At 66.5% G+C, this 104,287-nt stretch carries 99 protein-coding genes, 1 pseudogene and 1 riboswitch (1 of these 101 running past the window's edge); of the genes and pseudogenes, 56 read left to right on the top strand and 44 right to left on the bottom strand.

Annotated features, from left to right (window positions below; translation table 11 throughout):
- The 4 genes from AC3DEZ_RS09215 to AC3DEZ_RS09200 all read left to right on the top strand — a co-directional run.
- On the top strand, positions 1 to 1,909 hold a 1,909-nt coding region (locus tag AC3DEZ_RS09215; protein ID WP_488387937.1), incomplete at its 5' end, for a TonB-dependent receptor.
- A gap of 128 nt (positions 1,910 to 2,037) precedes the next feature.
- Positions 2,038 to 2,373, top strand: a complete 336-nt coding sequence (locus AC3DEZ_RS09210) for a hypothetical protein (RefSeq protein WP_488387936.1) — start codon at positions 2,038 to 2,040, stop codon at positions 2,371 to 2,373.
- Positions 2,374 to 2,512: 139 nt separating this feature from the next.
- Positions 2,513 to 2,878, top strand: a complete 366-nt coding sequence (locus AC3DEZ_RS09205; protein WP_488387935.1) for a PadR family transcriptional regulator — start codon at positions 2,513 to 2,515, stop codon at positions 2,876 to 2,878.
- Positions 2,875 to 3,786: a sensor domain-containing protein gene (locus tag AC3DEZ_RS09200; protein ID WP_488387934.1), complete on the top strand. Its 912-nt coding sequence runs from the start codon at positions 2,875 to 2,877 to the stop codon at positions 3,784 to 3,786. The genes AC3DEZ_RS09205 and AC3DEZ_RS09200 overlap by 4 nt, the downstream gene beginning before the upstream one ends.
- Positions 3,787 to 3,868: 82 nt before the next feature.
- Here AC3DEZ_RS09200 and AC3DEZ_RS09195 read toward each other — a convergent pair whose 3' ends face one another.
- From AC3DEZ_RS09195 to AC3DEZ_RS09175, 5 genes are all read right to left on the bottom strand, one after another.
- Entirely contained in the window at positions 3,869 to 6,013 is a 2,145-nt protein-coding gene (locus AC3DEZ_RS09195) for a prolyl oligopeptidase family serine peptidase (RefSeq protein WP_488387933.1), read from the bottom strand.
- Between the two features lie 47 nt (positions 6,014 to 6,060).
- Positions 6,061 to 8,199, bottom strand: coding sequence for a TonB-dependent receptor (locus AC3DEZ_RS09190; protein ID WP_488387932.1), 2,139 nt, complete (start codon positions 8,197 to 8,199; stop codon positions 6,061 to 6,063).
- A 139-nt stretch (positions 8,200 to 8,338) separates the two neighbouring features.
- Positions 8,339 to 10,705 (bottom strand): TonB-dependent receptor, encoded by a 2,367-nt coding sequence (locus tag AC3DEZ_RS09185; protein WP_488387931.1) that lies wholly within the window; start codon positions 10,703 to 10,705, stop codon positions 8,339 to 8,341.
- 15 nt (positions 10,706 to 10,720) lie between these two features.
- Positions 10,721 to 11,815 carry a FecR family protein gene (locus tag AC3DEZ_RS09180; protein ID WP_488387930.1) on the bottom strand — a complete coding sequence of 365 codons (1,095 nt, stop codon included), beginning with the start codon at positions 11,813 to 11,815 and terminating at the stop codon, positions 10,721 to 10,723.
- A complete protein-coding gene (locus tag AC3DEZ_RS09175) occupies positions 11,812 to 12,390 on the bottom strand; it encodes an RNA polymerase sigma factor (protein ID WP_488387929.1) in 579 nt (192 codons plus the stop codon). Before AC3DEZ_RS09175 ends, AC3DEZ_RS09180 begins: the two co-directional genes overlap by 4 nt.
- Before the next feature lie 482 nt (positions 12,391 to 12,872).
- Here AC3DEZ_RS09175 and AC3DEZ_RS09170 point away from each other — a divergent pair, with 482 nt between their 5' ends.
- A complete protein-coding gene (locus tag AC3DEZ_RS09170; protein ID WP_488387928.1) occupies positions 12,873 to 13,091 on the top strand; it encodes a DUF6289 family protein in 219 nt (72 codons plus the stop codon).
- A gap of 80 nt (positions 13,092 to 13,171) precedes the next feature.
- Here AC3DEZ_RS09170 and AC3DEZ_RS09165 read toward each other — a convergent pair.
- Both AC3DEZ_RS09165 and AC3DEZ_RS09160 read right to left on the bottom strand, forming a co-directional pair.
- Positions 13,172 to 14,413 (bottom strand): annotated as a pseudogene (locus tag AC3DEZ_RS09165) (polyhydroxyalkanoate depolymerase); the annotation flags it as partial.
- Positions 14,414 to 14,493: 80 nt separating this feature from the next.
- Complete coding sequence (locus AC3DEZ_RS09160; protein WP_488387927.1) at positions 14,494 to 15,090, bottom strand: class I SAM-dependent DNA methyltransferase; 597 nt, start codon at positions 15,088 to 15,090, stop codon at positions 14,494 to 14,496.
- Between the two features lie 142 nt (positions 15,091 to 15,232).
- Here AC3DEZ_RS09160 and AC3DEZ_RS09155 point away from each other — a divergent pair, with 142 nt between their 5' ends.
- Complete coding sequence (locus tag AC3DEZ_RS09155; protein ID WP_488387926.1) at positions 15,233 to 15,694, top strand: CopD family protein; 462 nt, start codon at positions 15,233 to 15,235, stop codon at positions 15,692 to 15,694.
- 175 nt (positions 15,695 to 15,869) lie between these two features.
- On the opposite strand, the gene AC3DEZ_RS09150 is transcribed toward AC3DEZ_RS09155, so the two are convergent.
- Complete coding sequence (locus tag AC3DEZ_RS09150) at positions 15,870 to 17,576, bottom strand: alkaline phosphatase family protein (protein ID WP_488387925.1); 1,707 nt, start codon at positions 17,574 to 17,576, stop codon at positions 15,870 to 15,872.
- Positions 17,577 to 17,716: 140 nt separating this feature from the next.
- On the opposite strand from AC3DEZ_RS09150, the gene AC3DEZ_RS09145 reads away from it, so the two are divergent.
- From AC3DEZ_RS09145 to AC3DEZ_RS09120, 6 genes are all read left to right on the top strand, one after another.
- On the top strand, positions 17,717 to 19,054 hold the full coding sequence (locus tag AC3DEZ_RS09145; protein WP_488387924.1) for a dicarboxylate/amino acid:cation symporter: 1,338 nt from the start codon (positions 17,717 to 17,719) through the stop codon (positions 19,052 to 19,054).
- On the top strand, positions 19,038 to 19,484 hold the full coding sequence (locus AC3DEZ_RS09140) for a GNAT family N-acetyltransferase (protein ID WP_488387923.1): 447 nt from the start codon (positions 19,038 to 19,040) through the stop codon (positions 19,482 to 19,484). The genes AC3DEZ_RS09145 and AC3DEZ_RS09140 overlap by 17 nt, the downstream gene beginning before the upstream one ends.
- Positions 19,485 to 19,558: 74 nt before the next feature.
- Complete coding sequence (locus AC3DEZ_RS09135; protein WP_488387922.1) at positions 19,559 to 20,266, top strand: hypothetical protein; 708 nt, start codon at positions 19,559 to 19,561, stop codon at positions 20,264 to 20,266.
- Positions 20,267 to 20,346: 80 nt separating this feature from the next.
- Positions 20,347 to 21,720, top strand: a complete 1,374-nt coding sequence (locus AC3DEZ_RS09130; RefSeq protein ID WP_488387921.1) for a M16 family metallopeptidase — start codon at positions 20,347 to 20,349, stop codon at positions 21,718 to 21,720.
- A gap of 11 nt (positions 21,721 to 21,731) precedes the next feature.
- A complete protein-coding gene (locus AC3DEZ_RS09125) occupies positions 21,732 to 23,147 on the top strand; it encodes a M16 family metallopeptidase (RefSeq protein WP_488387920.1) in 1,416 nt (471 codons plus the stop codon).
- A gap of 136 nt (positions 23,148 to 23,283) precedes the next feature.
- The gene (locus AC3DEZ_RS09120; RefSeq protein WP_488387919.1) at positions 23,284 to 23,778 is read left to right on the top strand and encodes an acyl-CoA thioesterase; all 495 of its coding nucleotides are present in this window, start codon (positions 23,284 to 23,286) and stop codon (positions 23,776 to 23,778) included.
- A gap of 323 nt (positions 23,779 to 24,101) precedes the next feature.
- Here AC3DEZ_RS09120 and AC3DEZ_RS09115 read toward each other — a convergent pair whose 3' ends face one another.
- Both AC3DEZ_RS09115 and AC3DEZ_RS09110 read right to left on the bottom strand, forming a co-directional pair.
- Entirely contained in the window at positions 24,102 to 24,890 is a 789-nt protein-coding gene (locus AC3DEZ_RS09115) for a C40 family peptidase (RefSeq protein WP_488387918.1), read from the bottom strand.
- A 116-nt stretch (positions 24,891 to 25,006) separates the two neighbouring features.
- Positions 25,007 to 25,567 carry a C40 family peptidase gene (locus AC3DEZ_RS09110; protein ID WP_488387917.1) on the bottom strand — a complete coding sequence of 187 codons (561 nt, stop codon included), beginning with the start codon at positions 25,565 to 25,567 and terminating at the stop codon, positions 25,007 to 25,009.
- A gap of 81 nt (positions 25,568 to 25,648) precedes the next feature.
- Between AC3DEZ_RS09110 and AC3DEZ_RS09105 the strand changes: the two genes are divergently transcribed.
- On the top strand, positions 25,649 to 26,128 hold the full coding sequence (locus tag AC3DEZ_RS09105; protein ID WP_488387916.1) for an FKBP-type peptidyl-prolyl cis-trans isomerase: 480 nt from the start codon (positions 25,649 to 25,651) through the stop codon (positions 26,126 to 26,128).
- 77 nt (positions 26,129 to 26,205) lie between these two features.
- On the opposite strand, the gene AC3DEZ_RS09100 is transcribed toward AC3DEZ_RS09105, so the two are convergent.
- The gene (locus AC3DEZ_RS09100; RefSeq protein WP_488387915.1) at positions 26,206 to 26,709 is read right to left on the bottom strand and encodes a RidA family protein; all 504 of its coding nucleotides are present in this window, start codon (positions 26,707 to 26,709) and stop codon (positions 26,206 to 26,208) included.
- Complete coding sequence (locus tag AC3DEZ_RS09095; RefSeq protein WP_488387914.1) at positions 26,706 to 27,434, bottom strand: cysteine hydrolase family protein; 729 nt, start codon at positions 27,432 to 27,434, stop codon at positions 26,706 to 26,708. The genes AC3DEZ_RS09100 and AC3DEZ_RS09095 overlap by 4 nt, the downstream gene beginning before the upstream one ends.
- Before the next feature lie 94 nt (positions 27,435 to 27,528).
- On the opposite strand from AC3DEZ_RS09095, the gene AC3DEZ_RS09090 reads away from it, so the two are divergent.
- Both AC3DEZ_RS09090 and AC3DEZ_RS09085 read left to right on the top strand, forming a co-directional pair.
- Positions 27,529 to 28,425, top strand: coding sequence for a LysR family transcriptional regulator (locus tag AC3DEZ_RS09090; protein ID WP_488387913.1), 897 nt, complete (start codon positions 27,529 to 27,531; stop codon positions 28,423 to 28,425).
- A 65-nt stretch (positions 28,426 to 28,490) separates the two neighbouring features.
- On the top strand, positions 28,491 to 29,765 hold the full coding sequence (locus AC3DEZ_RS09085; protein ID WP_488387912.1) for a DUF418 domain-containing protein: 1,275 nt from the start codon (positions 28,491 to 28,493) through the stop codon (positions 29,763 to 29,765).
- Positions 29,766 to 29,833: 68 nt separating this feature from the next.
- Here the strand turns inward: AC3DEZ_RS09085 and AC3DEZ_RS09080 are convergent, their stop codons facing one another.
- The gene (locus tag AC3DEZ_RS09080) at positions 29,834 to 31,438 is read right to left on the bottom strand and encodes a M4 family metallopeptidase (protein WP_488387911.1); all 1,605 of its coding nucleotides are present in this window, start codon (positions 31,436 to 31,438) and stop codon (positions 29,834 to 29,836) included.
- Positions 31,439 to 31,709: 271 nt separating this feature from the next.
- Between AC3DEZ_RS09080 and AC3DEZ_RS09075 the strand changes: the two genes are divergently transcribed.
- The 5 genes from AC3DEZ_RS09075 (at position 31,710) to mdtD (ending at position 38,495) form a co-directional block, all read left to right on the top strand.
- A complete protein-coding gene (locus AC3DEZ_RS09075) occupies positions 31,710 to 32,993 on the top strand; it encodes an NAD(P)/FAD-dependent oxidoreductase (RefSeq protein ID WP_488387954.1) in 1,284 nt (427 codons plus the stop codon).
- The gene (gene gorA, locus AC3DEZ_RS09070) at positions 32,990 to 34,351 is read left to right on the top strand and encodes a glutathione-disulfide reductase (RefSeq protein WP_488387910.1); all 1,362 of its coding nucleotides are present in this window, start codon (positions 32,990 to 32,992) and stop codon (positions 34,349 to 34,351) included. The genes AC3DEZ_RS09075 and gorA overlap by 4 nt, the downstream gene beginning before the upstream one ends.
- Before the next feature lie 121 nt (positions 34,352 to 34,472).
- The gene (locus AC3DEZ_RS09065) at positions 34,473 to 35,939 is read left to right on the top strand and encodes a DUF418 domain-containing protein (protein ID WP_488387909.1); all 1,467 of its coding nucleotides are present in this window, start codon (positions 34,473 to 34,475) and stop codon (positions 35,937 to 35,939) included.
- A 98-nt stretch (positions 35,940 to 36,037) separates the two neighbouring features.
- Positions 36,038 to 37,018, top strand: coding sequence for a DMT family transporter (locus AC3DEZ_RS09060; protein WP_488387908.1), 981 nt, complete (start codon positions 36,038 to 36,040; stop codon positions 37,016 to 37,018).
- Between the two features lie 49 nt (positions 37,019 to 37,067).
- Positions 37,068 to 38,495, top strand: a complete 1,428-nt coding sequence (gene mdtD, locus AC3DEZ_RS09055) for a multidrug transporter subunit MdtD (RefSeq protein ID WP_447102951.1) — start codon at positions 37,068 to 37,070, stop codon at positions 38,493 to 38,495.
- 33 nt (positions 38,496 to 38,528) lie between these two features.
- On the opposite strand, the gene AC3DEZ_RS09050 is transcribed toward mdtD, so the two are convergent.
- The 5 genes from AC3DEZ_RS09050 to AC3DEZ_RS09030 form a co-directional block, all read right to left on the bottom strand.
- Positions 38,529 to 39,659 (bottom strand): carboxylate-amine ligase, encoded by a 1,131-nt coding sequence (locus AC3DEZ_RS09050; protein WP_488387907.1) that lies wholly within the window; start codon positions 39,657 to 39,659, stop codon positions 38,529 to 38,531.
- Between the two features lie 103 nt (positions 39,660 to 39,762).
- Positions 39,763 to 40,299 carry an alpha/beta hydrolase family protein gene (locus tag AC3DEZ_RS09045; RefSeq protein ID WP_488387953.1) on the bottom strand — a complete coding sequence of 179 codons (537 nt, stop codon included), beginning with the start codon at positions 40,297 to 40,299 and terminating at the stop codon, positions 39,763 to 39,765.
- Positions 40,269 to 41,693, bottom strand: a complete 1,425-nt coding sequence (locus AC3DEZ_RS09040; RefSeq protein ID WP_488387906.1) for an alpha/beta hydrolase family protein — start codon at positions 41,691 to 41,693, stop codon at positions 40,269 to 40,271. Before AC3DEZ_RS09040 ends, AC3DEZ_RS09045 begins: the two co-directional genes overlap by 31 nt.
- A 304-nt stretch (positions 41,694 to 41,997) precedes the next feature.
- Positions 41,998 to 43,887: a DNA topoisomerase IV subunit B gene (parE, locus tag AC3DEZ_RS09035; RefSeq protein ID WP_488387905.1), complete on the bottom strand. Its 1,890-nt coding sequence runs from the start codon at positions 43,885 to 43,887 to the stop codon at positions 41,998 to 42,000.
- 33 nt (positions 43,888 to 43,920) lie between these two features.
- Complete coding sequence (locus tag AC3DEZ_RS09030) at positions 43,921 to 44,631, bottom strand: hypothetical protein (protein WP_488387904.1); 711 nt, start codon at positions 44,629 to 44,631, stop codon at positions 43,921 to 43,923.
- Between the two features lie 166 nt (positions 44,632 to 44,797).
- Here AC3DEZ_RS09030 and AC3DEZ_RS09025 point away from each other — a divergent pair, with 166 nt between their 5' ends.
- The 11 genes from AC3DEZ_RS09025 (at position 44,798) to truD (ending at position 54,066) form a co-directional block, all read left to right on the top strand.
- Positions 44,798 to 45,058: a hypothetical protein gene (locus tag AC3DEZ_RS09025; protein ID WP_447102946.1), complete on the top strand. Its 261-nt coding sequence runs from the start codon at positions 44,798 to 44,800 to the stop codon at positions 45,056 to 45,058.
- A 131-nt stretch (positions 45,059 to 45,189) separates the two neighbouring features.
- Positions 45,190 to 46,851: a CTP synthase gene (gene pyrG, locus AC3DEZ_RS09020; RefSeq protein WP_488387903.1), complete on the top strand. Its 1,662-nt coding sequence runs from the start codon at positions 45,190 to 45,192 to the stop codon at positions 46,849 to 46,851.
- Between the two features lie 88 nt (positions 46,852 to 46,939).
- On the top strand, positions 46,940 to 47,773 hold the full coding sequence (kdsA, locus tag AC3DEZ_RS09015) for a 3-deoxy-8-phosphooctulonate synthase (RefSeq protein ID WP_488387902.1): 834 nt from the start codon (positions 46,940 to 46,942) through the stop codon (positions 47,771 to 47,773).
- 38 nt (positions 47,774 to 47,811) lie between these two features.
- Positions 47,812 to 48,303 carry a hypothetical protein gene (locus AC3DEZ_RS09010; protein ID WP_488387901.1) on the top strand — a complete coding sequence of 164 codons (492 nt, stop codon included), beginning with the start codon at positions 47,812 to 47,814 and terminating at the stop codon, positions 48,301 to 48,303.
- Positions 48,304 to 48,571: 268 nt separating this feature from the next.
- Positions 48,572 to 49,669: a hypothetical protein gene (locus AC3DEZ_RS09005; protein WP_488387900.1), complete on the top strand. Its 1,098-nt coding sequence runs from the start codon at positions 48,572 to 48,574 to the stop codon at positions 49,667 to 49,669.
- On the top strand, positions 49,666 to 50,952 hold the full coding sequence (gene eno, locus AC3DEZ_RS09000) for a phosphopyruvate hydratase (RefSeq protein ID WP_141456062.1): 1,287 nt from the start codon (positions 49,666 to 49,668) through the stop codon (positions 50,950 to 50,952). The genes AC3DEZ_RS09005 and eno overlap by 4 nt, the downstream gene beginning before the upstream one ends.
- Before the next feature lie 3 nt (positions 50,953 to 50,955).
- Complete coding sequence (gene ftsB, locus AC3DEZ_RS08995; RefSeq protein WP_488387899.1) at positions 50,956 to 51,327, top strand: cell division protein FtsB; 372 nt, start codon at positions 50,956 to 50,958, stop codon at positions 51,325 to 51,327.
- Positions 51,324 to 52,022 (top strand): 2-C-methyl-D-erythritol 4-phosphate cytidylyltransferase, encoded by a 699-nt coding sequence (gene ispD, locus AC3DEZ_RS08990; RefSeq protein WP_488387952.1) that lies wholly within the window; start codon positions 51,324 to 51,326, stop codon positions 52,020 to 52,022. The genes ftsB and ispD overlap by 4 nt, the downstream gene beginning before the upstream one ends.
- A gap of 64 nt (positions 52,023 to 52,086) precedes the next feature.
- Positions 52,087 to 52,578, top strand: a complete 492-nt coding sequence (ispF, locus tag AC3DEZ_RS08985) for a 2-C-methyl-D-erythritol 2,4-cyclodiphosphate synthase (RefSeq protein WP_488387898.1) — start codon at positions 52,087 to 52,089, stop codon at positions 52,576 to 52,578.
- 181 nt (positions 52,579 to 52,759) lie between these two features.
- The gene (locus tag AC3DEZ_RS08980; RefSeq protein ID WP_488387897.1) at positions 52,760 to 52,990 is read left to right on the top strand and encodes a hypothetical protein; all 231 of its coding nucleotides are present in this window, start codon (positions 52,760 to 52,762) and stop codon (positions 52,988 to 52,990) included.
- On the top strand, positions 52,984 to 54,066 hold the full coding sequence (truD, locus tag AC3DEZ_RS08975) for a tRNA pseudouridine(13) synthase TruD (RefSeq protein WP_488387896.1): 1,083 nt from the start codon (positions 52,984 to 52,986) through the stop codon (positions 54,064 to 54,066). The genes AC3DEZ_RS08980 and truD overlap by 7 nt, the downstream gene beginning before the upstream one ends.
- 89 nt (positions 54,067 to 54,155) lie before the next feature.
- Here the strand turns inward: truD and AC3DEZ_RS08970 are convergent, their stop codons facing one another.
- On the bottom strand, positions 54,156 to 54,692 hold the full coding sequence (locus AC3DEZ_RS08970) for a Smr/MutS family protein (protein WP_488387895.1): 537 nt from the start codon (positions 54,690 to 54,692) through the stop codon (positions 54,156 to 54,158).
- 90 nt (positions 54,693 to 54,782) lie between these two features.
- Between AC3DEZ_RS08970 and surE the strand changes: the two genes are divergently transcribed.
- The 5 genes from surE to AC3DEZ_RS08945 are packed head-to-tail and all read left to right on the top strand — an operon-like array spanning position 54,783 to position 58,542.
- Entirely contained in the window at positions 54,783 to 55,562 is a 780-nt protein-coding gene (gene surE / locus AC3DEZ_RS08965; RefSeq protein ID WP_447102936.1) for a 5'/3'-nucleotidase SurE, read from the top strand.
- Entirely contained in the window at positions 55,559 to 56,236 is a 678-nt protein-coding gene (locus AC3DEZ_RS08960; protein WP_488387894.1) for a protein-L-isoaspartate(D-aspartate) O-methyltransferase, read from the top strand. The genes surE and AC3DEZ_RS08960 overlap by 4 nt, the downstream gene beginning before the upstream one ends.
- Positions 56,237 to 56,242: 6 nt before the next feature.
- Positions 56,243 to 56,854 (top strand): YqaA family protein, encoded by a 612-nt coding sequence (locus AC3DEZ_RS08955; protein WP_488387893.1) that lies wholly within the window; start codon positions 56,243 to 56,245, stop codon positions 56,852 to 56,854.
- A 19-nt stretch (positions 56,855 to 56,873) separates the two neighbouring features.
- Positions 56,874 to 57,659: a peptidoglycan DD-metalloendopeptidase family protein gene (locus AC3DEZ_RS08950; RefSeq protein WP_488387892.1), complete on the top strand. Its 786-nt coding sequence runs from the start codon at positions 56,874 to 56,876 to the stop codon at positions 57,657 to 57,659.
- Between the two features lie 19 nt (positions 57,660 to 57,678).
- Complete coding sequence (locus tag AC3DEZ_RS08945) at positions 57,679 to 58,542, top strand: endonuclease/exonuclease/phosphatase family protein (RefSeq protein WP_488387891.1); 864 nt, start codon at positions 57,679 to 57,681, stop codon at positions 58,540 to 58,542.
- Positions 58,543 to 58,586: 44 nt separating this feature from the next.
- On the opposite strand, the gene AC3DEZ_RS08940 is transcribed toward AC3DEZ_RS08945, so the two are convergent.
- Genes AC3DEZ_RS08940 through yhbY form a run of 3 tightly spaced genes read right to left on the bottom strand, consistent with a single transcriptional unit; the run spans position 58,587 to position 59,912 of the window.
- On the bottom strand, positions 58,587 to 59,198 hold the full coding sequence (locus AC3DEZ_RS08940) for a D-Ala-D-Ala carboxypeptidase family metallohydrolase (RefSeq protein WP_488387890.1): 612 nt from the start codon (positions 59,196 to 59,198) through the stop codon (positions 58,587 to 58,589).
- On the bottom strand, positions 59,195 to 59,578 hold the full coding sequence (locus AC3DEZ_RS08935) for an Mth938-like domain-containing protein (RefSeq protein WP_447102930.1): 384 nt from the start codon (positions 59,576 to 59,578) through the stop codon (positions 59,195 to 59,197). Before AC3DEZ_RS08935 ends, AC3DEZ_RS08940 begins: the two co-directional genes overlap by 4 nt.
- 28 nt (positions 59,579 to 59,606) lie before the next feature.
- A complete protein-coding gene (yhbY, locus tag AC3DEZ_RS08930) occupies positions 59,607 to 59,912 on the bottom strand; it encodes a ribosome assembly RNA-binding protein YhbY (RefSeq protein ID WP_488387889.1) in 306 nt (101 codons plus the stop codon).
- Positions 59,913 to 60,012: 100 nt separating this feature from the next.
- On the opposite strand from yhbY, the gene rlmE reads away from it, so the two are divergent.
- The 11 genes from rlmE (at position 60,013) to AC3DEZ_RS08875 (ending at position 71,186) form a co-directional block, all read left to right on the top strand.
- Positions 60,013 to 60,645, top strand: a complete 633-nt coding sequence (gene rlmE / locus AC3DEZ_RS08925) for a 23S rRNA (uridine(2552)-2'-O)-methyltransferase RlmE (RefSeq protein WP_141456074.1) — start codon at positions 60,013 to 60,015, stop codon at positions 60,643 to 60,645.
- Between the two features lie 49 nt (positions 60,646 to 60,694).
- The gene (ftsH, locus tag AC3DEZ_RS08920) at positions 60,695 to 62,620 is read left to right on the top strand and encodes an ATP-dependent zinc metalloprotease FtsH (protein WP_488387951.1); all 1,926 of its coding nucleotides are present in this window, start codon (positions 60,695 to 60,697) and stop codon (positions 62,618 to 62,620) included.
- Between the two features lie 104 nt (positions 62,621 to 62,724).
- The gene (locus tag AC3DEZ_RS08915; protein WP_488387888.1) at positions 62,725 to 62,898 is read left to right on the top strand and encodes a glycine zipper domain-containing protein; all 174 of its coding nucleotides are present in this window, start codon (positions 62,725 to 62,727) and stop codon (positions 62,896 to 62,898) included.
- Positions 62,898 to 63,797 carry a dihydropteroate synthase gene (gene folP, locus AC3DEZ_RS08910; protein ID WP_488387887.1) on the top strand — a complete coding sequence of 300 codons (900 nt, stop codon included), beginning with the start codon at positions 62,898 to 62,900 and terminating at the stop codon, positions 63,795 to 63,797. The genes AC3DEZ_RS08915 and folP overlap by 1 nt, the downstream gene beginning before the upstream one ends.
- Positions 63,798 to 64,057: 260 nt before the next feature.
- Positions 64,058 to 65,014, top strand: a complete 957-nt coding sequence (gene miaA, locus AC3DEZ_RS08905; RefSeq protein ID WP_488387886.1) for a tRNA (adenosine(37)-N6)-dimethylallyltransferase MiaA — start codon at positions 64,058 to 64,060, stop codon at positions 65,012 to 65,014.
- 118 nt (positions 65,015 to 65,132) lie between these two features.
- On the top strand, positions 65,133 to 65,414 hold the full coding sequence (gene hfq, locus AC3DEZ_RS08900; RefSeq protein WP_447102925.1) for an RNA chaperone Hfq: 282 nt from the start codon (positions 65,133 to 65,135) through the stop codon (positions 65,412 to 65,414).
- Positions 65,415 to 65,534: 120 nt separating this feature from the next.
- On the top strand, positions 65,535 to 66,836 hold the full coding sequence (gene hflX, locus AC3DEZ_RS08895) for a ribosome rescue GTPase HflX (RefSeq protein WP_447102924.1): 1,302 nt from the start codon (positions 65,535 to 65,537) through the stop codon (positions 66,834 to 66,836).
- Between the two features lie 320 nt (positions 66,837 to 67,156).
- Entirely contained in the window at positions 67,157 to 68,287 is a 1,131-nt protein-coding gene (gene hflK, locus AC3DEZ_RS08890; protein ID WP_447102923.1) for an FtsH protease activity modulator HflK, read from the top strand.
- Positions 68,284 to 69,147 carry a protease modulator HflC gene (gene hflC / locus AC3DEZ_RS08885; protein ID WP_447102922.1) on the top strand — a complete coding sequence of 288 codons (864 nt, stop codon included), beginning with the start codon at positions 68,284 to 68,286 and terminating at the stop codon, positions 69,145 to 69,147. The genes hflK and hflC overlap by 4 nt, the downstream gene beginning before the upstream one ends.
- 179 nt (positions 69,148 to 69,326) lie before the next feature.
- Positions 69,327 to 69,512, top strand: a complete 186-nt coding sequence (locus tag AC3DEZ_RS08880) for a DUF2065 domain-containing protein (protein ID WP_183638220.1) — start codon at positions 69,327 to 69,329, stop codon at positions 69,510 to 69,512.
- A gap of 381 nt (positions 69,513 to 69,893) precedes the next feature.
- On the top strand, positions 69,894 to 71,186 hold the full coding sequence (locus AC3DEZ_RS08875) for an adenylosuccinate synthase (protein WP_141456083.1): 1,293 nt from the start codon (positions 69,894 to 69,896) through the stop codon (positions 71,184 to 71,186).
- A gap of 119 nt (positions 71,187 to 71,305) precedes the next feature.
- Here the strand turns inward: AC3DEZ_RS08875 and AC3DEZ_RS08870 are convergent, their stop codons facing one another.
- Positions 71,306 to 72,223, bottom strand: a complete 918-nt coding sequence (locus AC3DEZ_RS08870; protein WP_488387885.1) for a DNA adenine methylase — start codon at positions 72,221 to 72,223, stop codon at positions 71,306 to 71,308.
- A 12-nt stretch (positions 72,224 to 72,235) separates the two neighbouring features.
- Positions 72,236 to 73,684 (bottom strand): hypothetical protein, encoded by a 1,449-nt coding sequence (locus tag AC3DEZ_RS08865; RefSeq protein WP_488387884.1) that lies wholly within the window; start codon positions 73,682 to 73,684, stop codon positions 72,236 to 72,238.
- Between the two features lie 495 nt (positions 73,685 to 74,179).
- Between AC3DEZ_RS08865 and AC3DEZ_RS08860 the strand changes: the two genes are divergently transcribed.
- Complete coding sequence (locus tag AC3DEZ_RS08860; RefSeq protein WP_488387883.1) at positions 74,180 to 74,449, top strand: XAC0095 family protein; 270 nt, start codon at positions 74,180 to 74,182, stop codon at positions 74,447 to 74,449.
- Between the two features lie 78 nt (positions 74,450 to 74,527).
- On the opposite strand, the gene AC3DEZ_RS08855 is transcribed toward AC3DEZ_RS08860, so the two are convergent.
- The 7 genes from AC3DEZ_RS08855 to AC3DEZ_RS08825 all read right to left on the bottom strand — a co-directional run bounded on the left by AC3DEZ_RS08855 (position 74,528) and on the right by AC3DEZ_RS08825 (position 84,042).
- Entirely contained in the window at positions 74,528 to 75,346 is an 819-nt protein-coding gene (locus tag AC3DEZ_RS08855; RefSeq protein ID WP_488387882.1) for a C1 family peptidase, read from the bottom strand.
- Between the two features lie 6 nt (positions 75,347 to 75,352).
- Positions 75,353 to 76,828 carry a hypothetical protein gene (locus AC3DEZ_RS08850; protein WP_488387881.1) on the bottom strand — a complete coding sequence of 492 codons (1,476 nt, stop codon included), beginning with the start codon at positions 76,826 to 76,828 and terminating at the stop codon, positions 75,353 to 75,355.
- A gap of 40 nt (positions 76,829 to 76,868) precedes the next feature.
- Positions 76,869 to 78,074: a patatin-like phospholipase family protein gene (locus AC3DEZ_RS08845; protein ID WP_488387880.1), complete on the bottom strand. Its 1,206-nt coding sequence runs from the start codon at positions 78,072 to 78,074 to the stop codon at positions 76,869 to 76,871.
- Between the two features lie 32 nt (positions 78,075 to 78,106).
- On the bottom strand, positions 78,107 to 79,396 hold the full coding sequence (locus tag AC3DEZ_RS08840; RefSeq protein WP_488387879.1) for an MBL fold metallo-hydrolase: 1,290 nt from the start codon (positions 79,394 to 79,396) through the stop codon (positions 78,107 to 78,109).
- Positions 79,393 to 81,300, bottom strand: coding sequence for a hypothetical protein (locus tag AC3DEZ_RS08835; protein ID WP_488387878.1), 1,908 nt, complete (start codon positions 81,298 to 81,300; stop codon positions 79,393 to 79,395). Before AC3DEZ_RS08835 ends, AC3DEZ_RS08840 begins: the two co-directional genes overlap by 4 nt.
- 518 nt (positions 81,301 to 81,818) lie before the next feature.
- Positions 81,819 to 83,267, bottom strand: a complete 1,449-nt coding sequence (locus AC3DEZ_RS08830; RefSeq protein ID WP_488387877.1) for a hypothetical protein — start codon at positions 83,265 to 83,267, stop codon at positions 81,819 to 81,821.
- Between the two features lie 268 nt (positions 83,268 to 83,535).
- Positions 83,536 to 84,042, bottom strand: coding sequence for a DUF6496 domain-containing protein (locus AC3DEZ_RS08825; protein ID WP_488387876.1), 507 nt, complete (start codon positions 84,040 to 84,042; stop codon positions 83,536 to 83,538).
- Between the two features lie 166 nt (positions 84,043 to 84,208).
- Here AC3DEZ_RS08825 and AC3DEZ_RS08820 point away from each other — a divergent pair, with 166 nt between their 5' ends.
- Positions 84,209 to 84,700, top strand: coding sequence for a pyridoxamine 5'-phosphate oxidase family protein (locus tag AC3DEZ_RS08820; RefSeq protein WP_488387875.1), 492 nt, complete (start codon positions 84,209 to 84,211; stop codon positions 84,698 to 84,700).
- Positions 84,701 to 84,757: 57 nt separating this feature from the next.
- On the opposite strand, the gene AC3DEZ_RS08815 is transcribed toward AC3DEZ_RS08820, so the two are convergent.
- Together AC3DEZ_RS08815 and AC3DEZ_RS08810 are read right to left on the bottom strand one after the other, a co-directional pair.
- Entirely contained in the window at positions 84,758 to 86,110 is a 1,353-nt protein-coding gene (locus AC3DEZ_RS08815; RefSeq protein ID WP_488387874.1) for a PASTA domain-containing protein, read from the bottom strand.
- 102 nt (positions 86,111 to 86,212) lie between these two features.
- Positions 86,213 to 86,662 carry a hypothetical protein gene (locus AC3DEZ_RS08810; RefSeq protein WP_488387873.1) on the bottom strand — a complete coding sequence of 150 codons (450 nt, stop codon included), beginning with the start codon at positions 86,660 to 86,662 and terminating at the stop codon, positions 86,213 to 86,215.
- 277 nt (positions 86,663 to 86,939) lie between these two features.
- Between AC3DEZ_RS08810 and AC3DEZ_RS08805 the strand changes: the two genes are divergently transcribed.
- From AC3DEZ_RS08805 to AC3DEZ_RS08795, 3 genes are all read left to right on the top strand, one after another.
- Entirely contained in the window at positions 86,940 to 87,281 is a 342-nt protein-coding gene (locus tag AC3DEZ_RS08805; protein ID WP_488387872.1) for a cupin domain-containing protein, read from the top strand.
- 188 nt (positions 87,282 to 87,469) lie between these two features.
- Positions 87,470 to 87,772 carry a hypothetical protein gene (locus AC3DEZ_RS08800; protein WP_488387871.1) on the top strand — a complete coding sequence of 101 codons (303 nt, stop codon included), beginning with the start codon at positions 87,470 to 87,472 and terminating at the stop codon, positions 87,770 to 87,772.
- 47 nt (positions 87,773 to 87,819) lie between these two features.
- On the top strand, positions 87,820 to 88,293 hold the full coding sequence (locus AC3DEZ_RS08795; RefSeq protein ID WP_488387870.1) for a GNAT family N-acetyltransferase: 474 nt from the start codon (positions 87,820 to 87,822) through the stop codon (positions 88,291 to 88,293).
- A gap of 204 nt (positions 88,294 to 88,497) precedes the next feature.
- Here AC3DEZ_RS08795 and gcvP read toward each other — a convergent pair whose 3' ends face one another.
- Positions 88,498 to 91,416, bottom strand: a complete 2,919-nt coding sequence (gcvP, locus tag AC3DEZ_RS08790) for an aminomethyl-transferring glycine dehydrogenase (protein ID WP_488387869.1) — start codon at positions 91,414 to 91,416, stop codon at positions 88,498 to 88,500.
- 52 nt (positions 91,417 to 91,468) lie between these two features.
- Positions 91,469 to 91,583: riboswitch (glycine riboswitch) on the bottom strand.
- Positions 91,584 to 91,750: 167 nt separating this feature from the next.
- Here gcvP and AC3DEZ_RS08785 point away from each other — a divergent pair.
- From AC3DEZ_RS08785 to AC3DEZ_RS08775, 3 genes are read left to right on the top strand one after another with little or no spacing between them, the layout of a single operon-like run.
- Positions 91,751 to 92,206, top strand: a complete 456-nt coding sequence (locus tag AC3DEZ_RS08785; protein WP_488387868.1) for a VOC family protein — start codon at positions 91,751 to 91,753, stop codon at positions 92,204 to 92,206.
- Entirely contained in the window at positions 92,203 to 93,462 is a 1,260-nt protein-coding gene (locus tag AC3DEZ_RS08780) for a multidrug effflux MFS transporter (RefSeq protein WP_488387867.1), read from the top strand. The genes AC3DEZ_RS08785 and AC3DEZ_RS08780 overlap by 4 nt, the downstream gene beginning before the upstream one ends.
- 21 nt (positions 93,463 to 93,483) lie before the next feature.
- Positions 93,484 to 93,912: a hypothetical protein gene (locus AC3DEZ_RS08775; RefSeq protein WP_488387866.1), complete on the top strand. Its 429-nt coding sequence runs from the start codon at positions 93,484 to 93,486 to the stop codon at positions 93,910 to 93,912.
- 52 nt (positions 93,913 to 93,964) lie between these two features.
- Here AC3DEZ_RS08775 and AC3DEZ_RS08770 read toward each other — a convergent pair whose 3' ends face one another.
- The 10 genes from AC3DEZ_RS08770 to AC3DEZ_RS08725 all read right to left on the bottom strand — a co-directional run bounded on the left by AC3DEZ_RS08770 (position 93,965) and on the right by AC3DEZ_RS08725 (position 103,016).
- Entirely contained in the window at positions 93,965 to 94,504 is a 540-nt protein-coding gene (locus AC3DEZ_RS08770; RefSeq protein WP_488387865.1) for a metal-dependent hydrolase, read from the bottom strand.
- Positions 94,505 to 94,702: 198 nt separating this feature from the next.
- Positions 94,703 to 96,247 (bottom strand): hypothetical protein, encoded by a 1,545-nt coding sequence (locus AC3DEZ_RS08765; protein WP_488387864.1) that lies wholly within the window; start codon positions 96,245 to 96,247, stop codon positions 94,703 to 94,705.
- 124 nt (positions 96,248 to 96,371) lie between these two features.
- Positions 96,372 to 98,390 carry a M2 family metallopeptidase gene (locus tag AC3DEZ_RS08760; RefSeq protein WP_488387863.1) on the bottom strand — a complete coding sequence of 673 codons (2,019 nt, stop codon included), beginning with the start codon at positions 98,388 to 98,390 and terminating at the stop codon, positions 96,372 to 96,374.
- 43 nt (positions 98,391 to 98,433) lie between these two features.
- Positions 98,434 to 99,123: a YrbL family protein gene (locus tag AC3DEZ_RS08755; protein ID WP_488387862.1), complete on the bottom strand. Its 690-nt coding sequence runs from the start codon at positions 99,121 to 99,123 to the stop codon at positions 98,434 to 98,436.
- A 1-nt stretch (position 99,124) separates the two neighbouring features.
- A complete protein-coding gene (locus AC3DEZ_RS08750) occupies positions 99,125 to 99,637 on the bottom strand; it encodes a hypothetical protein (RefSeq protein WP_488387861.1) in 513 nt (170 codons plus the stop codon).
- On the bottom strand, positions 99,634 to 100,449 hold the full coding sequence (locus AC3DEZ_RS08745) for a tetratricopeptide repeat protein (protein WP_488387860.1): 816 nt from the start codon (positions 100,447 to 100,449) through the stop codon (positions 99,634 to 99,636). Before AC3DEZ_RS08745 ends, AC3DEZ_RS08750 begins: the two co-directional genes overlap by 4 nt.
- A gap of 81 nt (positions 100,450 to 100,530) precedes the next feature.
- Positions 100,531 to 100,785 (bottom strand): cell division topological specificity factor MinE, encoded by a 255-nt coding sequence (gene minE, locus AC3DEZ_RS08740; RefSeq protein ID WP_447102895.1) that lies wholly within the window; start codon positions 100,783 to 100,785, stop codon positions 100,531 to 100,533.
- 3 nt (positions 100,786 to 100,788) lie between these two features.
- Positions 100,789 to 101,598, bottom strand: a complete 810-nt coding sequence (gene minD, locus AC3DEZ_RS08735; protein ID WP_183638169.1) for a septum site-determining protein MinD — start codon at positions 101,596 to 101,598, stop codon at positions 100,789 to 100,791.
- Positions 101,599 to 101,640: 42 nt separating this feature from the next.
- On the bottom strand, positions 101,641 to 102,423 hold the full coding sequence (gene minC, locus AC3DEZ_RS08730) for a septum site-determining protein MinC (RefSeq protein ID WP_488387859.1): 783 nt from the start codon (positions 102,421 to 102,423) through the stop codon (positions 101,641 to 101,643).
- Positions 102,420 to 103,016 carry a GNAT family N-acetyltransferase gene (locus tag AC3DEZ_RS08725; RefSeq protein ID WP_447102893.1) on the bottom strand — a complete coding sequence of 199 codons (597 nt, stop codon included), beginning with the start codon at positions 103,014 to 103,016 and terminating at the stop codon, positions 102,420 to 102,422. Before AC3DEZ_RS08725 ends, minC begins: the two co-directional genes overlap by 4 nt.
- Positions 103,017 to 103,222: 206 nt before the next feature.
- Here AC3DEZ_RS08725 and AC3DEZ_RS08720 point away from each other — a divergent pair, with 206 nt between their 5' ends.
- On the top strand, positions 103,223 to 104,287 hold the 5' portion of the coding sequence (locus tag AC3DEZ_RS08720) for a sensor histidine kinase (protein WP_447102892.1). It continues 177 nt past the right edge of the window; 1,065 of the gene's 1,242 nt are visible here — the first part of the coding sequence; it begins with the start codon at positions 103,223 to 103,225; the stop codon falls past the right edge of the window.

Here is a 104,287-nt window from a genome sequence, read left to right as displayed (position 1 = left end):
GCGCGACGAGCGCCAGATCGACGTGCCCATCGCCATGACCGCCGTCACCGGTGAGCAGATCAACGCCATGGGCATCAGCAAGGTCGCCGAGATCATCGCCATGACGCCCGGCGCGGGCGCCGTCGACAACGGCATGGGATTCCTGCAGGTGCAGATCCGCGGTGTCTCCAGTTCGCTGGGCGGCAACGACAACGGCTACTACCTGGACGACATCCCCTTCACCGGCGTCACCGTGCCCTGGTACCCGGAAGTGCGCTCCTGGGACATCGACCGGGTCGAAATCCTCAAGGGCCCGCAGGGCACCCTGTTCGGCGAAGGCTCCATGGGCGGCACCGTGCGCACCCTGACCCGCAAGCCGGACATGGACGCCTTCGACGCGGCCTTCGAAGCCTCCACCTCCAGCACCCGCGACGGCGGCAACGGCTGGGGCGGCAAGGCCATGCTCAACGTCCCCCTGGTCAAGGACAAACTGGCCGCGCGCGTGGCGGTGACCGACGAATCGCTCTCCGGCTGGATTGACGATGCCAACACCGGCCGCAAGGACATCAACGAACAGCGGGTCAAGACCGGCCGGGTCAAGCTGCGCTTCACCCCCACCGAACGCTGGAACCTGGACCTGGCCTACTGGAAGTACGACTCCGACGCCCCCGGCGGCGGCAACGGTTCGCTGGACAACCGCACCACCAATTCCTTCTATGCCAACACCGACGAATGGGACGTGGCCAGCCTGTCCACCAGCTACGCGTTCGAGGGCTCGCAGCTGTTCTATTCCTTCGCCGACGCGGACCTGACCTATGCCAACGACGGCATGCTCAACCCCACCACCACCTATGTGAGCAACATCCAGATTGGCGTGCGCACCCACGAGCTGCGCTGGTCCTCCACCGGCGAGCGCGCCCTGGACTGGACCGTCGGCTACTACCTGCGAAAGGCCGATCGCCATGATCAATCGGTGGTGGGAGGCGCGCCATCGACCCGGAACGCGCAGATCAATGATGCGTACGCCTTTTTTGGCGAGATGACGCTGGCGCTGCCGAACCGGGCCTGGTCGGTGACCGCGGGCCTGCGCTATTTCAAGGACGACGTGGACGCGATCTCCTGGTCCACGTCCCGCAGTACGGCGCTGGACGCGAAGTTCGACAGTTGGAATCCGCGCGTGGCGCTGTCGTTCAAGCCCGCCGCCGATACCACCCTCTACGCCAGCGTCGCCCGCGGCTTCCGCTCCGGCCAGTTGCAGCCGATCGGCACGCTGATGGTCGCGGAGGCCTTCGGGATCGAATTGCCGGTGACCATCGCCCCTGACAGCATCCTGACGTATGAAGTTGGCGCGAAGTCGCTGCTGGCCGACGGCAAGCTGGTGCTGGAAGGCGCGCTGTTCCACAGCGACTGGAAGGATGTCGCCGTGCGCGTGCCCATCACCTCCAGTATCAACGGCCTGATCAACTCCAAGGGCACCGAGAACAAGGGCGTGGAGGCCAGGCTGATTTATACCCCCAGTCCCGAATGGATATTGCAGGCGGGCGGCAGCTGGATCGACGCCACCTACGCCGAGGATGTCCCGGGCACGCCGCTGCGCAAGGGCACGCCGGTGTACAACGTGCCCAGGACGAGCTTCAACGCCTCGGTGGCGTACCAGTGGCCCGTGGGCGACCGGCTCAAGGGCATCGCCCGGGCGGGCGTGGTGCACGACTCGCGCCGCGAAACCGCGCTGACCGCCGGCACGCCCGGCGATGCGGTGACCTCGGCCAATGCGCGCGTCGGCCTGGAATCGCCCAACGGCTGGTCCGGATATCTCTACGGCGAAAACCTCACCGACGACGATGGCGCACTCAATGCGCGCACGACTCATGGACTGGGCAATCGCCAGCGCCCACGCACGCTAGGCGTCGTCCTGCGCTACGACTACTGAAGCATCCGACGGGCGGCGTGCCGGGAAACGGGCAAGCGGCCTTCGGCGCCGGAATTGGAGGTGCATCGTCTCAGTCCACGCGACTGCCACCCGGAGAATCGATTCCCGGCAAGCACGGGAGAGCGGGGATGCGGGGTTGGGATTGGAGCGTGGCGCGGGCCTATCTGCCCACCGCATTGGCATTGGGAATCGCGTTCGCGACATCGTTGATGGCACCGTCCGCGCAGGCGGGATCATCCGGAGTGACCCTCGATGCGGCCCGGGCGTGGCTGCCGTATGCGCTGTTCGTGCTGGCGGTGATGCTGGGGGGCTGGGTGACCATCCGGCTGTGGCGAGTCCGTCAGGCGACCAGCCTGATCTGCCGCTGCGGCGGACTGCTGGGGCCGGAGCGCCCCCTGGGCCTGAAGCACCTGCGCGCCCGCGTCTGTCGGGACTGTGGCCGCCAATGGCGGCGCCGCGCCTAGTATTGGCCGCGAAAAGGGGGCGGTGCCGTGGTTGGACCGGGCGCGGCAGGCACGCCACACGGCCCAATGACTAACAGCACATTCGCTATAGTCAACTTCGCAATAGCATCGTCTCCACGCTAGTCACCCGGAGACCGCCATGGTCGAAGCCGATGCCTACCTGAAGAAGTTCCAGAAGGAGTTGAGCGCCGGTACGGTGTCGCTCGCCCTGCTGGCGGTGCTGGCCCAGGCCGGCGAACCGATGTACGGCTACCTGATCGCCAAGCAGCTCGAGCGGGTCGGCGACGGCGTGCTCAGCGGCAAGCAGAGCGCGCTGTATCCGGTGCTGCGCAATCTGGAAGGGGCCGCGCTGCTCGACAGTTTCGTCGAGCCTTCGATCGCCGGTCCGCCGCGCCGCTACTACCGCATCACCGAGGCAGGGCGGGAGACCCTGCAGACCTGGGCGGCCGCCTGGCGCGCCACCCGTGATTCCGTCGATTCCGTCCTGTCGGGGATAACCGCATGAACACCACCACCACGCCGCGTCTTCCCACTTCCATCCCGGAATACCTGGAGCAGTTGCGCGCCGCGCTGGCCGGCGCGGATCCGGCGCTGATCCAGGACGCCCTGTACGACGCCGAGGAATACCTGCGTTCGGAACTGGCCGAACAGGCCGGCAAGAGCGAGGCCGAAGTGATCGCCTCGGTGGCCGGCAGCTATGGCGCGCCGGAGGAAGTCGCCGACATCTACCGCGAAACCGAAGTGACCGTGAATCGCGCGCTCAAGCCGCCGGCGCCGCCCAAGCGCCGCTCGGCGATCGGTCGCTTCTTCGGCGTGGCGGCGGATCCGCGCACCTACGGCGCGCTGTTCTACATGCTGCTGTCGCTGGCGACCGGTGTCTTCTACTTCACCTGGGTGGTCACCGGCGCGAGCCTGTCGGTCGGCCTGCTGATCCTGATCATCGGCATCCCGCTGCTGATGTTGTTCCTGGCTTCGGTGCGGGTGCTGTCACTGGTGGAAGGCCGCATCGTCGAAGCCCTGCTGGGCGAACGCATGCCGCGCCGGCCGCTGTACACGCAACGCGACAAGCCCTGGCTGACCCGGATCAAGGAGCTGTTCACCGACGGCGGCACCTGGACGGCGATGTTGTACTTCCTGCTGATGCAGCCGCTCGGCGTGCTGTACTTCACGGTGGCGGTGACTCTGCTGAGCCTGTCGCTGGGCCTGGCCGCCGCGCCGCTGGCGCTGTTGTTGCCGCATGCCGGCATCTGGTTCGACGACTGGAACCTGGCCTACGACGCCCCCTGGCTGCTGCCTTTCGTCTGCGCTTCCGGCGTGCTGCTGCTGTTCGCCACGCTGCATCTGGCGCGCGGCGTGGGCAAGGTGCATGGCTGGCTGGCCAAGCAGTTGCTGGTACGCACGCCGGTGGTGTGAGCCACTCGGTTCTTCCGGCAAATGCAGAAAGGGGCCCGCATCGTGCGGGCCCCTTCGTTCCGGGTGAACGCAACGCGCGGCGTCAGTGCGCGGGCATCAGCCGGTCGATCAGGAAACTCATCCGCAGCGCCATCAGTTCCGGATTGCGGAGGGCGTCGCTGACGCCGTGGCCGCCTTCCTCGTCCTCGTAGAAGTAGGTGGTGGCGCCGGCGTCGGCCAAGCGGTGGGCGAGCTTGCGCGCATGGCCGGGGCCGACACGGTTGTCCTCGGTCGAGATGGTGACCAGGAACGGCGGATAGCGCGTGCCCTGACGGACATTCTGGTACGGCGAATACGTGAGCATCGCGGCCAGCTGTTCCGGCACGTCGGGATTGCCGTACTCGTTCATCCAGGCCGCGCCCATGCCCATGTGACGCATCCGCACCAGATCGGTCAGCGGAACGTCGCTGACCACCGCCGCGAACAGGTCCGGCCGCTGCGTGCCCAGCGTCGCGGTGAGCAGGCCGCCGTTGGACATGCCGAAGATGCCGATCCGATCCGGCGCGGTGAAGCCGCTGCGGATCAGGTGCTCGGTGACGGCGATGAAATCGTCATACGAGTTCTGCCGCTTCTCGCGGATGGCCGCCGTGTGCCACGCCGCACCGCGTTCGCCGCCGCCGCGCATCGCCGGAATCGCCAGCGAACCGCCGCGCTCCAGCCACAGCTTCAGGGCCGGGCCGCCGACGGTGGCGTCGAAGTAACCCGGACGCACCGAGATGCCGAAGGCACCGTAGCCGGTCATCAGCAGCGGCTGCGGGCCGGATTTGGGATGGCGTGGCTTCAGCAGGAAATAGTCGACCGAGGTGCTGTCGCGCGAAGTGGCCGAACCGATTTCGGTGACGAAGCCGGCGCCATCCATCAGCACCGGGTCCTGGGCGAGCAGGCGCTGCGGTTGATCGTCGCGCAGCAGGTACTGGCTGCGCGGGGTGACGAAGCCGGCGACCGAAACCGCCAGTTCCCGGCGGTCACGTTCGTCGGCACGCAGGGTCACGGTGTCGCCGGCGGCCACATCCATCACCTTGCGGGTGGTCCAGCGACCGTCACCCGCCTCGTCACGCGCGGCGACCACGCGCTGGCGCAGGTGCTGGTTGATGATCAGGAACACTTCATCGCGCGTGGCCGCCAGTCCGCCGAAACCGGCGTCGACGAATTCGTCCGCCGCGGGCACATACACCGCCGACACGCGCTTGCCTTCCGGCGTGGCGGGATCCACGTCGTAGGCGAGCACGGTCTCGGCGCGATACGGCCGGCCTTCGATGGTCGCGTCCTTGGCCAGTTGGACCACGATGTGGCGCGCGGAGGTCGCCAGCACGCCGAATGGCTTGATCGCCTGCGGCAGCGGCAACGTGCGGGCCGCGCTGCTGGCATCGACCAGGCTGACTTCAAAGGTCGAATAGTCGATCGCGCGGGTCAGCACCGCCTGGACCCGATCGGAACCGACGGTGGTGGCCTGCACGATCGCATCGCCGGGTTGGCCCTGGAACGCCGGCTTCACGTCCGCCAGCGCCTGGCCGCGTTTCCACAGGCCGAACGCGGCCGGCCATCCGGCCAGTGATTTCGGCTGTTCGCCCAGTGTGTGGCCGACCAGCACCTGATCCGCGCTCATCCACTCGGCGAACGCGCGCGACTTGCCGACCCGGAACCCACCATCGACGAAGCGCGCGGCGGCGAGGTCGAATTCGCGGATTTCCACCTCGTCGCCACCGCCGGGCGAGAGCCGCAGCAGGCAGCGCGCGTATTCCGGCGCCAGGCAACTGGAGCCGAAGCTGTAGACCTGCAGTTCGAACGGAATGCCTTCGCGCTTGCGCAGCTCGGCCACGTCCAGCACGGTCTTCCACTCGCCGGCCACGCCCTGCGCGTTTCGCGTGGCGGCCTGCAGCAGACCGTAGGGATGCGCGGCGTCGCGGTACAGGCGCACCGCGCGTTCGCCAAGCAGATACTGATCGGGTTCGGCGGGGGCCTGCGCCAGCGCCGAGCCGAGTTCGCGGTTGACGGTGGCGTGCGACGGCAGCGCGCCCAGGCGGGCGCGTGCCTGATCGGTGGCCTGGCGGGCCCAGGCCAACGCCTGGGCGCCGTGCGGGTCTTCCAGCCATTGCAGTGCGTCGGCGTCGGCGGCGCGCGACGTCGCGGACAGGGAGAGGGCAAGGCCGAGCGCGAGCGCGGGGAGTATGCGTTGCGTGATCGTCATGGGATCGGATCTCCGATTCGAGGGTGATTGATGGGAAGTGCGTCGCATCAGTAGTCGTAACGGAACAGCACACCGAAGGTGCGCGGCTGAGGGCGGTAGGATGGACCCAGGCGCACCAGGTTTCCGTCGGTGTCGAACTCGCTCGGGCCGCGCGCGTTGATGGCGCCGTCCTCGTCGGTCAGGTTGTTGCCGTACAGGTACACGCCCCAGCCGGCGGGCGATTCCAGGCCGATGCGCGCGCCGGCCAGGGTCAGCGGGTCGCCCGGCGTGCCGGCGGTCAGCGCGGTTTCGCGCGCCGAGTCGTGGTGCACGTTGGCCGACACCACGCCGCGCAGGTTCGCGCCGACGTCCCAGGCGTACGCGGCGGAAGCATTCAGGCTGGTCTTGGGCACGTTGTAGACGGCGGTGCCGCGATGCAGCGGCGTGCCGGGCACGTCGGCCGAGTAGGTCGCGTCGAGCCAACTGCCGCTGAACTGCAGGGTCAGCGCGCGGACCGGGTTGTAGGTCACGCTCAGTTCGACGCCCTTGTTGCGGGTACCGTCGGAATTGGTCAGCCCGTTGATCTCCGGCGTGATCGGCACGCGCACCGCGACACCTTCCCAGTCGCTGTAGAAGATCGCGCCTTCCAGCAGCAACTTGCCATCGGCCAGCACCGACTTGGCGCCCAGTTCGTAGGTCCAGATCGAGTCGGCGGAGATCTGCGAAGGCAGATCGATCCCGTACTGCTCGGCCAGCTTGATGGAACCGATCGGCTGCAACTGGCCGGAGCGGAAGCCGCGCGCGGCGGAGGCGTAGAGGGTGGTGTTGTCCGACGGCTTGTAGGACAGGCTCAGACGCGGGTTCCAGCTGTCGAAAGTGGCGTTCAGCGTGGATACGCTGCCGTCGGAGGCGACATCCGATCCATCCACCTTGTCCTTGAAGTAGCGCAGGCCGGCGGTGACCGCCCAGGCCGGGTTGGGCAGCTTGAGCGTGGCCTCGCCGAAGATCGCGTGGGCATCGTTGGTCTGGCGCGAGTTGCTGGTCAGGATGCCGGGGATGTCCAGCACGTCCACGCGATCGGCCTTGCGCAGGTAGTAGCCGACCGTCCAGTCCAGCCGGTGTTCACCGATCGAGGCCCAGCGCAGTTCGTGGGTGCGCACGCCGATGTCGATCGCCGCGTCCAGCGGAATACCCGCCGCCAGCTCACCGGTCTGCGGATAGCTGAGGTTGCCATCGGAGAAGGTGTAGACGACCTGCGAGGCATCCAGATCGTAGGTGCTGGTCAGGCTGGCCGAATCCCATTCGTTGCGGCTGGCCAGGAACGAATTGTTGGTGCCGTCGTCGTAGGCGGAATTGCTGGCGGCCTCGGAGTCGGAGCGGTATTTCCAGTAGGCGAGGTCGATGTTCCAGCGTTCGGTCGGCGCGAAGCGCAGCTTGGCGCGCCAGGTGCGGATGTCGTTGTCGTTGACGTTCTTCCCGCCGGTCGTGGTGTTTTCGATCCAGCCGGGGGTGCGCTCGTCGGTGATGGCCAGGCGCAGGGCCAGGCGATCGTCGACCAGCGGAATGTTCACGTACGCCTTGGCGCCGCGGCCATCACCGCCGCCGCTGACACGCGATCCATCCAGTTCCACGCCCGCGCCGAAGCGGTTGAATTCCGGTTTGCGGGTGAGGATGCGCACGGTACCGCCCATCGACCCTTCGCCGAACAGGGTGCCCTGCGGGCCCTTGAGGATTTCCACCCGGTCGATGTCGAAGGAACGCGCATCCGGATACCAGGGCACGGTCACGCCGGTGAACGGGGTTTCATCCACGTAGTAGCCGTTGTCGTTGCCGCCCAGCGAACTGGACACGCCGCGGATCTGCACCTGGGTGAAGGCGCCGCCGGTGTCGATCGAGGAGGCGCCGGGAGTGATGTTGATGACATCCACCACGTTGCGCAGGCCCATCGCGTCGATCTGCTCGCCGGTCACCGCGGTGATGGCGATGGGAACGTCGATCTGGCGTTCGTCGCGTTTGCGCGCGGTGACCGTGACCGCGCCCAGATCGACGGCGTCGGCCTTTTCGGCGGATGCATGCCCGTCCGGCGTGACGGTGGCCTGCTGGGCATGGACCGGCGCGGCGATCAGCGACAACAGGATCGCGGCGGCCAGATGATTGCGGATCGGAGAAACGGGACGCGGCGTGGCACGTGGCTTCGTGGACGACATGGATGGACTCCGGTTGGAATGGCGGTCGGGAAGGCCGGCCTGCGCGGATATGCCCCCGCGCATGCCGGTCACTCGACGCCATGACGAACCGGTGCAACAAAAGTGAAATGGATGCGCGGGCGCATCCCGGGCGCTCCGCTCAGAAGCGGTAGTGGAATTCCATGCCGTAGGTGCGTGGACGCAGCCGGGTGGCGTTGCCGTAGGGGGTGCGGCCGTCCACCGCGCCCGCCTCGTCGAGCAGGTTGTCCCCGTACAGATAGCCGCTCCATCCGTTTGGCGACTCCAGGCCCAGGCGCAATCCCACGTCCATGATCGCGTCGCCTTCGACGCCTTCGACCAGACCCGTCTGGCGGCGCGAGTGATAGCTGGCCCGGCTGGCCGCGGTCAGATTCATGTCGTGGCCGACCGGCCATGCATAGGTGGCGGTGCCCGACAGGCTGGCGCGGGGCACGTTGTACACCTGGGTGCCGCGACGCAGCGGCGTGCCCGGCACGTCGGCGGCGTAGTAGGCATCGATCCAGGTCGCGCCCAGTTCCAGCCGCAACTGCGCGGCGGGCGCGTAGCTCAACCCCAGTTCCAGGCCCTGCACGATCGCGCCACGCGAGTTGATCAATCCGTTGTAGGTGCCATTGATCGGCACCCGCACCGGCAGATCGCGCCAGCGGGTGTGGAACGCGGCGCCCTGCACGAGCACCCGGCCACCGGCGGTGACTTGCTTGAGGCCGATTTCATAGGAGATCAGCGAATCGGGTGGCAGCGTGGCCGGCAATGGAATCCCGGCGGCGAGCGCGGCGGCCAGTGAATCCGCCGGTTGCAACTGGCCCGAGCGGAATCCGCCCGCCACGCCGGCGTAGGCGATGCGCTGATCGGAAAAACGCCGGGTCAGGCTCAGGCGCGGCGTGAGGCGCTGGAAGGTGGTGCGCAGGCGGGTGTCGCGGGTCAGCGCCAGCGCGCGTCCGTCGACTTCGTCGGTGAAGTAACGCAGTCCCGCGGTGACCGACCAGGGTGAACCGGCCCGTGCCAGCGTGGCTTCGCCGAACACGGCGTCGGCGCGATTGGATTGGCTCGATGCCCCGGGTTCGCCATCGACTTCCAGGGCGTCGCGTCGCAGCGCTTCCCGATGCGAATAGCCGAGGATCCATTCCATCGGCCCGGCACCGCGCGAACTCCAGCGCAGTTCCAGACTCTCCACGTCGATATGGAGATTTGCCCGGAGCGTGGACGTCGGTGAGATCACGCCGTCCATCACGTATTCGAGGCGGGCATCGGACATCGCCAGCAGCAGGCTCGAGGCGGGCAATTCCAGGCTGCTGCTGATGCTGTTGGCGCGCCAGCGGGAACGCGTGTCCTGGTAGACGCCGCTCTGCAGGGCGTCGGTGGCCGCGTAACCGCCACCGTCCGCGATGGTCGTCGAACTGATGTGGCTGACGTCGGTCATCCATGTATCGCTGGCCGACCAGCGCAGGCGCGCGCGCCGGGTGGTGACGCGCTGCGGATTCATGTCGCGGCCGCCGTCAGGCGCGTCCACCCAGCCGGCCAGGGTTTCGCGGGTGGCGACCAGGCGCAGGCCGAGCCTGTCCTGGACCAGCGGCAGGTTGGCCATCGCCTTGCCCATGCCGCCGTCGCCGCCGCCCTCGGTGCGGGACGCGCCCACCTGGACGGCGGTGGAAAACCGATCCAGTTCCGGCGCGCGGGTGAGGATGCGCACCGTGCCGCCCATCGAGCCTTCACCGAACAGCGTGCCCTGCGGTCCCTTCAGGACCTCCACCCGATCCAGATCGAACGATCGCGTGTCCGGGTGCCACGGCACGGTGACGCCGGTGAAGGGAATGTCGTCCAGGTAGTAGCCGTTGTCGTTGCCACCCAGCGAACTGGAAATGCCGCGGATCTGCACCTGGGTGAAGGCGGCGCCGGAGTCGATCGCGGCCACGCCGGGCGTCAGCCGCAGCGCGTCGGCGACGTTCTGCAGACCGAGCGCCTCCATGCGTTCGCCGTCGTGGACGGACAACCCCATCGGCACATCCACCCAGCGCTCGTCGCGCTTGCGCGCCGAGACCACCAGCGGCGCGAGGGTGCGGGTGGGTGCGACCAGGGCGATCGGTTGCGACGCGGGCCGATCGGCGCGCGGGACCACCCGCGACGATACGGTGATCACGCCGGACTCCACGCTGAAAACGTAGCCGCTGCCTTCCAGCAGGCGTTCCAGCGCGGCCTCCACCGTCATCACGCCGCTGACGCCCGGACTGCGGCGCGCCCGGTCCAGATCACCGACCGCCGCGAGCGGCAGGCCGGATTGCTGCGAGAAGCTCAGCAGCGCTTCGTCGAGGGGTTGCGCGGGGATGCGGAAGGCGATGCGTGGTGACGGCGCCGCCCACGCCGACAGGCAGAATCCCAGCAGAAGCAGCGATAGTCCGCCGCGCCGCCATCTGCCGGAAAGGCCCGTCCACCACGCCGGCGCCGAAGGGCGCATGCGGGAGCGGACGATGGCGGCGGCGGCGAATGGCAAGGACTGTGTTCCGGATCAGGGAGCGCCGTCTCCGGGGGGCATCGCGGGAGGCTTCACCGGATTGTTCTGCGGTTCGTCGCTGGACAGCAAGATCTCGCCGTCGCCGCGCCTGACGTCCAGATGCAGTGCCTTGGCGAGGCCGTCGATCCAGCGATCGATGCTGGCCACTTCCCACCGCCCGGTGACCCTGAGTTGCCCCAGCGCGGGATCCTGCAGGCGCACGGGGACGCGGGAATAGCGGTTGAGATCGGTGATCACGCTGGCCAGCGGTTCGCCCTGGTAGACCACGGCGCCATGCCGCCAGGCGGTGGCGAGCGGGGCGTTGACCGCCTGCGGCGGTTGCAGACCGTTGGCGACGGTGTAGCGGATCCGCTGGTTGCCGGTGGCGAGGTAGCGGCGGACATGGCCGCCTTCGGACGCACTCACCTGGACGCGGCCTTCCTCGACCACCACGGTCACGTCGCGATCGCCGTGCTCGGCCACGCTGAAGCGGGTACCCAGCGCCTGGCTGAGGATGCCCTTGGCAGCGACCACGAACGGCCGGTCGGGCGCATGCGCGACCTGGAAGTAGGCGCGGCCGTGATGCAGTTCGAGGTCGCGCCGGTCCGGGCTGTAGCGGACGCTGACTTCGGATGCGGCGTCCAGTTCCAGGATCGAACCGTCCGCGAGGGTGACCTGACGGCGCTCGCCGACCTGCGTGGCGAAGGACTGCGGGGAATCCCCGGGAGCGGCGCCCGGAACCAGGAACCAGGCCAGCGCGACGGCGAGCGTCACGCAGGCGGCGGAGGCCCATGCCCAAGGACGCAGCGTGCGCCGCCGCCGGGGAGGCGCCATCGTGGCGGACGACGCGGAGCGCGGATGCGGCGAAGCCGCCGCCGGCTGGCCGGTGCGCGCGGCGCGCGCGCGCAGCAGCGTGTCCGAGTCCAGCGTTCCCGCCGCTTCCCACAGCGCGGCCAGATCGTCGAAGGCCGTGGCGTGGGCCGGCGTGGCCATCCATTCGCACCAGGCTTCCAGTTCGGCCGCCGGCACATCCTCTTCCTGCATGCGAAGCAGCCAATGGCTGGCCTCGCGCAGGGCCGCCTTGCGCGGTTCCGTGGATGTCGGGTTCATGATTGTTCTTCCTCCCACTCGTCCGTGATGCCGTCCAGGCGTTCCTGGCAGTACGTCAGCGCGCGCGCCACATGGATGCGGACCATCCGCTCGGTCAGGCCGAGGACACCGGCAGCATCGGCAAAACTCAATTGTTGCACCCTCACCAGGCGAAAGGCTTCGGCGCAGTTGTGCGGCAGCTCCGCCAGCAGGGCCGGCAGCCGCTCCACCAGTTGCGCCGCGTTGGCCGAGCGCTCCGGACTCGCGCCCGGATCCGGCCACAGGTCCACACCGTGCGGCGTCGGCTGTTCGATATGGGCGCGGCGACGCAGCAGATCGGTCGCCAGGTTCTGCGCGATCCGGAACAGGTAGGCCCGGTGGAAGCTGATGGCGGTTTCGTTGCCCAGGTTCAACAGCTTGGCGTATGCCTCCTGCGCGACCTCCCAGGCGTCGTCGTAGGAGCCCAGCCGCAATTGCAGCATGCGCACCAGCGACTGGTTGAAGTCGCGGACCAGGTCCTCGGCGGACGCGCGCGCGCCGCCCTCGCCGGGGACCGGATAAGCGGCGGGGGGAGGTTTGTCTGTGGAATGAGCCATGCCGGTAAAGACGAAGCAGATAGCTGGAAGTGAAATGCCCTGACCCTGGCGGCAGCTTCCGGCCCGGGCACGTCAAGTCCGGTCAAGCATAGCGGGCAGGGGCACATCCGCGGATTCGGCTTTCGGGCCGGTGGCGGCCGATGAATCCAACGAGGGGCGCGACGTGCCCGTGGCGGCTTGGGGAATGGTCGCGGACGGGCAGGTGGCGCCGAGACGCCTTGCGGGGATATCTCCCGATCGCCCCCGTCGAGGCATGGATGAAGCGTTCCGCGGCCCGATTTCGGCTTGAAGCGGATCCCGTTTTCAGGCCGGAGCGAGGATGCGTGCGTCGGTGATCATGGGGAGTCTTTGCTGGACGACACGCCCTGCACATGTCTGAATGCGGATCTCCGCCAAGTTGGGGCGCGGTTAACAGAAGCGGCCTGCGCGAATGTCTACCGTGACGGCGCGGTCTTCGCCGCGAAATCATGGAGACGATTGTTATGGCTCGTAACCGTATCCCCGCAGTCGCCGCTGCGCTGGCCTTTCTTGCGCTGGTGTCTTTCAACGCGGCTGCCGGTTGGCAGGGCACGTGGCACTACTACGACGAGGAAGGCGCACTGGTGGGTTCCTGGACCGCAGGCTGCGGCGCGAAGGATGGCCGCTGGGGCATCGTCACCAGCAACAAGACCTTCACCCAGGGATGTCGCGACGAAAGCTGAAGGCGCACGCGCTGGAGTGCATGAAAAAAGCCCCGCTCACGCGGGGCTTTCTGCTGCGGTGCGGTGGACGGTCAGTCCGCATAGCGTGCGATGAAGTCGCGCACCTGCGGATAGACCTTGTCGCGCCAGCGGCGGCCGCTGAAGATGCCGTAATGGCCGGCGCCCTCGACGGTGATGTGCGCATGCCGCGCCTTGGGGATGCCGGTGCACAGGTCGTGCGCGGCGGCGGTCTGGCCCAGGCCGGAGATGTCGTCCAGCTCGCCCTCGATGCTGAGCAGCGCGGTCTTCTTGATCGCGGCCGGGTTGACCAGCTCGCCGTTGACCTTCCACTTGCCGCGCGGCAGCAGGAATTCCTGGAACACCACCCGGATGGTGTCCAGGTAGTACTCGGCCGGCATGTCCAGCACCGCGTTGTACTCGTCGTAGAAGCGGCGATGCGATTCGGCGTCCTGCAGATCGCCCTTGACCAGGTTGGCGTAGAAATCCCAGTGCGACATGAAGTGGCGGCTGGGGTTCATCGCGATGAAGCCGGCGTGCTGGAGGAAGCCCGGATACACCGCGCGGCCCTGGCCGGGGTAGGGCATCGGCACGCTGTGGATGACGTTGTTCTCGAACCACGACAGGGGATTGCGGGTGGCGAGGCTGTTGACCTCGGTCGGGCTGCGGCGCGCGTCGATCGGCCCGCCCATCATCACCAGCGAACGCGGCGTGGCTTCGCCGCGCGCGGCCATCAGCGACACCGCCGCCAGCACCGGCACGGTCGGCTGGCAGACACTGATGACGTTGAGGTTGTCGGCGCCGATGTGGCGGATGAACTCCTCCACGTAGGCGACGTAGTCGTCCAGGCTGAAAGCGCCTTCGGACGCCGGCACCATGCGCGCGTCGACCCAGTCGGTCACGTAGACCTTGTGATCGCGCAGCAGCGTGCGCACGGTATCGCGCAGCAGGGTGGCGTGATGGCCGGACAGCGGCGCGACCACCAGCACCACCGGATCGTCCTTCAGCGCCTTGATGCTGTCGGCGTCGTCGGTGTAGCGCTTGAAGCGCAGCAGCCGGCAGAACGGTTTCTTGATGATTTCCTGTTCCACCACCGGCACGGTGCGGCCTTCGACCTCCACTTCGTGGATGTCCCAGGCCGGCTTCTCGTAGTCCTTGCCGATGCGGTAGATCAGTTCATTGCCGGCGGCAATGCGCTCGGCACCGGGCAAGCTGGACAGCCAGCTGCCAGGCGCGGAAAAGATGCGCGCGTTGGCTTCGGCCATGTAGGCGAGCGGCGCCATCCAGGCACGGCCTAGTTCATGCCACTGGTAAAGAAGGGTCATGGGCAACGGGAATCCCGGATTTGGTGCGGTGTGCTGCGGCGCAGCATAGCGCAAACCGGGACCACCCGGAATCGGCCTGTTCAGCCAGCGCCCGGAATCTCCAGCGCGGCCGTTTCCGCCGCCAATGCCGGCGCCAGCCAGCAGTGCGAGCCTACCGCACGCAGCCCGGCGGCCTCGAACTGGCGGCGGTACCAGCGCCCGGGCCGGGACTGGAAGCCGTCATGGTCGCCTTCGTACTCATCCTCGCGGGCGAAGGTTTCCAGGAACGCGACTCCTCCGCACAGTTCAGCCAGGCCCGGCAGGCCCCGCCGCAGATCGCGCGTGGGCAGGTAGTGCATCACGTCGGCGCACACCACCAGATCCACCGGCGGGCACGGCCGCAGGTATTCGAAGTCGGCGAAGGTGGCCAGGTGCAGGTTGCGGCTGCGGCCATAGCGCGCAATCGCATACTCGCTGCTGTCGAAGCCCAGGTAGCGCAGGCGCGGACGCAGCTTCAGCAGCGGCGCGCGCCAGGCGCCTTCGCCGCAGCCGATGTCCAGCACGCTGCGGATCGGGCGCTCCAGGTAGTACTCGGCGGTGGCCACCGCCAGCGCGACCTTGCGCGCGAGTCGTTGCGGGCCGCCGATGTCGCCATCGCGGTACCAGCGCTGGAAGTAACGGGCGTCGTACTGTTTCATTCGGGCATGCCGCAGGATTCGTGGATGCAAGGATCGCGGTTTGCGCGGCGAAGGAAAAGGGGCCGCCCGCGCGGCCGGGTTGGACAGCCATCGACGGGATGGCGGAGAATCCGCGCACCCATCGCCCGCACCGGAGTCCCGAGTGGACAAAGCCAGCCTCTACTTCTGGGTCAAGACCTTCCATCTCGTGTTCGTGATCGCGTGGATGGCGACGGTGTTCTACCTGCCGCGGATCCTGGTCAATCTCGCCGAGACGACCGGACAGGCGGACGTGCAGGCGCGGCTGCTGCTGATGGGACGCAAGCTGTACCGCTTCGGCCACAACATGTTTGGCCTGGCAGCGATCCTGGGCCTGGTGCTGTGGCTCGGCTACAAGGTGATCCCCGGCTTTCCGACGATGGCCGCGCCCGGCGCCGGCTGGCTGCACGCCAAGCTGACCCTGGTGGTCCTGGTGCTGGCGCATTTCATCATCGCCGGCCGCTGGCTCAAGGGCGTGGAGAAGGGCCGCGCGCTGCCGTCCTCCTTCACCCTGCGGTTGTTCAACGAAGCGCCGGTGATCGTGTTGATCGGGATCGTCTGGCTGGTGCTGGCCAAACCGTTCTGATTCGAATCGAGCGGAAGCGATCCGGATCGCGGGCTTCCGCTCGGCAGCGGTGGACAGACGTGTGGGAGCGACGTGAGTCGCGAGCTTTTCGAGCAGCTCGCAGCCAGCATCGCGAATCGCGACTCACGTCGCTTCCACAAAGGAAAACGCCCGGGTTTGGCCCGGGCGTTTTCAGTTACGGCTTCTTCTCGAAATCCACCGGTTTCGGCAGTTCCACCGGCACGCCGTCGGCGTTGCAGGTGTTGGCCGCGCACAGACGCTGGCGCAGCTTCGGTGTGGACTGGACGATGAAGTGGTAGATGGTGTTCTGCTCGACGGTGCCGCGCACCGCGTCGCTGCCGGGACCGATGGCCCAGATGCCCACGTCCTCGCCACCGTGCGATTCGGATTTCAGCGGCACCAGTGATTCCTGCAGGTAGTCCGGATGCTCGGTGTCGACGGCGGTGAGATCGGGCCGGCCTTCGCTGGTCTCGACGCTGCTGGGCGCATGCAGGAAGCGCTTGGGACCGGCCTTCTGCTGGTTGCTCTCGCCGGTGTAGCCCGGGCCGTTGGCGTAGCTGAGCGTGGTGAACGGCAGGCCGGTCTGATCGCGGGCCAGATCGCCGGGCACGTCATCCTCGCCACCCTGGCCACGGACCTTGCCGAGGATCGGATTGCCGCGCACCGGATAGCCGACGAAGTTCAGCGTGTGCGAATGATCGGCGGTGACCAGGATCAGGGTGTCCTCGCGCGAGGTGGCGTCCAGCGCGGCCTGCACGGCCTCGGACATGGCGATGGTCTCGTCGAGCGCGCGGAAGGCGTTGCCGTAGTGATTGGCGTGATCGATGCGCGCGCCTTCCACCATCAGCACGTAGCCGTCCTGCCCGCGCGACAGCGTGTGGATGGCGGCGCGGGTGAGTTCCGCCAGCGACGGTTCGCCGGTCTCGCCGCGCGAACGATCGTGATCGAACTGCATGTGATCGGGTTCGAACAGGCCCAGCAGGCGCGGCGCTTCCCTGGCGGCTTCCAACTGCTTGCGGTTCCAGACGTACTGGCCATCCGGATTGGCCTTCAGCCATTCGGAAGGCAGGTCGCGGCCGTCGAGGCGCTCGCCGACCTTGTCGTCGTATTCCGGATCACGCTGCTCGGTGCCGGTGAACTCGGCGCGGCCGCCGCCCAGCGCCACCGTCGGGCCGTGGCCGAAGCGCGAGGAGGTCAGCAGTTGCTGGGCGATGTCGCGGCAACCCTGTTCGACCGCGGCCTTGGGCAGGTCGGTGTCGTTTTCCCAGTTGCGGTCCGGCACGTGCGCATAGGTCGCCGCCGGGGTGGCGTGGGTCAGGCGCGCGGTGCTGACGATACCGGTGGCCAGGCCGGCGCTGTCGGCCAGTTCCAGCCAGGTGAGCGCGGCCTTGCCGAGGCTGTCGGCGCAGTCGTCGCGGCGGCCGGCGGTGACGCCGATCGCGCCCATGTGGGTCTTCACGCCCGTGGTGATGGCGGTCATGGTGCCGGCCGAATCCGGCGTCTGCGAATCGGTGTTGTAGGTTTTGCTGAAAGCCGTGTGCGGGAAGCGCTCCCAGCTCAGCAGGTTCTCTTCGCCCGAGCCGCCCTTGCGCTGGCCGTCGAGGATGCGCGCGGCGGCGACCGTGGTCAGACTCATGCCGTCGCCGAGGAACAGGATGACGTTCTTCGCGCGACCGTTCATGGCGCCGTTGGCGGCGGCGCGGGCAGCGCCGTTGCGGTACCACCAGGCCGGCGTCTCGCCGCCGGGATGGGCGACTGCCGGGACATCGATGCGGGGTGACGCCGTCGTCGGAGTGGAGGAGGTCGCGGGCGCCGTGGCGCAGCCGGCGAGCAGGGTGGCGAGGGACATGCCCAGGGCGGGCAGGACGGCGGTACGACGCATCAGGGACTCCAGGCAAGGCAACGGGGCATTATGGCCCGGTGACAGTGTCCTGTTCATGACACATTGGCTTTCCAGCCGTGCCATCGCGTATGGACCAAGGCTGGGCTATCGTTCGGGATTCCGTTTTTTCAGGGCTGCCGATGAAGCTGGTCTCCGCATGGTTGAGGATCCCGTTCTGGCAACGGGTGGTCGGGGGCTTCGTGCTCGGCGCGCTCGCCGGCTGGCTGCTCGGGCCGGCCGCGGATACCTGGTTTGGTCCGTTGGGCACGTTGTACGTCACCCTGATCAAGATGATCGCGGTGCCGCTGGTGTTCTTCGCGGTCATCAACGCGGTGTCCAGCCTGCACGGCCAGCAATCGGTCGCGGCGCTGGGCGGGCGGACCTTCCTGTGGTTCGTCGTCACCGCCGCGCTGGCGGTCGGCGTGGGCCTGGCGGTGGGCGTGATCGTCCAGCCGGGCGTCGGCGTGACCACGCTGCAGGTGGATCCGAACTACGTGCCCAAGGACGTGCCCAGCCCGATCAAGGTGCTGCTGGACGTGGTGCCGTCCAATCCGTTCCATGCGCTGACCGGCATCGGCACCACCACGAACGCCGCGGGCGAAACCGTGCTGGCGGCGGGCAAGGGATCGATCCTGCCGGTGATCTTCTTCGCCGCGCTGCTGGGTTTCGCGATGGTCAAGCTGGGCGACCGCGTGGCCGCGGCGCGCAAGCTGGCCGGCGAGAGCAGCGAGATCATGATCCAGGTCACCCGATTCGTGCTGGAAGTGACCCCGCTGGGCACGTTCGGCCTGATCGCTTCGCTGGTCGGCGCCTATGGCTTCGGCAAGCTGCTGCCGCTGGCGAGTTTCGTCGGCGCGCTGTACCTGGCCTGCGCGCTGCATATCGTGCTGACTTACAGCCTGCTGTTGCTCAGCCATGGGCTGAATCCGTGGAAGTTCTTCCGCGGCGCCGCCTCGGCGATGCAGGTGGCCTTCGTCAGTTCTTCCAGCTTCGCCTCGATGCCGGCGGCGATCCGCGCGGTCACCCACAACCTGGGCGTGGACAAGAACTACGCCTCGTTCGCGGTGCCGCTGGGCGCGAGCATCAAGATGGACGGCTGCGGCGCGATCTATCCGGCCCTGTGCGCGGTCTTCATCTCGCAGTACACCGGACATCCACTCAGCGCCGACCAGTACTTCGTCGTGCTGATCGCCTCGGTGCTGGGCAGCTTCGGCACCGCCGGCGTGCCGGGCACGGCGGTGGTGATGGCCACGGTGGTGCTGACCGCAGCCGGTCTGCCGCTGGAAACCATCGGCTATCTCTACGCGATCGATCGCGTGCTCGACATGATGCGCACCATGACCAACGTGACCGGTCAGATGGTCGTGCCGGTGCTGGTGGCCAAGGAAACCGGCCTGCTGGATCGCGGGATCTACGAGGCCGCGCCGACCAACATCGGGCTGGAGGAGGGTGTCGGTTCCGATGAGCGCGCCGCCTGAGGCCTACACGCTGATCGAGCGTTTCCCGGAGATCGACGACTTCCGCCGGCTGCGCGCGGTGGCCGGCCTGTCGCCGAAGGCGCAGGAAGCCGCCGAACGTGGACTGCCCAACACGCTGTATGGCGTCAGCATCCTGCACGAAGGACGCGCCATCGGCATGGGCCGGATCATCGGCGATGGCGGCCTGTGCTTCGTGGTGGTCGACATCGCGGTCGAACCGGAACACCAGGGCCGCGGCCTGGGCAAGCGCATCATGGCCGCACTGGACGCCTGGCTGAAGGCGAACGCGCTCGACACCGCCCATGTCTCGCTGATCGCCGACGGCGAAGCCAGGCACCTGTACGCGCAGTACGGCTTCGCCGACGTCGGTCCGGTCTCGGTGGGCATGCATTACGTCGTCCGCCGCGACACGGTACCGTCGACGCCCTGACCGACCGTGGCCTGGCCGGCGCGCTGGTTTCGTTGTCCTCACCTGGACAGTCCTGCGAAATGCCGGAGATGCGCATGTCGGCCCGTGTTGCCGCGCCACGCCCGCGATTCTTCCTGTGGATGAGCCTGGCCTGCCTGGCGGTGGCCATCACGGGTTTTTCCACCACCTTCCTCATTCCATTGGCGCGCGGCCGTTTCCAGGCACCGGCTGTCATCCATGTGCATGCGCTGCTGCTGTTCGGCTGGCTGCTGCTGTTCATCGCGCAGGCCTCGCTGATCCAGCGGCGGCGGTTCCTGACCCATCGCCGCCTTGGCCTGCTGGGGGCAGTGATGTGTCCGGCGATTGCCGTATCCGGCATCGCGGTGGGCCTGTACGCCACGCGGCGCGATCTGGCTGCCGGTGGCGGTGACTTCGTGCTGGGCCAGATGGTCAACGTCGTCATCGAGATGCTGTTGTTCGCCGCACTGGTCACCGCGGCGCTGCTGCTGCGCCGAGACGGCGAGAGCCATAAACGCCTGTTGCTGCTGGCGACCCTGTCGGCCCTGGGCCCGGCATGGTTGCGTTTCCGCCACCTGCTGCCGGCGGTACCCCATCCGTTCGTGGTGTTCTCGCTGGTGGCGGACTCGGTGCTGCTGGTGGCCATCGCCCGTGACCTGCGGGTCATGGGCTGGATCCATCCCGTCTATCTCTGGGGCGGTGGCGCAATGGTCGCGGTCCATATGGTCGAACTGGCCGCCGTCACCAGCCCCCTCTGGGTCCGCCTGGGCGGGTGGATGGCATGAGCGGGCGGGCATGACTTCCGGGCAGGGCGCCCGCGACGCCGTTGGCGTAGGCTCGGCCCACCTGACTGGGGACTATTCCAATGCGCATGAACAAGGCCTTCTGGTTGATGGCCGGTCTGCTGCTGTCGTTGCCGGCGCTGGCCGCCGATGCCGACCGCTGGACCGTGCCGGTGGCGACCAAGAAACTCGACAACGGCCTGACCGTCGTCATTTCCGAAGATCACAGCTCGCCGGTGGTCGGCGTCAGCGTGGTCTACCACGTCGGCATGCGGCTGGAGCCGCGCAACCGCACCGGCTTCGCCCACCTGTTTGAACACCTCATGTTCCAGGGCACGCCGAACGCGAAGAAGGGCGTGTTCGACAGCGTCATCACCGGCGGTGGCGGCAACAACAACGGTTCCACCCGCGCCGATTTCACCAACTACATCGAGACCGCGCCGGTGTCCTCGCTGGACGCGCTCCTGTGGCTGGAAGCGGATCGCATGAAGACCCTGGACTTCAACGCCGAGACGCTGAAGAACCAGCAGGATGTGGTCAAGGAGGAAATCCGCGTCAACGTGAAGAACCAGCCCTACGGCGGCTTCATGTGGATCGACATCGGCCAGCAGGCGTTCCAGAAGTGGGAGAACAACCACGACGGCTACGGCAGCTTCGAGGATCTGGAGAACGCCAGCCTGGAGGACGTGAAGGCTTTCCATCGCGACTACTACGGTCCCAACAACGCGGTGCTGGCGATTGCCGGCGACATCACCCCGGAGCAGGGCTTCGCGCTGGCGGAGAAATATTTCGGCGGCATTCCCGCGCGCGCCACGCCGGCCGCGCCGGACTACAAGGAAGGCCTGAACACGCAGGAAAAGCGCGTGCAGCAGAGCGACGCGCTGGCGCAGGTGCCCGCGATCGCCGCGGCCTGGAAGATGCCGGATCGCGGCAGCCGCGATCAGGCGCCGATGGCGGTGCTGGGCGCGCTGCTCGCCAACGGCGATGCCTCGCGGCTGTACCAGGGTCTGGTCAAGGGCCGCGAACTCGCGCTCAACGTGGAGTCGCTGTACGGCCTGACCAGTGAATGGGAATACGACGGTCCGACCCTGTTCACGGTGTTCGCGCTGTACAAGCCGACCACGGATGCCGACACGGTGCTCAAGGGCATCGACGAGGAAATCGCCCGCATCGCGCGCGAAGGCGCCGACGACGCCACCCTGGCGCGCATCAAGACCCAGTTGCTGGCCGACTGGTACAACGGCCTGGAAATGTTCCTCAACCGTGCCGACACCCTGGCCAAACTGCAGACGCTGTGGGGCGACGCCAACGTCGCCAACCAGATCCCCGGCTGGATCCGGAACGTCACGTCCGAGGACGTCAAGCGCGCCGCCGCCACTTACCTGACCCCGGCCAACCGCACCGTCATCGACCGCAAGCCCGCGGCGATGCTGGCGCCGGCGGCGAAGAAGGAATGAGGAGAATCCCGATGAGCCTGCACAAGACCGCGATTGCCCTCGCCCTGACCACGCTGTTCGCCGGCGCGGCGCATGCCGCCGAGCCGGTGCTGCCGAAGGACCTGCCGCCGTACGCGCCGGACAAGCCGTTGCCGGTGCCGCAGATCGAGAAGAAGACGCTCGCCAACGGGCTGGAAGTGTGGGTGGTGCCGCGCGACGGCATCCCGCGCGTGGACTACGTGCTGGCGGTGCGCAACGCCGGCCTGGCCGCGGACGCGGCCAACGCGTCGGGCTTCGCCAGCCTGTTCGCCGGCCTGCTGACCGAGGGCACCGCGCGCCGAGATTCGCGCGCCATCGCCGAAACCGCGCAGAGCCATGGCGGCAGCATCGGCGCTGGCGCCAGCAATGACGGCGTCACGGTGTATGCCGATGCGCTCGCCAGCCAGGCCGCGCCGATGCTGGATCTGCTGGCCGAGGTCGTGCGCGAGCCGACCTTCCCCGAAAACGAGGTCAAGCTGGCCCAGGCCAATGCGGCCCAGCAGTTGAAGGCCAACGAAGCGCAGCCGTCGTTCCGCGCCAACCGCGCGATGCTGGCGGCGGTGTACGGTGACCATCCGTATGCGCGCACCCAGCTCAGCGAAGCGGGCATCGCCGCCCTCGCCACGCCCGCGCTGCGCGCCGAGCACGCGCGTCGTTTCCACCCGGACCGCAGCCTGCTGGTGATCACCGGCCGGGTCACGCCGGCGCAGGGCTTCGCGATGGCGGAAAAGGCGTTCGGCAACTGGAAGGGCAGCGGCGGCGAAGTGGCGGATACCGCGGCGGCGCCGCGCACCGCCACCCCGAAGTTCGTGCTGCTGCAGCGCGACGGCAGCGTGCAGTCCACCCTGCGCATCGGCCAGCCGGCGCTGGCCGCGACCGACCCGGACTATGTCCCGCTGCAACTCACCCGGATCCTGCTGGGTGGCGGCTTCAGCAGCCGGGTCAACCTCAACCTGCGCGAGGAGAAGGGCTACACCTATGGCGCGGGCACGCGTCTTTCCGCGTCCCGTGCAGGGGGCGACCTGGTCTCGCAGGCCGACGTGCGCAATGAGGTCACCGGTGCTTCACTGAAGGAGTTCTTCGGCGAATTCGATCGCATGCGCAACGAACCGGTGCCGGCCAAGGAACTGGACGACACCAAGCGCTACATCGCCGGCGACTATGTCCTCAGCAACCAGTTGCAGGGCGCGGTGGCCGGCACGCTGGCGAAGAACTGGCTGATCGGCCTGCCGTCGGATTTCCTCGGCCAGTACGTGCCGCGCCTGCGCCAGATCGATGCGACCAAGGTGCAGGCGGTCGCGAAGCAGTATTTCGATCCGAAGCAGCAGTCGATCATCGTGGTCGGTGACGGCAAGGCGATCGCCGAGCAGCTCAAACCCTACGGTACGTTCCAGACTTCACAGAAGTAAGCCGCAAGACTGCAATTCCCTGTCGTTCAAAGCCGGCGTCCGCGCCGGCTTTTTTTTGCGCGGCGAGGAGAGGGGAAACGGACGCCGTGAACGCCGGACTGGCGTATCTTTGCCGCTCCACCCGAGGAGATCCCCCATGAGCGGCGAGCAGCGCGAACTGAACTTCCGTTTCCTGGCCCAGCCCACCGACGTCAACTATGGCGGCAAGGTCCACGGCGGCATCGTGATGAAGTGGATCGATCAGGTCGGCTACGCCGCGGCGGTAGGGTGGAGCGGCCATTACAGCGTGACCGTGGCGGTGGGCGGCATCCGCTTCGTCGCGCCGATCCGCACCAGCGACCTGGTGACGGTGTCGGCCAAGCTGGTCTACACCGGCACCAGCAGCATGCATTTCGCCGTGGACGTGCGCGCCCGCGATCCGATGGGCGGCGAGTCGCGCCTGTGCACCCATTGCATCATCGTGTTCGTCGCCCTGGACCAGGTCGAGGGCCGGCCCATCGCGGTACCGGCCTGGAAGCCGGAAACGACGGAGGATTGCCGCCTGGCCGAGTACGCGCTGAAAGTGATGGAACTGAGCAAGGGCATCGAGGAAACCGTCGCCCATTACCAGAGCGCGGGCGCGACGACTTGAACCCCTTGCAGGAGCGACGTGAGCCGCGACCGGGTGTGCCGGGACGTCCGGAAATCCACCGGCAGTCAGGCGAGCTTGTTTCTGGCAGAGAGTGGAAAAGCGAAAGCTCGCGACTCACGTCGCTCCCACAGGGAAACTGCCTGGAGCCGTCCATTGCGGGAGCGGCGTGAGTCGCGACGAGGTGCACCAGGGCGTTCCGAAATCCGCCGTCAGTCCGGCAAGCCTGTTTCTGGCAGGGAGCGGAAAAGCGAAAGCTCGCGACTCACGTCGCTCCCACATGTCGGAAGGTCGAATCGGGATGCGCGCCATGAAGGCGCGCGGGCTTACATCGCGACGCGGCGAGCCTGCATGAAGCGCGGTGCCCAGTAGCCGCTCATCAGGGTGTCCACGCGGACATCCTTGCCGGTGCTGGGGGAGTGCAGGAAGCGGCCTTCGCCAACGTAGATGCCGACGTGGTTGATCCGGCCCTTGCGGCCGAAGAACACCAGGTCGCCCTGCTTGAGTTCGTCGCGGCTGGCGATCAGCTGGCCATTGGCCTGCGAGGCCATGTCGCGGGACACGCGCGGCAGCTCGATGCCCAGCGCGGTGCGGAACACGTAACCGACCAGGCCGCTGCAGTCGAAACCGCTGTCAGGCGAGGTGCCGCCCCAGCGGTAGGGCGTGCCCATCAGGGTCAGCGCACGCTTGAGCACCGTCTGGATCTTGCCGCCCTCGTCCTTGACCACGCCTTCCCTGCTGAGGTCGTAACCGGCCAGCAGGCGGCTGAGGTCGCCGGCCACCATGGTCGAGCGGTCCAGCAGCGGCAGGCTGTCGCTGGCGGCCAGGCGGGGCAGGAGGGCGGTGAGGGTGGCGGTGGCGGCTTCGGCCGCCTTTTCCTTGATGCTGAACGAGGCCGGCCTGGCGGCTTCGCGGGGCGCGGCTTCCGCGGCTACGGCCGGGGCGGTGGTGTCAGTGGAATCGATCTCGACCGCGTCGGCGGTCGGCGCATGCTGCTGGGCCCAGGCGGGGACGCTCGCGGCAATCAGCACAGCCAGGGAAAGCAATCGGCTCACGCCCCGCAGGGTGCGGTGGGTGGCGGCGGGCTGGCCTGGCGGCAGGTCGTCGGTCGTCACGCGGAGTCGGGAAAAATGCGAAGCGGCAATAGTGCCGTCATATCGCGTCGATTTGGTTCACAAATCGTTATTTATTCGTTAACAATATCGGGCCTGGGTCACAGAAGTGGCCGGCTTCAGTGCAGAACCCGTTTGGCGCCCGTGTAATGGTCCCGCCAGTAACTGCCATCCAGGTGGTCCAGCCGGACCGTGCCCCCGGTGCTGGGCGCATGCACGAAACGGCCTTCGCCGACATAGATTCCGACGTGGCTGACGCTGCCGCGGCTGCCGAAGAACACCAGATCGGCCGGCGCCAGCTTGCGCGGCTCGATGCGCGGTCCCTGCACCCGGGACAGCTCGCCCGAGGTCCGGGGCAGCTTCAGGTCCAGCATGTCGCGGAAGACGTAGGCGACCAGTCCGCTGCAGTCGAAGCCGGATTCGGGGGTGTTGCCGCCGTAGCGATAGGGCGTGCCGACCAGGCCGATGGCCCGCATGAGCACGGCATTGGCGGCGGCGGGATCCTCGGCGTCGACCCTGGGCCACTCCCGGGCCGGCGGCGGCGGGGCGCGGCGAACGGTCTCCTTGCCACCGCCACAGCCCGCCAGCACGAGGGCCGGCAACAGCGCGATCGCGAGGACGGCGCGGGGGATCGCGGGTGGCGGCGGGGCGCCCAAGCCGGGATAATGCACGGTCTTCATTGCGGCGCATCTTCGCCCGCAATCCACCTGGCCGACAAGCCACCACGCCTGCCGCCGGCAGCCCAGATTCCAGAGTCCTGAATGAAAATCGCAAAAGACAGCGTCGTCCGTTTCCACTACACCGTCTCCGAAGTCGGCCAGGAGCCGCTGGAAAGCTCCAAGGACCGCGAGCCGCTCGCCATCCTGATCGGCCACGGCAACATCATCCCGGGCCTGGAGAACGCCATGCAGGATCGCGAAGCCGGCGAAAGCTTCAGCGTGGACGTGACCGCCGCCGAAGCCTACGGCGAGCGTCGCGACGGCTTGAGCCAGCGCGTGCCCAAGAAGCACTTCGGCACCCAGAAGCTCGTTCCGGGCCAGCAGGTCGTGCTGAACACCAACTTCGGCCCGCGCGCGGTGACCATCCAGAAGGTCGGCATGAGCGTGGTCGACGTCGACCTGAACCACCCGATGGCCGGCAAGGATCTGCATTTCGACGTGGAAATCGTCGAAGTGCGCGAAGCTTCGCAGGAAGAAGTCGAGCACGGCCACGTGCATGGCGACGGTGGTCATCACCACTGAGCGGACATTTCCCGCGACCGATACTGGAACGGCCCGCGTGAGCGGGCCGTTTTCATTTCCGGCGCGGCTCCGGCCGGTCAGTGCGCGCGCTTCTCGCCACCGGGGTGTTCCGGAATGACCGCAATCGCGTCGACCTCGACCCGGACGCCGGGCTGGAACAGCGCCTGCACGCCGACCAGCGCGCTGGCGGGCGGCCGCTTCGGATCAATCCAGCGGTCCCGCACCGTTCTTATCGCCGGCAATAGGGTGGAATCGAAATCGCGGACATAGATGGTCAGTCGCGCCACGTGGGAGAAATCGCTGCCGGCCGCGCGCAGGGTCGCGTCCAGGTTGCGCATCACCTGTTCCATCTGCGCTTCCAGCGAGTCTTCCACCAGACTGCCGTCCGCACGCAACGGGACATGGCCGGAGAGCAGCAACAGCTTGCCTCCGTCGATGCGCATGGCCTGGGAAACGTTGGGAATGGTGGCGCCGGGGGGATTGACGGCATACAACATGGAATCAGACTCCTGGGCGAACAAGGCGAGGGAATGACCGGCGAGCAGCGCGGCCAGCGCGAAACGGATGCCACGCGATTTCATTCGTTCGTCTCCGTCAGTGCGTGGATGACTTCGTGGCTGGACATGGCGTGTCCGAAATGGTGGACGACCTCGTCAAGCACGTGCGTGCGCTGCGCGGCGGTGAATGCCGCGCTGGCGTCTTCGACCAGGATGACGTCGTAGCCCAGATCGTGCGCGGCGCGCAGCGTCGACTCCACGCAGACATGCAGCGCGAAGCCGGCGATGAGCAGGGTATCGATGCCCCGGTTGCGAAGATAGGCGTCCAGGTTGGAACCGGCGAAGGCGCTTCCGCCCAGGCGGCCGCTGGCGACGAACTCGCCGGAAACGGGCTGGAACGGACCAAAGAAATCCGCCCCCTGGCCACGGAAGGTGCCCACGCGCGGGATGACCTCGCGGAGGCCATGGCGGGCGCGCCCCAGTTCCGGGTGGCCCGGGTCGAAGCGCAGGCCGGAATGGATCACCGGCAGGCCGGCGGCGCGGGCGGCATCGAGCAGGCGGGTGCCGGCGGCGACGGCATCCGCCAGTTGCGCGCGATCCTGGACCAGGCCATTGAGCTTGCCGTCTTCGGCCAGCCACTCGTTCTGGAATTCGATGAGCAGCAGGGCCGCGCGCCCGGCCCGGTGTTGCTGGCGCAGGGCCTCGGTGTCGGTGGCGCGTTCGCCGGCCGTTACGGGGGCGGCGGCGGTCGTCAGGGCCGCGCCCAGGACCATGGCGCCCAGCAGGGAGTGAAGGGGAAGGGGAATCATCGGAGGCTCCTTGAAACGGGAGCGGATAGCCTATTCAGTTTCATTTATGCAGAATATCGCGATTAATTGAATATCAAATTGCATATCTGGAATCATGCTGGACGATCTTGCCCTCTTCATCGCCATCGTCGAAGCCGGCAGTCTCAATCAGGCCGCCGGACGACTGGGCCTGCCCACCTCCACGCTGACCCGGCGGCTGCAACGACTCGAACGCGAACTGGGTTGCCGCCTGCTGCATCGCAGTGCCCGCCGGATGACGCCGACACCGGAAGGTTGGCAGTACTACGAGCGCAGTCGTCCGCTGGTGCAATCGCTGCAACAGGTGGTCGAGCAACTGGACGACAGCCTCAGGGAGGTGAAAGGATTGTTGCGCGTGCTGGCGCCGATCAACTTGGCCAATGGGGTGTTCGCGGACGCCTGGGGCGGTTTCCTGGCGCGGCATCCGCAGATACGGCTGGAACTGCAATTGAGCAACCAGACCCAGGATCTGCACGCCAGTCACGCCGATCTCGCCATCCGCACCGGCGAGCAGCCGGATTCGCAGCTGCAGCAGCGCAGGCTGGGAGAGATAGGGGTCAGGCTGGTCGCCTCGCCGGCCTACCTGCGCGACCGTCCGCCACCGGCAGCACCCGCCGAGCTGCAGCAGCACGATGTCGTGGTGGCCGAACCGCTGGCGCTCTGGACGTTCCGCCACCGGCACGGCGGGGAACGGTTCGAACTCAGTCCGGCCGCGCGGATGCGGGTCAACGACCTCGGCCTGGCGGTCGACGCCGCCCGCAAGGGCATGGGCATCCTGATGTGCCCGTTGAATGTCTGCCAGCAGGGGCTCGAGAAGGGGGAACTGGTGGAGGTGATGGCGGACTGGCGCTTGCCATCGCGCGCCGTGTACGCGGTCTGGCCGCAGCAGCGTTATCTGCCGGCCCGGGTGCGTGCGCTGGTCGAGCACCTGGTCGGGTTCGCCGCCGACCAACCGTTGCTCCGGAGCGCCTGAAGTCCCTCTGGGGGCGGCACGGTGGGCATGCTTTAATGCCGGCCGGATCCAGGGAGGAACAGGGCATGAGCGCAGTACCGGAGAGTGCGGGCGCGTCGCTGCGGCCAGTGGCCGCCGGCGAACGCATCGAAACCATGGATGTGCTGCGCGGCTTCGCGCTGCTGGGCATCCTGCTGATGAACATCGAGGGCATGGCCGGCCCGTTGTTCCAATCGTTCTCCGGGCTCGACCCCGCCCTGACCGGGGCTGATCGCATCGCCGACGCTCTGATCTACATCCTGGTGCAGGGCAAGTTCTACACGCTGTTCTCGTTGCTGTTCGGCATGGGCTTCGCGGTGATGTCCACCCGCGCCGAGGCACGGGGGCAGCCGTTCGCGGGCGTGTACTGGCGGCGGAGTCTGGTACTGCTCTGCATCGGTCTGATCCACGGCCTGCTCATCTGGTCGGGCGACATCCTGCTGATGTATGCGTTGTTGTCGTTCCTGCTGCTGGCGTTCCGCAACGTATCGGCCAAGTGGCTGCCGTGGCTGGCGGGACTGACCTACCTCGCGTCGTCGGGAATGATGCTCCTGCTGGGGCTGGTGGGATCGGCGATGCAACTGGATCCGAACGCGGCCGCGCAGTGGAATCAGGAGATGGCCAAGGCCGGCGTTGAAATGAACGCGATGCTGGAGGCCCAGCGCCACGCCTATGGTGTCGGCACCTATCTGGAAGCCGTCGCGCAGCGTGCCAGCGATGTCGGCTTCATGCTGAGCAACCTGTTGTTCATCGGCCCCACCGTGTTCGGCATGTTCCTGTTCGGCACATGGTTCGTGAAGAGCGGCGCCATCGCCGCGCCGGACCGTTTCCCGCGCCTGTTCGCATTCCTGCGCTGGGGCGCGCTGCCGCTGGGACTGGCCCTGATGCTGCTGTCGTTCTGGATGGAGCCCACCGCGGATTTCAACAACATCAGCCTGCACGCGTCGCTGGCGTTCGTGGCCAGTTCCGTTGGCAGCGTGCTGATGGCGTTCGGCTACCTGGGCTGGATCGTGAAGGGCGTGCGGTCGATGGCGGCCGCACCGTTGCTGCACTGGCTGGCGCCCGCAGGACGCATGGCGCTGACCAACTACCTGACGCAATCGATCGTGTGCACGCTGATCTTCAACGGCTACGGGCTGGGCTATCTGGATCAGTTGCCGCGCGCGTGGCAGGTGCCGTTCGTGTTCACGGTGTTCCTGCTCCAGGTGGTATTCAGCCGTTGGTGGCTGGTGCGTTTCCGCTTCGGGCCTGCCGAGTGGGTCTGGCGTTCGCTGACCTACCTGCGACCGCAGCCGATGCGCGTGAGTCCCGCATCCGCCTGAGGACACCGGAAGAAAAAACGGCCCGCTTGCGCGGGCCGTTTCCTTTTTCACCATGGGCGAAAGCCGGATCAATTGACGCTGACCGCGCTCCATGCGCGCGCCACCGCGTTGTACTGGGCCGAGCCGGCGCCGTACAGATCGGTGGCCGCGTTGAGCGTGGCGGTACGGGCCTGCGGGTAGGTCGTCCCGGAGGTCATGTACACGGTCAGGGCGCGGTACCAGATGCGCTGGGCGGCGTCGCGACCGATGCCGGTCACGCCGGTATCGCCGTTGCAGACCAGTTGGCTGGCGGTGTAGCTGAAGCCGGCCGGCGAGACCGCGCCTTCGGCGAGCAGGTAGAAGAAGTGGTTGGCCGGGCCGGAGGAGTAGTGCGGATCCACTCCGGCGAAACCCGCCGCCGGATAGCAGTTGTACGAGCGACCCGCGTCCGCGTCACCCGGGCGGAACATGTAGCGCAGCGCTTTCTTGCCGTCCGGATTGCTGCGGTAGATCTTCTCGCCAATCATGTAGTCGCCGGGATCACTGGCGTTGTTGACGAAGTACTCCACCATCGTGCCCATGATGTCGGAAGCCGCTTCGTTCAGGCCGCCCGCGTCGCCGGAGTACGCCAGGTTGGAGGTGGCCTCGGTCACGCCGTGGGTCATCTCATGCCCGGCCACGTCGATCGCCACCACCGGGTACCAGGTCGAGGTGCCAAGACCATAGGCCATGAATTTGTAGGGTGCGCCGTACCAGCCCGCGTTGCCGCCGGTGGCCGGGCCGCCGCCGCCGCGGAAGGTCACGTTGACGATGCTCTTCACGCCCACGCCGTCGTTGAAGATGCCGTTGCGGCCGAAGGTGTTCTTGTAATAGTCCCACGTGGCGGCCACGCCGAAGTGTGCGTCCGAAGCCTCGCTGGCCACCTGGGATTCGGCGTTGTTGCCCCAGTTGTTGTCGGCGTCGGTCATGATCGCGGCGGTGCTGTACACGCGACTGATTTCCTTGCCCAGGCCGTCACGGGTGTTGCCACCGCCACGGGTGGGATCCAGCATCTGGTAGCCGCCGCTGATCGAGTTGGTGGTGATGGCCACGTCGCCGAGGAACAGGGTCTGGCCGGTGCCGACGGCCGCGGCGGTGTGGATGATGTTCCAATAGTCCAGCACCTTGCCGCTGCGCGCATCGACGAAGTAGCGCATGTCGGCCTCGCCCTGGCTGTCGGAGACACCGCGCACCCGCACTTCGTACGCGAGCACCGGCTGCGCGCCGCGCGCGTAGATCACCAGGCCCTGGCTGCCGATGTCATCGATCTGGCCCTTGAAGTCCGCGCCGGCCGAGACCACCGCGGCATCGGCATCGATGCCGGCCTTGAGTGCCGGCCGGCCGTTGCCGCGAAGGGTCAGGCTGGTGGATTTGAGCTTTCCATTCCTGGAGTGAATCACCACGTCGCCGCCGATTACCGGCAGGCCCCGGTAGCGGCGATCCATGCGCACGTGCTCCGTGCCGTCGCGATCGACGATAACATCGCGGGCGACGAACTCGTCGCCGTCACTGCTCTTCAGCGCGGCCGCGTGGCCCACGGCCAGGCCCTTCGCGCGACTGGCGGCCGGTGTCTGGTCCGCGTTGGCGCCGTACAGCGGAGAGGAGACGAGGATGGCGGCGATGGCCGTGGAGATGAGACTGTTCTTCCGTTGCATTGCTTGCTGACCCCTGTGGTGTGTGGATGTGGGTGTTGCGACAGCAGGATTCGGAACAGGATCGGAAGCGGGTGGGGCGCGCTCCATCGCGCGGATGTGGAGACGACCGGCGATGTCTCCACGTTGTTGTCCCGGGACAATTGGTGTCAATGGAAACGATGTGAAGAAAGACAGAGAATGACAGTTACCTTTTTCCGATTACGCTTGACATGTCCGCAGTGGTTGACGCCGTATGGAAAAGCCGGTCATGCGGCGGGTCATGCGCGTCCGCGTGGCGACGTCCGATGAGCGGGCGGCACGCATGAATCGGCGGCGGGAGGAGATTCTCATTCTCGGTTCGGGCGCCATCGGCCTGTCGACCGCGCTGATGCTGCTGGAAGCCGGACGCGAGGTCCGCGTGCTTGAAGCGGGCGAACACATTGGCGCCGGCGCCTCGCACGGCAACTGCGGCACCATCACCCCCAGCCACGCACCGCCGCTGGCCGCGCCCGGCGTGGTGAAACAGGCGCTGCGCTGGATGCTGACGCCGGATGCACCGCTGTACCTGAAACCGCGCGTGGATCCCGCCTTGTGGCGATGGTTGCTGCGTTTTTCCGCGCGCTGCAATCCGCGGGACTGGCTGGACAGCGCGCGGGCGCGCGCCGCCCTGCTCGACGATTCGCGCAGGCGCCTGGCGACCTGGGTGGCGCGCTATCCGCTGCGCTGCGAGTTCCAGGAGGAAGGCCTGGACTATGTATTCCGCGATCCGCGCAACTTCGAGCGCTATGCGCATGAGTGCGAATCGCTGCGGCGCCTGGGCATCGCCAGCGAGGTGATGGGGGGCGCCGACTACGAAGCCGAGGAACCGGCGATGCGCGAAGGCGTCGCCGGCGCGATCCGGTTTCCCGGCGATGCGCGCCTGCGGCCGGATCGCTACGTCGCCGAGCTCGCGCGCGTGGTGCGCGAGCGGGGCGGGGTGATTGAAACCGGATGCCGCATCCTCGATTTCGAGGATGGTCCGGAAGGCGTGCGGATGCGTACTTCGCTGGGCACGCGGCAGGGACGCGAAGCGGTGTTCGCGCTCGGCGCATGGACGCCGGAGTTCGCGCGCCGGCTGGGCCTGCGCATTCCCATCCAGCCGGGCAAGGGCTACTCGGTGACCTACAGCCGTCCCGCGCGGGTGCCGAAGCGGCCCCTGGTGCTGAAAGACCGATCGGTCTGCGTGACCGTGTGGGACAGCGGCTTCCGCCTGGGCAGCACCATGGAGTTTTCCGGCTACGACGATCGTCTCAACGAAGTCCGGTTGGCCGCGCTGGAGCGCGGTGCGCGCGAATTCCTGCGCGATCCCGTAGGCGACGTCGTGCAGGAACGCTGGTGCGGCTGGCGGCCGATGACCTGGGACGATCTGCCGCTGCTGGGCCGCGTGCCCCGGCATCCGAATCTGTGGCTGGCCGCCGGCCACGGCATGCTCGGCATCAGCATGAGCGCCGCCACCGGCCAGCTGATGGCCGATCTCGTCACCGGCCGCATGCCGGCCTTTGATCCCTCTCCCTATCGACCGGAGCGTTTTTCATGAACCCGCAGACCCACTTCGACCTGATCGTGATCGGCGGCGGATCCGGTGGCCTCGCCGGCGCCTTCCGCGCCGCGGCGCATGGCGCGCGGGTCGCCTTGCTGGAACCGGCGGAACTTGGCGGCACCTGCGTCAACGTCGGTTGCGTGCCGAAGAAGGCGATGTGGCTGGCGGCCGACACCGCGCAGCGCATCGCGCTGGCAGCGCAGCTGGGTTTCCAGTTGGAATCGCGCCCGCTCGACTGGCGGGAGTTCATCGTCCACCGGACCCGCTACATCGCGGGCATCCACGCCAGCTATCGCAAGCGACTGGATGAAAGCGGCATTGTCTGGATGCCATGCCGCGGCCATCTGATCGATGCGCATACCGTGGAAAACAGCGATGGGGCGCGCCTGCGCGGCGAACGGATCCTGATCGCCACCGGTGGCCGGCCGCGTCGCCCGCCGGTGCCCGGCGCGGAACTCGGCGGGGTGTCCGACGACTTCTTCCAGCTCTGCGAGCCGCCATCACGGGTGGCGCTGATCGGTGGCGGCTACATCGCGGTCGAACTGGGCGGCGTGCTGCAGGCGCTGGGCAGCCAGGTGGAACTGTTCGTGCGGGGCCAGCGCCTGCTGGAAGGCTTCGATCATGAGCTGGCCGCGGATCTGCTCGAGGACAGTCGCCAGCACGGCCTGCACGCGCACTTCGGCCATGCGCTGGCGGAACTGCAGCCGGCCGGCGACGGCAAGGTCGTGTTGCTGGATGCCCATGGCGAGCGCAGCGAACCGTTCGATCGGGTGTTCTTCGCCACCGGACGCGTCCCCAGCACCGCCAGCCTCGGCCTGGAGAACGCCGGTGTGACCGTGGACGCGCGCGGTTTCGTGCAGGTCGACGAATGGCAGGACACCAGCGTGGCGAACATCCATGCGGTCGGCGATGTCACCGCGGGTCCGGCGCTGACACCGGTGGCGATCGCCGCGGCGCGCAGGTTGATGGATCGCCTGTACGGCGGCAAGCCGGAATCGCGTCTGGATTTCCGCGACATCGCCACGGTGGTGTTCTCGCATCCGCCCATCGGCAAGGTCGGCCTGACCGAGCAGGAAGCCCGTGCCAGCTTCGGCGATGCCGCCGTGCGCATCTACCGCGCGCGTTTCCGTCCGATGCTGCATGCGCTGGCCGACTCGCCGCAGCGCAGCCTGTTCAAGCTGGTCTGCGTGGGCGAGGAGGAAAAGGTGGTCGGCCTGCACCTGCTGGGCGAGGGTGCCGACGAAATCCTGCAGGGCTTCGCGGTGGCGATCCGGCGCGGCATCACCCGCCGGGATCTGGAAGACACCGTGGCCATCCATCCGACCTCGGCCGAGGAAGTGGTGCTGATGCGTTGAGGTGGCGGTCGAAGGGACGATCCGACCGGCGGCGGGCCGTGCCGACGGTTGGGTGACCTCCGGCACCTGAGCCCCCCGGTGGCCGGCGCTATGGTGCGCCGGTACAGGCAGGAGAGCCGCCATGCACCAGGACGTTCCCGTGACCACCGCCGCGCCCGGGGAAGCCGGCGCCGCGCTGACACCCATCGATGCAGGAGATCGCATCGCCGCGCTCGACATCATCCGCGGCTTCGCCCTGATCGGCATCTTCCTGATGAACGTGGAATGGTTCACCCGTCCGATCAGCGAGTTGGGCCGGGGCATCGATCCCTCGCTGCACGGCCTGGACTACGCGGTCAGCTGGCTGGTGTACGTGTTCGTCCAGGGCAAGTTCTGGACCCTGTTCTCGCTGCTGTTCGGCATCGGCTTCGCGGTGATGCTCGGACGCGCGGAGAACCGCGGCCGTGCGTTCGTCACGCCTTACCTGCGGCGGATCCTGGGGCTGTTCCTGTTCGGCATCGCCCATTTCATCCTGGTCTGGACCGGCGACATCCTGCACAACTACGCCATCACCGCCCTGGCCCTGCTGCTGGTGGTGACCCGCAACTGGAAACTGTGGCTGGGCCTGTTGGTGTCGTTCGCGGCCACGGCCGCCGCCCTGAAGTCGGGGGCGTTGATGGCGTCCATCGCCGTGCTCGTGCTGGTCGGCGTGCTGATGTTCTTCCTGCATCGCGGCAGCCTGGCGCGCTGGTGGAAGTGGGGCGTGACCTTGTACTCGCTGATGTTCCTGCTCGGCCTGATCGGTGCGGGCGTGACCGCGATCTATCCGCAGATCCGCTCCCCTGAAACCGCCGAGCAGATCGGCAAGCGCCAGGAGCGCCTGGCGGAGCGGGCGAAGGAAAGGATCGAGGAGATCCGCATCGACAGCCGCGGCAGTTACGCCGAGGCCGTCCGTTATCGCGCCGGCAAGTTCGCGGAGGACATGCCGGACGCGGCGGGGCTGAGTTTCATGGCGCTGCCGATGTTCATGATCGGATTCTGGTTCGTCCGCGCGGGCGTGGTGGCGCGGTTGCGCGAGCACAGGGCGTTGTTCCGGAAGCTGGCGGCGTGGACATTGCCGATCGGCATGGCGATGACCCTGCTGAGCGTGTGGCTGGTGCCCAGTTTCCCCGGCGACGGGATGGGCGGGCGCGATCCGGCGCGGATGGCGGCGGTGTCGCTGTTCCAGCTGGGGGCGCTGTTGCTGTGCCTCGGCTACTTCGCTGGCCTGGTCCTGCTGCTTGGCACGCGCGCCGGCCGCTGGTTGGCGCCGCTCGGCCATGCCGGCCGGATGGCGTTGACCAACTACATCGGCGCCTCGGTGATCAGCACGCTGTTCTTCTTCGGCTACGGCCTGGGTTACTGGGGACAGCTGTCCCGGCCCGGCCAGATGGCTTTCGTGGCGGTGGTGTTCGCCTTGCAGGTGACTTTCAGCTGGCTGTGGCTGCGCCATTTCCGCTATGGACCGCTGGAATGGGCCTGGCGCGCGCTGACTTACTGGCAACTGCCGCCGATGCGCCGCAAACGCTCCGTCGCGGCAACAGCGGATGGAACGGTGCATCCGGCCTGAGCCGAACCGCACCAGGTTTAGAATGCGCGCATGGATGAGCGCATTCCCCCGCACGCGTCACGCCTTCCTTCCGTTCGCCCCCCGGCCCTCGTCTCCCGATGAGCGGTGCCGGCCAGGACGACGAAGCACAGCAGGACGAATCGGCCAGCGCGGTGCTGGATCCGGAGGCGGCGCCCTCCGGAACAGTCACGCCGCGCCCGCTGCTCGGCGGCTTCGCCCTGGCGGCGCTGGGCGCGATCGCGTTCTCCGGCAAGGCGATCATCGTCAAGTTCGGCTACCGCTACGGGGTGGATGCGGTCACCCTGCTGGCGTTGCGCATGCTGGTCGCCTTTCCGTTCTTCCTGCTGATGGGCGCATGGGCTGCCCGCCGCGCCGCGCCGCTGGCGCCGGGTGATGGACCGAAAATCGTCGGGCTCGGCTTCTTCGGCTACTACCTGGCCAGCTTCCTGGATTTCGCCGGCCTGGCCTACATCACCGCCACGCTCGAACGGCTGATCCTGTACCTCACCCCGACCCTGGTCCTGGCGATCGGCCTGTTGGTATTCCGCCGCCGCGCTCGCCGCGCGCAACTGGTGGCGCTGGTGATCAGCTATGCGGGCGTGCTGCTGGCGTTCGGCCACGACTGGTCGCTGGGCGGAGGCAATATCGCGCTGGGCAGCCTGCTGGTGTTCGGCAGCGCACTGGCGTACGCCATTTACCTGGTCGGCAGCGGCGAAATGGTGCGTCGGGTGGGCGCGGTGCGCCTGACCGCCTACGCCAGCAGCGTGGCCAGCGTGCTCTGCATCGGCCAGTTCCTGCTGCTGCGGCCAGCGGCGAGCCTGCTCGACGTTCCGGCACCGGTCTGGTGGCTTTCGCTGCTCAACGGCACCGTCTGCACCGTCCTGCCGGTGTTGATGGTGATGATGGCGGTATCGCGGATCGGATCCGCGCTGGCCGCGCAGATCGGGATGATCGGACCGGTATCGACCATCGTGCTCAGCCTGCTGCTGCTGGGCGAGCCGATGGGGGCGTGGCAGATCGCCGGCACCGTGCTGGTGATGGCCGGGGTGTTCGTGGTCTCCCGGCAGAAGGCGGCATGAGGCCCGCGCCTTCATCCGCCAACGCGACCGGCGCGGGCACAATGACCGCATGAACACCACCAGCACTCCGCCGCCCGCCATTGCCTTGCGACCGTTGCTGTGGCTGGTGGCGGCCGGGGTGTTCATGCAGATGCTGGACAGCACCATCGTCAACACGGCGCTGCCGGCGATGGCCCGGGATCTTGGCCAGTCGCCGCTGCGCATGCAGGCGGTCGTGGTGGCCTATGCGTTGACCGTGGCGATGCTGATTCCGGCCTCGGGCTGGCTGGCGGATCGCTTCGGCACCAAACAGATCTTCATCGCCGCGGTCGCGCTGTTCACGCTGGGCTCCCTGACCTGCGCGGTTTCGCAGGACCTGCCGCAACTGGTGGCTTCGCGCGTACTGCAGGGCATTGGCGGGGCGATGCTGCTGCCGGTCGGGCGACTGGCCGTGCTGCGCGCGGTCCCACGCAAGGATTTCCTGGCGGCGATGAGCTTTGTCACCGTTCCCGGCCTGATCGGTCCGCTGATTGGCCCCACCCTTGGCGGCTGGCTGGTGGAAGTCGCGTCGTGGCACTGGATCTTCCTGATCAATCTACCGCTGGGTGTGCTCGGCGCGGCAGCCGCACTGCGCTGGATGCCGGATCTGCGCGGGCCGCGGGTGCGTTTCGACGCACTGGGCTACGTGCTGCTGGCATTCGGCATGGTCGCGGTGTCGCTGTCGCTGGACAGCCTGTCCGATCATGCGGGCAGCCGCGGGGCGATGATGGTGCTGCTGGTGTTCGGTCTCGCCGGACTGGTGGCGTACTGGCTGCACGCGGCAAGGGCGCCGCGTCCGCTGTTCCCGCTGGCGCTGTTCCGGGTGCCGAGTTTCAGCATCGGCCTGCTCGGCAACCTGTTCTCGCGCATGGGCAGCAGTGGCATGCCGTTCCTGATCCCGCTGATGCTGCAGATCGGCCTGGGTTTCTCGCCGATGTCGGCGGGCATGCTGATGATCCCGGCCGCGCTGGCGGGCATGTTCTCCAAGCGCATCGTGGTGCCGCTGGTGCAGCGCCTGGGCTACCGCAAGGTACTGGTCGGCAACACGGTCCTGGTGGGACTGGCGATGGCCAGCTTCGCGCTGGTGTCGGCGGACCAGCCGATGTGGGTGCACCTGATCCACTTCGCCTGTTTCGGCGCGGTGAACTCGCTGCAGTTCACCGCCATGAACACCCTGGCGCTGCGTGACCTCGATGGTGATCTGGCCAGCAGCGGCAACAGCCTGCTGTCGATGACGATGATGCTGGCGATGAGTATCGGCGTGGCGCTGGCCGGCAGTCTGCTGGGCATGTTCGGCAATCTCACCCTGCATCCGTTGCAGGGGCAGGCGCTGTCGGCGTTCCGCTGGACCTTCGTCTGCGTGGGCCTGATCACGATGGCGTCGGCGGCCATCTTCGCCCAACTGCAGCCGACCCACCGGATCCCGCCATCCAGCGTGAAGCGCGCCGATCCAGGCTGATGGGCACGCGTGCATGGACGGAGCGTCGACGAACTAGCGGCCCACCGGCACGCTCGCCTCCGCCAGCCAGTCCACCACCGCCTGCAATGCGTCCAGGCGTCCATCGCCGGCATGCCGGCGCTCGCGATAGATCGCCAGTTGCCGGTGCGCGCTGGTGCCGTGCTGGAGGATCCGCCAGATCTGCTCGAAGGCATCGCCGGCATCCAGCGCGGCGATGTCCTCTTCCAGCACCTGCTGGGTACTGCGCAGCATTTCCCTGACCGGCACCAGGCGACCGCTGGCCAGATCGATCAGGCCGGCGTCGTAGCCGTGACGCTGCGCCCGCCACAGGTTCTCCGCGATGATCGCCTGCACGCCGGCATCCAGCCCCGCGTGCCGCTCCGGGTGGCGTTCGAGGTGCCGGACCAGGCAACGGAACAATTGCGCGAGCGCCAATGCGTCTTCGGCGTCGGTGCAGCAGTCCGGCACCCGCAGCTCAAGAGTGGGAAACCGCAACGAGGGCCGGATCGCCCACCACAGGAAACTGGCGTCCTCGATCGTGCCGGACTGCACCATCCGCGCGACATAGCGGTCATAAGCCGCCTGGTTGGCGAACAGCGGCGGCAGGCCGGTGCGGGGGATTTCCTGGTACGCGGTCTGCCGGTAGCCCATCAGGCCGGTGGGATGGCCCATCCAGAACGGTGAAGAAGTGCTGATGGCCAGCAGCAGGGGCAGGAACGGTTGCAACCGCCGCAACAGATCGATACGCGCCGAGGTGTCGGCCGGTTGCACATGCACGTGCAGGCCGCAGACCAGGTTGCGATGGCCGAGCATCTGCAACTGCTCCATCACCCGGTCGTAGTGCGGCTTGTCGGTGCTGCGCTGATCGCGCCACAGGCCCATGGGATGGGTGCCCGCGGCGAGGATGGAGAGACCGTGTTCGGTGGCGACGGCGCCCACCGTGCGGCGCAGATGATGCAGATCGCGCCGCGCTTCCTGGGGATCGTGATGGACGTGGGTCTGCACTTCCACCTGGGTCTGCAGCAGCTCGCTGCCCACCCGATCGCCCAGAGCCTCATGGCAACGGGCGAAGAACGCCTGCGGCATGTGCCGCAGCCGGCGGCGATTGCGGCGAACCAGGAAGTACTCTTCTTCGAGTCCGAAGGTGTAGGGATGTGCCTGCACGTGCAGCCTGTCCGGGAAGGAACAGGCCGGTTATCGCATCGTGGGGGTAAACGTATCGTTCAGACGCGCCACATCGCCGGTGTGGGCGATGTGGCGCGCGGACTTACTTGCCGAGATATTTGCCGAGGAAGGCTTCCATGCGCCGGTACAGCTCGGCGCGGTTTTCCGGCTTGTAGAAGCCGTGTCCCTCGCCACCGACCACCAGTGTTTCCACGGGCGTGCCCTGTTTCTTGAACGCGCTTTCCAGCGCGTTGAACTGGTCCATCGGCACGCGCTGATCCAGACGGCCCTGCACCAGCATCACCGGGATCTTGATCTTGTCGACATTGCGGGCGGGCGAGTTGGCGGCCAGCGTGGCCGGATCGTTGCCCAGCACGCGATCAAGGTAGCGACGTCCGGACTTGCTGTCGTTGATGTCGCCTTCCTTGTGCATCACCTGCAGGTCGTAGACGCCGACATACCCGATGGCGCACTTGTAAAGCTCAGGGTATCGGATCGGATTCATCAGCGCGGCATAGCCGCCGAAACTGGCGCCGTAGGTGCAGATGCGGTCCGGATCGGCCAGTTTGTTGTCGATGGCCCAACGCACGCCATCGGCGATGTCGTCCATCATCTTCCCGCCCCATTCACGGTAGCCCAGTCGCTGGAATGCTTCGCCACGCCCGCCAGAACCGCGTAGCCGCGACTGGCGAGGAACTGGACGTCGTCGTCGAACGTCCAGCTGTCATATGGGCCGTAGGGACCGCCGTGCGCCATGACGACCAGCGGCTGCGGGCCGGTGGCCCCAGCCTTGGCGGTGTAGAAGCCGAACAATTTCAGACCGTCGCTGGCCTTGAATTCGAATGGCCGCATCGGTGCCATCTGTTCCGGCTTGATCCACGGACGGACCTCGCTGATCAGCTGCACCTTGCCGGCGTCACGATCCAGCACGTAGTAATTGCCCGAATGGCGATCGGACCAGGTGCTGAACAGTACCTTGCGGTTGTCGCGGCTGAAGTCGATGATGCTCGCCATCTGCCCGGGAAACGTCTTGAGCAGACCCGCGTGCAGCTTCGCCCACTCGGAACCGTTGTCCAGGTAGCGGATGGACGGCTTGTCGGAATCGAAAATCACCCCGAACGGGACACCATCATGACCGGCGTACAGCAGGCGGCTGACCGCAGCATCCTCGCGACCGATCAGCAGGTTGCGGGTCCCGGCCGCGAAGTCGATGCGGAACAGTTGCGCGGGCTCCTGTTTGTCGGACACCAACGCGTAGGCAGTGTTGTTGTCGGCGTCGAAACTCAATCCATACATCGTGTAGCCAGCCAGTGACGCTGGCACCGCTTGCCAGTCGGCGCCGGGTGTGGGGCGGTAATGCAGCACCGGTTCGTCATTGCCATCGTGGGTGATGCGCAGGCGCGGCCTGCCGGTGCGGTCGTAATAGAAACTGGCCGGCTTGGATGAACGCTCGATTTCCTTGCGGGTACCGGTGCGCGTATCCACCTTGTAGACGACCGTGGGCGACTCCTCTCCACACACGCCCGACCAGCAAGTGAAATCGACCAGGATGCTGCCCGGCTCACTTTCCAGAATGTGATCGACCGCGGCAAATCCCTGGTCTTTGCGGCGCCCGCTGCGTACCCCGTCATCCTTGACATAGGCGAACAGGGTTTCCTGGGTCTTGCCATGGATATCCGAGGAAATCAGTTCACCATAGCTGTAGGGACGGGCATGCAGCGGTTCCATCTTGGCGCGCGATACCACGAGCTGGTCGTCGTCGCTCCAGATGGGGGTGGCCACATGCTGTTGCGGGCCGAAACGCAGGACCTGCACTTTGCCGCTACCGTCCAATGGGACGATCTGGAGTTGGGTCTCCAGCCCATCGGCGCTGGGAACCGCCATCGCGACGTGCTTTCCGCTGGGCGACATGGCGATGCCGCTGATTTCCCCGTGCTTGGCGAAGTTCTCCACCGGAATCGTCTGGCCCCACGCAGGCGCCGCCACCAGGCCACACAGCAGAGCGGCCCATTTAAATCCATTTGATGCGTACACGGTTCCTCCCCAGGAACTTGTGCGGGTGTGCGCGGATGGTGCCACCCGGGCGGGTAGCTTGTCACCGGGCGGCGCATCAGGGACGGGAAAGGAGGGCCGCAACAGCCCGGCGCGCAGTGTTCGGAGGGCGATCAGATGTCGGGCGATGCTCAGGCTTCAGGTCTCCAACTGCACCACGCCGTCAGCGCGGGGCACGGCGAAGTGTCCGGAATCAGCCATCAAGCAAAGCCGCGCCCTTGGGGCAGGAGCGGCGCGGGAATGCCAGCGCCGTCGCCACGGCTGCTGGCGGGGTGAATCGCCGCGATCAGACTTCCAGCGAAGCCAGATCGCCCTTGGTCTCCAACCAGGATTTCCGCTCGCTGGCCCGCTTCTTCGCCAGCAGCATGTCCATCAGCGAGTGGGTCTGGTCGCCGTCCTCGACGGTCAGCTGGACCAGCCGGCGGGTGTCGGGGTGGATGGTCGACTCGCGCAGCTGCGAGGCGTTCATCTCGCCCAGGCCCTTGAAGCGGGTGACGTTGACGGCGCCCTTGATCTTCTCGCGCTGGATCTTCTCCAGCAGCAGGCGCTTTTCTTCCTCGTCGAGCGCGTAGAACACCTGCTTGCCCACATCCACGCGGAACAGCGGCGGCATCGCCACGAACACGTGGCCAGCCTGCACCAGCGCCGGGAAATGGCGCAGGAACAACGCGCTCAGCAGAGTCGCGATGTGCAGGCCGTCGGAGTCCGCGTCGGCCAGGATGACCACCTTGCCGTAGCGCAGGCCGGAGATGTCCTCCTTGCCGGGATCGCAGCCGATCGCGACCGCCAGATCATGCACTTCCTGCGATGCCAGCACGCTGCCGGAGGCGACTTCCCAGGTGTTCAGGATCTTGCCGCGCAGCGGCAGGATCGCCTGGAAGTCCTTGTCGCGCGCCTGTTTGGCGCTGCCGCCGGCCGAGTCGCCTTCGACCAGGAACAGCTCCGTCCGCGACAGGTCCTGGCTGATGCAGTCGGCCAGCTTGCCGGGCAGGGCGGGGCCCTGGGTCACTTTCTTGCGGACGACCTGCTTCTCGGTCTTCAGGCGGGCCGCGGCGCGCTCGATCGCGATCTGGGCGATCTTCTCGCCCAGGTCCACGTGCTGGTTCAGCCACAGGCTGAAAGCATCGTGCGCGGCGCCCTCGATGAAACCGGCGGCCTGGCGCGAACTCAGGCGTTCCTTGGTCTGTCCGCTGAACTGCGGGTCGGTCATCTTCAACGACAGCACGAAGGCCACCCGGTCCCAGACATCTTCCGGCGCCAGCTTGACCCCGCGCGGCAGCAGGTTGCGGAAGTCGCAGAACTCGCGCAGCGCGTCGGTCAGGCCGCTGCGCAGGCCGTTGACGTGGGTACCGTGCTGGGCCGTCGGGATCAGGTTGACGTAGCTTTCCTGCACCAGTTCGCCATCCGGTACCCAGGCCACCGCCCAGTCGACGATCTCGGTGTCCTTCTTGAGCTGGCCGACGAACAGATCCGGCGGCAACAGCTCGCGGCCCTGCATCTCGCCCTTCAGATAGTCGCGCAGGCCGTCCTCGAAGTGCCAGGTATCGCGCTCGCCGGTGGATTCGTCATGCAGCTTGACGGTCAGCCCCGGGCACAGCACGGCCTTGGCGCGCAACAGATGGCGCAGTGCGCGCGCGTTGAACTTCGGAGTGTCGAAGTACTTGGCGTCCGGCCAGAAGCGCAGGCGGGTGCCGGTATTCTTCTTGCCGACGGTACCGACGGTTTCCAGCTTCGAGGCGGCATCGCCGTCGCGGAACTCCATCCGGTACTCGTTGCCTTCGCGCTTGATGAAGATTTCGACCTTCTTCGACAGCGCGTTGACCACGCTCACGCCGACGCCATGCAGGCCGCCGCTGAAGGTGTAGTTGCGGTTGCTGAACTTGCCGCCCGCGTGCAGGCGGGTGAGGATGAGCTCGACGCCCGGGATCTTTTCTTCCGGATGGATGTCCACCGGCATGCCGCGGCCATCGTCGCTGACCTCGCAGCTGCCGTCCTTGTACAGGGTGACCTCGATCTCGCCGGCATGCCCGGCCAGGGCTTCGTCGACCGCGTTGTCGATGACTTCCTGCGCCAGGTGATTGGGCCGCGAGGTGTCGGTGTACATGCCCGGGCGGCGCTTGACCGGATCCAGGCCGGAGAGGACTTCGATGTCGGCGGCGTTGTAACGACTGCTCATGAATTCGATGCTGTCTCGGTTTGCGTGTGCGGATCAGGGACGGGGAACGTCCAGCTGACGGCCGGTGTAGGGGTTGTACAGGAAATCGCCGGGGAAGGATTCACCGGTGGTGGTGTCGCGCTTGTCCGGCAGCAGGCTACCCAGCGGCAGTCGAAAGTCGTGACGCTTGTTGGTGGTCTGGACCCGGGCGACGCCGTCTCCCAACGGATCGATCAGGCGGCGTCCCTGTGCGTCATTGCCGGGAAACACCAGAAAATACATGCTCCTGCCCATCGGGCCGATGCCGTTGGCCAGGACCGGCTTCAGGAAGGCCAGGGTCGCCGCCAGCCGGGTCGGTATCTTGTCCTCGGCCAGTACCGCGTGGGTCCGCCCCTGCGGGTCGATGAGCACGGTGGAGTCGCGGACGTCGGCCTCCGGGGTGAAGCGGTACTCCATGTCGTCCGCAACCGTCGCCTGCACCACCGCGACGATGTTGTAGTCGTTGAAGGTCTGGCTGAGCCCGGAAAGTACCTCCGGGGTCGCGTCCTTCTGCTGGGCCACACTGATTTGCCAGTATTCCGGTGGGATCCACCAGACGACCTCCATCCTGCCGTTGCCCAGACTGTGTTTCTGGGTATCGCGGGTGAGCGCATCCAACTGCACCTGCTGCGGCGGCAGCGAGGCGCGTGCCGCCCGGGCGGTCGGGGCCGACAGGGCCTGGGCGAACAACAAGAGCAGCGCGGAGCAGAGCAGAGCAGGGCGCATCGGGCGGCGGCGTCGGAATCCCACGGGACGCGAAGTGTGCGGCCAGCGCGCGGTTTTTGCACGTTCAGGAGCGGGCGAGCGCCCTTGGGGTATCGTGCGCGTGCCAGTTGAATGCTGCCGACCCGGCCCCATCTGGCGATGCAAACGAGTGAAAGGGAGACAAGCCATGAAACCGCGCAAGCTGTTGATTCTCGCCCTGGCCGCCGTGACGGCCGCCGCCGCCGGCCTGGCGCTGGCACAGCAATCCAAATCCGGCAGCCAGGATGCCGACAAGTCCGCTTCCTCGCAGTCCGACGCCTCCGATGCCGACCGCAAGGCGCAGCGCCGGGCCGCCAACGAGGCCGCCGCTGCTGCCCGCACCAAGCAGAAGACCGAGCAGGGCAAGAAATCCGGCGAGCAGGAAGAGGAAGAAGAGCGCAAGCCCTGATTCCGTCGAAACCCTTGCCGCACAAGGATTTCGAGCCTTCACGGCACCCCCGGACGCCCCGCCTGAGCGGGGCGTTCGGCTTTTAGAAACCCGGCGTTGCCGGTAGACTATGGCTTTCCGGAGCCCTGCTAATGACTCCCCTTATTTTTGTCACCGGCGGCGTCGTGTCCTCGCTAGGCAAGGGCATCGCCGCCGCTTCGCTTGCGTCCATCCTCGAAGCACGTGGCCTGAAGGTCACGATGATGAAGCTGGACCCCTACATCAACGTCGATCCGGGCACCATGAGCCCGTTCCAGCACGGCGAGGTGTACGTCACCGACGACGGCGCCGAGACCGACCTGGACCTGGGCCACTACGAGCGGTTCGTGCGCACCCGGCTCAGCCGCAAGCACTCGATCACCACCGGTCGCATCTACGAGAACGTCATCCGCCGCGAACGCCGCGGTGACTACCTCGGCGCGACCGTGCAGGTGATTCCGCATATCACCGACGAGATCCGCCGCTGCATCGACGAGGCCACCGAGGGCCACGACGTGGCGCTGGTGGAAATCGGCGGCACCGTGGGCGACATCGAGTCGCTGCCGTTCCTGGAGGCGATCCGCCAGATCCGCACCGAACGTGGACCGGAGAAGGCGCTGTTCATGCACCTGACCCTGGTGCCGTTCGTGGCCGCGGCCGGCGAACTCAAGACCAAGCCCACCCAGCATTCGGTCAAGGAACTGCGCTCCATCGGTATCCAGCCGGACGTGCTGCTGTGCCGCTCGGAGCAGCCGATTCCGGATTCCGAGCGCCGCAAGATCTCGCTGTTCACCAACGTGCCCGAGCGCGCGGTGATCAGCGTCCCGGACGTGGACGTGCTGTACAAGATCCCGCTTGGCCTGCACGGCCAGGGGCTCGATGACATCGCGATCCGCCAGCTGCGCCTGGACAACGCCCGCGAAGCGGACCTGTCCGAGTGGGAGGCGGCGGTCGACGCCACCCTCAACCCGCTGGACGAAGTCACCATCGCGGTGGTCGGCAAGTATGTCGATCACCAGGACGCCTACAAGTCGGTGGGCGAAGCGCTCAAGCACGGTGGCCTGCGCCAGCGCACCCGGGTCAACCTGAAGTGGATCGAGGCCCAGGAACTCGAAGACAGCGACATGTCGCTGCTCGATGGCGTCGACGGCATCCTGGTGCCGGGCGGTTTCGGCGACCGCGGCTTCGAGGGCAAGGTGCTGACTTCCCGTCATGCCCGCCAGAACGGCGTGCCTTACTTCGGCATCTGCTACGGCATGCAGGCGGCGGTGGTGGATTACGCCCGCCACGTGGCCGGGCTGGAAGGTGCCAACAGCACCGAAAACGACAAGCAGTCGCCGCATCCGGTCATCGCGCTGATCACCGAATGGCGCACCGCGAGCGGTGATGTCGAGAAGCGCGACGAGCGTTCGGATCTGGGCGGCACCATGCGCCTGGGCCTGCAGGAAGCCCGACTCAAGCCCGGCACGCTGGCGCGCGAACTCTACGGCAAGGACGTGGTGGCCGAACGCCACCGCCACCGCTACGAGTTCAACAACCGCTACCGCACCCAGCTGGAAGACGCCGGCCTGCTGGTTTCCGCCAAGTCGATGGACGATCTGCTGGTGGAAATGGTCGAACTGCCGCGCGCGGTGCATCCGTGGTTCCTGGCCTGCCAGGCGCACCCGGAATTCCTGTCCACTCCGCGTGATGGTCATCCGCTGTTCGTCGGCTTCATCCGCGCCGCGCGCGAGCGCAAGGCCGGTGGCAAGCTGCTGAAGGAAGCGCGCGCCTGAATGCGCCCCGGCCGGTCGCGATGCGTCGCGGCCGGTGGTGTCCTGGTGTCACGGTCGCGACCGACGTCGCTCCTATCGAGGTACTGCAATGAAACTCTGTGGTTTTGAAGTTGGCCTGGATCAGCCCCTGTTCCTGATCGCCGGTCCCTGCGTGATCGAATCCATGCAGTTGCAGTTGGATGTGGCCGGCCGGCTGAAGGAAATCACCGGCAAGCTGGGCATGAACTTCATCTTCAAGTCCAGCTTCGACAAGGCCAACCGCACCTCCGGCACCAGCTTCCGCGGCCCGGGCATGGAAGAGGGCCTGAAGGTGCTGGCTGAAGTGAAGAAGCAGATCGGCGTGCCGGTGCTGACCGACGTGCACGAGTACACCCCGATGGACGAAGTCGCTTCAGTGGTGGACGTGCTGCAGACGCCGGCCTTCCTGGTCCGCCAGACCGATTTCATCAGGAAGGTCTGTTCGGCGGGTCGCCCGGTCAACATCAAGAAAGGCCAGTTCCTGTCGCCGTGGGACATGAAGCCGGTCGTCGAGAAGGCCAAGTCCACCGGCAACAACGACATCCTGGTGTGCGAACGCGGCGCCAGCTTCGGCTACAACAACCTGGTCAGCGACATGCGCTCGCTCAGCGTGATGCGCGATACCGGTTGCCCGGTCGTGTTCGACGCCACCCATTCGGTGCAGTTGCCGGGCGGGCAGGGCAGCAGCTCCGGCGGCCAGCGCGAATTCGTGCCGGTGCTGGCACGTGCGGCGGTTGCCGTCGGCGTGGCCGGCCTGTTCGCCGAAACCCATCCGGATCCGTCCAAGGCGCTGTCCGACGGCCCCAACGCGTGGCCCCTGGACAAGATGGAAGCGCTGCTGGAAACCCTGCTGGCGCTGGATTCGGTGACCAAGCGTTCGGCGTTCCTGGAACAGACGGTATAGGCACACCTGTCATGCGGCCGGCGATGAAATCGCTGGGGTTGCTGACCATCCTGGATATCGCGGGGGCCGGGGCTCCCGCAGTCGCCTGTTCGATCGGCAGTGGCGTTCCCGAGAATGACCTGGCATTGGCGTACCGGCAAAGCAGCGATGTTTTCATCGCGCGATTGACCGGTTACCGGAAGGTGGCGCCGCCTGCGGGTGGCACCCTCATGCAGGTCGAAGCGGACTACGAACTCGTCGAAGCCATCAAGGGCCATCCCGCCCCGCATGGCGTACTGATCGAATCGGATCCGTATTCTCCGTTGCCGGGGAACCCGCCCGGTCCCGCTTGTGGTCCTTGGCTGGTCTACGAAAGCAACGTGGGCGAATTGGCGCTGGTCATGACGTGGGACGACGGCAAGGCGGATTCGCGCCATGAACTCGTGAATCCATTCTCCTGGCGCCTCGTCCCCACAGTGATGGGCAAGGACGAGAAACTGGTGATCATCCGACGAATCCACGAGCAATCCGTCCGGCCGGAGAATCGCTGAGCGTGCTCGCGGCACATTGTGCGATTCGCAAGACATACGGCCGCATACGAGCGTCAATGTGATTTGGCAAGGCCTGATGCGGCGACGATAATCGAAGCGCGACCGAATACGGTCCCCTTCTTTCGTTTCCGGTACTTGTTCACTCATGATCCGCTTCCCAGGCGCCTTCCTGCGCACGCTGCTTTTCCAGATCCCCCGTCCCGTTCCCACTCGTCTTTCCGGCCGCTGTTGCGTGTGGGCGCTGGCGTTGATGGGGGCAGGCATGTCGATGGCCCAGGCACAGGAATCCGGTGCATGGAAGATGGCGGAAAGCCCGGAGGACCTGGCCGAGTCCAATGTATTGCCGCTGACCGAATCGGAACTGCCCGCATTCGCCGCCAAGGCCGAATCCGATCCCGCGCGGCGGGTCGAACTGGTCGACATTCTCCGCAAGGCTTCGGTGGTGCCCTGGACGCCGGCCGAACGCGATGCTTTTGTCACCGAGTTGGAGCAACTCCAGCAGTGCGAAGCAGGCCGTGGCCGTGAGGACCGGGACGACGGCAAGGTCGGCGAACGCATGGAGGCGGTGATGGCCTCGGGAGAACTGGAACGGCAGATCCGCGACTACGCCCGCCTGGTGGACGTGCCGGAACTGGCCGCCCCGCTCGACGCGCCGACCTGTGGTCGCCAGGAACTGATGCAGCAGATGCGGGAAGTGGCGATGCTGCCGATGACCGCCACGATGCTGGGGCCGCTGACCGGGCCGCAAGCCGCGCATCAGTTGCGCACCGCCGGCATGGAACGGTTGCTGGGTTCGCAGATGATGGGAGGCCGTTGCGCGCCGTCGGAAACGTTCGTCCGCCTGTTGATGACCACGCCGGACAACCCGCGCGGCCTGCGCACCGCCGATGATCAATTGCGCTGCAAGGTCGGGCCGGCCTACGCGAGCGTGTGGAACGAGGCCGAGCACGCGCGGCTGATGGCGGCGATGCCGCAGGTCAGGCAATGCCTCGCACGGGGCAACGACCGCGCCTTCGACCTGGAGGGCGCCGCCGCCCGCTTCGCCGACAGCCCCGAAGTGCCGCGCCTGTTCGACGCCGCCTACGAACTGCTGGCCCATGTAGGCATCTCGAAGTCGTTCGAGTACGAGACGCCGGCCGACGCCCGGGAACGCTCCAACGACCTGCTGACCGCCATGCTGAACGTCGGAACGATGGTCGAGCAGTATCATGAGGGGGCTGAAATCAGCTCGCCGGAGGGCGCACGCCAATTGCAGGCCACTGGCCTGCTCGCCCTCTACATCGCCCGTCTGGCGCCGGAAACCTGTAACCTTCCGAACGATTTCGTCCCCTTACTCAAACTGAACAGTCTGGCCGACCCCTCATGACCACGATCGCCAAAGTCCACGCCCGCGAAATCCTCGACAGTCGCGGAAATCCCACCCTTGAAGCCGAAGTCACTCTCGCCGACGGCTCGTTCGGCCGCGCGATGGTGCCGTCCGGCGCCTCCACCGGCACCAAGGAGGCGGTGGAACTGCGCGATGGCGACAAGACCCGCTACCTGGGCAAGGGCGTGCGCAAGGCGGTGGAGAACGTCAACGGCCCGATCGCCAATGCCCTGCACGGCTTCGACGCAGCCGACCAGGAAGGGTTGGACCGCCGCCTGATCGACCTGGACGGCACCGAGAACAAGGGCCGCCTGGGCGCCAACGCGCTGCTGGGCGTGTCGCTGGCCAATGCCCATGCGATGGCGGCCTCGCGCAAGCAGCCGCTGTGGCGCTATCTGGCCGGCGGCGACGCGGTGACCCTGCCGGTGCCGATGATGAACATCATCAACGGCGGCGCGCATGCCGATAACAACGTGGACTTCCAGGAGTTCATGGTGCTGCCGGTGGGCTTCGATTCCTTCGCCGAATCGCTGCGCGCGGGCACCGAAATCTTCCATTCGCTCAAGTCGGTGCTGAAGGGCCACGGCCTGAGCACGGCAGTGGGCGACGAGGGCGGCTTCGCCCCGGACTTCCGCAGCAACGTCGAAGCCCTGGACACCATCCTGGAAGCCATCGGCCGCGCCGGCTACACCGCCGGCGAAGACGTGCTGCTGGGCCTGGACGTGGCCTCCAGCGAGTTCTTCGACAACGGCAAGTACCACCTGGTGGGCGAGGGCAAGCGCCTGACCAGCGAGCAGTTCGTCGACTTTCTCGCCGACTGGGCCGCGCAGTATCCGATCATCACCATCGAGGACGGCCTGGCCGAGGACGACTGGGCCGGCTGGAAGCTGCTGACCGACCGCATCGGCAACAAGGTCCAACTGGTCGGCGACGATCTGTTCGTCACCAACCCGAAGATCTTCAAGGAAGGCATCGAGTCCGGTACCGCCAACGCCATCCTGATCAAGGTCAACCAGATCGGTACGCTCAGCGAAACCCTGGAAGCCATCGCCATGGCCCATCACGCCAACTACGCGGCGATTGTCTCGCACCGCTCCGGCGAAACCGAGGACACCACCATCGCCGACATCGCGGTGGCGACCACGGCCACCCAGATCAAGACCGGCTCGCTGTGCCGCAGCGATCGCGTGGCCAAGTACAACCAGCTCCTGCGCATCGAGGAAGCGCTGGGCAGCGCGGCGCGTTACGCCGGCCGCAACGCCTTTGTCTCGCTGAAGAAGTAAGCCATGCGCCGACTGGTCTGGCTGCTGCTGGTACTGGCGCTGTTGCTGGCCTGGCTGCAATACCGGTTCTGGTTCGGCGCGGGCAGTTCGGGCGAAGTGGTCGTGCTGGAAAGCCAGGTCATCGTGCAGAAGCGCGAGAATGCCGGCCTGCAGGAACGCAACGACGCGCTCGCCGCCGAAGTCGAGGACCTCAAGTCCGGCGAGGCGGCGGTCGAGGAACGCGCGCGCAGCGAGCTGGGCATGATCAAGCCCGGGGAGAAGTTCTACCGTGTGGTGGAACCGACCGCGCCGGTGCCGGTGCCGCCCGTGTCCGCGGAAGGGGATGACGCGGCGGTCGAACCGGCCCTCGTCGCCGAGCCGGAGCATCAACCCTGATGGCCGGGATCTGGGCGGTCATTCCCGCCGCCGGGCGTGGTACGCGCTTCGGCGGCGAGATACCCAAGCAATACCTGCGGGTGGGCGGACATCTGTTGCTCGAGCACACGCTGGCGGCGCTGTTCGCGCACGACGCCGTGCTTGGCGCGGTGCTGGCGATTTCCGCGGACGACCCGGACTGGCCGGGTTGGACCGCGTTCGCGGGCCGGCCGCTGTTGATCTGCGCCGGTGGCGCGACCCGCGCCGAATCGGTGCTGGCCGGACTCAATGCGCTTCCCGAGGACGTGCGCGCGGACGACTTCGTGCTGGTGCACGATGCCGCCCGGCCCAATCTGGCGCTGGCCGATCTGGGACAGCTGCTGGAACGGGGCCGCAACGACCCGGTCGGCGCGATTCTCGCCGCGCCGGTGCGCGACACCCTCAAGCGTGCGGGGGACGATGGCGGCATCGACGGCACCGAACCGCGCGAGCGGCTGTGGCGTGCCTTCACCCCGCAGTTGTTCCGCCGTCTGCACCTGCAGCGTGCGCTGGAGAGCGCCGCCGGCGCCGGTATCGAAGTCACCGACGAAGCGATGGCGATGGAGCGTCAGGGCCTGCGCCCGTTGCTGATCGAAGGCGCCGAGGACAACTTCAAGATCACCACCCCGGCGGATCTGGCGCGGTTCGAGTTCGTGCTGGCCCAGCGCGGGCGTTGACTCATCGCAGTATCCGCGGGCGCGAAAATCCGTTCCGCCGAACCCTTACCGCAGGACACCACACATGCCCGACCTTCCTACCATCCGCATCGGCCAGGGCTTCGACGTCCACGCGTTCGGCGACGGCGACCATCTGATGCTCGGAGGCGTGCGCGTGCCGCACGAACGCGGTGTGCTGGCCCACAGCGATGGTGATGTGGTCCTGCACGCGCTTTGCGACGCCATCCTCGGCGCGCTCGCGCTGGGCGACATTGGCGGACATTTTCCGCCCTCGGACCCGCGCTGGAAAGGTGCGGACAGTCGCCATTTCCTGCGTCATTGCAATGCGTTGATCGGTGAGCGCGGCTGGCGCGTCGGCAATGCCGACGTCACCGTGATCGGCGAGCGGCCCAAGGTCGGTCCGCACGCGGAAGCGATGCGCACGGCGATTGCCGAGGATCTCGGCATCGCGCCGGATGCGATCAGCGTCAAGGCCACTACGACCGAGAAGCTGGGTTTCACCGGTCGTGGCGAAGGCATCGCCGCGCAGGCGGCGGTATTGCTGGTACGTGCGTGAACCATGGAGTTGCGGGATGAGACTTCTCTGGCTGTTGGCATCGTTGGGCGCGCTCGCGGCAAGTGATGTTTCGCGAGGTCAGGCCGTGGACCCGCGTGCGCCAGCCGATCCGCCGTTGCCGATATCGTCCGGAAAGCACGTGTTCCGGCACCGGTTCGCCGAGCATCCCGAGATGCAGAGCATGGAATTGAACGTTGTCATCCAGCAGCGCCGGATTCGCATCACCAATCCTCAGGCCACCCGCGTGTTTCCCAAGGGCGTCCTGGCCGAGGGAGAACTGGTCTGGCATGCCCGCAGCGGAAGCTGGATCATCGCCGACACTCCGGAAGACGTGGAGGCCGCCGAGGTGGGCGGTTGCAGCGACGGTCCGGAAGTTGTCGATCTAGTCAACCGGATTTACTGGACATGTTGAATACGCCACAAGCGACATCCACCCCCGCGTCGCAGGGCTTGCCGTGCGCATTCGGTGCGCCGGTCCTGGAGGCGCGTTTCCGCGCCACGCCCGAGGACTTCTTCGTCGAGGAACTGCCTGGTTTCGAGCCCACCGGCGAAGGCGAGCACCTGCTGCTGACCGTGCAGAAGCGCGGCATGAACACCGCCTTCGCCGCCAAGCGCATCGCCGCCTGGGCCGGACTGCCGGAAATGGCGATTGGCTACGCCGGCCTGAAGGATCGCCACGCGGTGACCCGCCAGCGTTTCAGCGTGCATCTGCCCAAGCGCAACGCGCCCGACATCGCCGCCTTGAACGGGGACGATCTGCAGGTGCTGGAATCGACCTGGCACAACCGCAAGCTGCCGCGCGGCGCGCTTGCGGGCAACCGTTTCGTGCTGGTGCTGCGTAAGGTGCGCGGAGCGCGCGTGGACATCGAACGGCGCCTGGCGGACATCGCCGCGCAGGGCCTGCCCAACTGGTTCGGCGAACAGCGCTTCGGCCGCGACGGCGGCAACGTCGCCGCCGCGCTGGCGATGTTCGGTGGCCGTCGCGTACGCCGGGATCAACGCTCGATGCTGCTGTCGGCGGCGCGCTCGGAACTGTTCAATCGGGTATTGACCGCGCGCATCACGGCGGGCAACTGGAACCAGGGCATGGCTGGCGAGGTGTGGACGCTGGACGGCAGTCGCAGCGTGTTCGGTCCGGAACCGTGGAACGATACGCTGGCGCAGCGGCTGGCGGCATTCGACATCCATCCCAGCGGCCCGTTGTGGGGCGCGGGGGAACTGCGCACCACCGATGCCTGCCGGGATCTGGAACTGGCGGCGCTGGCGGACGACACCGCCCTGCGCTTGCGTGGCGGGCTGGACCAGGCGGAACTGCGTCAGGAGCGCCGCGCGCTGCGTCTGCGCCCGCAGGGACTGGCCTGGGAATGGCTGGCCGACGACGTGCTGTCGCTGGGGTTCGCCCTGCCGCCCGGCAGCTACGCCACCGCGTTGCTGCACGAGCTGGGCGAGGTCGTGGAAGCGGATCGCGACGCGACGCCGGCGGCCTGATCAGGCCATCGCTTCCGCGCTCGTGCGAGATGATGACGAGTTGATTGCGCCGGTACGATGGTCCGACGGTGCCGTATTGCCCGCGCCTGTCAGCGTCGCGCCAGCAGCACCAGCACCGCGCCGGTTCCGCCCTGCGAAGCGGGGGCCGAATGGAATGCCAGCACGTCGCCACGCTGCCGCAGCAGCCGATCCACCAGGTTCTTCAGCACCGGAATCTCGCGTTCGTTGCGACGGCCCTTGCCGTGGACGATGCGTACGCAACCATGCTCGTGCGCATGGGCCTCCAGCATGAACTGACGCAGCAGGCGTTCGGCTTCGGTGGCGGTGGCGCCATGCAGATCCAGTTCGTCCTGGGCCGAGAACTGGCCCTTGCGCAGGCGCTGGAACACCCGGGGTGGCACATTGTCGCGGCGGAAACTGAGCACGTCGCCGGCTTCCAGCAACGCCAGATCGTCCAGCCCCCGCTGGAATTCGCTGCGCGCGTCCACTTCATCGCGCTCGGCCATCCGGGCCGCCGGCCGTGGCTTGGGCCGGCGCGGCGGTGGGGCCGCGTCTGTCATGGGCTTCACCTCGCCGATGGCCTGGCGGAACAAGGCGGCGTCGTCGTCTTCGGGGGGAGCGGACATGGTCCACAGCGTAGCGCGGCGGGCGCGTGACGCAAGCGCGGGAAGCGGTCACCCGCTTCCGGTATCATGGGGCATCCCCCGAGGAAGCACATGCGCGTACTTGTCAGCAACGATGACGGCGTCGACGCCCCCGGCATCCGCATTCTGGCGGAAGGGCTGCGCGAGGCCGGCCACGAGGTGTTCGTCATCGCCCCGGATCGCGATCGTTCCGGGGCCAGCAATTCGCTCACCCTGGATCTGCCGATCCGGCTCAAGCGGATCGATCACTACACCTGCAGCGTCGCCGGCACGCCGACCGACTGCGTGCACCTGGCGCTCACGGGCATGCTGGAGTTCGAGCCGGACATCGTGGTCTCGGGCATCAACAATTCCGCCAACCTCGGCGACGACGTGATCTACTCCGGCACCGTGTCGGCGGCGATGGAAGGGCGCTTCCTCGGCCTGCCGGCGGTGGCGATGTCGCTGGTCTCGCGCAACCACGAGCCGCGCCATTTCGAGACCGCCGCGCGCGCCGCGGTGGAGATCGTGGCCCGGCTGAAGGCCGATCCGCTGCCAGCGGACACCATCCTCAACGTCAACGTGCCGGATCGTCCCTGGAGCGAAGTCCGTGGCTTCGAGGTCACCCGGCTCGGCAACCGCCACCGCTCCGAGCCCTGCGTGACCCAGCAGGATCCGCGCGGCAATACCGTGTACTGGATCGGCCCCGCCGGTCCGGAACAGGACGCCGGCCCCGGCACCGATTTCCATGCCGTGCGCATGGGCAACATCTCCATCACGCCGATCCATGTCGATCTGACCCGTTACCAGGCACTCGAAAAGGTCGCCGGCTGGGTCGACGGCCTGACTTCGTCGCTGGAGAACCCGGCATGACCCCACGGCTGCGCCTGCAACCGGAAGTCGTGGGCATGGGCATGACCTCGCAGCGCGTGCGGGATCGCCTGGTCGAGCGCCTGCGCGAGTCGGGCATCCGCGACGAGGCCGCGCTCAACGCGATCCGGATGGTGCCGCGCCATCTGTTCGTCGACGAGGCGCTGGCCACGCGCGCCTACGAGGACACCGCACTGCCGATCGGCCACAGCCAGACCATTTCGCAGCCGTGGGTGGTCGCGCGCATGACCGAAGCCCTGCTGCAGGGCGCGCCGAAGAAGGTGCTGGAAATCGGCACCGGCTCCGGCTACCAGGCCGCGGTGCTGGCCGCGCTGGGGCTGGAGGTGTACACCGTCGAACGCATCGGCGATCTGCTGCGCCAGGCGCGCAAGCGCCTGCGCCAGCTCGGCATGAACGTGCGCAGCAAGCATGACGACGGCCGCATCGGCTGGCCGGAACACGCGCCTTACGACGGCATTATGGTGACCGCCGCGGCGCCCGCGCTGGTCAACGCGTTGATCGAACAACTCGCGGTGGGCGGGCACCTCATCGCGCCGGTCGGGGGTTCCGGCTCGCAATCGCTGGTCAAGCTCACCAAGCGCGAGGACGGCGGCGTGCAGGAGGAAACCCTGGCGCCGGTCGTGTTCGTTCCCCTGTTGTCCGGCACCCTGGACTGATCGCGGATGCAGATCTTCAAACCGCTGTACGAGCGCGCGATCCAGTGGGCCAGGCATCCGCGCGCGCCCGCGCTGCTGACCGGTCTGAGCTTCGTCGAGGCGATCATCTTCCCGGTGATGCCGGAAGTGATGCTGGCGCCGATGTGCGTGGCCAATCCGAAGCGATCGCTGTGGTTCGCCACCCTCAGCCTGCTCGGCTCGATGGCCGGTGCCCTGGTCGGTTACGCGCTGGGCCACTATGCCTTCGAGGCGCTCAAGCCGCTGTTCGCCGCACTGGGCATGCTCGACAGCATCGAGGCGGGCATCGCCCTGGTGAAGGCCAAGATGGTCGAATCGCCGTGGGCGGTCTTCACCTTCCTGGTGCTGGGTGGTTTCATGCCCATCCCGATGAAGGTATTCACGTGGGCGTCGGGTATCGTGGGCGTGCCTATGCTGCAATACGTGCTCAGCATGCTCATCGGGCGCGGCAAGCGGGTCTACCTGCTGGGCATCGCGATCCGGTTGGGCGGGGCGCGTGCCGAGGCGGCGCTGCGCCGCTGGATCGAGCCGGTGGGCTGGATCGCCACCGCGCTGGTGGTGTCGCTGGTGGGCTGGTTGATCTGGCGCGCCGCCACCTGATTCCCGAGTTCCGCAGAAGGTGAGTGAACGGATGACGAAAGCCACGCGAGCCCTTGTCCTGAGCGTCGCGGTGATGGTCGGCCTGGCGGCCTGCCACAGCACCGTGGTCCGGCAGACCGGTTCCTCGGGCGGTGGCAGGGTGGTGTCGCAGCCCAAATACGGGCAGACCGTGCGCGTGCAGCGCGGCGATACCCTGTACGGCCTGGCCTTCCGCAACGGGATCGACTTCCGCGATCTGGCTTCCTGGAACGGCATCGGCTCGCCGTACACGATTTACCCTGGCCAGACCCTGCGCCTGTATCCATCTTCCGGCAGCCGCCCACCTGCCGGTACCGCCGCCACCGGCACCCCCAGCACGACACCGCGTCCCGCGACGCCGCCGGCTACCAGCACCCCCAAACCGCCTCCGCCGCAGGCCGCACCGGTCAACAGTGGTTTCAGCTGGCGCTGGCCCGCGGACGGCCACGTGGTCGGGCGCTTCATCGCCGGTGACGCCACCAAGCAGGGCATCGACATCGCCGGTTCCGGCGGCCAGGCAGTGCGTGCGGCCGCCGACGGCGTGGTGGTGTATTCCGGCGCCGGCCTGGTCGGTTACGGCGAACTGATCATCGTCAAGCACAGCGAAGCCTGGCTGTCGGCCTATGGCCACAATCGCAGGCGCCTGGTCAATGAAGGTCAGAACGTGAAGGCCGGCCAGCAGATCGCGGAAATGGGCAGTTCCGGCGCCTCGCGCGAGATGCTCCACTTCGAGATCCGCTACAACGGCAAGCCGGTGGATCCGCAGCAATACCTGCCGGCGCGCTGAAGGCGCGTCGCTGATGCGCATGAAAAGCCTGTTCGCATGCGTGATGGCGCTGGCCCTCGCGGCCTGTGCGCGGATGCCGTCGCGAGGCGAAGCGCAGGCGACGCTGCCGGATGGCGCCGACGCGCTTGATGTCGTCACGCTCAATCTGTGGCACGACAAGCAGGACTGGCCACGCCGGCAGGATCTGATCGTGCGCGAATTGGAGCAGCGCAAGCCGGATGTCATCCTGTTGCAGGAAGTGCTGCAGGATCCCGGTCTCGTCAACCAGGCACAGAGCCTGGCCGGACGACTGGGCTATCAGTACCGCTTTTTCTCGGTGGATCCCGAGGGGCAGGCGCATCGCTACGGCAACGCTATCCTGACCCGTCATCCCATTCGCGCAAGCGAAGCCGTCAAGCTGCAACCGTTGGATGACTACCGCGTGGCGGGTTGGGTGCGTACCGAATTCGATGGGCGGCCGCTCGACGTCTATGTCACCCATCTTCATTACAAGCCCGAAGGTGGCGCCATCCGTGCGCGTCAGATCGCGGATGTGCTGGCCTTCATCGATCGTGCCGGCGGTCAGGCGCCCGCCATCATCGGTGGCGACTTCAACACCGGTGACGGTACGCCGGAACTGACGGGGTTGTCACCGCGCTTCACCAGTGCCTATCGCGCGGCACATCCGGATCAGGACGTGGATGCGCCCGCGCACACCACGCTCAATCCCCACATGGGGCATCCGTCGCAACGTATCGATCACGTGTTCTTCCAGACCGATGCGTTCAGGGTGGGCGAGGCACGCATCCTGTTCGACCGCGCCGATTCCGATGGCACCTGGGCGTCGGACCATTTCGGCCTTGGAGTGCGATTGATGGGCGTGGAGTCGAGCAAGCGGCGCTGACGAGGCCTTGCGTCCGAGTGTTCCGGTCGCGACTGACGTCGCTCCTACGGGGCTTGTGGCGGGTGCACGCACAGCGAGGTACGCCGGGTGTGATCATTGCCCCAGGTACGGAAACCCGCCGTATCGATGTGGATGTGCTCGGGAGAGTAGAAACCCAGTCCCATCCGCAGCGCGGGGCCATGTTCGCGCCAGTAGCCACACAGGCGCGCGGCCGTCACCGAGGAAACCAGATCCAGATCTAGCGCGCGATTGGCCAGATGCCGGCTGCGCGTGCTGCCGCCGGAACAGGTGTTGGTCCGTGCATCCCGCCAGCCGGATCGGATGTGTCCGCCATCCGCCAGGCCTTCCGCCTGGAGTTGCCGCAGCAGCCGCAGGGTCGGCGGCATCCGCGCCCACTCGGTGCGTGGAGGCACGGCGAACTCGGAGACCTCGCACCGTCGCCAGCGCCGCGAGGTCCGCAACAACGACGACAAGGGCGCCACATCGGCCACGCCTTGGTTTGCCAGCCAGGCCTGGTAGGCCCCGGCCTCGGCGGCGTGGGCGCGGTGCCAGCGAACGAATCGCTGGTCGGCGGTTTCCGGGGAAAACAGGGTGCGCTGGCAGGCGGCCAGCAGAACGAGGGACAGCAGCGCGATCAGCGCCTGCCGCCGGCTCACGCGGCCGGGGCGTCCAGCAGGAAGCCGGCCACCACCCGGCGCGACTCGCTGGCCAGCACATTGAAGGTGCGGGCGGCGGCGGCGTTGGTCATCACCTCGATGCCCACGCCGCGGGTCAGCCCGGCGGCCATCACCGCGGCCGGCGGGAACACCTGGCGATCGCCGGTCCCCAGCAGGATCACCTCCGGCTGCATCGCCAGCAGCGGGGCCAGGTCATCGGGCGTGAGCGAGGCGACGTCACGTGGATTCCAGTCCTCGCGAAGTTCCGACGGCGACAGCACGAAGCTGGTCGTCAGCACGCGGTCGTTGACCTTGGCGCTGCGGCCGTCGGCCGCGCGCAGGGTGTAGGCGTAGTCGGGGAGTTCGTGGCTCAGTTGCATGCGGGGCGACTCGGAGCCGGGCAGGCCATCAGGCCCGCGGCAGGACAATCTGGCGGCGTTCCTTGCTGGGGCGATACAGCACTGCGGTGTGGCCGATGCGCTGGACCAGCGCCGCGCCGGTCTGCTCGACCAGTTCGGCGATCATCGCGTCGCGGGCCTCGCGGTCCTCGCCCGCCACCTTCACCTTGATCAGCTCGTGGTACTCCAGCACGCCGTCCAGTTCGGCGATGAACGCCGGGGTGACCCCCTTGCCGCCAATCTGCAGCAGCGCTTTCAGGTCATGGGCCTGGCCACGCAGGAAACGGGTTTGGGCGGAGGTCAGAACGACGGGCATGCACAAATCAGGGTGGGGAAGGGCGTTCAGGGTATCATGGCGGCCTTTCCCGCCGCCGTTCCGCCCGCTGTCGCAAGGCCGGCGGAGATTGACGCCCCTCATGGCCACACGCAGCAAAAGCAGCCAACGCTGGCTCCGCGAACACTTTTCCGACCCCTACGTGAAAAAGGCGCAGGCCGAGGGCATGCGTTCGCGCGCCGCGTACAAGCTGGAAGAGCTGCTTGAACGCGACCGCCTGCTCAAACCGGGCATGGTGGTGGTGGACCTGGGCGCCGCCCCGGGCGGCTGGTCCCAGTTCGTCCGCCAGGCCATGGGTGACAACGGCCGGGTGGTGGCGATGGACATCCTGGACATGCCGCCGCTGGCCGGGGTCGAGTTCCTTCATGGAGACTTCAGGGAACAGACCGTGTTATCCCAGCTGGAGTCCATGCTGGACGGCCAGCCGGTGGACCTTGTGCTGTCCGATATGGCCCCCAATAAGAGTGGTGTGGACGCGGTGGACCAGCCGCGGGCGATGTATCTGGCCGAGCTGGCGATGGAATTCGCCGATGGCCACCTCAAGCCCGGCGGTGCGTTCCTGATCAAGTTGTTCCAGGGCACCGGTTTCGATGACTACGTCAAGGAACTGCGGCGCCGGTACGACAAGGTGGTCATCCGCAAGCCGGACGCCTCGCGCAAGCGGTCGCCGGAGGTCTATGCGCTGGGGCAGGGCAAGCGTGCCCGGATGAAGTAAGGTGGCTTAACGTGGATATCGTGAAAGAGGAACGGCGGGGCCGATGAGGATGAACGACTTGACCAAGAATCTGTTGCTGTGGGTAGTCGTCGCCGTCGTTTTGATGGTGGTGTTCCAGAGCTTTTCGCCGAAGATGGGCGCCGGCGCCGGTGGTGGCGAGGTGACCTATTCCGAGTTCCTGCGCGAGGTCGACAACGGCCGCGTGTCCTCGGTGCGCTTCACCAAGGATGGCAACCTGACCACCAACGCCATCGAGTACAAACGCGCCGACGGCCAGACCGGCACGGTCTACGGCCCCGTCGATGACTCGCTGGTCAACCAGCTGGTCAACAAGAACGTCACCATCACCCGCGATGCGCCGGAATCGGGCATCAGCCTGGGCATGATCCTGCTGAACTTCCTGCCGGTCCTGCTGATCATCGGCTTCTGGATCTTCATGATGCGGCAGATGCAGGGCGGCGGCGGCGCCAAGGGCGCCATGAGCTTCGGCAAGTCGCGCGCCAAGCTGCAGGGCGAGGACCAGGTGAAGGTCACCTTCGCCGACGTCGCCGGTTGCGACGAGGCCAAGGAGGAAGTCGGCGAACTGGTCGAGTTCCTGCGTGATCCGGGCAAATTCCAGAAGCTGGGCGGCAAGATTCCGCGCGGTGTGCTGATGGTCGGTCCTCCCGGCACCGGCAAGACCCTGCTGGCCAGGGCCATCGCCGGTGAAGCGCGCGTGCCGTTCTTCAGCATTTCCGGCTCCGACTTCGTCGAAATGTTCGTCGGCGTCGGCGCCAGCCGCGTGCGCGACATGTTCGAGCAGGCCAAGAAGCACGCGCCGTGCATCATCTTCATCGACGAAATCGACGCGGTCGGCCGCCATCGCGGCGCCGGCCTCGGCGGTGGTCATGACGAGCGCGAGCAGACCCTGAACCAGTTGCTGGTCGAGATGGACGGCTTCGAGGGAGGCGAGGGCGTGATCGTCATCGCCGCCACCAACCGTCCGGACGTGCTGGACCCGGCGCTGCTGCGCCCGGGCCGCTTCGACCGCCAGGTGGTCGTGGGCCTGCCCGACGTGAAGGGGCGCGAGCAGATCCTGCGCGTGCACATGCGCAAGCTGCCGCTGGCCGACGACGTCGAGCCGATGGTCATCGCCCGCGGTACCCCCGGCTTCAGCGGCGCCGACCTGGCCAATCTGGCCAACGAGGCCGCATTGTTCGCCGCCCGCGAAAACGCCAAGGAAGTGCGCATGGATCACTTCGATCGTGCGCGCGACAAGATCCTGATGGGCACCGAACGCCGCTCGCTGGCCATGAGCGAGGACGAAAAGACCCTCACCGCCTACCACGAAGCGGGCCATGCCATCGTCGGTCGCCTGGTGCCGGAACATGACCCGGTCTACAAGGTCACCATCATCCCGCGCGGCCGCGCGCTGGGCGTGACCATGTACCTGCCGGAAGGCGACAAATACAGCCTCAACCGCGTCGCCATCGAGTCGCAGCTGTGCTCGCTGTACGGCGGTCGCGTGGCCGAGGAGCTGATCTTCGGTGCCGACAAGGTCACCACAGGTGCCTCCAACGACATCGAGCGCGCCACCAAGATGGCCCGCAACATGGTCACCAAGTGGGGCTTGAGCGACGAGATGGGCCCGATCGCCTACGGCGAGGAAGAGGACGAAGTCTTCCTGGGCCGTTCGGTCACCCAGCACAAGAACGTCTCCAACGAGACCGCGCGCCGCATCGATGAAGTGGTCCGGGGCATCCTGGATCGCGCCTACCAGCGCACCAAGACCATCCTGACCGAGAATCTCGACAAGCTGCACTCGATGTCCCAGTTGCTGCTGCAATACGAGACCATCGATGCACCGCAGATCGACGCCATCATGGAAGGCCGCGAGCCGCCGCCGCCGGCCGGCTGGGGCAAGTCGGGCAAGGACGGCGACAAGCCGGAATCGCGCCCGCTGCCGCCGCTGGGTGGTCCGGCCGCGCAGACCTGAGTCTGCCGGCCATTCGCAGGGACACGAAAGACGGCTTCGGCCGTCTTTTGTCTTGCGTGGATAATGGGCTGCATCGGGCGGCTGGCCGCGCGAAGGAGTCCTTCATGAAGAACTTCAAGACCAATCCCGGCGCGGCCATCGCGTTGGGTATCGCGATCGGCGCCGCGGTCGGTGTCGCCACCGGCAACCTGGCCCTGTGGCTGGCCCTGGGCGTGGCGATCGGCGGGGGACTGTCCGCCGCATCCGCGTCCCGGAAGACACCCAAGGATCCCGACTGATGTTCGACACCACCCCGCAACTCGACTGCGCCGGCCGCATCCTCAAGCTCGATCGCCCGCAGGTGATGGGCATCGTCAACGTCACTCCGGATTCGTTCTCCGACGGTGGCGTGCACGATACCCTGGAAGCCGCCGTCGCACATGGCCTGAAGCTGGCAGAGGAGGGCGCGGACATCCTCGATATCGGTGGCGAATCGACCCGCCCCGGCGCCGCGGATGTCTCCGTGGAAGAAGAACTGCGGCGGGTCGTGCCGGTGATCGAGCGGTTGGCGAAGGAAACCGCGCTGCCGATCAGCATCGACACCTTCAAGCCGGAAGTGATGCGCGCGGCGGTGCAGGCCGGCGCCGGCATGATCAACGACATCTGCGGGCTGCGCCGCGAAGGCGCGCTCGAAGCCGCCGCCACTCTCGGCGTACCGGTCGTGCTGATGCACATGCAGGGCGAGCCGCGCACCATGCAGGAAGCGCCGGAGTACGACGACGTGGTCGGCGATGTCCATCGCTTCCTGGCAGAGCGCATCTTCGCCGCTGAAATGGCCGGCATCGCCAGGAAGAACCTGATCGTCGATCCCGGTTTCGGCTTCGGCAAGAACACCGCACACAACCTCGCGCTGCTGGCGCAACTGGAACGCTTCGTCGAACTGGGCGTGCCGGTGCTGGCCGGCCTGTCGCGCAAGCGCTCGCTGGGGGAGATCGCCGGTCGCGACCTCGCCAGCGAACGTATCGCCGCTTCGGTCGCCGCGCATCTGATCGCCGCCCAGCGCGGCGCCGCCATCGTGCGCGTGCACGACGTGGCCGCCACGGTGGATGCGCTCAAGGTGTGGAATGCGGTAGCCGCCGTGCCGCAGCCGCGCGCCAAATCGGCGGCGCCGACGATTCGCTGGCCGGATGAGGATTGAGGGACCACGACAGATCCCCGCAGCCTCCCTTCGAACGGGAAGAATTCATAGCCCCCTTGGCCAGCCTTCGGCTGTTGAGAAGCCCTTGAAAAAAAGGGGCGGGCACCTGCGAAGCAGGTGACGGGGGATTGACCCGCCATTCGGCGGTTGAAAAGCTCTTGCTTTTGGCGCCGAAAAGCAAATCCCCCTCCATCCCCCTTTTGCAAAGGGGGAGGCAAAAAAACCAACCTCTCCCAATCCCGAATCCCCAACCACATCCCATGCCCGCCGACACCCGTCCCCTCGCCATCGCCCTCATGGGCCCGACCGCCTCGGGCAAGACGGCGCTGGCGATGGAATGGGCCGAGCGCTGCGGCGGGGAGATCGTCAGCATCGATTCGGCGCTGGTGTATCGCGGGCTGGATATCGGCGCGGCCAAGCCGGATGCCGCGATGCAGGCGCGGGTGCGACACCACCTGATCGACGTGCGGGATCCGTGGACGACCTACTCGGCCGCCGAATTCGCGGCTGACGCACGCACCGCGCTGGCCGACATCGTCGCGCGTGGCAGGCTGCCGATTCTGGCCGGCGGGACCGGGCTGTACTTCCGCGCCCTGCTGGAAGGATTGGCGGCCATGCCGGAAGCCGATCCCGCGACCCGTGCCGCACTGGCCGCCGAAGCCGCCGAACGCGGCTGGCCGGCCCTGCATGCCGACCTGGCCCGGGTCGATCCCGAGGCGGCCGCGCGCATCCATGCCACGGACCCGCAGCGCATCCAGCGCGCGCTGGAGGTCTATCGGCTCAGTGGCAAGCCCATCAGCCAGTGGCAGCGCGAACCCGGGCCGCCCCGGTTGCCGTTCCGCGTGCTCAAGCTGGTGCTGGCGCCGGCCGAGCGCGCCGTGCTGCATGCGCGCATCGAACAGCGCTTCGACGCCATGCTGGCCGAGGGTTTCCTGGACGAGGTTCGGCGCCTGCGCGCGCTGCCGCAAATGCAGGCCGTGGCCGCGCCGCTGGACTTGCCGGCGGTGCGCGCGGTGGGCTACCGGCAGGCCTGGGAACACCTGGACGGCGCCGTTTCCGCCGCCGAATTCCGCGACCGCGCCATCTTCGCCACCCGCCAGCTCGCCAAGCGCCAATTGACCTGGCTGCGGGGCGAACTGGACGCCCGCTGGTTCGATCCGGGCCGCGATCAGGCCGCCCTGGAGCGGGCCCGGCGGCAATTTCTGGGCGCTGTGTAGCTGGCCAAACCGCCCCGGTTGTGTAACATCGGGGGCCGGGCCGCCAGGGGATACCAAACGCGCGGACCCGGAAACACCACAATTATTCCTATAAGCGACACTTCGGGAGTTCGCCATAATGTCCAAGGGGCAATCCTTGCAGGATCCTTTCCTGAACGCTCTGCGCCGCGAGCGGGTGCCGGTTTCGGTCTACCTGGTCAACGGCATCAAGTTGCAGGGCACCATCGAATCGTTCGATCAGTTCGTGGTCCTGCTGCGCAATACCGTCAGCCAGATGGTCTACAAGCACGCCATTTCCACCGTGGTGCCGGCGCGCAACGTGCGCGTGGGACCGGGCGGCGGCTACGTGCAGTCCAATGAGGGCGGCGCACCGGGCGAAGAAGAAGAAGAAACCGAGTAAACACCCGGGGAACCGGTGGAGATTCCAGGGTGAAATCCGGGGCGACCGCCCCCATGTGATGGGATCCGGGCGCCTGGTGCGGCCGGATCCTCCCTGAAATCGAGTCCAAACCGCTTCCCCATGTTTGAACGTTCCCGCAAAGGCGAACACGCCCTCCTGATCCAGCCCCACGCCGGCGGCCCGCCGGATGATGGCGCCTCGGAGGAGTTCACCGATCTGGCCCGCTCCGCCGGCGCCAGCATCGCCGCATTGCTCACCGCCCGCATCGACCGGCCCAATCCGTCCACCCTCATCGGCAGCGGCAAGCTGGAAGAGGTCAAGGCCGCGGCCGACGCCACCGGCGCGGACCTGGTGCTGGTCAACTATCCGCTTTCGCCCGGCCAGGAGCGCAACCTGGAGAAATTCCTGGAGCGCCGCGTGCTCGATCGCACCGGCCTGATCCTGGACATCTTCGCCCAGCGCGCCCGCAGCCACGAAGGCAAGCTGCAGGTGGAACTGGCCCAGCTCAAGCACATGGCCACCCGGCTGGTGCGCGGCTGGACCCACCTGGAGCGCCAGCGCGGCGGTTCCATCGGTTTGCGCGGCCCGGGTGAAACCCAGCTGGAAACCGACCGCCGCCTGTTGCAGAAGCGGGTCGAGCAGTTGCAGAAGCGGCTGGAGAAAGTGGAAGTGCAGCGCACCCAGATGCGCCGCGCCCGCGTACGCAGCGAACTGCCGCGCGTGGCCCTGGTCGGCTACACCAACGCCGGCAAGTCCACCCTGTTCAACGCGCTGACCGGCGCGGAGGCCTACGCCGCCGATCAGCTGTTCGCCACCCTGGATCCCACCGTGCGCCGCATCGAGTTGCCCGGTGGTGGCGTGGTGCTGGCCGACACCGTTGGCTTCGTTCGCGATCTGCCGCACGAACTGGTCGCCGCGTTCCGATCCACCCTGTCCGAGGCGCGCGAAGCGGACCTGCTGATGCATGTCATCGACGCCGCGGATCCGCTGCGCGAGGAACGCATCACCCAGGTCGATGAAGTGTTGCAGGCGATTGGCGCCGGCGACATTCCGCAGTTGCTGGTGTTCAACAAGATCGACCGCATCGAAGGCGCCACTCCGCGCCACGATCAACCCAACGAAGGCCACGAGCGCGTCTGGATTTCCGCGCGCGACGGGGCCGGGCTGGACGTGCTCAAGGAAGCGCTGGCGCAGAAACTCGGACTGGAGCGGATCATCGGCACCGTGCACCTGGGCGAGCGCTCGGCGCGATTGCGTTCGCGCCTGCACGCACTCGGCGCGGTGCGTGGCGAACGCCACGACGAAGCCGGCTGGCACCTGGATCTGGACATGGCCCTGGCCGACGCGCGCCGGCTCGCCGCGGAGGCGGGCGGCCACGCCCTGGAAACCCTGCTCCCCGAACCCGTCGAAGACACCTTCTGACCACCCACCCCGTGCGTTGTGGGAGCGACGTCAGTCGCGACCGCAATCCCACCGACGCGACGAAACCTCCAGTGGTCGTCCAGCTTCCCGGTCGCGACTGACGTCGCTCCCACAAAAAAGCCCCGTTGCCCCCGTGGGAGCGACGCGAGTCGCGACCGGAAACCCCACCCACCCGCAAAACACCCCGCATCCCGTCACCCCCCGCCGAAAAACCGCCCGCCTTGTGCCCTTCAGCCCTTGTCCGGCGGCCGGGCGGCCCTATCTTGTAGAATCGGAAACGCGTCGGTTTCGGCCCACGCATCATTGACGACGGAGTGGGCATGGCCTGGAACACCCCTGGAAGCGGCGGCTCTGGCAGCGGCGGCGGAAACGGCAACAACGACAACCGACGGGGATGGAATCCCCGTGGTGGCAACAGTGGCGGCGGCGGCCTGGGCGATCTGCTGGATCGCCTGCGCGGTTCCTTCGACGGCAACGGTCCGCTGCGCTGGATCGGCGTGGCGCTGGTGCTGCTGATCCTGTTCTCCAGCTTCCAGCTGATCGGCGAACAGCAGCGCGGCGTGGTCCTGCGCTTCGGCCAGTTCTCCCGCGTCATGCAGCCGGGACCCAACTTCAAGTGGCCGTGGCCGATTGAAAGCGTCACCAAGGTCAACGCCACCGAGATCAAGAACTTCAGCAACACCATGCCGGTGCTGACCCGCGACGAGAACATCGTCACCGTGTCGGTCAACGTGCAGTACCGCATCGCCGATCCGCGCCTGTACCTGTACGGCTCGCGCAACGCCGACGACGTGTTGCAGCAGGCCGCGCAGAGCGCCGTGCGTGAACAGGTCGGCCGTTCGGATCTGGACACCGTGCTCGGCGAGCGCGGCCCGCTGGGCAGCCAGGCCAAGGAGCGCCTGCAGGCCTCGCTGGATACCTACCGGACCGGCCTGGTCGTGACCGAACTCAATCTGCCCGACGCGCGTCCGCCGGAAGAAGTGAAGCCGGCCTTCGACGAGGTCAACTCGGCCCAGCAGATCAAGGATCGCCTGGTCAACGAAGCGCGCGCCTATGCCGCCCGCATCGTGCCGGAGGCGCGCGGCACCGCGGCGCGTACCCGCACCGAGGCCGAGGGCTACAAGGCGGCCGTGGTCGCCCGCGCCCAGGGTGACGCGGATCGTTTCTCCCTGCTGCAGGAACAGTACAAGAACGCCCCGGATGTCACCCGCAAGCGCCTGTGGCTGGAAACCGTCGAGCAGGTGATGAGGCAGAACAACCGCAAGGTCATCGGCGGTGACAGCCGCCAGCTGATCTACCTGCCGATGCCGGCGCAGGGCGGCGCCAATGCCGCCGCACCCGCCCCGACCCCGGAAGTGGTGATGCCCGCCGTGGAAAGCAGCGCGACAACCCCGCTGCGCAGTGCCGAGCGTCCCGCGCGACCGGCCGGACGTGAGGAGAGTGGACGATGAGACTTCCCGCAATCGTGGCGCTGCTGGTCGCCATCGTGCTGGGCCTGATGGGCTCGCTGTACGTGGTCCGCGAGGACCAGACCGGCCTGGTCCTCAACCTGGGCCGCGTGGCCCGCGCCGACATTCCCCCGGGCCTGCATTTCAAGTGGCCGCTGGTGGAATCCGCGCGCGTGTTCGATCGCCGCTTCCAGGTGCTGGAAACCCAGCCCGAGCGCTACCTGACCTCCGAGCGCAAGGACGTCAGCATCGACTTCTTCGCCGTGGGCCACATCTCCGACGTGCGCGCGTTCTACCGTGCCACCGGCGGCGACGAGAAGCTGGTTAACGACCGCCTGGCGCCGATCATCACCGACTCACTGCGCAATGAAATCAACAGCCGCACGCTGACCCAGCTGGTCTCCGGCGATCGCAACCAGATCGTCACCGCACAGCTCAAGAGCATCAACGAAGGTGCGGCCACGCTGGGCATGCGCATCACCGATCTGCGCCTGAAGCAGATCGACCTGCCCACCGACAGCCAGGTCATCACCGACGTCTACGAGCGCATGCGCGCCCAGCGCAAGCAGGTCGCCAGCCAGCTGCGCGCCGAAGGCGAGGAGCAGGCCCGCACCATCAGCGCCCAGGCTGATCGCGATCAGGCCGTGCTGGTGGCCGAAGCCGAGCGTGATGCCCAGCGCATGCGCGGCGAAGGCGATGCCGAAGCCACGCGCGTCTATGCCGCCGCCGCCAACAAGGACCCCGCGTTCTTCGCCTTCCAGCGCAGCCTGGACGCCTACCGCGCCTCCTTCCGCGACGGCAACAGCGTCATCGTCCTGGACAAGGACGATCCGTTCTTGCAGTACCTCAAGAGCGACCGCTAGGCGCGGTCGCTCCGGGAATCGGGAATGGGGAATCGAGAATCGGTTTTCCCATTCCCGGCCCGGACCGGGCGGTGAAACCGCCAATCTCCTGAAACGGGAATGAGGCGGTCGCCCGCAAACGGCCCGTTCGTCAGCGGCCCACGATTCCCGATTCTCCATTCCCGATTCCCGGCCTCAAAATGCCCGATCTCTGGTCCGCCCTCTGCCTGGTCGCCGTTCTGGAAGGCCTGTTCCTGCTGGTCTCGCCGGGGCTCTGGAAGCGCCTGGCCCTGCAACTGCTCAACCTGCCCGACGCCCAGATCCGCCAGGCCGGCGGCCTGGTCCTGATCATCGGCCTGACCCTGCTGTGGTGGCTGCGGCACTGAGGTGCCCCAGACCCTCTCCCTGTCCTGTGGGAATGTGGGAGCGACGTCAGTCGCGATTCGCGATGCCCGGCCGCTCAACCGGCTCCGGCAACGGGTCGCCCATCGCGACTGACGTCGCTCCCACAAGAAACGGGGGCGGGGCGGCTGACCGGATTGTCCCCCATTCAGCCAATCGGGGTAGCCCGCTTCACCCAAAACCCGGATAATGCACAAAAGCCGGACGGGCGCTCGCCAGAGCCAACCCCGCCGGCTTTTTCCGTGTCTGGGCACAGCGTAGTGGACCCCTCCCCGATGGAGACGGCCCGCATCGGTAACGCCGCGCCCGATCCGGCCCATCCCGGCGGCCCCGATGGTCGCCAACAAGCGAAGGAGTTACCCGTCATGGGTCAGTCAGTCGTCGTGCTCGGCGCCCAGTGGGGCGATGAAGGCAAAGGCAAAATCGTGGACCTGCTCACCGAGGAAATCGGTGCGGTCGTCCGCTTCCAGGGCGGCCACAACGCCGGCCACACCCTGGTCATCAACGGCAAGAAAACCGTTCTCCACCTGATTCCCTCCGGCATCCTGCGGCCCGACGCCCTGTGCCTGATCGGCAACGGCGTGGTCATCAGCCCGGCCGCCCTCCGGAAGGAAATCGAAGAACTGGAAACCAGCGGCGTGGACGTGCGCTCGCGCCTGAAGATTTCCCCGGCCGCCCCGCTGATCATGCCGTACCACATCGCCCTGGATCAGGCCCGCGAGAAGGCCGCCGGCGGCAAGGCCATCGGCACCACCGGTCGCGGCATCGGCCCGGCCTATGAAGACAAGGTGGCCCGTCGCGGCATCCGCATCGCCGATCTGCATTACCCCGATCAGCTGGCCGAAAAGCTGCGCGCCGCGCTGGACTACCACAACTTCGTTCTCACCAAATACCTGGGCGTGGACGCGGTGGACTTCCAGCAGGTCTACGACGAAGCGCTGGCCTTCGGCGAATACGTCCAGCCCATGAAGTCCGACGTGGCCGGCATCCTGCACGACCTGCGCAAGCAGGGTAAGCGCGTGCTGTTTGAAGGCGCCCAGGGCGCCCTGCTGGACATCGACCACGGCACCTATCCCTACGTCACCAGCTCCAATACCACCGTCGGCGGCGCGCTGGCCGGCAGCGGCGTGGGCGCGGACGCCATCGACTACGTGCTGGGCATCGCCAAGGCGTATGCGACCCGCGTCGGCGGCGGCCCGTTCCCGACCGAACTGGACGACGAAGTGGGGCAGGGCATCCGTGACCGCGGCCAGGAATACGGCGCCTCCACCGGCCGTCCCCGCCGCTGCGGCTGGATCGACATCGTCGCCCTCAAGCGTGCGGTGGCCATCAACGGCATCACCGGCCTGTGCATCACCAAGCTGGACGTGCTGGACGGCATGGAAAAGCTGAAGATGTGCATCGCCTACCGCTACCGCGGCAAGGAAACCGAGTACGCCCCGCTGGACGCCCAGGGCTGGGAAGAATGCGAGCCCGTCTACCTGGAATTCCCCGGCTGGTCCGAAACCACCCACGGCATCACCGAATGGGACAAGCTGCCCCCGGCCGCCCGCGCCTACCTGCGCGCCCTGGAAGAACTGTCCGGCTGCCCGCTGGCCATCGTCTCCACCGGCCCGGATCGCGACCATACGATGACGTTGCAGGATCCGTTTGCTTGAGTTGAGGTTGGGCTTAGGCCCACTGAGTAGTGAAAAAAGCCCCGCATTGCGGGGCCTTTTCTTGGATTCTTTGGGCGACTATCGATATGGGCTTATCTGACAAGTCAATAACTTGATCTCTATGCGGCCAATTTTCTTATCACGTCAGACGCCAAACTTAGTCCCTGCTGCGAAAGAACTGCATCGATTGATTTCACAGAAGATTCGTTGCCTACCTTGAGCTTATCAGAGAAGAAGAAAACTTCCGTACCTACATATGCTTTCTGAGCGTTGTACTGAAGTCCGTAAACGAATGAGCGGCGACGTGAATAGTGCTTGAGAATATCTGGCGCAGCGTCGTAAGAGACAATCCAAGGGAGTTTTATTTTTTGGATTATTTTTGCAATGCGCTGATGATCTTCTGCACGGTAATGATTTAGATAGAGTCTGTCAGCTTTCTCAAAATATGGTGGATCACAATAGATCAAAGACTCCTTTGGGAGTCTGGGGAGATATGTGGAGATAAAACGCTCCGCATCCCAATTTCTTAGATGAATGCTCTTTCTGTGACGGGCAATGTTCTCGATTCGACGGATGAGCTCGTTGCGTGGAAAGCGAGCATCCATCAACCATTCCCCCTCTTGAGCAAGGCCTCCGATCAATCCACCAGAAAGTATTCCAGAACGGTTAACGCGGTTGAGATAGAACATGCTGAAACCAACGTCCAGCATGCTATGTTCGTCTCTATTTCTTAAGACTTCTTGTTGTTTGCGCCATTCCCGCACGTTTAACGATGCGCGAGAAATTCGACGGCATAAATCATCTGTTTCATTCAAGACGCATTTCCAGAATGAATGGACCGCTGAACAAGAGTCATTCAGGTGAATATGAGATGCAGTTCCGTTCAGTAGAAGCTCAATAGCCACTCCTGCACCACCTGCGTAGGGCTCGGCGTAGTGGCCGCCTCGAAGGTCATTCCCAGTCATGAGCTCTGAAACAAATGGAGCAAGCTTTTGCTTGCCTCCTGGATAACGCAGAGGAGTCTTATATCTGCTCATGGCAATCACCGGTCATTTATTCATTTCTTCAAGCAGGGGGAAAACGTTGGCAAACAAGATGCAAACGCTGGTTCCGGTGATTAAATATCGGGTGTTATGAACGAGTTGATTCATTGAAGTAACGGAAAGCATGCTTTCAGGATTTGCTAACTCAGCAATCGCGCCTTGGAGAGCCCGAATCTTCGCTGTGTCCGTTTTATTCAGTGTCAAATGTTGAACGACATCTTTGAGAATTTTTACAAGTTCGCGGTCGCGTCCATTGTTCTCAGTCGCAGTTGGTCCATTTTGCGACGCATGATCTGCGCAGTATGCCTTGGCTGAGACTTCAAACATACTGCGCAAGACGAAGCAGAACGCATGTGGCGTTTCCATGACATTCAGTAATTTCAGCTCTTCCAAGAGGGTCGCTAGCTTTGTACGTCCGCTACCCTTGGGCTTGAATTTTCTAAGTAGGGCTGCGACCGAGCGAGGGTCATTGGCGGGATACGCATTAGGACTTTTGGGGAGAGAGCTAGTCCCCCCGGCATTGGTTGTTGATGGTGCTGTTCCGCCGGCTCCACCAGAGCCGCTAGAACTGCCAGGGACACCAGAACTGCCAGGTACACCAGTCGCCGTGCCACCTGTTTGGTTAGGTGAATTGCTACCCGGACCGCCATTAGGTTGATTGGGCGGTTGAGAGGGCGGCATGTTGTACTTGTGGCCAAATGAGTCGGACCTGACATCTTTGAACTTTACGTTGCTAAGGCCAATATCAAGCATTAGCTCTTCAAGTCCGGGACGATTCGAAATCTTGGGATAGGTTCTAGCCACATCTGGTCCCGACTTGAGCCCGAGGCGGCCAGCAAGACGCTTCATCGCTTCTTCCAGAACCGTAAGCGGATAGTCGCCAGCCCATCGCTCCGCCTGAGTAGCGGATATATTCTTTCCTTTTTCGAGATACTTCTCTAAAAGATCTAGTGCGGGCTCTGGACTACTTGATTTGTCGCGATTGTGGCGCGCACGAGCGACTGCGCTCCAGCGTAGTCGTCCAGCCTTTTCTCCCTTGCCATGAGTGAGAGTTACGATGCGGTCCGCAATGGCGGCCTCGCTTGCCGCATAAAGCGTGCATGGAACGTCCGTATTTGCCTTCTTCCAGTTGCGATCTAAAGATGCAAGCTTCTCAGAGATGTGCGGAGGAAGTGAAAATTCATCGGCAGGAATGATCCCGTGGATGATTTTCATGCTCGCTATGCGTCGGTTTCCTTCCTTAACTACGTTTTTCTTGCCATCTTGAAGTGCAATGATGTTCTCGTTCGGAAGATAGCCGTCATCGAGAAGGCTTTCCATGACTGCCCAGAACCATTCTGGTTCAACGGCAATCAATGAATGAACTGCTGAGACTTCATCTGGCTGCTCTACTGTCCGGTAGTTCTTAGTGTCCAGTGAAAGCTTCTTTACCGCTATCAATTGCGTTACAGGCACAGCACCCCTCCTTAGTTTCCTTGCTTCCCCGTCCCCCACCTAACTACCTGGTGGGCAGCCCCCATTTGGCAGTAACAATCGTACTACACGTGAAAAAGCTCTGCAGTTTTGAGCTCCAAGGGCCATGCTGCGATGTGGGACTTCAAGAAGGAAGCATTTTTTTCTCGTTTCCATCCAGTTTGAGAGGGCACAAATGCGACTAAGCATAGGTGTCGCCTCAATGTGCGTTGACACCACCCACCCCAGCCCCTAACCATTGCCCCCGGAGCCTCGAAACTCCGCAAACAGCGGTACCCACCACCGACATTTGGTGGGCTTTTTTATGCCCGAACTCACGTTCGGGCATAATTTCCCGTCGCAGGCTTCCTGTGTCGGGAGGGCGGCTAATACAACACCCCACAAGGGGAATACGCCCGCCGGCTGTTTGCGGTTTCGAGCCTCCCGACATCCCGCCTGCGTGTGCAGGCGGGCCACCGCACTGAAGGGAGCAATGCCATGGGCGACGATCGCCAACACTCTCACTCGAACCGCCAACCCCCGCGCGAAAAGAGGCGCACCGGTTACCTGCTGACCCAGGACGCCTATCAGCTGTTGTACGGCCTGCGCGAACGCGTCCGCCTGACCACCACACTTGCCCGCTCACGCAGCGAGCTGCCCAACCGCTACGAACCCACCCCGCCCGTGGGCGACTGGGCCTACGTGCTGGAAAAGTGGACCGAGGAACTGGACTTCGTGTTGAAGCACACGAGCTGGCAGCCGCGCTAGGCGGCAAGACGGGGCCGGGCGGCAGGTGTCGCCCGGCTCTTGGGGACGTCAGGTGCCCTTCTGCGGGACTTGACCGCTTCACGCCATATCAAACGAGTAGATGGCGTAAGGCGTGAGGACACCGCTGTCCTCATATCCGATCTTGAAGAACCCTCCATCTCCCCAGCCAGGGCCAAGGCTGTTCATGCCTATCCAGCATTGTTCGGCGTCGTCATAGCCGACAAAACAGACTGCGTGCCGGCCAATGACCGGCGACGACGGCGTTGCCCGATATACGTCGGTTCCCGTGTACCAGTTCAGGAAGTCTTCCCGGAGATCCATGATGGCCAGGACGGGGCCATGTCGCGATATCTCGCGCTTGACGTCGTCCGCCTTCCAGAACCGATACGCGGCCGATGCCTTGCTCCAGGTTACATCCGATATCGCGCGGCAAGAGGCCATATCGTCCAACTCCTCTCCGTCCGACGTCACGGGAAAGCCATTCTTGAGGAGGGTATTGGCGAGCTTTTCGATTCTGGGCGGACTCTGGCGGTCCTGCTGCATTGCACAGAAATGAAGGTAGCGGGGCGAGAACTCCATCGATCCGGATCCGAGGACCGACCTTGCCTCCGCGACGGCGCAAGCGGCGTGGGCCATGCAGGTGGCGTTCTTCATGCCCTGATCCCTCGGCGTGCCTACTACGCCGGGTTGGTCCTTCCAGTCGAAGGATGAATCAAGGGGGGAGCTTGAAGCGGGGCGCTCCGAGAACACGCTTATCAGGGCGAAGTGCCGCCGTATCCAGGTGAAGCCGGAATCTTCCACGCCATCGACCAGGGGGCTGTCCGCGAAGAAGGGCGTGGCTCGAACCTTCCAGCCTTTTTCGATGGCCTCGGCACGGAGTACATCCAGGTCCGACATGGCTTGTTAGTCCTGGCTCAGTTGTTTCAATGCGGCGTCCAGGGCGAGTTGTGCCTGGATGTTGGCCAGGTGCGCGTTCAGTAGCGCCGTATCCGTGGTAAACGCGTTGGTGGCGGCTACCGTATCGCTGTTGCTTGCGGGCACCAGCGCCTTTTCCGCCGCTGCCAGCTCCGCCTGCGCCTTGAGAAACGCGGTCTTCTGCTGCATGCGTTCCAGTTCGGTGGTGACGGTCTTGTCCCGGACGGACAAGGCGGTATCCAGCATGCCGCCGAAGGCGGAGGCCGCGACTTCCGCGGTGGCGGCTTCGGAACGGACGCCCAGCTTGAGCGGTTTGCCGGCGTCATTGAACGTGGCTTCGACCACCTTCTTGCTGAACATCGGACTATGCAGCGGCAGCGAGAAAACGGCGCCCAACTGGCTGATGGGGCCGGAGGATGTCGCGATGACATCGCCCTTGGCGCATCCCGGTGCCGAGCACAGCAGAAGCGCCCCCATGACCGGCATACGATACTTGACACCTCGGACACCATCGTCCTTGCAGCCGGGGGAGCAGGGATCCTTGCCATAGTCGATGGCGGACGTCAGCTTGGCATATACCCCGGTCTTGTCCTGGAAGGCTTTCAGCTCGGCCTCGTCCACGCCCACGCTCCCCCATGAATCCAGCTGTTTTTCGGACAGCAGGGGGATGAGCGTCCCCGGGCTTTCGGTTGTGCTCCCGTCCAGAGGCCAGGTGAATTTCTCCACGTTGCTTATCTTCTTGAGGAGTTGGCTGAGCTCTTCCTGCTTGTCTGCCAGTTCGTTGCTCTCCTTGTGGACAAGCGCAATCTGGTCGGAGAACAGTTCGCGTTCCGTCGCGCTCCAGGCGTCGCCCAGCGCGGCGGCGGAGGTCCGCATGGCCTCCAGTTGCTTGGTCATTCTTTCTTGCCTGGCCGTCAGTTTCCTTATCTCCGATTCCTTCGTCTTTACCTTGTCGAGTGTCTCCTCGGTATCCTGATTGCAGCCGGATCCGACACCCGCGGCGCCGGCGCCGGCGGCGACAATCTTTCCAACCGATGTGACGATGGCGGAAATGGCCTGGGCGGAGCGGTCGTCCGCGCTTGCATTGATGGACTTGAGCGTGCCGTTCTCGTGGTACTCGACGACAACGCTGGAGACCTTCCAGGCACTTTGGAGTGATTGAAGGTCGATGACGTAGTGACGCTTGGGATCGGGCACTTCCTTGGGCGATATCTTTGCGTCGAAGGCTATCTTCAGTCCGGCGATGTCGGCACCTCCGGACGGATTCGGCGTCGAGCATGCCCCGACGCGTCGCGTGACGGTGACCTCGTACTGGGTGAAGCTCAGGTTGTAGGGCGCACCCGCGATGGGTGGAGCGGCGTTGCTCCCTACGCGAACGGCATCCAGGTCTGTCGCGCATCCGGCGGTCAGCACCATGCAGGCTGCAAGCAGATAGCCGGGCCGCTTCGCGGGTCGTAGGGTCATGGTTCCCTCCAATGTGATGGGTTGTGTCCGGGCGATGGCTTTACACCTTCGCCGCCGGATACGGAAAATCCGCCGGCGGTGGATAGGTGGGGTTGAACCAGGCGCGCACGGCGGCGTCGGTGTTGGCGTAGCCCCAGTTGATCAGCCGCTCCTGCAAGGTCTTGTCCTTGTAGGCGAGATCAGTGGGGACAGCGGCCAGTTCGGCGGTGCGCTTGGCGGGGCAGGGCAGGGGATCCGGACAGGGGTGCGTGGCGATGTCCTGCTGGATGTCCCAGAACGCGCCGTAGCGCTGCTTGTCGCGCAGGGCGCCCACCAGCAGGATCTTGCGTTGCGCCAGCACCTGGTTGTCCATGACGTCGATGCAGCGCGAGCCGATGGAGACCCAGTTCTTCGATGGGCCGGGCATTGGCGCGAACGGCTTGCCGGCGTTGCTGACGAACAGGGTCATGAAGCCCTTGAAGCAGGTTTCCAGTCCCAGGTTGTCGTAGACGCCGCCGTCGGCCAGGACGGGGCGGGTGGTGTAGGGCGGATATTGCAGGAAGCCGGTGTGCGGCGTGTATTGCGAGGCTTCCAGCTTGAGTTCCGCCGGCGCGAGCACGGGCGGAAACGCCGACGAGGCCGCGACCGCTCTGGCCAGCGACAGCACCGGGTTGGGCACCTCGCCCACCTTCCAGTCACGCATGTAGGGACGCGAGAAGCGCCACAGCGCGCCGGACTGCAGGTTGGAGGCGTTGATGACGAAGCGCACGTCGTCGGGCAGGTCCTGCAGGGTCTTGCCGCGATACAGCGCCTTGTCGTAGGCGCGGGCGATGTGATCGTTGACGCTGCCCGGCAGCAGGATGTCCTTGATGACCTGCCAGATGCCGGCGGCGCTGGTGCCGGCCAGGGTGGTGGCGGCCATGCGCCGCACGGGCGCGACCACCGCGCTCTGGAACGCCTCGTCGAAAGCCGCGCCGGACAACGGCTTGAGCTGCGCCATCGCCAGGCCCAGCACCGCCGAGACGATGGAGCCGCCGGACACGCTGGACACCCGCGCCAGCGGGCCGAGCGTGGACAGCTTGCCGGGTGCGGTGAGTCCTTGCAGCGGCTGGCCGGAAAAGAATCCGAACTGCCCCAGCCGCCACAGCACGCCGGTATGGAACAGCATCGCGCGATAGCCGCCGCCGGACAGCGCGATGGCCGCGCCGGGGCTGGGCGGCGTGTTGTCGCGCGTGGGTTCGCGGACCAGTTGATCGAGCTCGATCATCGCGGCACTCCTGTGCGGGGACGGACGGAAAATCAGCAGGGAATCGACAGTTCAATCCATTTGCCGTCATCGCCTTTGCGGAATCCGCGAGGCAGCCGCTCGGGCAACTGATCGCTGCGCACATGGCGCATATCGTGTTCTTCGAGCGCGGTGACCAGATCGGGGAGCGGAATATTGTTGCGATAGTTGCCGGGGCCTTCCTGGGTGGAAATCATGGCCGGGATGCCTTCCGGCAGGACTTCCTCCACCAGGGTCTTGGGCGTGGCGTTGTGGCTGCCGTGATGGCCGACTTTCAGGAAGGTGGCGTTGTGCAGCAGCGCACGCGCGTCGTCGTCGGCGAGGATGCGCTTCCACGTCCCCCACTCGGCGTCGCCGGGGAACAGCAGGCGCGCCTTGCCCACTTCGATCACCAGGACCAGGCTGGTGGAGTTGATCATGTCGTCCACGTGGGTGGCGGCGAGCAGGGCGTCGGCGCCGGTGGCCAGGTTCTCCAGCCATTTCTTTTCGTTGCGGGTGAGCAGATCCTCGGCGCCGCCCTCGTCCTCGCGCACCTGCCATTCCGGTCCGAACGCGGCCAGGGCGGACATGTCGGCCACCGCCTCGCCGCTGGCGGCGGCCGCGGCGCGCATGGCCAGGGCGCGATAGGTTTCGCCATCGGCTTCCGGATCCAGTTCCTCGATCAGTTCCGGATCGCGGGGCGGGCCCAGCACGTGGATGACCACATCGGGCAGGTCCGGGCAGGAGAATGACTCCGGAAACGTCCGGGTGGCGGGCAGGAATCGCGGCTTGGTGCGCCGGCGATACGCGAAGCCCTCATGCAGGCAGTCCAGCGCTTTTGCGTTGCTCCAGCCGCCGGCGGCGGCCATGCCGGGCAGTTCGACGCCGGCGTTCCACAGCATGAATTCCACGCTTTCGCGATCGGCGGCATTCAATTGGAACGAGCTCAGCGCGGTGGCCAGGTTCATCGCGAAGCTGGCCTGCTTCTTCCACAGCCGGACGGCCTTCTCGTTCTTGCGGTCTTCCACCCACGGCAGCCAGACCTCGCCCACCGAGACCTGGTCCCACAGCGACGAGTTGAATGCGAACAGGTGATCGGCGTGGCGGTGGGTGCAGATCACCACGTCGATATGCGCTTCCTCCGCGCCGGTGATGCTCTTGACGTCCTTGGTGATCTGCTCGACCAGTTCATCGCCGCTGAATTCACCCTTGCCACGGCTGTGGAAGCCGGCGTCGATGAGGATCAGCCGGCCGTCCGGCAGCGTGATCAGGAAGCTGTCGCCGAAGCCGACGTTGTACATGCATATCTTGACCGTCTTGCTCATCGCCAGCGCCTCCCGTCCATGGCCCGTGCCGAGTACGCGTCCAGCAGGCGTCTGGGCGCCAACTGGTCGGTTTTCCAGGAATGGCCGCAGGCTTCGTCGAATGCGCCCAGCCAGCTGACCATGCGCGCTTCGCGAGTGGGCTGGAAGGGCTTGCAGATGAGGTAGCGGACATGGCCGTCGATGCTGGCGATGACGGTGGTGCCCGCGCGATAGACCAGGCCGCCCAGTGGACGGTCGTCGGGCGATTTCTGCACGACGTGGACCACCATCTCGATGAGCAGTTCGCCGTTGGGCGCGATGCGATGGACCGGATGGAAGCCGCGGATGGCGACTTTCGTCTCCGGGTTGGTGTCCAGCTTCAGGCGCGTGCGGTTGGCATTGGCCCAGCTGTGCAGGCGTGCGCCAATGCTCCTGAGTTCCGGCTCGGTCTCTTCCTCTTCCTCCTCGTCGGCGCCGGCCGATTCGGGAGGCGCGGTTTCGGTGGGCGCTGCCGCGGATTCGGCTTTCGCCAGTTCCGGCCAGGGCTGCGACACGCTGAATTCGCTCAATCGACGCTTCTGACTGCGGCGGCGCGATTCCCTTCGATTGACGTTGCGATCCAGTTCGCGCGCGCCGAAGCCCAGCAGGGTGCGGACGATGTCCGCCAGCTCCAGGTTGGAGGTGTCTTCGGCCGCTTCCACGGGCGCCGGGTCGTCGGGTTCCTCGGGCCGCAGCAGCAGCGACTGCACGGCCAGCGAGCCGACCGCCTCGGGACGGATGCCGCGGGCGCGGAAGGCTTCGATCATGTCGGCGCGCAGGCCGGAATCATCGGAACGGTTGAGCTCGAAATCCGCGGTGACCATGGCGCGCAGGAAATCGCTGAAGGTGGGATCCACCGGCGGCAGGTAGTCGGTGGCGCGGATGCACATCGACAGCACGGCCTGGGCCGTGCGCACGCATTCGGTGGTCAGCCGGTTGACCAGATCCGGATGCAGTTCACCCTCGGGCAGGCGGCCGCTGCCGCCGGTGGCCAGGCGCAGCAGATCGCGGGTGCGGCGCACGTAGGTCAGCACGAAGCCCTCGTACACCGCAGATACCAATATCCAGCCCAGCGCGTGCGGCTCGCGGGTGGCGGCGAACAGCGCCGGATCGGGTTTGCCGGCAATCCGGCGCAGGGCCTGGCCCTTGCCGGTGGCCGCGCCGAACTGGCTGCCGATGTTGAGCAGGATGTTGTTTTCGGCCAGCAGATCGCCGCGGGTTTCGCGGATGGCGGGCGCAACGAGTTCGGGGAAGGTCAGACGCTGGAACATCGCCACGATGTCGGCGAAGGCTTCATGCAGCGCGGGCACCTGCGGATTGGTCGGCTCGCTGTAGTACTCGTGCAGGCGGGTCAGCGCGGCGTGGGCGACTTCGTGGGCGATGATGTCGTGCGACAGGCAGGTGAAGATGGTCTGTCCGGGCAGGTTGGCGCCGGGGTCGTCATCGTCGGCGGGGAAGTAGCCGAACAGGACCGCGTTGAGTTTCCTGTCGTAGTAGGCGTTGCGTGCCTGGAAGGCGTGCGGGAACAGGCGCAGCCGCTCGCCCCTGCGGAACCGCAGCCGCCGGCCGAGCGCGCGGTCGAAGTTCTCCAGCACCTTCGACGCCACCGCGTAGACCATCTGCTGATGGAACTGCGGGTCGTGCTCCGCCGGTTCCAGTCCGTGCACCATGGCGATGTCGTCATCGCCCAGATCCACGGCGCGATAGTAGCGCTGGGTGGCGGCGTCGTAATCCACCACTTCCAACCGGTCATCGCGGAAGGAACGCTCGTCGCGTTCGACGGGGCGGTAGGGAATCTCGATGGTCACCCGGTGATCGCCACCTCGGGCAATCATCGGGTCGAACGCAAAGATGCGCAGCGGGCGCCGCTCCGGGCGCGTATCCAAGGGCGACTTTCGCACAACGACCTCCGTGGCGATGCGACGGCAAGCATCCAATCTCTGTCAGCCGCGCGCCGGCCCCTGTGTCCCCATCACGGCGCGAGCCTTGCGATTTAACAGGAGTGCATGGCCGCTGCAATCGGATCCGGTGGTTATCCGACGGACGGTGTGCGACGCCACGCGCGGAATACTTGCCGCAAGCGCGGCTTACCCGCCTGGCGCGGCGTCACACGCACGCGTCATGCCCCCCGGCGCGGAGGCGGGATACGTGCCGGTACGGATGGGGCACTGTTCGTGATGGTTGAAGGCGACGGCCTGCGTGTAGTCCGCGAGGACATGGCTACCCGGATCCGGGGTGACATCGGCGTGTGGATGCAAACGTGTTCCCGGTGCGCGGATGACATTGTGCGGATGGCGGCATTCGGCCGGGTTGTCGGAAGCGTCGATACGGGCGAGTCATTCCCTGCGCCCCTTCTTGTGCGACGCGCCGTCCGCCCATCGTGGACGGGGTTTGTGGGCATGGTTCATGGCAGGCGTGTGGGGCGGCTGCCCTGGCACTGCATTTCCGAACCGCCGGCGAAACGTGCCGTGACCAGATTCTCCACGAAGCCATTGAAGGCTTCGCCCCAGATCTTGCTGTGGCCGTTGACCAGTTTTCCCTTCACCCGCACCACCATGTAGGGCGAATGCGGATCCGGGACGTGGGTGTCGTCCCGGTAGCGTTCGAGTTCCACGCCATCCAGGCTCCAGGTGTTCTCCTTTCCGCAGATGTAATCGTCCCAGCCGGGATAGTTGGGGCGGATGGCGTCGGCGACCTGGCTGAGCGTCTTCATGCCCATCAGGCTCTGGATGCCCAGCAACTGCCGGGTCCGGTCCGGCACGTCCAGCGTGTGGGTCCACTTTTCCTTCAGGTGGCCGAGCGCCACCAGATCGTGTTTGCGCTGGCCCTGCGTGGTGTAGTTGTTGGTAAGGGTGGAGAAGAAGCGACCGGCGGGGAAGAAGTAGCGCGTGGCGCTGTCTTTTTCCGACATGAACACGGCGAGGATCGGCATCTGCCCGCGCGCGAAGGGAATCTGCCGGGAGCGTGCTTCCAGCGAATCGTAGCGGGTGTTCTCGAACGCCGGATTGACCAGGATGACCATGTCCGCCACCGACGCGGGCACCGGTTTGCAGGACGTTTCCTGCAAGGGCAGGCCCAGGGTGGATTCCACGCGCGTGCCAGAGAACGGCGCGATCCTGAGTTGCGGACCATCCGCTGCCGGGGAGGCCGGCACGCATTGTTGCGCTTCCACCAACTCGCGCATCAGCAGGTGTTCGGTGGCGTTGTAGACCAGCGCGCCGCCGAAGCTGTGGCCGGCGATGACCAGCGCGTGCCGGCCTCCGTTGGCCGCTGGCTGCGAGCGCAGCGCGGACAGTTCCGAGATGACTTCGATGGCGCCGTCGGTGCCGACGCGATGCGCGGTGGCCTTGCGGCGCCAGAACGTCAGTTCCTTGCCCGGCTCCCATTTGGCGCTCAGGCCGCGCCAGCCCAGGTAGACGCCTTCCACCTGGCGGCGTTGCGCGGGCGGAATTTCGTGTTCTTTCTCGTAGGCGGCCAGGTTGGCGCGCAGTTTGACCAACAGGGCCTGGAAGTCGCGCACGTTCTCGTCGCCTACTTCCGCGTTGTGCTTCCAGCCGTGGGCGAACAGCACCAGCAGGGTGGCGCGCTGGCGGGTGCGTTCGCGCAGCAGATCCAGCGCCTGTCGCGTGCGTGCGCGATCGTGCAGCGCGCCTTGGTCATCGAACTCCACATAGGTGATGTAGGCGCCGTCCGGCCCGCTGCGCAGCGGATGGCGGATCGCCGCGCGGCAATCGCGCTGATCGGTCTCCTGGCAGGGCGTGGCCGATGCCGGCTGCACGCGATAGGCGACGTTGTGCGCGCAGCCGGCCAGCCACAGGCAGGCGACCGCGACGAGCGGACGGAACAGACGCATGACGATTCCCCGATTGGTCCTTCAAACCTCCCTGCCGGCGGCCCGTGGCCGACCAGCCCCACTTCCTCGCCGGCCCTCCCCAAGGGCATATCGGCGATATCGGCAAGCGTATACCAGGACGGTGGCGCCGAGCCGGCTCGGCGGAAGGACGACGTCAGGTGGGCCCGGGTCCACCATCGCGGTGCTTGGCGATGGGTGAGCGCCTCGCGGCTTCACCCGGTATCGCGCCTGGCGACGGCAATGGTGGGCCGAGGCCCACCCGACATTGTCAGGAGGCTGCCTTGCGGGTGCGCGCGGCCTTTTTGGCCGCGGCCGAACGCTTGGCGGGTCCTTGGGTGCGGGCGGCTTTCTTTGCCGCGGCGGAGCGGTCGGCGGCGGTGCGCTTGCTGGCCGCCTTCTTGGCCTGCTTGGACAGGGCGGCACGGCTGACAGCCTTCTTTGCGGCCTTCTTGCTGGTGGTCTTCAGTGCCTTTATGGCACCGGCCGAGCGTTGGGTGGCGGGGCGCTTTGTGACGGTTTTCCTGCCCTTGGCGATGTCCTTGCGGGCTCTCTTCTTGACCGCCGGCGAGGCGGTGTCGCCGGGTTCGACATCGATGCCGGCGCGGCGGGCCTTGGACAGGCCGATGGCGATGGCCTGCTTCGTGTTCTTGACTCCATGCTTGCCCTCGCGGACGTGTTCGATTTCCTCGCGGACGAACTCGCCGGCCTGGGTGCTGGCCGACTTGCCTTCGCGCCTGTCGCGTTCGACGGCGCGGCGGGTCTTTGCTTCCGGCATGGCGGAGTCCTCCTCGGGACAACGCACCCGTGTTAGTCCCGTGCGCGTGAACAGGCGGCGAAGGCAACGCTGGCGGACACGACTATCACGGCGATAACGCTTGCTTGACGGCCACGTGACATCCGCGGGACTAGCGTGAACTCACCCGTTTCGAGGGAGTATCGCCATGCATACGCCACAGGAACTCGAAAAGAAATTCTGGAAACTGCTGAAGTCCGACATGGTCGTGATGATCGGCCTGGAGGGCGCCGAGGACGGCCACACTCGCCCGATGACCGCGCAGATGGAGGAAGAGGGACACGGCCCCGTCTGGTTCTTCACCACCACCGACAACCGTCTGGCCCGGCGCGCGGGCACGCCGCAGCGCGCCATCGCCACGTTCTCGGCCAAGGGTCATGATCTGTTCGCCAGCATCAACGGCACGCTGGTGCAGCAGATGGATCGCGATGTGGTGGACCGGCTGTGGAATCCTTACCTGGCCGCCTGGTACGAAGGCGGGATGGAAGATCCGCGCCTGGCGCTGCTGCGCTTCGATGCCGAGCATGCGGAAATCTGGTTGAACGAAAACCCGATGCTGGCCGGGGTGAAGCTGATGCTGGGCATGGATCCGAAGAAGCACTATCGCGATCGCGTGGCCGAGGTGAATCTGCGGCATTGAATCCCCACCGGGCGACCGACCCTGCCGATCGCCCGGAGAGATGTCCGCGGGCGACGGTCACTGCGCGAAATGGACCTGGTTGATCAGCCGCACGCGATCGATCTCCAACAGCGGCTTGAGCCACTTGCTGCGGGTGACCGCGTAGTCCAGGCGCACGCTTGAGCCTTTCGCGACCGGTGTCTGTGGCGCGGGCGCCTGGCCAAGCACCTGCATGCGCGGCGTGGCGACATCCGCCTCGGGCACCGAACGCGAGTTGGGCTGCGCGACCAATCCCAGTGCCGCCAGATGCGATTGCGCGGCGGCGAGCGGGGTGTGGGTCAGATCGGGAACCTGGACGACCGTCGCTTCCGGCGGCGCGATGATGCGCTTCAGACGCACCGTCGGCAGATCGGCGGGCTCCTCGAATCCCGTGTCGATGCTGCCTTCGGCCAACCCTTCCGCATGCGACATGACCTTGTTCAGCGTGCTCGCATAGCTGGCTTTCCATGCGCGCGCGTCCTCGTCGGCGGGAGGATCGCTGAAGTACTGGCGATTGTCGCTGGTGAGGAAGAAGTCCAGTTCATCCACCACCTGTTTGTAGCGGGCGCGTTTGCGCGCGCAGTCGTCCAGGCGTTCGCGCAGGTTGGCGCGGGTCCAGGGATTGCCCTGCAGCTCGGGAATGGTGTCGTAGGAGGCCAGTTCCACCTGGATGGCGACCGGATTGTCCAGCGCGATCTGGGGAAACGCCTTCAGGCGGTTGAGCGCGCCGGCGACGTCGTTGACCAGACTGCAGGTCACGCCGCTGCCCGAGGCCTGGTACTGGATGATACGGGTCTGCGCCGAGGACATCCGGTGGCGCATGTCCTCGCTGAGATTGAAATCGACGCCGCCGCTGACCAGGAATCCGTTGTACTCGGCCTGCAGACTGGCCGCCATGCTCTTCTGCACGTTGGTGTCGGTATGGACGATCTCGATGATGATGTAGAACTCGCCACCGGTGAGCGCCGAGCGGACAAAAGCATCTCCGTAGGCCCGCCGGAACCGATCCTCGATGTTGACGATGTTCGCCGCCGCCGGCTTCCCCTTGGGGTCGTACATGCCGACCGGCGGATTGCGCACCTCGCATTTGGCCAGCAGGTAGGTGGCGAACGATTTGTATTGCGTCTTCTCGCTCATCTCGAATTTGCCCGAGGCCGAGAACAGCCCGTAGCGCATCTCCGCGCCGATGGACAAGCCCAGTGATTCCTCCAGTTCCTCGGAAGTCTCGATGATGGTCACGTCGTAGCTCACGGTCTGACCGCTGTTGTGCGGATCCACCTGGCCCGCTTCGGGCTGGATGGCCACGCCCAGCGGCGTACCGGTGGTGGTATCGATGCCGCGCCCCAGTTGCAGCGCGGCGCGGCCGGCGGAGTTCATGTAGCGGACTGCCATGACGAGTCCCTCCTGTGGGATCTCCAGGTGAAGAGAACGCGGGTGCGCGGGCGTGGCCGGGATGGCGTGACGCTCGCGGCGATGCGATGCGGGACGATGCGACTAGTTGGCGCCCCATTCGTGACGGCCGCACCAGTGCGCGGTACCGCCATGGCCCTGATCCTTCAGGCAGCCACCGCCGCAGGTGGGACAGGCGGAACCGCAACGGTTGCTGCGATCCACGTCGTCGCCACCACTCAGTACGCGGAACCAGATGTCGTAGCGTGCGCTGCCTTCCAGGATGCCGATGACCCTGTCGACATCCATGTCGTGTTCGAGATCGACGGTTGCCAGCACGTCGTCAGAATCCGGAAAATCGCTTTCCATCAGCGTCATGCGGGTGATGCCTTCGGGAATCGTCGCTTCGATGTACGGGCTGACATCGTCGCCCGCGCTGAAGCGCCCAAGGGAAATGGATTGTCCGGCGATGACGGCGTACAGGTCGTCGGCGCCGGTGATGTCGTCGGTGGCGTGGCAGGCGATGCGGGTGAAGGTGATGAAAGACGGGAGCATGCGAATCCTCCGTGAGATGTGTCCTTTCCTGTGAGGCGTGGCCCGGCAAGACACCGGTTCGCTCATGGACGCTCGATGTCATTCACGCGCGCCACCGCGGGAAACGGTCACGCGCACATGGGGGATTCGCGTGGCAACCGACGAACGGCAATGAAGGCGCGGCCATGTCTTCACGGCGGTTTGCCGCGGATTTAACCCGCCCGGTACCAGCGTTGGCGCGGGCAGGTTGAAGCGACACGGTTTCGACAGGCCCGGCAATGCCGAGGAGACGAGCGTCATGCATTACAAACATCTGCGCTTCGGCCAGGGTTTCCGCACCGCGTTCGCGGTGCGTGAGGCGCAGGCGGCGGAAATGGTCATCGCGCCGGGCGAGGCGGAAGGCGGGCCGGACAATCGGCATCGTGGTGCGGATCAGTGGCTGTACGTGGTCTCCGGTACGGGTGTGGCGATCATCGAGGGCGAGCGGCAGACGCTGCGCGCGGGCAGTCTGCTGGTGATCGAACACGGCGAGCGCCATGAAATCCGCAACACCGGCCGCGGCTTCCTGAAAACGCTCAACCTCTACTATCCGCCCGCTTACGATCAGGACGAGGAGACCTTGCCGGCGGGTGAGGGGTGATCCTTCGCAGGCTGAATACGGCGACGCTCCGGTTCAGCCCGGGCTTCACGCGGCCCAACGGTGGATGACCCGGGCGCGGCCGTCCTCCATCGCGCTGTCCGATCCGGATCGCCTGCCGCGTGAGGGAAACCAACGACGCGGAGAGGGGGCTTTGCGGCGGTGAACCCCTCATGTCGGAAGTCGATTGCATGCTGTTGTCAGAAACCCAGATCCACACCCATCTGCGCCGCCTGGAGGCCACCGATGCGCGCGCCATCGGCCAGCTGGAGGCCCTGACCGTCTGGATGGCGGCGCTGGTGCAGACCCACCCGGAAGGCGAGCGGCTGCGCGCGGTCGCGCACAAGCTGTCCCTGCGCGGTCCGTTCCAGGCGATGGCCGGCTACCAGGAGGAAGCGGCCGCTTACGACGCCACCTTCTGCCAGTTGATGGCGCTGAGCGATGGAACCCGTCCGGCGATTCCCGTGCCTGCCACGCCGCCGCCACGCGTTTGATGCGGGACTGGGATAGAGTCCGTCCTCCCGTCCCGTCTCTTTCGCCCATGTCCGAAGTTTCGCTGGTACCGATGAGCGAGCGTGCGTTCCGCACGTTCCTGCATGCCGCAGTGGAAAATTACGCGGAGGAGAATGTGTCTGCCGGACGCTGGCCCGCCGAAGGCGCGCGGGAGCGTTCGCAGGAAGCCTTCGCGCAATTGCTGCCGCAGGGAGCGGCCACGCCGGATCATCATCTGTTCGAGATCGTTGCCGGCGAGGAAGGTACGGTCGGATCGCTGTGGTACGGCGTGTACACCGAAGGCGAGCAACGCCAGGTGCACGTCTATGACGTGCTCGTGCATCCCGCGCATCGCCGTCGTGGCCATGCCGCCGCCGCGTTCAAGGCGATGGAGACGCAGGTGCGCGCGCAGGGCATCGATCGGATTGGCCTGCACGTGTTTGCCCACAACGCGGGGGCGCAGGCGTTGTATGCGCGGCTGGGGTACCTGACGGTGAGTCATAACCTCATCAAGCAGCTTTAGGGGTTGCTTTCATCCGCCCTTTGAGCAGCTTCCCCCGGCTGGGGCGGAGAGGAACTCGCCCTCATTCCTTCTTCGGAGGCGAGCATACGAACTTGCCCCCATCCGCCCTTCGGGCACCTTCCCCCGCAAGCGGGGGAAGGGACGCGTTGCGGGGACTGGCGAGTACTCTCCAAAAAAAAGCCCCGCATCGCGGGGCTTTTTTTCTTACATCACGTTCGGCTCGCTGAAGGCTTCCGGCTCGCCGGCGAAGGCTTCCACCGGGATGCAGCTGCAGAACACGTTCTTGTCGCCGTGCACGTTGTCCACGCGCGCGACCGGCGGCCAGTACTTCTGCAGTTTCAGGCTGGGCAGCGGGAACGCGGCCAGTTCACGCGGGTAGGCGTGGGTCCATTCGCTGGCGCTGACCTGGGTGGCGGTGTGCGGGGCGTGCTTGAGCGGGTTGTCCTCGCGATCCAGGCGGCCGTCCTCGACCGCGCGGATTTCCTCGCGGATCTGGATCATCGCGTCGATGAAGCGATCCAGTTCGTGCTGCGATTCGCTCTCGGTCGGCTCGACCATCAGCGTGCCGGCCACCGGGAAGCTCAGGGTGGGGGCGTGGAAGCCGAAGTCGATCAGGCGCTTGGCGACGTCCTCGGCGCTGATGCCGGTGGCGTCCTTGAGCGGGCGCAGATCCAGGATGCACTCGTGCGCGACCAGGCCGTTGCGGCCGGTGTAGAGGGTCTCGTAGTGCGGGGCCAGGCGCTTGGCGACATAGTTGGCGTTGAGCAGCGCCACCTGGGTGGCCTTGCGCAGGCCGGCCGAGCCCATCAGGGTGATGTACATCCAGCTGATCGGCAGGATGCTGGCGCTGCCGAAGCTGGCCGCCGACACCATGCCCACGTCGCCTTCGCCGCCCAGCGTGCGCGGCAGGAACGGCGCCAGGTGCGACTTGACCGCGCACGGGCCCACACCCGGGCCGCCGCCGCCATGCGGAATGCAGAAGGTCTTGTGCAGGTTGAGGTGGGAGACGTCCGAACCCCACTTGCCCGGCTTGGCCACGCCGACCAGTGCATTCATGTTGGCGCCGTCGGTGTACACCTGTCCGCCGTGCTGGTGGATGATGTTGCAGATCTCCACCACGTCCTCTTCGAACACGCCGTGGGTGGAAGGGTAGGTCATCATGATCGCGGCCAGGCGATCGCTGTACTTCTCGGCGGCGCGGCGGATGTCCTCGACATCGACGTTGCCGTTGCTGTCGCACTTGGTGACCACGACCTGCATGCCGCACATCTGCGCGCTGGCCGGGTTGGTGCCGTGCGCGGATTCGGGGATCAGGCAGATGTCGCGCCTGGCTTCGCCACGCGAGCGGTGATAGGCGCGGATGGCCAGCAGGCCGGCGTATTCACCCTGCGCGCCGGAGTTCGGCTGCAGGCTGACCGAGTCATAGCCGGTGCATTCGACCAGCATGGCTTCCAGGCCGTCGATCAGTTCCTTGTAGCCCTGGGCCTGATCGGCCGGGGCCAGCGGATGGAGGTTGCCGAATTCCGGCCAGGTCACCGGGATCATCTCGGCGGTGGCGTTGAGCTTCATGGTGCAGCTGCCCAGCGGGATCATGGTGCGATCCATCGCCAGATCCTTGTCCGCCAGCGCACGCATGTAGCGCAGCAGCTCGTGTTCGCTGTGGTGGGTGTTGAACACCGGGTGGGTCAGGAACGGGCTGGTGCGGCGCAGGGCTTCCGGGATCAGCGACGGCGCGCCGGCGTCCAGCGCGTCGATGGCGGGCAGGGCGGCACCGGGCTTGGCGAACACGCCCCACAGTGCCTCGACGTCGGCGCGGGTGGTGGTTTCGTCCAGCGAGATGCACAGCGAACCGTTGCCGCGCACGCGCAGGTTGATGCGGGCCTGCTTCGCGCGGGCCAGGATCGCCTCGCTGTCGCCGCCGGCATCCACGCACAGGGTGTCGAACGCGCTGGCGTGCACGGTGGCGTGACCGAGCGCGCGCAGGCCTTCGGCGAGGATGGCGGTCAGGCGGGCGACCCGGCTGGCGATGCGGGTCAGGCCTTCCGGACCGTGGTAGACCGCGTACATCGAGGCCATCACCGCCAGCAGCACCTGCGCGGTGCAGATGTTGGAGGTGGCCTTCTCGCGGCGGATGTGCTGCTCGCGGGTCTGCAGGGTCAGGCGGTAGGCGGGATTGCCGGCGGCATCCACCGACACGCCGATCAGGCGGCCCGGCATGGACCGCTTGTAGGCGTCGCGGCAGGCCATGAAGGCCGCGTGCGGGCCACCGAAGCCGAACGGCACGCCGAAGCGCTGGGTGTTGCCGACCACGATGTCGGCGCCCATCTCGCCCGGCGTCTTGAGCAGGGTCAGCGCCAGCAGATCGGTGGCCATGACGAACAGCGCCTGGTGGCCGTGGATGATCTCCGCATCGCGGCCCCATTCCTCCAGCCAGCCGCTGGACGCGGGGTACTGCACCAGCACGCCGAAGTAGTCGCCGGCGGCGAGCTTTTCATGGAACGCGTCGGTGGAACGGACGATCTCCACGGTCAGGCCCAGCGGTTCGGCGCGGGTCTGCAGGACTTCGATCGTCTGCGGATGGGTGTCGCCGGCGACCAGGAACACATTGGACTTCGACTTGGCCGAACGCTTGGCCAGGGTCATCGCCTCGGCGGCGGCGGTGGCTTCGTCCAGCAGCGACGCGCTGGCGATTTCCATGCCGGTCAGGTCGGTGATCATGGTCTGGAAGTTGATCAGCGCTTCCATGCGGCCCTGCGAGATTTCCGCCTGGTACGGGGTATAGGCGGTGTACCAGGCCGGGTTCTCCAGGATGTTGCGCAGGATCACCTTGGGGGTGTGGGTGCCGTAGTAGCCCTGGCCGATGAAGCTCCTGAACACCTGGTTCCTGTCGGCGACGGCGCGGATCTTGGCCAGCGCCTCTTCCTCGGTCATCGCTTCGGGCAGGGCCAGCGGCGCGGCGGACTTGATGTTGGCCGGCACGATGGCGTTGGTCATCGCCTCCAGCGAGTCGTGGCCGACCACGCGCAGCATGTGCGCGATTTCGGCGTCGTTGGGACCGATGTGGCGGGCGATGAAAGCGTCGTGGTGCTCGAGATCGCGAAGCGAGGACGGAGTCTGGGACATGGGCAGGGGCATCCGGAAAAGGCATGAAGCCGGGCGTGCGAAGTGCGCACGTGGGTGCCCCTCTGTCCTTTTGCCTGAGAGTTTGGAAGCGCCGCGGACGAGGTCGCGGTGAGTGCTTCGTGCCCCTTCGGCGCCGGCGCGTGGCCGATCTCTCCAGAGTGTTTGCAGCGGGGGTGGTATCGGGCCTGAGCGATTACGGGCGTTTGCGCCTTCGGCAGCGGGTTTCCCCGCTTCTCCCACCTGGGTCTTGCGGCGCGGATTATAGCCTGCGGCCGCCCGCACCGTCCCGGTTGGCCTTACCATGTCCGGCCCCCCGCGCCGGCCATCCCTGTTCATGAATGCGCCCCCCTTCCGACTCCTGCGCCTGGACCACGTGGTCCTGCGTGTCCGCGACCTGGCGGCCATGCGCGCCTTCTATTGCGGGGTGCTGGGCTGCGCGGTGGAGCGGGACCGGCCGGAGCTGGGCCTGCTGCAACTGCGGGCCGGCGAATCGCTGATAGATCTGATCCCGGTGGACGGCAAGCTGGGCCGGCTGGGCGGGGCGGGGCCGGGGACCGAAGGCCACAATGTGGACCACCTCTGCCTGCGGGTGGAACCGTTCGATCGCGAGGCGCTGGCGGCGTACCTGGAAGCGGCCGGGGCGACCCTGGGCGAGTTCGGCGAGCGTTACGGCGCCGACGGCATGGGCCCGTCCCAGTATCTGCGGGATCCGGAAGGCAACACGGTCGAGCTGAAGGGCCCGCCGACGTCGCCGCCGGTTGACCCTCGGGCCGCCGGGAGCGCGCCATGACCGCTGGCGTCCGCAAGCTGCCGTCCAACCGCCGCCTGGCCCTGCTGCTGGGCGGGCTGGCGATGTTCGGCCCGTTCTCGATCGATACCGTCTTCCCCGCGTTCAACGCGATGGGCGCGCAGCTGGGCGCGGACAAACTGGCGATGCAGCAGGTCATCAGCGTGTACCTGCTGACCTATGCGCTGATGAGCCTGGTGCACGGTCCGCTGTCGGATGCGTTCGGCCGGCGCAAGGTGATCCTGGGCGGACTGTTCCTGTTCCTGCTGGCGTCGATTGGCTGCGCGCTGTCGCGCGACATGACCACGCTGCTGCTGTTCCGCGCCTTGCAGGGTTTCTCGGCCGGTGTGGGTTTCATCGTCGGCCGCGCGGTGATCCGCGACGTGTTGCACGGCGACGACGCGCAGCGGCTGATGAGCCAGGTGTCGATGATCTTCGGCATCGCCCCGGCGATCGCGCCGATCATCGGCGGCTGGATCCTGGGCTGGAGCGCGTGGCCGGTGATCTTCTGGTTCCTGGCCGGTTTCTCGCTGCTGCTGCTGTTGACGGTCGGCGCGTGGTTGCCGGAGACCCATCCGCCGGAGGTGCGGGTGAAGGTCTCGCCCAGACACCTGCTGCGCGACTATTTCGCCATCGCGCTGAATCCGCGTTTCCAGCGGTTGGCGCTGGCCGGCTCGATGAGCTTCGGCGGCATCTTCCTGTACATCGCCTCGGCGCCGATCTTCGTGATGGATCGGCTGGGCCTGAACGAACAGCAGTTCGCCTGGCTGTTCCTGCCCACCATCGGCGGCATGACCTTGGGCGCATTCGTGTCCGGGCGCGCGGCCGGCCGCATCAGCGGCACCCGGCTGACCCGCATCGGTTTCGCCTGCATGGGCGTGTCGACGGTCGCCAACATCGCCTACAACGCGTGGGTGGGGGATGCGATCACCATCCCGTGGGCGGTGTTGCCGATGTGTCTGTCGGCGTTCGGCGTGGCGCTGATCTTCCCGATTCTCACCCTGGCCATCCTCGACATGTATCCGCGCCAGCGCGGCGCGGCGTCGTCGTTGCAGGCCTTCAGCAACCTGCTGCTCAACACGATCATCGCCGGCGTGATTTCGGCGTTGTTGAGCCGGCATGGGTTGTGGCTGGCGCTGGGCGCGGGCGTGCTCACGCTGGGCGGATGGGCGATGTGGCGCTGGGAGGCGCACGTGAGCCGTCGCGCCGAAGCCTGCCCGAAGGAACCCGCCGCGCTGGAACCCACCGATCAAATCTGAGCTTCAATCAAGGAATCCCCGATGTCCACGAATTCAAAGGCCCGCCGCGACGCGAAGAAGCGCAAGGTGATCAAGGCGCGCAACCTGGCCCGCGCCAACGCCCCTGCGATCGAGCCGCACGCCGAGCTGCGCAATCCGCAGGGTGACCTGCTGGCCGGCATCGTGCGCCAGGCCGGCGTGTGGGTGCTGGGCATGGACGGCCGCATCGCCGGCAGTTCCGACAGCGCCGCCGAAGTGCTGGCGATGATCAAGCGTGCCGCCGCCCTGCATGAAGCCAACGGCCAACCGGTGCGGCTGGTCTATTCGGACGAACTGCGCGACACCGCCGTCATCGAGGCCGCCGCCCAGGGCATGAGCCTGGAGGACTTCGAGAAAAAGCTGGAAGCGGAGATGAGCACTGGCGGCGAGGAACCCGATACCGGACCGGACGCGACTCCCACCCAGCATTGAATGATTTCCTTGTGTGAGCGACGGAAGTCGCGATTGGGGTGCCCCGGATGCTTCATCGCGACTGACGTCGCTCCCACGCACAACGTGGTGCGGCGAGCGTGGCCATCAACAGCAGCGCCGGCACGCCGATCCAGCGCGCTTCCGAGAGCAGCACTTCCACGCCGCGCGCGCTGAAGAACCGGTGCGCGAACGGCGATACCTCGATCACCTGCCACGGCGCGAAGAAGCGCTGCTCCGACCACGGCCACAGCAGGGCCACGCCCAATCCGCCGTTGGTCAGCATGTCCAGCAAAGGATGCGAGAGCGCCGAGAAGGCGACGAACAGGAAGGCCGTCCAGGCGGTCGTGCGCAAGGGGCGACGGCAGATCGCGGCCAATGCGCCCAGCGCCAGCGCGGATACGATGGAATGACTGGCGCCGCGATGTCCCCATGCATCCGCATAGGCGATACCGAACTTGAAGGCGACCACGTCCGCATCCGGCAGCATCGCCGCCACGGTGCCCGCGATCAGCAATCGCGCGGGAACACGCCGGCGCCCCAGACCGAGACCGATGGCGACGGGAACCAGAGCGTGGGCGAAGACGGTGGGCATGCGGGAAGCTCGATTGCGGACGAGTCCACAGGATGGCCGCTGCGTTTGAAGCGACGGTGAAGCCCACCCGCATCCGGTGCAGCGGCGCTTGCTCAGCCGAAGACGTCACGCACGTCCGGAAGAGCGCCGCATGGCAGGTGATGGCTCATCGATGCCCGCGCCCGCGATGACGGGAGCGGAGCAAGCTCCGCGCTGCGGTCAGGGCGATGGATACCGGCGGAATGCGCCGCGCTGTTTGAAGACGGCGCGTGCCTTGATGCGGGGAACGGTCGGCGTGCTGCCGGTGGACACCGCGTTGGCCTGGCCCGGAATGCGTGGCTGCGCGCCATTCATCAGGATCGGCGTGGTGGGGGCCAGCCATTGCCGGATGTGCGGATACGCGACATCGAAGCGCGAGTACCAGTCGCGGTTCTGCGTGTTGGAAGTCGAACCGCTGTTCGCGCAGGTGGCATCACCGCCATGCAGGCCACCGCGCAGCCGATAGCCGTCGGCGTGCAGGGTGAACAGGCCCGAGCCGCTGCTGCCGCCCTGGGTGCTGCCGCTCAGCCAGGCCACCGCGTTGTGGGTCTGATCGCTGCTCGGCAGCTGCTGTCCGCTGGAAACCTTCTTCGCGTCGCCGGCCGGATGGTGGATGCCGAGGATGGCGCTCGACGCCGGCAGCGCGGCCGCGTCCCAGCCGCTGAATTCGGCACCCGCCGGCGCCGGTTCGGCAAGCCGCAGCAGCAGGGCGTCGGTTTCGCTGCTGGAGTAGAGGTAGGTGGCGCCCCCTGTCAGTTGGGTGACCGGCTGCGAAACGGTGCTGTTGCAACTGGTGGCCTCGTAGCGCCAGAAGGTGTTGAGGGTGGACGCCACGCCCTGATCACTGATGCAGTGGTGCGCGGAGTAGAAGTAGGGCGTCTGCGTACCGGTGGCGGTGTCGTTGAGCAGTGTGCCGGTGCAGATGAAGCTGCCGGTCTGGCCGTTCTCGTCCTTGCTGATGAACAGCATGTGCGCGACCGCGTTCTTCGCCCGGACGAAACGATCGCCCAGTTCGGCGACCCGGCAGGCGGTATCGATGTTGCAGCTCTCGGATTCGCCGATCTTTTCCAGGATCTTGAAGTCGCTGCGGCTGTTGGCGAGCAGATGTGCCAGTTGCGGGGCGTTGACGCGCGCCATGGCGGCAACGACGTGCGCGGGGCGATAGATTTCGATGAGCTGGGTCTGGCCATCGGTGCTCGGCGTCCAGTAGAGGCCTTGCCCATCCACCTGGCGCTGGGCTTCGCGCGCGCTGACCACCGCGACGATCCGGTCGGGGTGGTCGGATCCGGCGAAGCGCAATTCCACGTCCGGATGCAGTGCGCCGACCACCAGACCGGCACGCACGGCGAGGGCGTCGGGCGAGGTGATGTCCAGGCGAGCGGCCGATGCGCCCTGTCCCAATGCCCGCCAGCTCAGCGCCGGCTGGGCGAGCGTCGTGACGCCTTCGGTGTTCAATCGACGTCCCATGCCGACCTGCACCGGTTTCATCCGTCGCGCCGCGTTGCGTTTCCGCAATTCGAACAGGCGCTGGACCGGCATCTCGCGGTAGCGCAGGCGCGCGCCCGGCAGGGTGTTGAAATCGGGCGTGCGCCAGTGCGCGGTGGCGGCAACCGGCGTGCGGCTGGTCTCGCCGGATACGCTCTGGGCCCATGCGGGCGGCGCGCCGATGGCGCAGGCCAATGCCAGCCAACCCAGACCCCGACCCACGCGTTTCTGCTCGCCCATTCCGCATTCCCCGGCTTCGTCCATGGTCCGGGAATGGTATCAGCGATCACGGCGGGCACCACGCGCGCCCCAGAATGGACAAGGCCGGCTTGCGCCGGCCTTGTCGCGTTCCCGAAGCGGGATGTCAGCCCCGCTTCTTCGCGGGCTCCGCCGGTGCGGCCGGCGTGGCCGCGGTGGTGGCGGCCGGCGGCGCCTGCCAGCCGCAGGTCTGGCCTTCGTTCTGTTGCTTCAGCCATTCCTGCAGTGGCGCGAAGTACTCCAGCACCGCACTCGCGTCCATCTTCTCGGTGCCGCTCAGTTCCTTCAGCGTGGCCTGCCACGGCTGGCTGGCGCCCTTCTCCAGCATCGCCCAGAAGCGCTGGCCGGCGGCCTTGTTGCCGTAGAAGCTGCAGTTGTACAGCGGGCCCTTGTAGCCGGCGGCGTCGCACAGGCCCTTGTAGAACTGGAACTGCAGGATGTGCGAGAGGAAGTAACGCGTGTACGGCGTGTTGCCCGGCACGTGGTACTTGGCGCCCGGGTCGAAGAAGTCCTCGCCACGCGCGCTCGCCGGCGCCACGCCCTGGTAGCGGGCCTTCAGGTCCCACCATGCCTTGTTGTAGTCGGTCGGCTTGATCGAACCGTCGAACACGCCCCAGCGCCAGCGATCGATCATCAGGCCGAACGGCATGAACGACACCTTCGCCAGCGCCATGCGCATCTGCGCGTTGATCAGCGCGTCATGGCTCTGCTGCTGATCGCCGACCAGCCCGATGGACTTGAGATAGTCCGGGGTCATCGCCAGCACGATGGTGTCGCCGATGGCCTCGTGGAAGCCGTCATGCGCGCCGTTCTGGAACAGCGGCGGCAGCTTGTTGTAGGCCAGGTAGTAATAGACGTGCCCCAGCTCGTGGTAGATGGTGGTGAAGTCTTCCTCGTTGGGTTTGATGCACATCTTGGTGCGCACGTCCGGACCACCGCCCGGTTCGCCGCCCATGTTCATGTCCCACGCGCTGGCGTGGCAGACCACATCGCGATCCAGCGGTTTGATGAACTGGGTCTTGGACCAGTAGCTCTCCGGCAGCTTGGGCATGCCCAGCGACACATAGAAATCCTGTGCGCGCTCGGTCATCTGCTTGGCGACCGCCAACTGCGCGGCGCGCTCGGCCTGGAACTGCTGCTCGGTGGTCGGTGCCGGGCCGGCCTTGCCCAGTTCCTTGACGAAATCGGCCTGATACTGCGCCTTCAACGCCTCGCTGATGTCCAGGCTGCCGGCACCCTTGTAGGGCTGCAGGATGTCCCACAGGTTGCCCCAGTCCTGCTGCCACATGTTGCCGGTCAGGTGCGCCGGCAGCATGCCGTTGATCTGGCCTTTCTCCACGCCATAGGTGGCCTGCAGCTTGGTGCGTGTGTAGCAGTGCAGCTGTTCGTACAGCGGCTTGACCTGGCCCCACAGGCGATCGGTCTCGGCGGCGATTTCCGCCGGCGTCATGTCGTAGCCGCTGCGCCACATCTCGCCGGCGTCGGCGTAGCCCAGTTCCTTGGCGCCTTCGTTGACCAGTTCGGCGAAGCGCGTGTAGTCCTTGCGCATCGGCTGGGCGATGGTGTGCCAGCCCTGCCAGGCATCCAGCTGCGCGTCGTAGTCGCGGCTGCTGCGCAGCACGTCTTCCAGCTGGCCCAGATCGCGGCACTTCTTCGCGTCGCCTTCGCCGGTGCAGTACTTGCCGGCGCCGTACATGCCGCCCATCTTGGACGCCAGCTTGGTGATTTCCTCCAGCTTGACCGGATCCTTCGGCGCGGGCATCGCGGTGGAGAGCTTGAGCAACTGGATGGCGCGCGCGGTTTCCGGCGACATCTGCTGACCCTCGAATTTCCTGGCCTGCTCGATCCACACGTTCAGCTGCGACAGGTAGCGCTCGTTGTACTTGGCTTCGAGCAGCTGGCTGTCGTCATTGATATAGGTGTTGGACAACCACTGCGACGCAGTGATCTCCGGATACATCTTGCGCAGTTCCTGGTTCACCCGGGCGATGAACTGATCCGCGGTCTCGCCCTTGGGGGCGGCGGCCGGCGCGGCGGCGTCCTTGGATTCGTCCTTGTTGCAGGCGGACAGTGCCAGCACGCTGGCGCCGACGGCGAGTGCGAGCAGGAGATGGCGTTGCTTCACGGGAAGTCCTTCGAGGGTGCGGCAGGCGCAGGAACCCGGAAGGCTAGTGCGGCGGCGGTGCGTCCGCAAGGGCGGCGCGGATGCGCTGGCGCAGCCGCTCGGCCCGGCGCCGGATCTTGCGGTGCATCAAGCGGCGCGACCAGCGCGAGAACGGCAGGATTTCCTTGCCGCTCAGGGTGGACTTGGCGTCCACGCAGATCAGCCGGGGTTCCATGCCCGCCCCGGTGACGACGAAATTGCCGGCATTGAGATCGAACAACGGCACGTCACGGGCCAGCAGTTCCCGTTCGATGGCGTCGACCGCCGCGCACAACGAGGACGCGGCGAAGTGACTGCCTTCAAACAGATGCGCGTACAGGCTGCGCGCGGGCGCGCCGTCGGCGTCGCGGACCAGCACGCAGCGCAGCGCCGCTCCCCAGCGGGTGCTGACGATGCCCTTGCACGGTGCCAGCCAGGCATCGATCCCGCCGCCGGTCCGGACATGCAGGCGGCGCCAGGCGCGCAGTTCGGTGGCGTTCTCGCCCAGCGCCGGTAACAGTCGCGCCAGCCCGCGACGCAGGCGCGCGCGCATGCCGGCCCGCGTGCGCTCGTCGGCCGGCAGTTCGAATTTGAGGCAATGCCCGGCGTCGTCCGGGTCCGCCGCGCAGAGCCGGTTGGCGCCGCGCGCCAGTATCGTCAGGCCGTTCCAGTGCGCGCCCAGCGGCGGGTAGGGCGCGTGCGGCGCGGCGGCCATGTCAGGCCGCGTGCCGCTGTCCGAAACGCGGTGTCAGCAGGTCGCGTTCGCCCAGCCATTGGCGCGCATCCTCGGCGTCGCCCTCGAACCAGTCGCGGGTGGTGCCCAGCCGGAACGAATAGCCCCACGCATCCATGTCGGCCATCAGGCGCTCTCGGCCGACGCCGGGAATGCCATCGGCCAGCAGGATCTGCAGGTAGCAGGTCGCGTCTTCCTCGATGTCCGAATCGGTGGCGTCGGTATGCACCGCCGCGCGCCGTTCCGGGGTCAACACGATCAGGTGGCAGGCTTCGTGCAGCATCGAATGCAGCGGGGTGTCGCCGCGCACGTAGACATTGTCGGCGATCACGCCGGCTTCCGGTTCGCCCCAGAAACTGCCGGGAATCTGCTCGCCATCGGCGACGGAGTGCAGGCGCAGGCCGTAGCGGTCGAGCAGCTCCGCCAGATCGGCGAACGCGCGATCGCGCACGCGCAGGACTTCGGGTTCGGCGGAGGGCGGAACGGGGGCATTCATGGTTTTTTCTTGCGCAGCTCTTTGATGTAGTCCAGTTCGCCGAGGGCGACCTGGTTCCCGGGTTCTATTTTCAGCGAATCACGGAAGTGGCGTTCGGCTTCGTCCAGTCGGTCCAGCTCGATCAGGGCGTAACCGGCGCCGCGCAGCGCGCGGGCGCGTTCGGCATCGCGCAGCGATTCCGGTGCGAGCGGCACATGGTCCAGCGCCGCCTGGTTGCTGGCCAGCATCTTGTCCCACTCGCGGCTGGCGCGATACAGGTAGCCGCGCTCGCTGAGGAACTGCGGATTGGCGGGCGAGAGTTCCAGCGCCCGGTCCAGCGCCACGGCGGCCTCGTCGAAGCGGTTGAGTTCGATCAGCGCGTACGCCTTGCCGTAGTAGCCATAGGCCCAGGTCGGCCCCAGCGCCACCGCATCGCCGCGTCCCTTGCCCTCGGTATTGTCCGCGGCCACGCCCAGCAGATACATCAGGGTCTCCGCGGGGCCGCGGGAGCAGAAATAGATCTTGCCGTCACCCGCGTATCGGGCTTCGTGCGCCTGGATGACGGGATCGAAGGCTTCCCGGATGGCGGCCTCGGGCTGGCGCTTCTTCAGCAGGTCATCGCCCATGACGATGAGTCGGTCCTGCTGCGCCTGCCAAGGGTCGGCCTTGGTTTCGCCGGGCGCATCCGCCACCGGGGCATTCGCTGCCGGTGCGTCGGCTGGCGGTGCCTGGGGCGCGGCCGGGGACTGCTGCGCCGTCGCGGTCGTCGCCGACAACACCGCGAGGACCATGATCAGGACGGACTGGCAGCGGCGAAGGCGGTTGGCGTCCATGTCGGAATCCCGGCGAGTGAAAGGCTGCCGACTATGGCATGAGCCGGCCCGCTACGGGCCGGCTCGGGACGGAGCGTCCGGTCAGCCCTGGCCTTCCGGCAGGGCGACCGAGATGTCGAGCACGTCGTGTTCGCCATCCTTGATCAGATCGACCTTGACCGCTTCGGCGTCCACGTTGACGTACTTCTTGATGACTTCCAGCAGCTCGCGGCGCAGCAGCGGCAGGTAGTCGGGACCGCCACGCGAGGAACGTTCCTGCGCGATGATGATCTGCAGGCGGTTCTTGGCGGTTTCGGCGGTGTTCTTCTTGGCCTTCAGGAAATCAAACAGTCCCATGCCTCAACCTCCAAACAACTTGCTGAAGAAACCCTTCTTCTCCAGTGTGGTGAAACGCAGCGGACGCTCCTCGCCCAGCAGGCGGGCGACCGTGTCGTCGTAAGCCTGGCCGGCCGGCGATTCCAGATCCAGGATCACCGGCTCGCCCTTGTTGGAGGCGTTGAGCACGTCGCCGGACTCGGGAACCACGCCCAGGGTCTTCAGGCCCAGCACTTCCTCCACGTCCTTGATGCTCAGCATTTCGCCGCTTTCGACGCGGCCGGGGCTGTAGCGGGTCAGCAGCAGGTTGGCCTTCAGCGGCTCGCCGTTCTCGGCGCGGCGGGTCTTGGAATCCAGCAGGCCGAGGATGCGGTCGGAGTCGCGCACGGAGGACACTTCCGGGTTGACCACCACGATCGCCTGGTCGGCGAAGTACATGGCCAGGAACGCGCCCTTCTCGATGCCGGCCGGCGAATCGCAGACGACGTAATCGAAGCCGTCATCGCCCAGATCCTTGAGCACCTTCTCCACGCCTTCCTTGGTCAGCGCGTCCTTGTCGCGCGTCTGCGAGGCGGCCAGGATGTACAGCGTCTCGAAACGCTTGTCCTTGATCAGCGCCTGCTTCAGCGTGGCCTCGCCCTGGGTGACGTTGACGAAGTCGTACACCACGCGGCGTTCGCAGCCCATGATCAGGTCGAGGTTGCGCAGGCCGACGTCGAAGTCGATGACCGCGACCTTCTTGCCGCGACGGGCAAGGCCGCAGGCGATGCTGGCGCTGGTGGTGGTCTTGCCGACGCCGCCCTTGCCGGACGTGACTACGATGATTTCAGCCAATGGTGTTCTCCTTGGTCGTTCTTCTAGTGGGGTAGGGCCGCATCAGTCCTGGGCGGCGATCTTGAGTTGGTCCTGGTCCAGCCAGATCTGCACGGCCTTGCCGCGCAGTTCGTTGGGTACTTCCTCCATCACCTTGTAGTGGCCCGCGATGGCAACCAGTTCGGCGTGGAATTCGCGGCAGAAAATCCGCGCATCGGTGTTGCCTTGCGCGCCGGCCAGGGCACGGCCGCGCAGGGCGCCATAGATATGGATGGAGCCGTCGGCGATGACTTCGGCGCCGGCGCCGACGGTATTGAGCACGGTCAGGTCGCGGTTTTCCGCATACAACTGCTGGCCCGAGCGCACCGGGGTCTTCTGCATCAGGCCCGGTTTGGCCGCGCTGGCGGCCGCCTTGGCCGCCGCCGCGGGCTTGGGCGCAGGCGCCGGTTCCGGAGCGGGGGCCGGGCGCGCGGGGGCGGGCGGGGCGGCATCCACGCGCTCGTACTGGGCGCGGAACTTGGACAGCAGCGGCAGGCCGAGCTGTTCGGCCAGCTGTTCGATCTCGCGGGTGCCGTAGGCCAGCGCCACCGGAATCACCCCGGCGCCGCGCAGGCCGTCGATCAGCGCGCGCGCGGTGTCGACGTCCGGGGTGCGGATCAGGCCGCCGAAATCGACGATGACGGCGGCGCGGCCGAACAGCTTGGGCGCGCGCTCGACCCGTTCGCGCATCTCGCGCACCAGTTGTTCGACATCCAGGGTACGGACCCGCAGGTTGGCGATGCCGACCTGGCCGATCTTCAGTTCACCCGCCTGTTCGTAATCAAGGTTCGCTGAAGTCACGCTCATGTCCCGGTCGGCCGTTCGGTGTGCGAAGCGGCCAGCGCGCGGGTACGGGCCCAGGGCAGATCGGGCAGGGCTTCGCCATAGGTTTCCTGCACCCACGGGTAGCTGCACAGCTCCTTCATCAGCATGCTGGCGCGCACGTCGACGTCGGCCATCAGGTTCTGGCCGACTTCGCGGAAACCGAAGCTGCCATGGAACAGCAGCGCCGGATCGGCGCCGTGATCGAGGAATACCTCGCAGGCCAGCTGCGGGTAGCGCAGCTCGGCGTAGCTCTGCACGTCGGCATAGAACGCACGGCCGACACCGCCGCCACGGCGGCGGCTGGCGACCACGATGCGGTCGATGTAGAAGAACCGCGGATAGCGTTCGCGGAACCAGGCGAAGTTGCTGCTGTCATGGTCGGCCCCGGAGCCGAAGCCCACCAGGAAACCGGCCAGGTTGCCGTCGCGTTCGGCGACGCGGAAATATTCGGCCTGCGCGTAGAAGCGGTGAAGCTTGGCCGAATCCAGCGGCAGAATCGCCAGTCCGGCATTGTTGTTCAGGGCTAGGACGGAATCCAGCTCGTGCTCGCGCACGTCGCGGATGACAATCGACATTACTCAACTCCGGGCGGGAGGTCTTGCAAGAGACGTTCGTTCGGGGCGGGCCGCGCGGCGCGGCCGACGGCGGATTATCGCATTTGTGGCGGGAGGGTGGCAGCTTCCGGGTAAGCGGTCCGTGAACCGGCCAGGGTGGCCCCGGATGCCGATTGCATGACTTTCGGTGGGCGGCCGGGACCGATGATTGCCCCTAAACTGCGTCCATGTTGGGACGACTCAGCCACACCCGCCTGCTGCGCGCCACCGGCCTGTACACCTGGGCCCTGGTCGGCATTCCGATCGTCCTGAACGTGTGGTTCCTGCCGCCGTCCAGCGGCGCGGACGGCAAGGGCGTGGATATCCCGCTGACCGCGCTGGCCTACTTCACCTTCGGCGCCTGCTACTGGTTCGCCACCCGCTCGCTGGGCGCCCGGGGGGCCCGGGTGTCCCAGGCCTGGAACATCCCGCTGGCGCTGGTGCTGACCCTGGCCGCGGTGGCGGTGGGCGTGTACAGCCGGACCGGCCTGAGCGCCATGCTGATGGTGATCGTGGCGGGGGTGCTGCCCTGGCTGCTGAACCTGCGGGTGGCCATCGCCTGGCTGCTGCTGGGGCATGCGCCGCTGGTCTGGTCGTTCATGGCCCTGGAGGATTTCAACTTCTGGGAGGCCCTGTTCCAGTCGGCCTTCTACGTGGGCTTCGCCGCCTTCGTCCTGATCACCGCCTATGTGGCCCGCCAGCAGGCCGAGGCCCGCGAGGAACAGCGCCGCCTGAACGCGGAGCTGCGCGCCACCCGGGTGCTGCTTGCCGAGAGCGCCCGGGTCAATGAACGCACCCGCATCTCCCGCGAACTGCACGACCTGCTGGGCCACCACCTGACCGCGCTCAGCCTGAACCTGGAAGTGGCCGGCCACATCACCGAGGGCAAGGCCCAGGAGCATGTGCGCCAGGCCCATACCCTGGCCCGGTTGCTGCTGACCGACGTGCGCGAGGCGGTCAGCCAGCTGCGCGACAGCGGCGCCATCGACCTGGGCGCGGCGCTGCTGCCGCTGGCCGAGAAGGTCCCGGCGCTGGCCATCCACATGGACATCGAGGAACCGCTGACCCTGGACGATCCGCAGCGGGCGCACGTCCTGCTGCGCTGCACCCAGGAAATCATCACCAACGCGGTCCGCCACGCCGGCGCCCGCAACCTGTGGGTGCACTGCCGGCGCGAGGCCGGTTGCATCCTCATCGACGCCCGCGACGATGGCGGCGGCGCCAACACGGTGGTCTCCGGCAACGGCCTGCGC

This window comes from Pseudoxanthomonas sp. 134C1 (assembly GCF_057773065.1).
This window is presented reverse-complemented; position numbering and strand designations above follow the sequence as displayed.

Bases quoted from the DNA above. Each gene is read 5' to 3' on its own strand.
- AC3DEZ_RS09210 (WP_488387936.1), top strand. From the start codon at position 2,038: ATGCGGGGTTGGGATTGGAGCGTGGCGCGGGCCTATCTGCCCACCGCA.
- AC3DEZ_RS09205 (WP_488387935.1), top strand. From the start codon at position 2,513: ATGGTCGAAGCCGATGCCTACCTGAAGAAGTTCCAGAAGGAGTTGAGC.
- AC3DEZ_RS09200 (WP_488387934.1), top strand. From the start codon at position 2,875: ATGAACACCACCACCACGCCGCGTCTTCCCACTTCCATCCCGGAATAC.
- AC3DEZ_RS09195 (WP_488387933.1), bottom strand. From the start codon at position 6,013: ATGACGATCACGCAACGCATACTCCCCGCGCTCGCGCTCGGCCTTGCC.
- AC3DEZ_RS09190 (WP_488387932.1), bottom strand. From the start codon at position 8,199: ATGTCGTCCACGAAGCCACGTGCCACGCCGCGTCCCGTTTCTCCGATC.
- AC3DEZ_RS09180 (WP_488387930.1), bottom strand. From the start codon at position 11,815: ATGAACCCGACATCCACGGAACCGCGCAAGGCGGCCCTGCGCGAGGCC.
- AC3DEZ_RS09175 (WP_488387929.1), bottom strand. From the start codon at position 12,390: ATGGCTCATTCCACAGACAAACCTCCCCCCGCCGCTTATCCGGTCCCC.
- AC3DEZ_RS09170 (WP_488387928.1), top strand. From the start codon at position 12,873: ATGGCTCGTAACCGTATCCCCGCAGTCGCCGCTGCGCTGGCCTTTCTT.
- AC3DEZ_RS09160 (WP_488387927.1), bottom strand. From the start codon at position 15,090: ATGAAACAGTACGACGCCCGTTACTTCCAGCGCTGGTACCGCGATGGC.
- AC3DEZ_RS09150 (WP_488387925.1), bottom strand. From the start codon at position 17,576: ATGCGTCGTACCGCCGTCCTGCCCGCCCTGGGCATGTCCCTCGCCACC.
- AC3DEZ_RS09145 (WP_488387924.1), top strand. From the start codon at position 17,717: ATGAAGCTGGTCTCCGCATGGTTGAGGATCCCGTTCTGGCAACGGGTG.
- AC3DEZ_RS09140 (WP_488387923.1), top strand. From the start codon at position 19,038: ATGAGCGCGCCGCCTGAGGCCTACACGCTGATCGAGCGTTTCCCGGAG.
- AC3DEZ_RS09135 (WP_488387922.1), top strand. From the start codon at position 19,559: ATGTCGGCCCGTGTTGCCGCGCCACGCCCGCGATTCTTCCTGTGGATG.
- AC3DEZ_RS09130 (WP_488387921.1), top strand. From the start codon at position 20,347: ATGCGCATGAACAAGGCCTTCTGGTTGATGGCCGGTCTGCTGCTGTCG.
- AC3DEZ_RS09125 (WP_488387920.1), top strand. From the start codon at position 21,732: ATGAGCCTGCACAAGACCGCGATTGCCCTCGCCCTGACCACGCTGTTC.
- AC3DEZ_RS09120 (WP_488387919.1), top strand. From the start codon at position 23,284: ATGAGCGGCGAGCAGCGCGAACTGAACTTCCGTTTCCTGGCCCAGCCC.
- AC3DEZ_RS09110 (WP_488387917.1), bottom strand. From the start codon at position 25,567: ATGAAGACCGTGCATTATCCCGGCTTGGGCGCCCCGCCGCCACCCGCG.
- AC3DEZ_RS09105 (WP_488387916.1), top strand. From the start codon at position 25,649: ATGAAAATCGCAAAAGACAGCGTCGTCCGTTTCCACTACACCGTCTCC.
- AC3DEZ_RS09100 (WP_488387915.1), bottom strand. From the start codon at position 26,709: ATGAAATCGCGTGGCATCCGTTTCGCGCTGGCCGCGCTGCTCGCCGGT.
- AC3DEZ_RS09095 (WP_488387914.1), bottom strand. From the start codon at position 27,434: ATGATTCCCCTTCCCCTTCACTCCCTGCTGGGCGCCATGGTCCTGGGC.
- AC3DEZ_RS09090 (WP_488387913.1), top strand. From the start codon at position 27,529: ATGCTGGACGATCTTGCCCTCTTCATCGCCATCGTCGAAGCCGGCAGT.
- AC3DEZ_RS09085 (WP_488387912.1), top strand. From the start codon at position 28,491: ATGAGCGCAGTACCGGAGAGTGCGGGCGCGTCGCTGCGGCCAGTGGCC.
- AC3DEZ_RS09080 (WP_488387911.1), bottom strand. From the start codon at position 31,438: ATGCAACGGAAGAACAGTCTCATCTCCACGGCCATCGCCGCCATCCTC.
- gorA (WP_488387910.1), top strand. From the start codon at position 32,990: ATGAACCCGCAGACCCACTTCGACCTGATCGTGATCGGCGGCGGATCC.
- AC3DEZ_RS09065 (WP_488387909.1), top strand. From the start codon at position 34,473: ATGCACCAGGACGTTCCCGTGACCACCGCCGCGCCCGGGGAAGCCGGC.
- AC3DEZ_RS09060 (WP_488387908.1), top strand. From the start codon at position 36,038: ATGAGCGGTGCCGGCCAGGACGACGAAGCACAGCAGGACGAATCGGCC.
- mdtD (WP_447102951.1), top strand. From the start codon at position 37,068: ATGAACACCACCAGCACTCCGCCGCCCGCCATTGCCTTGCGACCGTTG.
- parE (WP_488387905.1), bottom strand. From the start codon at position 43,887: ATGAGCAGTCGTTACAACGCCGCCGACATCGAAGTCCTCTCCGGCCTG.
- AC3DEZ_RS09030 (WP_488387904.1), bottom strand. From the start codon at position 44,631: ATGCGCCCTGCTCTGCTCTGCTCCGCGCTGCTCTTGTTGTTCGCCCAG.
- AC3DEZ_RS09025 (WP_447102946.1), top strand. From the start codon at position 44,798: ATGAAACCGCGCAAGCTGTTGATTCTCGCCCTGGCCGCCGTGACGGCC.
- pyrG (WP_488387903.1), top strand. From the start codon at position 45,190: ATGACTCCCCTTATTTTTGTCACCGGCGGCGTCGTGTCCTCGCTAGGC.
- kdsA (WP_488387902.1), top strand. From the start codon at position 46,940: ATGAAACTCTGTGGTTTTGAAGTTGGCCTGGATCAGCCCCTGTTCCTG.
- AC3DEZ_RS09005 (WP_488387900.1), top strand. From the start codon at position 48,572: ATGGCCCAGGCACAGGAATCCGGTGCATGGAAGATGGCGGAAAGCCCG.
- eno (WP_141456062.1), top strand. From the start codon at position 49,666: ATGACCACGATCGCCAAAGTCCACGCCCGCGAAATCCTCGACAGTCGC.
- ftsB (WP_488387899.1), top strand. From the start codon at position 50,956: ATGCGCCGACTGGTCTGGCTGCTGCTGGTACTGGCGCTGTTGCTGGCC.
- ispF (WP_488387898.1), top strand. From the start codon at position 52,087: ATGCCCGACCTTCCTACCATCCGCATCGGCCAGGGCTTCGACGTCCAC.
- AC3DEZ_RS08980 (WP_488387897.1), top strand. From the start codon at position 52,760: ATGGAATTGAACGTTGTCATCCAGCAGCGCCGGATTCGCATCACCAAT.
- truD (WP_488387896.1), top strand. From the start codon at position 52,984: ATGTTGAATACGCCACAAGCGACATCCACCCCCGCGTCGCAGGGCTTG.
- AC3DEZ_RS08970 (WP_488387895.1), bottom strand. From the start codon at position 54,692: ATGTCCGCTCCCCCCGAAGACGACGACGCCGCCTTGTTCCGCCAGGCC.
- surE (WP_447102936.1), top strand. From the start codon at position 54,783: ATGCGCGTACTTGTCAGCAACGATGACGGCGTCGACGCCCCCGGCATC.
- AC3DEZ_RS08960 (WP_488387894.1), top strand. From the start codon at position 55,559: ATGACCCCACGGCTGCGCCTGCAACCGGAAGTCGTGGGCATGGGCATG.
- AC3DEZ_RS08955 (WP_488387893.1), top strand. From the start codon at position 56,243: ATGCAGATCTTCAAACCGCTGTACGAGCGCGCGATCCAGTGGGCCAGG.
- AC3DEZ_RS08945 (WP_488387891.1), top strand. From the start codon at position 57,679: ATGAAAAGCCTGTTCGCATGCGTGATGGCGCTGGCCCTCGCGGCCTGT.
- AC3DEZ_RS08935 (WP_447102930.1), bottom strand. From the start codon at position 59,578: ATGCAACTGAGCCACGAACTCCCCGACTACGCCTACACCCTGCGCGCG.
- yhbY (WP_488387889.1), bottom strand. From the start codon at position 59,912: ATGCCCGTCGTTCTGACCTCCGCCCAAACCCGTTTCCTGCGTGGCCAG.
- rlmE (WP_141456074.1), top strand. From the start codon at position 60,013: ATGGCCACACGCAGCAAAAGCAGCCAACGCTGGCTCCGCGAACACTTT.
- ftsH (WP_488387951.1), top strand. From the start codon at position 60,695: ATGAACGACTTGACCAAGAATCTGTTGCTGTGGGTAGTCGTCGCCGTC.
- AC3DEZ_RS08915 (WP_488387888.1), top strand. From the start codon at position 62,725: ATGAAGAACTTCAAGACCAATCCCGGCGCGGCCATCGCGTTGGGTATC.
- folP (WP_488387887.1), top strand. From the start codon at position 62,898: ATGTTCGACACCACCCCGCAACTCGACTGCGCCGGCCGCATCCTCAAG.
- miaA (WP_488387886.1), top strand. From the start codon at position 64,058: ATGCCCGCCGACACCCGTCCCCTCGCCATCGCCCTCATGGGCCCGACC.
- hfq (WP_447102925.1), top strand. From the start codon at position 65,133: ATGTCCAAGGGGCAATCCTTGCAGGATCCTTTCCTGAACGCTCTGCGC.
- hflX (WP_447102924.1), top strand. From the start codon at position 65,535: ATGTTTGAACGTTCCCGCAAAGGCGAACACGCCCTCCTGATCCAGCCC.
- hflK (WP_447102923.1), top strand. From the start codon at position 67,157: ATGGCCTGGAACACCCCTGGAAGCGGCGGCTCTGGCAGCGGCGGCGGA.
- hflC (WP_447102922.1), top strand. From the start codon at position 68,284: ATGAGACTTCCCGCAATCGTGGCGCTGCTGGTCGCCATCGTGCTGGGC.
- AC3DEZ_RS08880 (WP_183638220.1), top strand. From the start codon at position 69,327: ATGCCCGATCTCTGGTCCGCCCTCTGCCTGGTCGCCGTTCTGGAAGGC.
- AC3DEZ_RS08875 (WP_141456083.1), top strand. From the start codon at position 69,894: ATGGGTCAGTCAGTCGTCGTGCTCGGCGCCCAGTGGGGCGATGAAGGC.
- AC3DEZ_RS08870 (WP_488387885.1), bottom strand. From the start codon at position 72,223: ATGAGCAGATATAAGACTCCTCTGCGTTATCCAGGAGGCAAGCAAAAG.
- AC3DEZ_RS08860 (WP_488387883.1), top strand. From the start codon at position 74,180: ATGGGCGACGATCGCCAACACTCTCACTCGAACCGCCAACCCCCGCGC.
- AC3DEZ_RS08855 (WP_488387882.1), bottom strand. From the start codon at position 75,346: ATGTCGGACCTGGATGTACTCCGTGCCGAGGCCATCGAAAAAGGCTGG.
- AC3DEZ_RS08850 (WP_488387881.1), bottom strand. From the start codon at position 76,828: ATGACCCTACGACCCGCGAAGCGGCCCGGCTATCTGCTTGCAGCCTGC.
- AC3DEZ_RS08845 (WP_488387880.1), bottom strand. From the start codon at position 78,074: ATGATCGAGCTCGATCAACTGGTCCGCGAACCCACGCGCGACAACACG.
- AC3DEZ_RS08840 (WP_488387879.1), bottom strand. From the start codon at position 79,396: ATGAGCAAGACGGTCAAGATATGCATGTACAACGTCGGCTTCGGCGAC.
- AC3DEZ_RS08830 (WP_488387877.1), bottom strand. From the start codon at position 83,267: ATGCGTCTGTTCCGTCCGCTCGTCGCGGTCGCCTGCCTGTGGCTGGCC.
- AC3DEZ_RS08825 (WP_488387876.1), bottom strand. From the start codon at position 84,042: ATGCCGGAAGCAAAGACCCGCCGCGCCGTCGAACGCGACAGGCGCGAA.
- AC3DEZ_RS08820 (WP_488387875.1), top strand. From the start codon at position 84,209: ATGCATACGCCACAGGAACTCGAAAAGAAATTCTGGAAACTGCTGAAG.
- AC3DEZ_RS08815 (WP_488387874.1), bottom strand. From the start codon at position 86,110: ATGGCAGTCCGCTACATGAACTCCGCCGGCCGCGCCGCGCTGCAACTG.
- AC3DEZ_RS08810 (WP_488387873.1), bottom strand. From the start codon at position 86,662: ATGCTCCCGTCTTTCATCACCTTCACCCGCATCGCCTGCCACGCCACC.
- AC3DEZ_RS08805 (WP_488387872.1), top strand. From the start codon at position 86,940: ATGCATTACAAACATCTGCGCTTCGGCCAGGGTTTCCGCACCGCGTTC.
- AC3DEZ_RS08800 (WP_488387871.1), top strand. From the start codon at position 87,470: ATGCTGTTGTCAGAAACCCAGATCCACACCCATCTGCGCCGCCTGGAG.
- AC3DEZ_RS08795 (WP_488387870.1), top strand. From the start codon at position 87,820: ATGTCCGAAGTTTCGCTGGTACCGATGAGCGAGCGTGCGTTCCGCACG.
- gcvP (WP_488387869.1), bottom strand. From the start codon at position 91,416: ATGTCCCAGACTCCGTCCTCGCTTCGCGATCTCGAGCACCACGACGCT.
- AC3DEZ_RS08785 (WP_488387868.1), top strand. From the start codon at position 91,751: ATGAATGCGCCCCCCTTCCGACTCCTGCGCCTGGACCACGTGGTCCTG.
- AC3DEZ_RS08780 (WP_488387867.1), top strand. From the start codon at position 92,203: ATGACCGCTGGCGTCCGCAAGCTGCCGTCCAACCGCCGCCTGGCCCTG.
- AC3DEZ_RS08775 (WP_488387866.1), top strand. From the start codon at position 93,484: ATGTCCACGAATTCAAAGGCCCGCCGCGACGCGAAGAAGCGCAAGGTG.
- AC3DEZ_RS08770 (WP_488387865.1), bottom strand. From the start codon at position 94,504: ATGCCCACCGTCTTCGCCCACGCTCTGGTTCCCGTCGCCATCGGTCTC.
- AC3DEZ_RS08765 (WP_488387864.1), bottom strand. From the start codon at position 96,247: ATGGGCGAGCAGAAACGCGTGGGTCGGGGTCTGGGTTGGCTGGCATTG.
- AC3DEZ_RS08755 (WP_488387862.1), bottom strand. From the start codon at position 99,123: ATGGCCGCCGCGCCGCACGCGCCCTACCCGCCGCTGGGCGCGCACTGG.
- AC3DEZ_RS08750 (WP_488387861.1), bottom strand. From the start codon at position 99,637: ATGAATGCCCCCGTTCCGCCCTCCGCCGAACCCGAAGTCCTGCGCGTG.
- AC3DEZ_RS08745 (WP_488387860.1), bottom strand. From the start codon at position 100,449: ATGGACGCCAACCGCCTTCGCCGCTGCCAGTCCGTCCTGATCATGGTC.
- minE (WP_447102895.1), bottom strand. From the start codon at position 100,785: ATGGGACTGTTTGATTTCCTGAAGGCCAAGAAGAACACCGCCGAAACC.
- minC (WP_488387859.1), bottom strand. From the start codon at position 102,423: ATGAGCGTGACTTCAGCGAACCTTGATTACGAACAGGCGGGTGAACTG.
- AC3DEZ_RS08725 (WP_447102893.1), bottom strand. From the start codon at position 103,016: ATGTCGATTGTCATCCGCGACGTGCGCGAGCACGAGCTGGATTCCGTC.